Source organism: Pseudomonas sp. QC2, from assembly GCF_002859085.1.
GTDB classification, from domain to species: Bacteria; Pseudomonadota; Gammaproteobacteria; order Pseudomonadales; family Pseudomonadaceae; genus Aquipseudomonas; species Aquipseudomonas petroselini.
In genome coordinates, this window is record NZ_PKKS01000018.1 from 340,634 (window position 1) to 423,885 (window position 83,252).

Sequence of the window (83,252 nt, forward strand, 5' to 3'; positions counted from 1 at the left end):
CGAGAGCAATGACCTGCTCGACTATGTGAAAGATCCGCGAGTCTTCGACTACGACAAAGGCTTCGTGAAGATCCCTAACGGGCCGGGCTTGGGCATTGAGATCAACGAGGAATACGTGATCGAACGCGCGGCCATCGGCCACCGCTGGCGCAACCCGATCTGGCGCCACGCCGACGGCAGCTTCGCCGAGTGGTGATTTTCCTCTGAACAAACGCGGTTAGAGAATGTGGGAGGGGGCAAGCCCCCTCCCACATTTACCTCGTTTCTTCAGTCAGATCTGTCCTCAATAAACATAAGAAGAGGCATCCCCCATGCACCCTGAGTCCTTCACCGGGCAGGCTTCTCTCGTCACGCCTACCAGAAAGCGTTTTTTCATCATGGTGCTGCTGTTTATCACCGTGGTGATCAACTACCTCGACCGCAGCAACCTGTCGATCGCAGCGCCCGCGCTGACCAGTGAACTGGGCATCGACCCGGTGCACGTCGGGCTGATTTTCTCCGCGTTCGGCTGGACCTACGCCGCCATGCAAATCCCCGGCGGCTGGCTGGTGGACCGCGTGCCGCCGCGCATTCTCTACACCGCTGCACTGCTGTTGTGGTCCATTGCCACCGTGATGCTTGGCTTCGCTGCCAGCTTTATCGCGCTGTTCGTGCTGCGTATGGCGGTGGGGGCGTTGGAAGCCCCGGCTTACCCGATCAACAGCCGCGTGGTCACCACGTGGTTTCCCGAGCGCGAGCGCGCCACGGCGATTGGCGTGTACACGTCCGGGCAGTTTGTCGGGCTGGCGTTTCTCACGCCGGTATTGGCTTGGCTGCAGCACGCATTTGGCTGGCACATGGTGTTTGTCGCCACGGGCGGCGTGGGCATCTTGTGGGCGGTGATCTGGTACGCGGTGTATCGCGAGCCCAAGGATTTCAAAGGCGCCAACGCCGCGGAGATCGAGCTGATCCGTGAAGGGGGCGGGCTGGTGGATATGCAGGCGAAAACGGTCAAGGCGCCGTTCAGCTGGGTCGACCTGGGCATCGTGTTGAGCAAGCGCAAACTCTGGGGCATCTACCTGGGTCAGTTCTGCCTGAACTCCACGCTCTGGTTCTTCCTGACCTGGTTCCCGACCTACCTGGTGAAATATCGCGGCATGGACTTCATCAAGTCCGGCCTGCTGGCGTCGTTGCCGTTTCTCGCGGCGTTTGTCGGCGTGCTGTGTTCCGGGGTGTTTTCCGACTGGCTGATTCGTCGCGGCGCGTCGGTGGGGTTTGCGCGCAAGTTGCCGATCATTGGTGGGTTGCTGATTTCCACGGCGATCATCGGCGCCAACTACGTGGACTCGACGGCGTGGGTGATTGCGTTCCTGGCGGTGGCGTTCTTCGGCAATGGCCTGGCCTCGATTACCTGGTCGCTGGTGTCGACACTGGCCCCCGCACGCTTGCTGGGATTGACCGGTGGCGTGTTCAACTTTATCGGCAACTTGGCGGCGATTACCACGCCGATTGTGATTGGCTTCCTGGCCAGTGGCGATTCGTTTGCGCCGGCGATCACTTATATCGCGGTGCTAGCGTTGCTGGGCGCGCTTTCCTATGTGTTGCTGGTCGGTAAGGTGGAGCGAATCGAGCTCAATGAATAACCCACGGTCAGGCGCTTGTCGTGGTGAGCGGGCTTGCCCCGCGTTGGGCTGCGCAGCAGCCCCATTGAGGCCGCTGCGTTTGGTCAGGTGTTACGCGCTGACCGTTCTGGGGGCGCTTTGCACCCCAACGCGGGGCAAGCCCGCTCACCACAGAAGCTAAGTCGCCACCCTATCGTCCGGGCTTAGTTGAGGACGCCGTCGAGAATCTCGTAGACGATGCCGGTGCCCACCGCGATCAACACCACGTCCGGCCCGGAACGGCGCCATTCATAACCTGGATACACCGGGAGGCGCGCCAGTGCACGGTTGTCCAGGCGCTCGCCGTAATAACCACGAGGCAACGGCTGGCCACGCACCAGGCGTACATTCGGCGGCGGCGGCGCGCCACGGGAGAACTGGCCGTGGTTGTCGTGGATGATCTGCCGAACCGGGCCAAAGTCCTGGGGTGGGCCGCCGCGACGGTTATCCGGCGGGCCGCGATGGTCGTCGCCACGTTGTTCGTGCTGGCCTTGCGGGCCGCCACGGTCTGGGCCGCCTTGGTCATAAGGCGCGGCCTGCACCAGGGCGCTGGCGCCAAGCACCAGCACGCCAAGGCCCGCAATCACGGATTTGGGCATTTTCATCGGGTATTCCTCAGGGCACACCTACAAAAAAGGGATCTCGAACACGGTTCGAAATCCCTTGGTCTTGCTGTTTAGGCCGTGCCCGAGCGGGTTGATTCCTCTGTATCAGGAACTTTACCTACTGGTTACGGAGCCTTTACTTACGAGCGTTACGAACGCCTTCCGACAGCGCCGCACACAGGCTCAACACGCCGTCGATGGCTTGCTGGTCGTTGCTGGCGTTGGCGATGTGATCGATCAGCGCTGAACCCACCACCACTCCGTCGGCCAGGCGGGCGATGGCCGCCGCTTGTTCCGGCGTACGGATACCGAAGCCGATGCTGATCGGCAGGTCGGTATGACGACGCAGACGGGTCACGGCTTCCTCGACGTGTTCCAGGGTCGCGGCGCCGGCACCGGTCACGCCGGCCACCGACACGTAGTACACAAAGCCGGAGCTGCCGTTCAGGACTGTCGGCAAGCGCACATCGTCAGTGGTCGGCGTGGTCAGGCGGATAAAGTCGATGCCGGCGGCCTGGGCCGGGTCGCACAGCTCGCCGTTATGCTCTGGTGGCATGTCGACCACGATCAGGCCGTCGACCCCGGCTTCCTTGGCGTCAGCGATGAACTTAGGCACACCGTATTTATGGATCGGGTTGAAGTAGCCCATCAACACCAGTGGCGTGTCGTTGTTGTCCTTGCGGAACTCGCGAACCATCTGCAGGGTTTTCACCAGGTTCTGCTTGGCTTCCAGCGCGCGGATGTTGGCCAGCTGGATTGCCGGGCCGTCGGCCATTGGGTCGGTGAACGGCATGCCCAGTTCGATCACATCGGCGCCGGCGGCCGGCAAACCTTTGAGGATCGCCAGGGAGGTGTCATAGCCAGGATCGCCAGCAGTGACGAAGGTCACCAGGGCGGCGCGATTCTGTTCTTTCAGCTGCGCAAAGCGGGTTTGCAGGCGGCTCATCAGTGTTTCTCCTGCTTAGCGGTTTCCATATGGTGCATCACCGTCTGCATGTCTTTGTCGCCACGGCCCGAGAGGTTGACCACCATCAGGTGATCCTTCGGCAAGGTCGGTGCACGCTTGAACACTTCGGCCAGGGCGTGGGCGCTTTCCAGTGCAGGAATGATCCCTTCCAGGCGGCAGCATTTGTGGAACGCGTCCAGGGCTTCGTCGTCGGTCACCGAGGTGTACTGGACGCGGCCGATGTCATGCAACCAGGCGTGTTCAGGGCCGATGCCGGGGTAGTCCAGGCCTGCGGAAATAGAGTGGGCGTCGATGATCTGGCCGTCGTCGTCCTGCAACAGGAAGGTGCGGTTGCCGTGCAGCACGCCCGGTACGCCGCCGTTGAGGCTGGCGGCGTGCTTGCCGGTCTCGATGCCGTAGCCGGCCGCTTCAACGCCGATGATCTCGACGCTGGTGTCATCCAGGAACGGGTGGAACAGGCCCATGGCGTTGGAACCGCCGCCGATGCACGCCACCAGGCTGTCCGGCAGGCGGCCTTCCTGGGCTTGCAACTGGTCGCGGGTTTCCTTGCCGATTACGGCCTGGAAGTCACGCACCATGGCAGGGTACGGGTGCGGGCCGGCCACGGTGCCGATCAGGTAGAACGTGTCGTCGACGTTGGTCACCCAGTCACGCAGGGCTTCGTTCATCGCATCTTTGAGGGTACCGGTGCCGGCCACCACCGGGATCACTTCGGCGCCCAACAGCTTCATGCGGAACACGTTGGCTTGCTGGCGCTCGATGTCGGTGGTGCCCATGTAGATCACGCATTGCAGGCCAAAGCGCGCAGCCACGGTGGCAGTGGCCACGCCGTGCATGCCGGCGCCGGTCTCGGCGATGATGCGTTTTTTGCCCATGCGCCGTGCCAAAAGGATCTGGCCGATGCAGTTGTTGATCTTGTGCGCGCCGGTGTGGTTCAGCTCTTCGCGCTTGAGGTAGATCTTGGCGCCGCCGCAGAACTCGGTCAGTCGCTCGGCGAAATACAGCGGGCTTGGACGGCCGACGTAGTCGCGCTGAAAGTAGGCCAATTCTTCTTTGAATGCCGGATCGTCCTTGGCCGCTTCGTATTCGCGGGCCAGGTCGAGGATCAACGGCATCAGGGTTTCAGCGACGTAACGGCCGCCGAACGCGCCAAACAGGCCGTTGGCGTCTGGGCCGTTGCGTAGATCGGTCTGGGACTGAGTCATGGGAGGCTCCAGGTAAGCATTCGTGTGAAAAGCAATGACGGCCACTCTACCCCTGACGTTCCACGCTGAAAACCGATAAGATCGCCGCAACCTGTCAGGAAAACTCACAAATGAGCCGAGACCTTCCGCCCCTTAACGCCTTGCGTGCCTTTGAAGCGACAGCGCGGCTCAATAGCGTCAGCCAGGCCGCCGAGCAATTGCACGTGACCCATGGCGCCGTCAGCCGCCAGTTGAAGGTGTTGGAAGAGCACTTGGGTATCAGCCTGTTCGTCAAGGATGGGCGTGGCCTTAAACTCACAGATTCCGGCGTGCGTTTGCGTGATGCCAGCGCCGAGGCGTTCGACCGGCTGCGGGATGTGTGCGCCGAGCTCACCCAAAGCAGCGCCGATGCACCGTTCGTGCTGGGTTGCTCGGGTAGCTTGCTGGCACGCTGGTTGATCCCGCGCCTGGGGCGCTTGAACGCCGACCTGCCGGATTTGCGCCTGCACCTCTCGGCGGGTGACGGTGACCTCGACCCCAGGCGGCCGGGTCTGGATGCCTTGCTGGTATTCGCCGAGCCGCCGTGGCCCGCGGATATGCAGGTGTACGAACTGGCCAGCGAGCGCATCGGGCCTGTGATGAGCCCACGGTATGCCGGCTACGAGCACTTGCGCCAGGCTCCCGCCCAGGCCTTTTGTGATGAAGCGTTATTGCACACCACCTCCCGCCCGCAAGCCTGGCCCAGTTGGGCGCAGCAACACGGCATCGCGCCCGGCGCGCTGAAGCATGGCCAGGGGTTCGAGCATTTGTATTATTTGCTGGAGGCGGCGGTGGCGGGATTGGGGGTGGCGATTGCACCCGAGCCATTGGTGGCAGAGGACCTGCGAGCAGGTCGCCTGGTGGCGCCGTGGGGGTTCAGTGAAACCCCGGCGCACTTGGCGTTGTGGCTACCCAAGCGCGCCGCAGACGGGCGCGCTGGGCAACTGGCGCAGTGGCTCAAGGCTGAGCTGTTGCGCGAGCCGGTTTAGCCGGGAAACAATCAGTCACCACGTTTGCACAGCAGATAAGCAGCCAGCAGACCCAGTGCACCGACAGCGACGCCGGCTGTGGTCCATGGGTGCTCTTGTGCGTAATCCCGGGTGGCAACACCGGTTTCGCGGATTTTGACTTTGCTTTCTTCGTAGGCATCGCTGATCAGGTGACGGGAGTGCTTGAGGGCATTCTCGGCGTTGCTTTTCAGGGCCTTCAACGTTTTGCGCGACTCATCGGACGCATCGTCCTTGAGGCTCTCCAGAGACTTGAGCAGGCTCGAAATCTCGGCTTCCATGCTTTCCAGCGATGCTTTGCGTAAAGAAGTGTTAGCCATTTGGACTCTCCTGAAGTGATTGAGTGGCGTGTGTAGATACCGACTGCGGCCGTTTCAGAAAGTGCAGTAAATCTGAACTTTCAGGTAGGAACCGTCGCCTGAAGCAGTACGAACATTGACTGCTACGCTCACTAGAGACCTCAGGAGAAACGCCATGTCTGATCATCACACGTACAAGAAAGTCGAACTGGTGGGTTCATCGACGACCAGCATCGAGGACGCCATCAACAACGCAATCGCCGAAGCCAACAAGAGCATCAAGCACTTGGAGTGGTTTGAGGTGGCTGAAACCCGTGGCCACATCAAAGACGGCAAGGTCGCGCACTATCAGGTCACCCTCAAGGTGGGATTCCGAATTGCCAGTAGTTGATCGCATCGGTTGAACTTGCCGACTGGCCGATTGCCATAACCTGCGCTACAACCAATGGGTGCCGATGCCACGAGCGTCGGCACGCTCTTTTTGATCAGCGCAAGGAAAGTAACGGATGAAGAAGTTCCTGTTAGCGGTAGGTTTGTTGAGCATTGCCGGCACAGCCCTGGCGGCGGGCAAGCCTTGTGAAGAGCTGAAAAGCGAGATTGCAGCGAAAATCGACGCCAAGGGCGCTTCGGGTTATTCGCTGGAAGTGGTGGACAAAGGCGCTGCAGCCGATGGCTACACCGTAGTCGGCAGCTGCGAAGCCGGCACCAAGGAAATCGCCTACAAGCGCGGTTAACCTCGTGCTCCAGACATAAAACCGACGTACTTGTGGCGAGGGAGCTTGCTCCCGCTGGAGTGCGCAGCGCTCCGGTTTTTGGAGCCGCTACGCAGCCCAGCGGGGGCAAGCTCCCTCGCCACAAGTGCGTCGGTTTTTTTCGCGTGGGATTTAGCCCTTCATTACTTGCGCGAGCAGCTCGTAGGAATGAATCCGGTCAGCATGTTCGTACAGGTCGCTGGTAAAAATCAGCTCGTCGGCGCCGGTTTGCTCGATCAACACTTCCAGTTTGGCGCGGATCTTCGCTGGGCCACCGACCATCGCCAGGCCGAGGAAGCTGCCGACCGCCTCTTTTTCATGGGGTAACCACAGGCCATCCATGCTGTCGACTGGAGGGCGCTGCACCAGGCTCTGCCCGCGCATCAGCGCGAGAATGCGTTGGTACACGGAGGTCGCCAAGTAGTCCGCCTGTTCATCGGTGTCCGCCGCAACCAACGGAATGCCGAGCATCACGTAGGGCTTGTCCAGCACGGCCGAAGGCTTGAAGTGGTTGCGGTACACGCGGATCGCTTCATGCATCAGGCGCGGTGCGAAATGCGAGGCGAAGGCGTAAGGCAAACCGCGCTCACCGGCGAGCTGCGCACTGAATAGGCTGGAGCCCAGCAGCCACACCGGTACATTGGTACCGGTGCCCGGTACGGCGATCACCCGTTGGTCAGGCGTACGTGGGCCGAGGTAGGCCATCAATTCGGCTACATCGTCCGGAAAGTCATCGGCGCTGCCGGAGCGTTCACGGCGCAGGGCGCGGGCGGTCATCTGGTCGGAGCCGGGCGCGCGGCCCAGGCCCAGGTCGATACGGCCGGGGTAGAGACTTTCCAGGGTACCGAACTGTTCGGCAATCACCAGAGGCGCGTGGTTGGGCAGCATCACTCCGCCGGAACCGACGCGAATGGTCGAAGTGCCACCGGCCAGGTAACCCAGCAACACCGAGGTGGCCGAGCTGGCGATGCCGTCCATGTTGTGGTGTTCAGCCACCCAGAAACGGTTGTAGCCGAACTTTTCCACGTGCTGGGCCAGGTCCAGTGAATTGCGCAGCGACTGCGCCGGACTGCCGTTGGCCCGCACGGGCACCAGGTCGAGGGTCGAGAACTTTACGTCGGACAACGATTTCATAAGCCTGCTTCTCCAATGGGGGCGCAGGCTTCTTAGACGAACCAAAACCTGCCGCTTCATGTGCATGTTCTATGCAATGAGGGCATATACCCGAGATTCAATAGCGAGCGTAGAAATTTCCTACTAAATCGCTAGGTTTCTCCGACAAGATGAACTTTGCCGGGCCGTCTATCCTCAGAACCCTTACTGAAGCAAAACCACCGTTCGAGGAGACCGCTATGAGTATCGTTAAAAAAGCATCCGCGCATTGGGAAGGTGACCTGAAGACTGGCCTGGGTTCCATTTCCACGGAAACCGGCGTGCTGCGTGAAGCGCCCTACGGCTTCAAGGCCCGTTTCGAGGGCGGCAAGGGCACCAACCCGGAAGAATTGATCGGCGCAGCCCATGCCGGCTGTTTCTCCATGGCGTTTTCCATGATTCTTGGCGATGCCGGGCTCAAGGCTGACAGCATCGACACCCAGGCTGAAGTGACCCTGGACCAGGTTGAAGGTGGTTTTGCGATCACCGCCGTGCATTTGATCCTTAAGGCCAAGATTCCCGGCGCGAGCCAGGCGCAGTTCGATGAACTGAGCAAGAAGGCCAAGGAAGGGTGCCCGGTGTCGAAAGTGCTGAACGCGAAAATCAGCCTGGATGCCACCTTGGTTGGCTAACGCAGCAGGTCCAATGTGGGAGGGGGCTTGCCCCCGATAGCGGTGAAGCAGTCAACATCTCTGTTGCTGATCGACCGCCGTCGGGGGCAAGCCCCCTCCCACATTTAGTTCTGCGTTGGATCAGAACTCGTGTTTTGTAAGTGTGGTCCTATTACCATGCAGCCTTAGCCGCACACTCGTGCGCAATGCATTCAGGGAGCTTCAAACATGAAACGTTTTGCCTTGGCAATCATCTGCGGTGTATTGGCCACCTCGGCTGTGGCCGCACCCAAAGACTGCGAAGAGCTCAGGAAAGAGATCGAGGTCAAGATCCAGGCTAACGCGGTTCCGTCCTACACCCTGGAGATCGTCAGCAAGGAAGAAGCCGACAAGCACGACAGCGCCATGGTTGTCGGCAGCTGTGAGAACGGCACCAAGGCCATCGTCTACCAGAAGAACAACGACTGATCAGAGGCAGTTGACGCTGCGTTCTTCCGCGAGCAACTGACGCGCCGAGTCATACAACCGGATATTGGGTGTGAAGGCTAGCGAGCGCCCTTCCAGCACATAGCGCTGGCCGGCCTGGAAGTGATCGTATTCCAGCGTCATGAAGCAGGTGCGGTACATCATCTGGCTCAGCCCACCCAAACCGCCGCCCGCGGGGACTTCAAAGTCGAAACGCACCATCAGTTCATGATGGCCGGGCGGGAACTGGAAGAAACGCCCGTCATCCAGGTTCTTGCCGTCCAGACGCTGTGCCATCACCAGCTTGGACCCCGGCGTAGGCGTGGTGAAATCGACCCAGGCTTGCTGCGGGTCCACCGGCGGTACGGGCGTGGTGGTGCAGGCACTGAGGAACAGGGCGGCGACGGGAAACAAGAGCTGACGCATGGCAGGCACTCGACGGAAAGAGAGAATTGAGCCCGGCGCCGACGGCAGCAGACTCCCTATGAGTATAAACACGTCATGCGATGGAAAAATTCCGTGCGGGCGCGATAGTCTGGCGAGCAAATTACCCAGGAGCGGTCGGGGCATGGTCAGGCGTTTTCTTCCAGGGTTGATGGTTGTGCTGCTCAGCGGCTGCTCCAGTGTCAGTTATTACGGCCAGTTGGCCAGTGGTCAGTGGCAATTGCTACGCGCCCGGGAGCCGGTGGCGCAGGTGATTGCCGACCCTTCTCGCCCAGCGTTATTGCGCGAGCATCTGGCGCAATCGCAAAAGGCGCGCACGTTCGCCAGTGAACACCTGCACCTGCCCGACAACCAGAGTTACAGGTTGTATGCCGACATCGGCCGGCCCTATGTGGTCTGGAACGTCTTTGCCACGCAGGAGTTTTCCCTGTCACCCGAAACCCATTGCTTCCCCATCGCCGGCTGTGTGGCCTATCGCGGTTACTACAACCAGGGCGCGGCGCGTGGCGAAGCCGCGTTGTTGAAGCAGCAGGGCATGGATGTGTCGATCGGTGGCGTCGAGGCCTATTCCACCTTGGGCTGGTTCAACGACCCGATCATGAATTCAATGATGAACTGGGGTGATGAGCGCCTGGCCACGCTGATCTTCCACGAGCTGGCGCACCAGCGTTTCTATGTGAAGGACGACACCGAGTTCAACGAGTCGTTTGCCAATTTTGTCGAGCAGGAGGGTACGCGCCAGTGGCGTGCTGCACGCGGTTTGGCAGCGGATAGCTTATCGACGTCGAAGCAGCGTGATCAATTTATCCAGTTAGTCCTCGATACCCGTCAACGCTTGGAAAAGCTCTACGCCCAACCGTTGGCGGCTGACGCGATGCGTCAGGCCAAGGCGGATCAGTTCGAGCGTTTGCGCGCCGAATATCGGCACATGCGCGATCACCAGTGGGGCGGGGATAAGCGTTATGACGCTTGGTTCAACCAGCCCATGAACAATGCGCGGCTGTTGCCGTTTGGGCTGTATGACCAGTGGGTGCCGGCGTTTGCGGCGTTGTTTGCGCGGGAAGGTGGGGATTGGGTGAGGTTTTATGCGGCGGTGGAGAGGCTGGGTGGGTTGCCGGTGGGGCAGCGCAAGGCGGCGTTGAGGCAGTTGGAAGGGGGTGGCCTCTAGGGCCTCATCGGGGGCAAGCCCCCTCCCACATTTGAACGGCGTATACAGATCAACTGTGCGAGGGGGCTTGCCCCCGATGGCAGTCTCAGGACCGCTGCAAAAACGCCTGATGCATCTGTGCCAGCGTCTCGAAATGCCAAGTCGGCGCCTCGGCATTCAACTCTTCAAAACTGCCAAACCCATACCCCACCGCCGCCGAATCCAGCCCATTGCTGCGCGCACCGATCAGGTCATGCTTGCGGTCACCAATCATCAGGGTGGTGCTCGGGTCCAGGCCTTCTTCGCTGATCAAATGCGCGATCAGCTCGACCTTATTGGTACGCGTGCCGTCCAATTCGCTGCCGTAGATCACCTTGAAGTGCTTGGCGAAATCGAAATGCCGGGCGATCTCGCGGGCAAATATCCACGGCTTGGACGTCGCCACATAGAGCTGGCGGCCCTGGCTGCCCAGGTCTTCCAACAGCGGCATCACGCCGTCGAATACCCGGTTTTCATACAGGCCGGTGACCTTGAAGCGCTCGCGATAGAAATTCACCGCTTCCCAGGCCTTGGCCTCGTCGAAGTCGTAGAACTGCATGAAGGCTTGCAGCAACGGCGGGCCGATGAAGTGTTCCAGTTTACTCAGGTCCGGCTCGTCGATACCCAGCTTGCCGAGGGCGTACTGGATCGAGCGGGTGATGCCCTCGCGCGGGTCGGTGAGGGTGCCGTCCAGGTCGAACAGCACGGTTTGGTAAGGCAGGCTCATCGGTCGAATCCTTCAGCCAGGTGCAAGTCTTTGAGCTTCACGTAGTTCGCGGCGCTGTAGGTGAAAAAGGCGCGTTCCTTGTCAGTCAGTGGGCGGACCTGTTTAACCGGGCTGCCGACATACAAAAAACCGCTTTCGAGTTGCTTGCCCGGCGGCACCAGGCTGCCGGCGCCGATGATCACGTCGTCCTCAACCACGGCGCCGTCCATCACGATGCTGCCCATGCCGATCAGGATGCGGCTGCCCACGGTGCAGCCATGCAGCATGACTTTGTGGGCGATGGTCACGTCGTCGCCGATCAACAGCGGGAAACCGTCCGGGTTGAAGGGGCCTGCATGGGTGATGTGCAGCACGCAGCCGTCCTGCACGCTGGTGCGCGCACCGATGCGGATGCGGTGCATGTCGCCACGGATCACGGTCAGTGGCCAGACCGAGCTGTCGGCGCCGATTTCGACATCGCCGATCACCACCGCCGAAATATCGACAAAAGCCCCGGCGCCCAGGGCCGGCGTGTGGTTCTGATAGGTGCGAAGGGTCACGATAGCCTCTCTCTCTTCTGCTGATAGCTGCGGTGGACGTTGATTGTAATTAAGATGGCCCCATCTTTGTTCTTACCTGTTTCTTCAGCCAAGGTGCCAACCGTGAGCGCGAACAACCCTCTTCTGCAGTCCTACGACCTGCCGCCGTTCTCGGCGATCCGTGCCGAGCACGTCCAGCCGGCCATCGAACAGATCCTCGCCGACAACCGCGTTGCCATCGAAGGCATCCTGCAAAGCCAGGGTAAAAACCCGACGTGGGCCGGCCTGGTCCTGGCCATGGATGAACTGAACGACCGCCTGGGCGCCGCCTGGAGCCCGGTCAGCCACCTTAATGCCGTGTGCAACAGTGCCGAACTGCGCGAAGCCTATGAAGGCTGCCTGCCGGCGTTGAGCGCCTACTCCACCGAGATGGGCCAGAACCGTGCGCTGTTCCAGGCCTTTGAAGCCCTGGCCAACAGCCCGGAAGCCGCCGGTTTCGACGTGGCGCAAAAAACCATCCTGGAATATTCTCTGCGCGACTTCCGCTTGTCGGGTATCGATTTGCCGCCCGAGCAGCAAAAACGCTACGCCGAAGTGCAAAGCAAACTGTCCGAGCTGGGCAGTAAGTTTTCCAACCAGTTGCTGGACGCCACCCAGGCCTGGACCAAACACGTGACCGATGAGGCCACCCTCGCCGGCCTGACCGATTCGGCCAAGGCGCAGATGGCTGCCGCTGCCCAGGCCAAAGGCCTCGACGGCTGGCTGATCACCCTGGAGTTCCCGAGCTACTACGCGGTGATGACCTACGCCCAGGACCGCGCCCTGCGTGAAGAAGTCTACGCGGCCTACTGCACCCGTGCGTCGGACCAAGGCCCGAATGCCGGTCAGCATGATAACGGCCCGGTGATGGAACAGATCCTCGACCTGCGTCAGGAGCTGGCTCAGTTGCTGGGTTACGCGTCGTTCTCGGAACTGAGCCTGGCCACCAAGATGGCCGAGTCCAGCGACCAGGTGCTGAGTTTCCTGCGTGACCTGGCCAGGCGCAGCAAGCCGTTTGCCGCCCAGGACTTGCAACAGCTCAAGGCTTACGCCGCCGAACAAGGCTGCGCCGACCTGCAAAGCTGGGACAGTGGTTTCTACGGCGAAAAACTCCGTGAACAACGTTACAGCGTGTCCCAGGAAGCCCTGCGCGCTTACTTCCCGATCGACAAAGTGCTCGGCGGCCTGTTTGCCATCGTGCAGCGCCTGTACGGCATTGAGATCGCCGAGCAGAAAGGCTTCGACACCTGGCACCCGGATGTCCGCCTGTTTGAAATCAAGGAAAACGGCCAGCACGTCGGCCGCTTTTTCTTCGACCTGTACGCCCGCGCCAACAAGCGCGGCGGTGCCTGGATGGACGGCGCCCGCGACCGTCGCCGCACGATTGACGGCGTGCTGCAAAGCCCGGTGGCCAACCTGGTGTGCAACTTCACCCCGGCCGACAGCGGCAAGCCTGCCCTGCTGACTCACGATGAAGTCACCACGCTGTTCCACGAGTTCGGCCACGGCCTGCATCACCTGTTGACCCGTGTTGAACACGCTGGCGTGTCCGGCATCAACGGTGTGGCCTGGGATGCGGTGGAGTTGCCGAGCCAGTTCATGGAGAACTGGTGCTGGGAGCCGGAGGGCCTGGCGCTGATCTCCGGTCACTATGAAACCGGTGAGCCACTGCCCCAGGACCTGCTGGAAAAAATGCTCGCAGCCAAGAACTTCCAGTCCGGCCTGATGATGGTGCGCCAGCTGGAATTCTCGCTGTTCGACTTCGAACTGCATGCCACCCACGGTGATGGCCGCAGCGTGGCGCAAGTGCTCGAAGGCGTGCGCGATGAGGTGTCGGTGATGCGTCCGCCGGCGTACAACCGCTTCCCCAACAGCTTTGCGCACATCTTCGCCGGGGGTTACGCCGCGGGTTACTACAGCTACAAGTGGGCCGAAGTGCTGTCGGCGGATGCCTTCTCCAAGTTCGAGGAAGACGGCGTGCTCAATGCCGAGACCGGCCGTGCGTTCCGCGAAGCCATCCTGGCACGTGGCGGTTCCCAGGCACCGATGGTGCTGTTCGTCGACTTCCGCGGACGGGCGCCGTCGATTGACGCACTCTTGCGCCACAGCGGCCTGAGTGAGGACGCGGCAGCATGAGCGAAGGGCCTGTGATTACCAAAAAGCAATTTATCGCCGGGGCGGTCTGCCCGGCGTGCAGTGAGCCGGACAAGCTGAAGATGTGGACTGAGGACAACGTACCGCATCGCGAGTGTGTGGCCTGCGGCTATACCGACACCCTCAATGACCAGGGGCTGTCGGTGCCCAAGGAGTTGGGGACGCGGGTGAATACCTCGGCGTTGAAAGCGCCTGCGGACCCTAAGGTGCAGGCGGTGCAGTTCTTTCCTAATCCGAAGTTGAAAAAAGACTAGTCGCCTTACGCAGACCCAATGTGGGAGGGGGCTTGCCCCCGATAGCGGTGTATCAGCCAGCCTATTTGGCATTGATAGACCACCATCGGGAGCAAGCCCCCTCCCACTTTTTTGCCCGCGCTTATTCGACTTAGGTCGCTGAATCGATTCTCTTCATGCTTAGCCTGCTATCATTTGTAACTATTGATTGCCGCTACGCTCTATCTCTTTGGATCAGTTGGATCCAATTCGCCGCATACACCCGTTCAAGCCGCTCACTAGAAGCTGGCTGTTCAACCCGTGACCACATGATGAGGTGCCACCATGTCTGATCAAGATCAAGACAACCCCCGGCGTGACTTTTTGCGCAAATCCTTGACCTTGATCCCGGTGGTCACGGTTGCCAGCACCGGCCTTGGCGGTTCGATGCTGATGGCGACGCCTGAACCCGTCCAGGCTGCGCCTGCCAAGCCTGTGGCTGACGAAAAAGCCTACGAGCCGACTTACTTCACGGCCGAGGAATGGGCGTTTATCAACGCCGCCGTCGAGCGTTTGATCCCCGCTGACGCCCAAGGCCCGGGTGCCCTGGAAGCCGGTGCGCCGGAATACATCGACCGCCAGATGAATACGCCGTATGCCAGCGGAGCCCTGTGGTTCATGCAAGGCCCTTTCAACGCCGATGCGCCGCCGGAAATGGGTTGGCAGAGCAAATTGGTCCCCAAGGAGATCTACCGCTTGGGTATTGCCGCGACGGATGCCTGGTCGAAGGCGTTCAACGGTAAGGTTTTTGCTGCGCAAGACAGCGCTACCCGAGACGATATGTTGCGCCGCCTGGAGGCTGGCGGAGGCGAAGTTGCTGCGCATTTCGAGGCGGTGCCGCCGAAGATATTCTTCAATCTGTTGCTGCAAAACACCAAGGAAGGGTTCTTCTGCGACCCGATTCACGGCGGCAACAAAGGCATGGTCGGCTGGACCATGATCGGCTTCCCCGGCGCCCGCGCCGATTTCATGGACTGGGTGGAACGCAACGAGCAGTACCCCTTCCCGGCCGTTTCAATCCGTGGCGAGAGGGCATAAGCGTGGCGACCATCATGAAGAAAGTGGATGCAGTGATCGTAGGCTTCGGCTGGACCGGCGCGATCATGGCCAAGGAACTGACGGAAGCAGGTCTCAACGTGGTCGCGCTGGAGCGCGGCCCGATGCAGGACACTTACCCGGACGGCAACTATCCCCAGGTCATCGACGAATTGACCTACAGCGTGCGTAAGAAACTCTTCCAGGATATCTCCAAAGAGACGGTGACCATTCGCCACAGCGTGAATGACGTTGCCCTGCCTAACCGTCAGTTAGGTGCGTTTTTGCCGGGCAATGGCGTGGGGGGCGCGGGCCTGCACTGGTCGGGCGTGCATTTCCGGGTCGACCCGATCGAGCTGCGTATGCGCAGCCATTACGAAGAGCGCTACGGCAAGCAGTTCATTCCCAAGGACATGACCATCCAGGACTTCGGCGTCAGCTATGAAGAGCTGGAGCCGTTTTTCGACTACGCGGAAAAAGTCTTCGGCACCTCCGGCCAAGCCTGGACCGTGAAAGGTCAGCGAGTAGGCGAAGGCCGTGGCGGCAACCCGTATGCACCGGATCGCTCCAACCCGTTCCCACTGGAAGCGCAGAAGAACACCGTCTCCGCACAGCTGTTTCAGAAAGCGGCTGCCAGCGTGGGTTACAAACCCTACAACCTGCCGTCAGCCAATACATCGGGGCCTTACACCAACCCCTACGGCGCGCAGATGGGCCCGTGCAACTTCTGTGGCTTCTGCAGTGGCTACGTGTGCTACATGTATTCCAAGGCTTCGCCGAACGTGAACATCCTGCCGGCGCTGCGCCAGGTGCCGAACTTTGAGCTGCGGCCCAATTCCCACGTGCTCAAGGTCAACCTCGACAGCACCAAGAGCAAGGCCACCGGCGTGACGTATATCGACGCCCAGGGCCGCGAATGCGAGCAGCCGGCCGATCTGGTGATTCTCGGTGCCTTCCAGTTTCACAACGTGCGCTTGATGCTGTTGTCGGGCATCGGCAAGCCCTACGACCCGATTACCAACGAGGGCGTGGTGGGCAGGAACTTTGCCTACCAGAACATGGCGACCATCAAGGCGTTCTTCGACAAGGACACCCACACCAACAACTTCATCGGTGCGGGCGGTAATGGCGTGGCCATCGATGACTTCAACGCCGATAACTTCGACCACGGGCCTCACGGCTTCGTGGGCGGTTCGCCGATGTGGGTCAACCAGGCCGGCAGCCGGCCGATTGCCGGCACCTCCAACCCGCCGGGTACCCCGGCCTGGGGCAGCGCGTGGAAGCGCGCCACCGCCGATTACTACACCCACCAAGTGTCGATGGATGCCCATGGCGCCCATCAATCCTACCGAGGCAACTACTTGGATCTGGACCCGGTTTACCGCGATGCCTACGGCCTGCCGCTGCTGCGGATGACGTTCGATTGGCAGGAAAACGACATCAAGATGAACCGCTTCATGGTCGAGAAAATGGGCAAGGTCGCCGAGGCGATGAACCCCAAGGCGATTGCCGTGCTTGGCAAAAAGGTCGGTGAACACTTCAACACGGCGTCCTACCAGACCACCCACCTCAATGGCGGTGCGATCATGGGCACCGACCCGAAAACCAGTGCGTTGAACCGTTACCTGCAGTGCTGGGATGTACACAACGTGTTTGTCCCAGGCGCCTCCGCGTTCCCACAAGGCTTGGGCTACAACCCTACCGGCCTGGTGGCGGCGCTGACCTATTGGTCGGCCCGGGCGATCCGCGAGCAGTACCTGAAAAACCCCGGTCCACTGGTTCAGGCATAAGGAGCGATGACCATGAAAGCACTTGTTATCGCGACCTTCGCCCTGTTCAGCAGCTGCTCGGTGAGCGCCGCTGAAACCGACTTGATCAAGCAAGGGGAATACCTGGCCCGCGCCGGTGACTGCGTGGCCTGCCACACCGCCAAGGGCGGCAAACCCTTTGCCGGCGGGCTGCCGATGGAAACCCCCATCGGTGTGATCTATTCCACCAATATCACCCCGCACAAGACCGGCCTGGGCGACTACAGCTTCGAAGACTTCGACAAGGCCGTGCGCCATGGCGTCGCCAAGAGCGGTAGTACGCTTTACCCGGCAATGCCCTACCCGTCTTACGCACGCGTCAGTGACAGCGATATGCAGGCGTTGTACGCCTATTTCATGAAGGGTGTTGAGCCGGTCGCCCAGGAGAACAAGGACAGCGATATTCCCTGGCCCTTGAGCATGCGTTGGCCGCTGGCGGCGTGGCGATGGATGTTTGCCCCGTCTGTCGAAGAGCATCCGGTGCAGGCCGCTGCCGATCCGGTGATCAGCCGTGGCGCTTACCTGGTGGAAGGCCTCGGCCACTGCGGCGCGTGCCATACGCCACGGGCGTTGACCATGCAGGAAAAAGCCCTGAGCGCCACTGACGGCAACGCCTTCCTGTCCGGCAGCGCGCCACTGGAAGGCTGGGTTGCCAAGAGCCTGCGCGGTGACCACAAGGACGGCCTCGGCAGTTGGAGCGAGGAGCAATTGGTGCAATTTCTCAAGACCGGTCGCAGTGATCGCAGTGCGGTGTTTGGTGGCATGAGCGATGTTGTCGTCCACAGCATGCAGTACATGTCGGAAAATGACCTGACGGCTATCGCCCGTTACCTCAAGAGCCTGCCGGCGGTTGACCCCAAGGATCAGCCGCACCCTTACGACAAGCAGGTAGCGGATGCCCTCTGGAAAGGCGATGACAGCCAGCGCGGCGCCTCGGTGTATATCGACAACTGCGCCGCCTGCCACCGTACCGATGGCCATGGTTATACACGCGTATTCCCGGCGTTGGCGGGCAACCCGGTGTTGCAGACGGCGGATGCCACATCGTTGATCAACCTCGTGTTGAACGGCGGTACTCTGCCGGCTACCCATGCGGCGCCGTCGACGTTCACCATGCCGGCGTTCGCCTGGCGCCTGTCTGACCAGGAGGTGGCCGACGTGGTCAGTTTCATCCGGGGTAGCTGGGGCAATAAAGGCGCGCCGGTGACCGCCAGCGACGTGGAGAACCTGCGCCAGAACGACATGCGTACCACCTCCGGCGATGACCTGGGACAAGTGACGCAAAAGCACTGATCCCTCCCTGGCCGCCAAACGGCACTGGTCAGAAACCTCGCGCCTCGATACTGTATATAAAAACAGTATCGAGGCGCTTTCATGTCTACTCCGCTGCCACCCCGAGGCCGGGGCACGGCCACCAACCTGCACAACCGCTTTGCGCCCACTGTCAGCGTGGCCGAAGACGACGGCTGGTTCCAGGAAGTGCCGCCGACCCAGGGCACCGAAGTGCGCATCGAAACGGCCAAGACCATCATCACCCGCAACAACTCGCCGGACTTGCCGTTTGATCGGTCGATCAACCCCTACCGTGGCTGCGAGCACGGCTGCATCTACTGCTATGCCCGGCCCAGCCATGCCTATTGGGACATGTCGCCGGGGTTGGATTTCGAAACCAAACTGATCGCCAAGACCAACGCTGCCGAGGTGCTGGAGCAGCAACTGTCAAAGCCGGGCTACGTGTGTGCGCCGATCAACCTCGGTTCCAATACCGACCCGTACCAGCCGATCGAGCGCGAGTACACCATCACCCGGCAAACCCTGGAAGTGCTGCTGCGTTATCGCCACCCGGTGACCATCATCACTAAGGGTTCACTGATTTTGCGCGACCTGGACCTGCTCACCGAGCTGGCCCGCCAGCGACTGGTGGCCGTGATGATCAGCCTCACCAGCCTGGATGATGAACTCAAGCGCATCCTCGAGCCACGCACGGCGGCGCCCAAGGCGCGGTTGCGGGCGATTCGGGTGATGCGTGACGCCGGGATCCCAGTGGGCGTGCTGTGCTCGCCGATGATCCCGATGATCAACGACAGTGAATTGGAAAGCCTGTTAACCGAAGCCCATGCCGCAGGCGCGCAAAGTGCCGCATACATGATGCTGCGGCTGCCGCTGGAGGTGGCGCCGTTGTTCGAGGAGTGGCTGGCGGCGCATTACCCGCAACGCGCGGCCCACGTGATGAGCCTGGTGCGTCAGGTGCGGGGCGGTGAGGTTTACGACAGCCGCTTCGGCGTGCGCATGCGTGGCGAAGGGCCGTTTGCCGATTTGCTGGCGCAGCGCTTCAGCAAGGCGATCAAGCGCCTGGGGCTCAACCGGCGGGAAGGCTTCAACTTGGATTGCAGCGCCTTTTGTCCACCGGGCAGGCAGATGGCTTTGTTGTAGACTGAAGAGGTGAAAGGCGACATCCCTGTGGGAATGGTCGCGTTTTGATATCACTGAAAGCCGCGAGATAGAGCGGTTCATTCAGTTTGAGTTAAGTTTCGACGGTTACCTTGTTCAGCGAGTGACTGATGAGTCGGCGGCCCGGTTTGTAGCGTTTACAACTATTGCCTTGGCCTGACGTCGAACTGAGCTGAAAACTCCCCCTGCATTAATCAAGAGGATGAATCATGAGTGACAAGGATAAACAGCCGTTGGCTGCGTCGGCTTCTGCCTCTCCGGTGGCTGAAACCGCCGATGCAGCGCTGCAGCATATCGTTGACGGCTTTTTGCATTTCCATCACGACGTCTTCCCACAGCAGGAAGAACTCTTCAAGAAACTCGCCACGGCGCAGAGCCCACGGGCGATGTTTATCACCTGCGCGGACTCGCGCATCGTGCCTGAGCTGATTACCCAAAGCTCACCGGGCGACCTGTTCGTAACGCGTAACGTCGGCAACGTTGTGCCGCCATACGGCCAGATGAACGGCGGTGTTTCCACGGCCATCGAGTACGCGGTTCTCGCCTTGGGTGTGCAGCACATCATCGTCTGCGGGCACTCCGATTGCGGCGCTATGCGGGCGGTCCTCAATCCCGCCAGCCTGGAGAAAATGCCGACGGTAAGGGCCTGGCTGCGGCACGCCGAGGTCGCCAAGTCCATGGTCGAGGACAACTGCGACTGCGCCAATGAAGGCGAAAGCATGAAGGTGCTGACCGAAGAAAACGTCATCGCCCAACTGCAGCATTTGCGTACCCACCCTTCCGTGGCCTCGCGCATGGCCAATGGTCAACTGTTTATCCACGGTTGGATCTACAACATCGAGACCAGCGAAATCCGCGCCTACGATGCCGACCAGTCGGCGTTCCGACCGTTGGGCGGCGAAGGGCCAATTCCTTCCGCGACGCCTAAAGCGCGCTTCTAAAACACTTCCCTGCCGGGTAAAGCGGTGGCTGCCATGGACGCAGCCAGGCTTTACCGCGCCCGGTAAATGCCTCGGGAGAGTCATCATGCGTGCTGCTCAATTGAAAGCTGTAATACCTCGAGAGCTACTCGCCTCGGTGGTCGTGTTTCTGGTCGCCCTGCCCCTGTGCATGGGCATTGCAATCGCTTCCGGCATGCCGCCGGCCAAGGGCCTGATCACTGGGATCATCGGGGGCCTGGTGGTGGGTTGGCTGGCCGGCTCGCCGTTGCAGGTCAGCGGCCCGGCGGCGGGTCTGGCGGTGTTGGTGTTCGAGCTGGTGCGCCAGCATGGGATGATGATGCTGGGGCCGATCCTGCTGCTGGCAGGCTTCCTGCAACTGGTGGCCGGGCGTCTGCGCCTGGGTTGCTGGTTCCGCGTCACGGCGCCGGCAGTGGTGTATGGCATGCTGGCGGGCATTGGCGTGCTGATCGTGTTATCGCAGATACACGTGATGCTCGATGGCGCGCCCAAGCCTTCGGGTCTGGATAACCTGGCGGGTTTCCCGGCGGCGTTGGCCGAGGCGATCCCGACCTTGGGTGGCGGCTTGGGCTGGCAGGCAGGATTGCTCGGTTTGTCGACGATGCTGGTGATGTACGTCTGGGATAAATTCCGCCCGCAGAAGCTGCGCTTTGTGCCCGGCGCCTTGCTGGGTGTGGGGCTGACCACCGTCGTCAGCCTGGTGCTGGCATTGCAGGTCAAGCGTGTGGAAGTCCCGGAGAACCTTGCCGATGCCATCGATTGGCTGCGCCCCAGTGATCTGCTGAACCTTGCCGATCCGCAGTTGCTGATTGCGGCCTTCGCCGTGGCGTTTATCGCGAGTGCCGAGACGTTGCTTTCCGCCGCCGCGGTAGACCGCATGCACAGCGGGCAGCGTTCCGATTTCGATAAGGAATTGTCTGCTCAAGGTGTAGGCAACATGCTGTGCGGCCTGGTAGGTGCTCTGCCGATGACCGGTGTGATCGTGCGCAGCTCGGCCAACGTACAGGCCGGTGCTACCACCCGCCTGTCGGCGATGTTCCACGGTGTGTGGCTGTTGGGCTTTGTATTGCTGCTGTCGAGTGTGTTGCAAAGCATTCCGGTGGCGAGCCTGGCCGGCGTGCTGGTGTACACCGGGATCAAGCTGGTCGACATCAAGGCGTTCAAAGCCCTCGGGCGCTATGGGCGGATGCCGATGTTTACGTATGCGGCGACGGCTTTGGCGATCATCTTTACCGACCTGCTGACCGGCGTTCTGGTGGGCTTCGGGTTGACGCTGGTCAAGCTGGCGCTCAAGGCGTCACGGCTTAAGGTCAGCTTGATCGACTTGCCCCAGGACGGTGAGATGGAGCTGCGTCTGATCGGTGCGGCGACCTTTCTGAAAGTGCCGGCGTTGACCCAGGTATTGTCGACGGTGCCTGCGGGAAGCACCGTGCATGTGCCGCTCAATAACTTGAGCTATATCGACCATTCCTGCCTGGAGTTGCTGGAGGAGTGGGGACGGGCGAATGCGGCGAAGGGTTCAAGGCTGGTGATCGAGGCGCGTGGGTTGAAGCGCCGGTTGGAAGGTCGGGTGAGGACGACGACCGGGATAGGTTCGGCGGCTTCTACTGGCTGACGAAACCGGATAAAAATGTGGGAGGGGGCTTGCCACCTCCCACATTTGGTTCGCGTCAGACTGAAAGTTTAAGCCGGCTGATCCAACGCCAACTCAACCCCCAACTGCCGCGACAGGCACGGCCAGCGCTTCCACGCCGCTTCCGTGTCCGGGCTCTTCAGTTGCTCGCGATAGGCCTCGACCGACTCCAGCGCAAAGCTCTCTTCGTTGAGCATTTCATCCACCGCGTGGTGCACCGCTTCATCCAGCTGGTTGGCAAACGCTTCGCCGATCAGTTGATGGGCGATGACATTGGCCACGGTGGTATCCGCCGGAATCAACGGCTGACCGAAATGCTTGATATACAGATCGTTTACTTCTTCCACCAGGCGATGAGCCAGGTAAGCCTCGTCCAGCAGGCCATCGAGCCCTTCATGGCCGGCCAGGATAGCGGGTGGTTGCAGGAAAAAATGCTCGGCGATCTTCAGCACCGGCTTGATCTGGCTTTCGATACCGGCCTCGCGGGCCACATCGTTGGCGGCGTCCAGCAACTCCGGGACGAGGTCGATGTAGGCGGTCACAAAGCGGGCCATGACAATGTTGCGATCACCGTCAGCCAGGGCGATGGCCGAATGCAGGTGCGGCAATTGTTTTTCCAGTTGCTGGGCCAGCTGGCCCGTGCTGGCTTCGTGTTGATGGGCACGGGAAATCTGCTCGCGCAATGCGGCGGTGTTCATGAAGGCTCCAGTCATGCAGGCGTAGGAATAGGGAGAGGATAAGGTAGCTCGTTTATACGAGCGCCTCAGACGCATTTGTCATAATTATTTCATGGTTATGCGCGGGCGTTATATCGAATCGCGATAGATAACGGGATAAACGATTCCGCCGCCTATTTCATTAGCCTGAAACACCTCATTTTTGCTCATTTACCCCTACACATTGCGGGGTTGCAGAGCGTGTCTATACTCGGATTTGTACGCGATTAGCTGATGACGCCAGACTGCATAAGCAGGCAAGGCTAAGCGGTTGTAAGCAGTATGGAAGCCGCTCCCTTCGACGCAGGTGCATACCGGCGGGATAACAAGAACGATAAGGGGAACCCGCAATGATGCGACATCCACACGTTTGGATGGGCCTCCTGTTGTGGTCGGTATTCGGCCAGGCGCACGCCGCCTGGACAACGAATATGGCGCCAGGGGCGACAGAAGTCAGTCACGCTGTGTTCGACCTGCACATGACCATTTTCTGGATCTGTGTGGTGATCGGCATCATCGTGTTTGGCGCGATGTTCTGGTCGATGATTGTTCATCGCCGGTCCACAGGGCAGGTTGCGGCCAAGTTCCACGAGAGCACCACCGTGGAGATCCTCTGGACCGTCGTGCCGTTGTTGATCCTGATCGCGATGGCCATTCCGGCGACCAAGACCCTGATCAATATCTACGACAGCAGTGAGTCGGATATCGATATCCAGGTCACCGGCTATCAATGGAAGTGGCATTACAAATACCTGGGCCAGGATGTGGAGTTCTTCAGCAACCTGGCCACGCCCGCCGAGCAGATCCACAACCAAGCCACCAAGGGCGAACACTACCTGCTGGAAGTCGACCAGCCGCTGGTGTTGCCGGTGGGGGCCAAGGTGCGCTTTCTGGTGACCGCCGCCGACGTGATCCACTCCTGGTGGGTGCCGGCGTTTGCGGTCAAGCGCGACGCCATCCCAGGCTTCGTCAACGAGGCGTGGACCCGCGTAGAGAAGCCTGGCATCTACCGTGGCCAGTGCGCCGAATTGTGCGGCAAGGACCACGGTTTCATGCCCATCGTGGTCGAGGTCAAGTCCAAGGCCGACTACGAAACCTGGCTGGGCGAGCGCAAGGAAGAGGCCGCCAAGCTCAAGGAGCTGACCTCTAAAGAGTGGACGCTGGAAGAGCTGGTAGCCCGTGGCGACAAGGTCTACCACACCACGTGCGTGGCCTGTCACCAGGCCGAAGGCCAGGGCCTGCCACCGATGTTCCCGGCACTCAAGGGCTCGAAAATTGCCACCGGACCGAAGGAAGGCCACCTGAGCCTCGTCTACCACGGCAAGCCCGGCACCGCGATGGCGGCCTTCGGCAAGCAGCTTTCGGAAGTGGATATCGCCGCCGTAGTGACCTACGAGCGCAATGCCTGGGGCAACAACAAAGGCGACATGGTCACGCCTAAAGACGTGCTGGCCATCAAGCAGGCGGAAAGCAAATGACCTACTCCAAGGCGTTTACCTCGACCCGCCCCGCCCACTTGCTTGCAGGAGAACGGCCATGAGCGCTGTGATCGATGACCATGGTCACGCCGACCATGCCCATGGCCCCGCGAAGGGCTTGATGCGCTGGGTGCTGACCACCAACCACAAAGACATCGGCACCCTGTACCTCTGGTTTGCCTTCTCCATGTTCCTGCTCGGCGGCTCGTTCGCCATGGTGATCCGGGCCGAGCTGTTCCAGCCCGGCCTGCAGATTGTCGAGCCGGCGTTTTTCAACCAGATGACCACGATGCACGGCCTGATCATGGTGTTCGGCGCGGTGATGCCGGCGTTCGTCGGCCTGGCCAACTGGATGATCCCATTGATGATCGGCGCGCCCGACATGGCCCTGCCGCGCATGAACAACTTCAGCTTCTGGCTGCTGCCGGCGGCGTTCCTGCTGCTGGTCTCGACGCTTTTCACGCCGGGCGGCGGGCCGAACTTCGGCTGGACGTTCTACGCCCCGCTCTCCACTACCTACGCGCCGGAAAGCGTGACGTTCTTCATCTTTGCGATCCACCTGATGGGCATCAGTTCGATCATGGGCGCGATCAACGTGGTCGCGACCATCCTCAACCTGCGCGCACCCGGCATGACATTGATGAAAATGCCGCTGTTCGTCTGGACCTGGCTGATCACTGCGTTCCTGCTGATCGCGGTGATGCCGGTGCTGGCCGGTTGCGTGACCATGATGCTGATGGACATCCACTTCGGCACCAGCTTCTTCAGTGCGGCCGGCGGCGGTGATCCGGTGCTGTTCCAGCATGTGTTCTGGTTCTTCGGCCACCCCGAGGTGTACATCATGATTCTGCCGGCCTTCGGCGCCGTCAGCTCGATCATCCCGACCTTTTCGCGCAAGCCGCTGTTTGGCTACACCTCGATGGTCTACGCCACGGCGAGCATCGCGTTCCTCTCGTTCATCGTGTGGGCGCACCATATGTTCGTGGTCGGCATTCCGTTGGTGGGCGAGTTGTTCTTCATGTACGCCACCCTGCTGATCGCCGTCCCGACAGGGGTGAAGGTCTTCAACTGGGTCAGTACCATGTGGCAGGGCTCGCTGACCTTCGAGACGCCGATGCTGTTCGCCGTGGCCTTTGTGATTCTGTTCACCATCGGCGGGTTTTCCGGGCTGATGCTGGCGATTGCGCCAGCGGACTTCCAGTATCACGACACCTACTTCGTGGTGGCGCACTTCCATTACGTACTGGTGCCCGGCGCGATCTTCGGCATCTTCGCCTCGGCCTACTATTGGCTGCCGAAATGGACCGGCCACATGTACGACGAAACCCTGGGCAAGCTGCACTTCTGGCTGTCTTTCGTGGGCATGAATATGGCGTTTTTCCCGATGCACTTCGTCGGGCTGGCGGGCATGCCGCGGCGGGTGCCGGACTACAACCTGCAATTCGCCGACTTCAACATGGTTTCGTCGATTGGCGCCTTCATGTTTGGCGCTACGCAGATCTTCTTCCTGTTCATCGTGATCAAGTGCATCCGTGGCGGCGCGCCGGCGCCGGCCAAGCCGTGGGATGGCGCCGAAGGCCTGGAGTGGAGCATCCCCTCGCCTGCGCCGTACCACACCTTCACGACGCCGCCGGAGGTCAAATGAACACGCCTTGGCACTGCGTACACGACCCATGTGTAAGGGGGCTTGCCCCCGATGGCGGTGTGTCAGCCGACATCATTATTGGCTGTAAAACAGCTATCGGGGGCAAGCCCCCTCCCACAATGGCCTCATTCACATTGGGTGGGCGTCATGGCTGAATCCTTGCCGATCAAGCGCCTGGTCACCCGCCTGCTGATCCTGGTGGTGGCAATGTTCGCCTTCGGCTTTGCGCTGGTGCCGATCTACGACGTGATGTGCAAGGCGTTCGGCATCAACGGCAAGACGGCCGGGCAGTACGAGGGGTCGCAGGTGGTGGACCCAACGCGCCAGGTGCGTGTGCAATTTTTGTCCACCAACGCCATCGACATGGTCTGGGATTTCTACGCCAAGGCTGACGAAGTGGTGGTCAACCCAGGCGCGGTCACCGAGATGTTGTTCGTGGCCTACAACCCCACCGACAAACCCATGACCGCACAGGCCGTACCGAGTATTTCCCCGGCCGAAGCGGCGATGTATTTCCACAAGACCGAGTGCTTTTGCTTCACCCAGCAAGTGCTGCAGCCAGGCCAGCGTATCGAGATGCCAGTGCGCTTCATTGTCGACCGTGACATGCCCAAGGATGTGAAGCATTTGACCCTGGCGTACACGCTGTTTGATATCACTGCGCGCCAACCGCCGGTGGCTGTGCACACCGGGGGCTAGCTACTGTTTGCCCGCTCAATCAGGAGAGCGAATACATGTCGACTCATGATACGTACTACGTACCAGCGCAAAGCAAATGGCCGATAATTGCCACGATTGGCATGCTGGTCACCGTGTACGGCCTGGCCGTGTGGTTCAACGACCTGAAGGCGGCGCGCCCGGAATCCCACGGCCCGTGGATCTTTTTCATCGGTGGCCTGCTGGTGGCCTACATGATGTTTGGCTGGTTCGGCGCGGTGATCAAGGAAAGCCGCGCCGGTTTGTACAGTTCGCAGATGGACCGCTCGTTCCGCTGGGGCATGACGTGGTTCATCTTTTCCGAAGTGATGTTCTTTATCGCATTCTTTGGTGCGCTGTTTTATGTACGGCACATGTCCGGCCCTTGGCTGGGCGGCGAAGGGCATAAGGGCATTGCGCACATGCTGTGGCCGAATTTCGAATTTGCGTGGCCGTTGCTGAACAACCCCGATCCGAAAATGTACCCCGCGCCGGAAGGCACCATCAGCCCTTGGGGCCTGCCGCTGGTCAATACCATCCTGCTGGTGAGTTCCAGCGTGACCATCACCATCGCCCACCATGCGCTGCGCAAAGGCCATCGCGGTGCGCTGAAGATCTGGCTGGCGATCACGGTGCTGCTGGGCCTGGCATTCCTGGGGTTCCAGGCTGAGGAATACATCCACGCTTATAAAGAGCTGGGCCTGACCTTGGGCTCGGGCGTCTACGGCGCGACCTTCTTCATGCTCACCGGATTTCACGGCGCCCACGTCACCATCGGCACGATCATTCTGTTCGTGATGCTGATGCGCATCCTCAAGGGGCATTTCAATGCCGAGCACCAGTTCGGCTTCGAGGCGGCCAGTTGGTATTGGCACTTTGTGGACGTGGTGTGGATCGGGCTGTTTTTCTTCGTCTATGTGCTGTGAAGCGGTTTACCACGGCGCATGAGAAACCAGTTGGCCGCTGAAAAAGCCCCAGGTGATCAACGCCAGGGTCATCACGGCCAGTACGACACGCACGGTCAAGGCGGTGACGAGGCGATTGGAGTTGCCCTCGTCCTTGACCAGGAAGAACAAGCCACTGAACAGACTCACAACGGTCGCGATCAGCATCAGGGCAATGGCGGCTTTGAGCATGGTCGGGCTCCTATGGGATGGGCGGGCAATGAAAACAAGTATAGCCAGCGCCGCAAAACGCTTTCGTCCAGGGATCGCACCCACCTTAGTGGTGCTGTTGTTGCTGCCGTTGATGGTGGGGCTGGGGTTCTGGCAGCTGTCCCGCGGCCATGAAAAGCAGCTGCTGGTGGACAGTTACACCGAGCGCCGCGCGGCGGATCCGATCAGCAGTGCGCAACTCACCGATATGCCTGACCCGGCCTTTCGCCGTGTGCGGCTGCGCGGACAATTCGATGCCGAACACAGCGTTTTCCTCGATAACCGCATGCGCGACGGCAAGGCCGGCGTTGAACTGCTGCAACCCTTCCACGACCAGGCCAGCGGCCTGTGGCTGTTGCTCAATCGTGGTTGGCTGCCCTGGCCGGATCGGCGCACGTCACCGGTCTTCAGCACCCCTGAGCAACCTGTGAACCTGGATGCCTGGGTCTACGTCGCCCCCGGCGAAACCTTCCAGCTGCACGCCGACCCGGCGGGCGCGCAATGGCCGCGCCTGCTGACGGCGCTGCACCCGGCCGCGTTGTGGGCGGAGCTGGGACGCAGCGGTTTCGCCTACGAGCTGCGGGCCGAAGCCGGCCCCGGCACCTACGAAACCACTTGGCCGATCGTGGCCATGGGGCCGGAAAAACACCTGGCGTACGCCGTGCAGTGGTTCGCCATGTCGCTGGCCCTGCTGGCGCTTTACCTCTACCTCGGATGGCACAACAAAAAGGAGAAGCCCCATGGGAGCGGCCATGAATCCACTCAACATGTCTGAAGTGCCTGATCGGCGCAAAGGCCGTTGGCAGTTGATCCTGATCCTGATGATGGTGATCGGTCCGATGGCGCTGGCGACCTTCATGTACAAGCTGCAGTTTTGGGTGCCGGACAGCCGCAGTTACCATGGCGAAATGATCGGCAACGGCCAGACCCGCGCCGACATCGGCGTGCAGGCTGATGAACAGCGTTGGCAACTGCTGGTGACCGCGCCCGCCGCTTGCGCCGCGGATTGCCAGCAACTGGTGTACCTCGCGCGGCAATTGCAGATTGGCCTGGGGCGCGATGCCTCCCGCGCCAGCCATGCCTTGGCCAGTGCTCAGCCGCTGGGCAGCGACTATGACGCCAAGCTCAAGGCCGAGTACCCGCAACTGCAACGTTACCCGCTGGACCTCTCGACCTTCAGCAAAAATGCCGGTGCGCCGGGTGATGCGCAGCTATGGATCGTCGATCCCCACGGCAACCTGGTGTTGCGCTACGACGCCAAGGTCAAGGGCAAGGACTTGCTCAACGACCTGCGCCACCTGCTGAAACTGTCCAACATCGGATAAGGGCATCGTCATGGCCAAACCTGGATTTCGCCTCGCGCTGTTTGCCACCTTGCTGGCGCTGATTGTCGTGCTGCTCGGCGCCTATACCCGCCTGACTCACGCCGGACTTGGCTGCCCGGACTGGCCCGGCTGCTACGGCTTTATCAGCGTGCCCAAGACCGAAGCCCAATTGGCCCATGCCGAGCTGCACTTCCCTGATACGCCGGTGGAAGCGGACAAGGGCTGGGCCGAGATGACGCATCGCTACTTTGCCGGCACCTTGGGCTTGCTGATCGTATTGCTGGCCGCGCGCTCGTGGGGCCATCGGCGCGATCCGGGGCAGCCGGTGAAATTGCCGCTGTTCGTGCTGGCGGTGGTGTTCGCGCAGGCGGCGTTTGGCATGTGGACGGTGACGCTGAAGCTGTGGCCGCAGGTGGTGACGGGGCATTTACTCGGCGGCTTTGCGACCTTGAGCCTGCTGTTCCTGCTGACCCTGCGCCTGTCCGGGGTGTTGCCCGCCTTGATCGTGCCCAAGCGCCTGCAGTATTGGGCAACCGCCGGCCTGGTGCTGGTGATCGGCCAGATTGCGTTGGGCGGCTGGGTCAGTTCGAACTACGCGGCGGTGGCCTGTATCGATTTGCCGACCTGTCATGGCGAGTGGTGGCCGGCAGCGGATTTTGCCAATGGCTTTCATCTCACCCAGCACATCGGCCCCAACTACCTGGGCGGGCAGCTGGACAGCGAGGCGCGCACCGCCATCCACCTCACCCATCGTATGGGCGCCGTCATCGTCAGCCTGGTGCTGTTCGGCCTGGCCTGGCAATTACGCGCGGTCGGCATGACGCGATTGGCCGGCTTGCTGCTGATCGCCTTGGCGGCGCAAATCTGCCTGGGCCTGAGCAACGTGTACTTCCATCTGCCGCTGCCGGTTGCGGTAGGGCATAACGCCGGCGGTGCGGCCTTGCTGCTGACGCTGGTACTGGTTAACTACCACGCCCGCACCAGCCTGGTCCGGGTGCGCAACCAGCTGCCGTTCGGCTGGCGCTTTATCCCGCGCAAACACGTATCGGGCCTCATCACCCTTAAAGGAGAGATGCCATGGCGACCTTGATCGGCGCGCGCCACCGCCAGGCGATCTGGCGAGACTATTTGGAGCTGACCAAGCCGAAGGTGGTGGTGCTGATGCTCATCACTTCGCTGGTGGGGATGTTCCTGGCGACCCGCGCCGGCGTGCCGTGGACGGTGCTGGTGTTTGGCAACCTGGGGATTGCCCTGTGTGCGGGGGGGGCGGCGGCGGTCAACCATGTGGTGGATCGGCGCATCGACGCGGTGATGGCGCGCACTCACAAGCGGCCGTTGGCGGAGGGCCGTGTGTCGCCGCTGGCGGCATTGGCGTTTGCATTGTTTCTGGCGGTTGCAGGATTGGCGCTGCTGCTGGCGTTCACCAACCCGCTGGCGGCCTGGTTGACGCTGGCCTCGTTGCTGGGTTATGCGGTGATCTACACCGGCTTTCTCAAGCGTGCCACGCCGCAAAACATCGTGATCGGTGGGCTGGCCGGAGCCGCGCCGCCGCTGTTGGGCTGGGTTGCCGTCACCGGCCACATCAGCGCCGAACCCTTGCTGCTGGTGCTGATCATCTTCGCCTGGACCCCGCCGCACTTCTGGGCCCTGGCCATTCACCGCAAGGAGGAATACGCCAAGGCCGATATCCCGATGCTGCCGGTCACCCATGGCGAGCATTACACCAAGGTGCATATCCTGCTTTATACCTTCGCCCTGCTGGCGGTGAGCCTGATGCCCTATGTCATTCATATGAGCGGCCTGCTGTACCTCGCGTGTGCGCTGGTATTGGGCGGGCGCTTTCTGCAATGGGCCTGGGTGCTGTACCGTGGCGCTCAGCCGCACGCGGCGATCAACACCTTCAAGTACTCTATCTGGTACTTGCTGCTGCTGTTCATCGCCCTGCTCGTAGACCACTACCTACTGTTGAACCTATGACTCGAACTCAAAAAACTGTCTTTATCCTGGTGGCCATTGTCGCGTTGATCATGGGCCTGACCGTCAACAAAGTGCTGAGTGGCAAAGGCCAGGGCGATCCCACCGCCTTGATCGACGCCGGCATCATCCTGCTGCCGCAAAGTCGCCAGCTGCCGCCGGTAACCATGACCAATCAGGAAGGGCAGCCGGTGGTGGTCAATGAGTTGAAAGGCAAGTGGAGCTTGTTGTTCTTCGGCTACACCTTCTGCCCGGACATCTGCCCGACCACCCTCGCCCAGCTGCGCCAGATCAAGAGCGAACTGCCCAAGGACGTTGTGGATAAGCTGCAGGTGATCCTGGTCAGCGTCGACCCGAACCGCGATACGCCGACCCAGCTCAAGCAGTACCTGGGCTACTTCGACCCGCAGTTCCAGGGCCTGACCGGCGCGAATGTGGAGGATGTGCAGAAGGTCTCGAATGCCGTGAGCATTCCGTTCATACCCGCCGATACCAGCAAGCCGAACTACACCGTCGACCACAGCGGCAACCTAGCGCTGATCGGGCCGGATGGGACGCAGCGCGGGTTTATTCGTGCGCCGTTGAATAACCAGAAGCTGGTGGCGCAGTTGCCGGGGTTGTTAAAGCGCAACTAACAGGCGACACATAACAAATGTGGGAGGGGGCTTGCCCCCGATTGCTGAGTGTCAGTCATTGCTTTGGTGGCTGACCCACTGCTATCGGGGGCAAGCCCCCTCCCACATTTTTTGATCTCCAGTGCTTGGGAGATCGGGTTACATCAGAACGCCGGCTTGATCGCGCCTTTGTACTTCTCTTCGATGAATTGCTTCACTTCAGGGGTGTGCAGGGCTGCTACCAGCTTCTTCACCGCGTCGGAATCCTTGTTGTCTTCACGGGTCACCAGAATGTTCACGTAAGGCGAGTCGTTGCCTTCGATCACCAGGGCGTCCTTGGACGGATCCAGCTTGGCTTCCAGCGCGTAGTTGGTGTTGATCAGCGCCAGGTCGACCTGGGTCAGCACGCGCGGCAGGGTGGCGGCTTCCAGTTCGCGGAATTTGAGCTTCTTATCGTTGCCAGTGATGTCCTTGATGGTCGACAGGATATTGGTCGGGTCCTTCAGGGTGATCAGGCCGTTCTTGGCCAGCAGCAGCAGCGCGCGGCCGCCGTTGGTGGCGTCGTTCGGGATCACCACGTTGGCACCGTCAGGCAGGTCGGCCAGCTTCTTGTACTTGCTGGAGTAAGCGCCCAGTGGTTCCAGATGCACGGCGCCGACGCTCACCAGGTGAGTGCCCTTGGCTTTGTTGAACTCATCCAGGTACGGCTGGTGCTGGAAAAAGTTGGCGTCCAGGCGTTTTTCCGCGACTTGTACGTTGGGCTGCACGTAGTCGGTGAAGACTTTGACCTGCAGATCTACGCCTTCTTTGGCGAGGGCAGGTTTCACGAACTCCAGGATTTCCGCGTGAGGAACCGGCGAAGCGGCGACCGTGATGGTCTCGGCGTGGGCGGAAAACGCGGCAACGGCGGCGAAAGCAACCAGTAGTTTTTTCATCCAACAAGCTCCTTGTTCGGGCATGGGCCGGCGGGGGCCGGCCATGGCCGTTATTTTCGAGAAAAGTGCACCACCAGCTTGTCGCCGACGGTTTGCAGAATTTGCACCAGGATCAACAGCATCACCACCGTGACCACCATCACATCGGTCTGGAAGCGCTGGTAACCGAAACGGATTGCCAAGTCGCCCAGGCCACCGGCACCGACCACACCGGCCATGGCCGTGTAGGACACCAGTGTAATCGCCGTCACCGTAATCGCTGCGAAAATGCCCGGACGGGCTTCGGGCAGCAAGGCATTGGTGATGATCTGGCGCGTGGTGGCGCCCATGGATTGGGTGGCTTCGATGATGCCGCGGTCCACTTCACGCAAGGCGGTTTCTACCAACCGTGCAAAGAACGGCGTCGCGCCCACGACCAGCGGCGGAATCGCACCCGCCACACCCAGCGAAGTGCCGGTGAGCAGCACGGTGAACGGGATCATCACGATCAACAGAATGATGAACGGCAGCGAGCGCAGAATGTTCACAATCAGCGACAGCAGCGCGTACAGGCCCTTTTGCTCGAACAGTTGGCGCGGGCTGGTCAGGAACAGCAGCACACCCAGCGGCAGGCCGAGCACCACGGTGAAGAACAGCGAGCCGAACAGCATGGTCATGGTGTCGCCCGTGGCCAGCCAGATTTCAGACCAGTCGATATTGGCGAAGAAACTCATCAGGACTTCCATTAGCGCAGGACCTCCATGTGGACGTCGGCGGCGGTGAAGCGTGCAAACGCGGCTTCCATGTCACCACCGGTGACGGCGAGGGTCAGTTGCCCGTAAGGGATGTCTTTGATGCGGTCGATACGGCCGGCCAGGATGCTGTAGTCCACCCCCGTTTCCCGGGCGACGGTACCCAGCAATGGTGCGTAGGTCGCTTCGCCCTGGAATGTCAGGCGCACGATGCGGCCCGGCACGTGGGCGAAGTCATCGTGTTGCTCGCCTTCGTCGACCTGCTCGGCTTCTTGCACGAAGCGTTTAGTGGTCGGGTGCTTGGGGTGCAGGAACACATCGGCCACCGAGCCTTGCTCGACGATCACGCCGGCGTCCATCACGGCCACCTGGTCGCAGACGCGGCGGATCACGTCCATTTCATGGGTGATCAGCACGATGGTCAGCTTCAACTCGCGGTTGATCTCGGCCAGCAGTTGCAGCACCGAAGCGGTGGTCTGCGGGTCAAGGGCACTGGTCGCTTCGTCGCACAGCAAAATCTTTGGCTTGGTCGCCAGGGCGCGGGCGATGCCGACGCGTTGCTTCTGGCCACCGGACAACTGCGCCGGGTATTTCTTGGCGTGGTCGGACAGGCCGACGCGGGCGAGCAATTCGGCCACTCGCAGGTCGATGTCCTTGCGCGACAATTCGCCGGCCAGGGTCAGCGGCAGCGCCACGTTGTCGGCGACGGTCTTGGAGGCCAGCAGGTTGAAGTGCTGGAAGATCATCCCGACCTGCTGACGGAAACGGCGCAGGCCGTTGGCATCCAGGGCGGTGACTTCTTCGCCATCCACCGTGATCTTGCCGCCGCTCGGTTCTTCGAGGCGGTTGATCAGGCGCAGCAGGGTGCTTTTACCCGCACCAGAGTGGCCGATCAGGCCGAATACCTGGCCGTTTTCGACACTCAGGCTGGTGGAGTGCAGCGCGGGAATATCCTTACCGGCGACGCGGTAGGTTTTATGGACGTTTTGAAACTCGATCACGTAGCGAACCTTGTGGGGCGCATGGAAAAGGGATCAGCGGTTAGCCGGGCGCGCATTTTAGCCTGTCCGTATAGCGTTTCTTAGCATTTATTTCGCATTCAACCTTTGATTTGGCAATAACGCGATCAAAGGTCATAAAAAAGGAACGGCCCAAAACCCCATCAGTCACTACTTAAGCAACTTGATTTCCCAGGTGCCGTGCCTGGGGTTTTGCTCAAACGAGCCGGGGACCGCTCTGGCCACTTTGAATAAGGAGTTTTGTCTGATGAGTACCAAGAAGCCAGCCACCCCGCCGAAGAGTGAACTCGCGGGCACCGATACCCTGGACCGTGGCAACACCAACGCCAAGCTGCAGGCCCTGGAGGAATTCCGTTCCGATGCGACCGGCCAGGCCCTGCGTACCAACCAAGGCGTCAAGATTTCCGACAACCAGAACACGTTGAAAGTCGGCTCCCGTGGCCCATCGCTGCTGGAAGACTTCATCATGCGTGAAAAAATCACGCACTTTGACCATGAGCGCATCCCGGAGCGCATCGTGCATGCCCGTGGTACGGGTGCCCATGGCTATTTCCAGACGTATGAGAACCATTCGGCGCTGACCAAGGCCGGGTTCCTGCGTAACCCTGGGCATAAAACGCCGGTGTTCACGCGCTTTTCCACCGTGCAGGGCCCGCGTGGCTCGGGTGATACGGTGCGCGACGTACGGGGCTTTGCCGTGAAGTTTTTCACCGAAGAAGGCAACTTCGACCTGGTGGGCAACAACATGCCGGTGTTTTTCATTCAGGACGCGATCAAGTTTCCTGACTTCGTGCACGCCGTTAAGCCTGAACCGCACAACGAAATTCCTACCGGCGGATCGGCACACGATACGTTCTGGGACTTCGTTTCGTTGCAGCCCGAATCTGCCCACATGGTGATCTGGGCAATGTCTGACCGCGCCATTCCAAAAAGCCTGCGCAGCATGCAGGGCTTTGGCGTGCACACCTTCCGCCTAGTGAATGCCGAGGGTCAATCCAACTTCGTCAAATTCCACTGGCGCCCTACGGCGGGTACTTGCTCGCTGGTGTGGGACGAGGCGCAGAAGCTGGCCGGTAAAGACACTGACTACCATCGCCGCGATCTGTGGGAAGCCATTGAGATGGGCGACTACCCTGAGTGGGAATTGGGCGTGCAGGTTATTCCTGAGGACAAGGAGCATGCCTTCGACTTCGACATTCTCGACCCGACCAAGCTGATTCCCGAAGAGCTGGTGCCCATCACCCCATTGGGCAAGATGGTGCTCAACCGCAACCCGGATAACTTCTTTGCTGAAGTCGAACAGGTGGCATTCTGCCCAGGGCATATCGTGCCGGGTATCGACTTCTCCAATGACCCACTGCTGCAAGGTCGACTGTTTTCGTACACCGATACGCAGATCAGCCGACTGGGTGGCCCGAACTTTCACCAGCTGCCGATCAACCAGCCTGTTACACCGCTGCATAACAACCAGCGCGACGCCATGCACCGCAGCACCATCGACAAAGGGCGTGCGGCTTACGAGCCAAACTCCATCGATGGCGGCTGGCCGAAAGAAACCCCGCCGGCGGCGCAGGATGGCGGTTTTGAGTCTTACCCTGAGCGTATTGATGCGCACAAGATCCGTGAGCGCAGCGAGTCGTTCGGCGATCACTTCTCCCAGGCGCGCCTGTTCTTCCGCAGCATGAGCAAGCACGAGCAAGAGCACATCATCGCGGCTTATAGCTTTGAGTTGGGCAAGGTGGAGCGTGAGTTCATTCGCGCGCGCCAGGTCAACGAGATCCTGGCCAACATCGACCTCGAACTGGCCAAGCGCGTGGCGCAGAACCTGGGGCTGCCAGCACCGACCAAAGGCACTGTACCGGAGCGCAAAACCCAGCCGGAGCGCTCGCCAGCATTGAGCCAGGCGAACCTGCTGCCGGGCGATATCAAGACGCGTAAAGTGGCGATACTGGCGGCCAATGGTGTGGACGGCGTGGCGATTGCCGCGTTGAAGAAGGCGCTGGAAGCGGAAGGTGCTCACGCCAAACTGCTGGGGCCGACCTCGGCACCGGTGAAGACGGCCGATGGCAAGAGCCTGCCGGTGGATGCGTCGATGGAAGGCATGCCGTCCATTGCGTTTGATGCGGTGTTCGTGCCGGGCGGGAAAGAGTCGATCAAGGCGTTGAGCGGTGACGGTGTGGCGCTGCATTTCGTGCTGGAGGCGTACAAGCACCTGAAGGCGATTACCGTCGCCAATGATGCGAAGCCATTGCTGGATCTGTTGAGGCTTGAGGCGGATGCAGGGCTGATCGTCGGGTCGGATGCCAAGGCATTCAAGGCGTTTTTTGCCGCGATCGGCCAGCATCGGGTCTGGGATCGGGAGCCTAAGGCCAAGGCGATTCCGGCTTAAGTCTTTGGTTGTTTGTTAGATCGTCATCGGGGGCAAGTCGAATCGTCGCTCCGCCCCCGATGCTCTTACTCCGCTTTGCGCGGAATCAGCACAACCTGCGCCGGAATATTCTTCAGAATCTGCCGGTGAATCTTCAGGTCATACCCCGAATCGATACGCTTCACCCGTTTGGTCAGCAAGGTGGCCAGCCACGGGTAATCCTCTGTGCGCGGTGCCTGGATGCTCACATCGCACTGGTAATTCACCACATCGGTGGCAATTGCATCCAGCTGGTGGCGCAGTTCTTCGATATGGGTGAGGTTCAGCGCCACGGTCGTGCTCGGTGCCGACGGGTCGATGACCTTGGCGGCGGGCTTGGCTTCGGCGGCTTTCAGGGCGGCCTCGGCTTTGTCCAGCTCGGCTTTGCGGGCGTGGGTGATTGCGCTGTTTACGCCGCCGGTGAGTGCGGGTGCCTTGGGCATCAGGGCGCGGGCACGGCTGAGGGCGGTGGCGGCGGCGTTTACGTCACCTTTTTGCAGCACGATCTGACTGCGCTGCAGATAGGCTTCGGCCAATTGACGCTGGTAGGTTTCCAACGCCGGGTCGTTGGGCGACTGGGCCTGTAGCGCGGCTAACTGGTCTTCGGCGGTGGCCAACTCGCTGCTGGCCAGGTTTTGCTCCAGCTGTGCAATGGCCACAGCGCGTGCGTCCGGGGCCTCGGGGGCAGCGGGCGGTGTGCTTTGACAGGCGCCCAGCAGCAGGGAAAATGCGGCAAGGAGCAGATAACGGGAGGTGAACGGCTTCATTCCTGCGACTCTCTATTTGCGCAAAAAGCGAGCAAGTCTACACCCCTCGACGGGGCAGGACAAAACTCAGCAAAAACAGGGCGGCGGCCGTGACCACAATCGATGGCCCGGCGGGCGTATCCTTGAACCAGGACAGCGCCAAGCCCCCGCACACTGCGAGCATCCCCAACAGGCTGGCGCCGATCGCCATTTGCTCCGGCGAACGGGCATGGCGCTGGGCAGCAGCTGCAGGAATGATCAACAGCGACGTGATCAACAATACGCCCACTATCTTCATCGCGACAGCAATCACCACGGCGATCAGCAACATCAGGGCCATGCGCAGGCTCGGCACCGGCAAGCCCTCGACCGTGGCCAGCTCTTCGTGCACGGTAATCGCCAGCAATGGGCGCCACAGGGCGACCAGCAATACCAGGACGGCCGCGCTGCCGCCGAGGATCCACGCAAGGTCGGTGGGGCTGATCGCCAGCAAATCGCCGAACAGGTAGGCCATCAAGTCGATGCGCACTTCGTGCATGAAGCTCAGCACCACCAGGCCCAACGACAGGGTGCTCGGCGCCAGGATGCCGAGCAAGGTGTCGGAAGCCAGCGGCTGGCGCTGCTGCAGCGTCACCAGCAGCACCGCCAGGAGCAGGCAGCCCACGGTCACGGCGATGGTGGGGCTGACATCCAGCAAGAAGCCCATGGCCACACCCAGCAGCGCAGCGTGGGACAACGTGTCGCCGAAGTAAGCCATGCGCCGCCAGACCACGAACGAGCCCAGTGGGCCCGCCACCAGCGCCAAAGCCAAGCCTGCCAGCAGGGCGTAGAGCAGAAAATCAGCCATGCTTGCAGCTATCTCCATGAACGTGGGTGTGAGGGGCAACGGGATCGTCGACCACGGCGCCATGCAGATCGTGGGCGTGGTCGTGATGGTGGTGGTAGATCGCCAGGCTTTGGGCATTCTTGCCGAACAGCTCGACGAAGGCCGGGTCGCCGCTGACCTGTTCCGGGTGACCGGAGCAGCACACGTGGCGGTTGAGGCACACCACTTGGTCGGTGGTGCTCATCACCAAGTGCAGATCGTGGGACACCATCAGCACGCCGCAGCCATGACGGTCGCGCAGCCGGGTGATCAGGCTGTATAGCTCGGCCTGGCCGGCGACGTCGACGCCTTGCACAGGCTCATCCAGCACCAACAGTTCCGGCTCGCGCAACAGGGCGCGGGCCAGCAGCACGCGCTGCATTTCGCCGCCGGAGATGCTTTGCACCGGGCTGTCGATCACCTGTTCAGCGCCGACTTCCTTGAGCGCAGCCTGGGCACGGGCGCGATCCACGCCTGGCACCAGGCGCAGGAAGCGCAACACGGAGAGTGGCAGTGTGGGGTCGACGTGCAGCTTCTGCGGCATATAACCGACGCGCAGCTTGGGTTTGCGCCACACGCTGCCAGTGTCGGGCTTGAGCAGTCCGAGCACGGCGCGTACCAAGGTGGTCTTGCCGGCGCCGTTGGGGCCGATCAGGGTGACGATCTGCCCAGGCTCAACGCTGAGTGCGATGTTATCCAGCACGGTTTGCCCGGCGAACGTGACCCCGACCTGCTCCAGGCGGATTAACGCGTTGCTCATCAAGCCCCCTGGCAGCCCGAGCACAGGCCGACCACTTCGACCGTTTGCCCTTCGACCCGGAAGCCGACATCGGCGGAGCTTTTGATGATGGCGTCGCTGATGCTTTTTTGTTCAAGCTCGATGGCGGCGTGGCACTCGCGGCAGATCAGGAACTGGCCCTGGTGCGCGTGCTCCGGGTGGCTGCAGCCGACGAAGGCGTTGAGCGAGGCGATGCGGTGTACCAGGCCGTTTTCCAGCAGGAAGTCCAGCGCGCGGTACACGGTCGGCGGTGCGGCGCGGCGGCCATCCTGCTCGCTGAGCACGCCGAGAATGTCGTAGGCGCCCAGCGGCTTGTGGCTCTGCCACACCAGTTCCAGCACGCGGCGCCGCAAGGCGGTCAGGCGCAACCCCTTCTGTGTGCACAGGGTGTCGGCCTCCGACAGCGCGGTATGCACGCAGTGAGAGTGGTCGTGGGGACGGCTGGCAAGCGGTGTTTTAGGCATGAGCGGCGACAGATATTTGATAGAGACGTTATTATGTTACCCGTTCCTACGCCATTGAGTGGTCATCGTGTCCCGACTTTTTCCCGTTTTTGTCGTATTTGTCACCAGTTTGTTCATTACTGGCGCCGCTCAGGCCGAGGTCAAGGTGCTGACCAGCATCAAGCCATTGCAGTTGATTGCCGCTGCTGTGCAGGACGGCGTAGCGGTTCCCGAGGTGTTGTTGCCGCCGGGTGCATCGCCTCATAACTACGCGTTGCGACCATCCGACGTACGGCGCGTGCAGTCGGTGGACCTGTTGTACTGGATCGGTCCGGATATGGAGAGTTTCCTACCACGCGTGCTGAAAGGTCGTACGGCCGCAACGGTGGCGGTGCAGGACCTACCGGGCATGAAGCTGCGTCGATTCGCCGAAGATAGCCACTCCCACGCCGACGATGCCGACGAGCACGACCACGATCACCGACCAGGCAGCCTGGATGCGCACTTGTGGCTATCGACCGTAAACGCTCGGGTGATTGCCGCGCGTATGGCGACTGACCTGGCGACAGCCGACCCGGCCAATGCCACGCGTTACCAGAGCAATGTGAAGGCCTTCGATGAACGCCTGGATGCCCTGGACGCGCGCTTGAAAGCCCGCCTGGCGCCGATTGATGGCAAACCTTACTTCGTGTTCCACGAAGCCTTCGATTACTTCGAAGACGCTTATGGGCTCAAGCATGCCGGTGTGTTCAGCGTTGCCGCAGAGGTACAGCCTGGTGCCCAGCACGTGGCGGCGATGCGTACGCGTTTGCAGGAAGTGGGCAAGACGTGCGTGTTCAGCGAGCCGCCGTTGCGCCCGCGTTTGGCTGAAACGCTGGTGGCCGGGTTGCCGGTGAAGCTGGCGGAGTTGGACGCGCTCGGCGGGTATACCCCGGCGACGGCTCAAGGTTATGAGCAGGTGTTGGAGAAGTTGGGGAATGACTTGGCCGGGTGCCTGGAGTCGTTGTAACAGACGGCGCAGGTCTAATGTGGGAGCTGGCTTGCCTGCGATTGCGGTGGGCCTGCGACGAAATTGCTGGCTGACCTGACGCTATCGCAGGCAAGCCAGCTCCCACATTGACCGAGTTGGGGCTTTAGAGGGCGAACGGTAGTTGGATCGTGACCTGCTGGCGTTGTGCCAAGCGGTGCTCGAACTCTGCCGGGTCATGGATCAACACATCCTGCCCTGCAAACGACTCGGCGGCGATCAGGCGTGACAGCCAGAACCGCACACACGCCACCCGCAACATCGTCGGCCACAGTTCGGCTTCCTTGGCAGTGAACGGTCGCAGGCCGGCATAGGCGCCGAGCAGCGCACGGGCGCGTTGCCCGTCAATCACGCCATCGGCATCCGAGCACCAGTCATTCAGGGCGATTGCCACGTCGTAGAGCATCGGGCCCGAGCAGGCGTTGTAGAAGTCGATCAGGCCGGTCAGGTGCGTGCCTTCGAACATCGCGTTATCGCGGAACAGGTCGGCGTGCACATTGGCGCGCGGCAGGGCGAGGATCTGGGCCTTGTGCGCTTTGATCTCATTCAGCGCGTCTTGCAGCAGGCGCTGCTGTGCGTCGTTCAAGTGCGAAATCAACTGCGCGCCTTCGTTGAGCATCCAGTCCAGGCCGCGATCGGTCTTACGTTCCAGTACCTTCTCGCCTTGTGTCGCCAAGTGCAGGTGGCCAAGCAGGTCGCCGACCTGGGCGCAGTGCTGGGCGTTGGCGTCCTTGATGTGCTTGCCGGCCAGGCGCGGTTGCAGCAGGGCCGGTTTGCCTTTCAGCTCGCGCAGGGCCACACCGTCGGTGGTGCGCAGGGCGTAGGGCACGGGCAGGTCGGCGTCGTGGAGCACGTCGAGCAGTTCGATGAAGAACGGCATTTCCGCGACCGGGCCGCGTTCAACCAGGGTCAGGACGAATTCACCCTGCTCCAGGCTGATAAAGAAATTGGTGTTTTCGCTACCGGCGGCAATCCCCTGGAAGTCGATCAGGCGGCCGAGCCCGTAAGGGGCGAGAAAGGTTTCCAGCTCGGGCCGAGCCAGGGGGGTGAACACAGACATGGTTAAAACTGCCAGTACGGGCGCCGCGGTGTGCGGCGCCAATTGAAGTTAAGAAATCATTTCCATTCGAAGATCTTCCATGACGGGATCAGCATATCCGGCTGGTCAGAGCGGATGAAGTTCGCGTCGGTTCCGTCCGCGCGTACCAGGAAATACGGAGGTGCACCCTTCGGGGTGACCTTGATTGCGTACAGGAAACCGTTCTGACGGTATTCCTGGATGGTCTTGTCGCCTTCCGTGCGGATCGTAACTTCCGGATCACCCCCAGGGGCATCGTCTGCCGCCATGGCAGCCATCGGAGCGAGTGCAATCAAGCCGGTCAACAGCAGGCGATTGAATGTACGCATGATAACCTTGTCCCTTTGTCGTCATTGGTCCGGCTATTCTAGCGCCTGACCCGCCGAAAAGGTTGATTCTGCTCATGAGCCAAGCACCCCTCGTCCTGGTGGACGGTTCTTCCTATCTGTACCGCGCGTTCCATGCGCTGCCACCGCTGACCACCTCCAAAGGCCTGCCCACCGGCGCGGTCAAGGGGGTGTTGAACATGCTCAAAAGCCTGCGCAAGCAGTACCCGGACAGCCCGTTCGCGGTGGTGTTCGACGCCAAGGGTGGGACCTTTCGCGATGACATGTACGCCGAATACAAGGCCAACCGCCCGAGCATGCCCGATGACATGCGCCTGCAGATCGAGCCGCTGCACCAGAGCGTGATCGCCCTGGGCTTCCCGTTGTTGTGCGTCGAAGGCGTTGAGGCCGATGACGTGATCGGCACCCTGGCCCGCAGCAGTGCGGCCGCTGACCGTCCGGTGGTGATCTCCACCGGGGACAAGGACATGGCACAGCTGGTCGACGGGCACATTACCTTGGTCAATACCATGACCGGTAGCGCGATGGACATCGAGGGCGTGAAGGAGAAATTCGGTGTCGCTCCCGAGCAGATCATCGACTATCTGGCCTTGATGGGCGATTCGTCCGACAACATCCCAGGCGTCCCGGGCATTGGTCCGAAGACGGCTTCCGGCTTGCTGGTCGGTGTGAACGGTGGCCTTAAAGAGCTGTATGAACAGCTGGATATCGTGCCGACCCTGCCTATTCGGGGCGCGAAGACGCTGCCGGCCAAGCTGGAAGAGCATAAGGAGATGGCGTTCCTTTCCTACCAGTTGGCGACGATCAAGATTGATGTGCCGCTGGATGTGGGCCTGGATGACCTGCACCTGATTGAGCCGGACCGTGAAAAACTGCTGGAGCTGTACACGCTGCTGGAGTTCAAGAGCTGGTTTGATGAGATCCAGCGCGACGCCAAGCGGGTGGAGCTCAAGGCTGCGCCGGTTGTTGAGGACGTCGCTGAGGTAGCGGCGCCGGCGGAGGCGACCTACACCACGATCCTTGATCAGGCCACCTTCGACATCTGGTTGAAGAAGCTCAACGACGCGAAGCTGTTCGCCTTCGACACCGAAACGACCGGGATCGATGCCCAGCAGGCGCAGTTGGTGGGTGTTTCCTTCGCGGTGCAGCCCCACGAAGCGGCCTATATCCCGCTGACCCACGCCTACATCGGCGCGCCGGAGCAGCTGGATCGCGATACCGTGCTGCTGGCCCTCAAACCGCTGCTGGAAGACCCGACCAAGCTCAAGGTCGGCCAGCACGCCAAGTTCGACATGAACATCCTGGCCAATTGCGCCATCGGCGGCGACCCGGCGCACGGCATTACCGTGCGGGGTATCGCCTTCGACACCATGCTCGAATCCTATGTGTTGAACGCCACCGCAACGCGGCATGACATGGACAGCCTGGCCAAGAAGTACCTGGACTACGACACCGTCGCCTTCCAGGACATTGCCGGCAAGGGTGCCAAGCAGCTGACTTTCGATCAGATCGCGCTGGAGCAGGCTGGCCCTTATGCGGCGGAAGACGCCGATGTGACCTTGCGTCTGCACCAGGCGCTGTTTGCGCAACTTTCAGCCATTCCGAGCCTGGCGAGTGTGCTCACGGATATCGAGATTCCGTTGGTGCCGGTGTTGGCGCGTATTGAGCGCCAGGGTGCGCTGGTCGACAAGGACCTGCTGGGTATCCAGAGCATCGAACTGGGCAACAAGATGGTCGAGCTGGAGCGCCAGGCGTTCGAGATCGCCGGTGAAGAATTCAACCTGGGTTCGCCCAAGCAACTCGGGGCGATTCTTTACGAAAAACTCGGCCTGCCGGTACTGAAGAAAACCGGCAAAGGCCAGGCTTCAACCGCCGAAGAAGTGCTGGCAAAGCTGGCCGAAGATGACTACCCGCTGCCCAAGGTGCTGATGCAGTACCGCAGCATGAGCAAGCTGAAAAGCACCTACACCGACCGTCTGCCGGAACAGATCAACCCGCGCACCGGGCGTATCCACACGTCCTATCACCAGGCGGTGGCGGCGACCGGGCGTTTATCGTCCAGCGATCCGAACCTGCAGAATATCCCGGTGCGTACCGCTGAAGGGCGGCGGATTCGCCAGGCCTTCATCGCGCCCAAAGGCTACAAAATGCTGGCGGCGGACTATTCGCAAATTGAGCTGCGGATCATGGCTCACCTGTCGAAGGACGAAGGTTTGATGAACGCCTTCCGTCACAACCTCGACGTGCACACGGCCACGGCGGCCGAGGTGTTCAAGGTTGAGCTGGGTGACGTCACGTCTGATCAACGCCGCGGCGCCAAGGCGATCAACTTTGGTTTGATCTATGGCATGGGCGCACAGAAGCTGGGCAAGGATATTGGCGTCGATACCAAGACGGCCAAGGCGTACATCGATGTGTATTTCGCCCGTTATCCCGGGGTTCGTGAGTACATGGAACGCACCCGCGCCCAGGCGTCCGATCAGGGCTACGTAGAGACCTTCTTCGGTCGCCGCCTCTACTTGCCGGATATCCATTCCAACAAGCCCCAGGAGCGCGCGGCGGCTGAACGCACTGCCATCAACGCGCCCATGCAGGGCACAGCGGCAGACATCATCAAGAAAGCCATGGTGCTGGTGGATAACTGGCTGACGGATTCAGGCCTGGATGCCAAGGTGATCCTGCAGGTGCACGATGAATTGGTGCTGGAAGTGCGTGAGGATCTGGTCGCGGAAGTCAGCGAGAAGATTCGCGAGCACATGAGTGCCGCTGCTCAGCTGGATGTGCCGCTGCTGGTGGAAGTGGGCGTCGGCGATAACTGGGACCAGGCGCACTGATCTCGGGGCTTTGCTGCCACTGTGGGGTGGTGGCAGAGTGCTTTAGTCCGGAAATCGCTGTCAGTTATTTCAAATAGTTTTTCGAACCTGCCGGAACTTAACCCGTGAATTGCCACTCAGAGTTACTGAATGGGTGGTGAAGCCCTTCAATGCTCCTATGTTGTGTTAAGTGTTGGCAGATATCTGGACCCCGCCCTAGCGGTCCGGAACTTGAACCCCGAACTTCCCCTCCCCATACGAAGTCCGGGGTTTTTTTTGCCTGCGCAAAAGTTACTCCGCGATTTCCGCGCCCTTGTCCGCCAATTCCATCCAGCCGGCCAGTACGGTGTAGGCGTCTTCCAGGCCCATGCGCTTGGGCGCCGAGAACAGTTGGATGGTGATCGCATCACCCCAGCCTTTACGGATTTCAGACTGCACTTTAAGCAACGTGTTTTTGGCGGCGCCGTAGGTCAGCTTGTCGGCTTTGGTCAGCAGGATATGCATCGGCATGCCGCTGGCAACTGCCCAGTCGAGCATCAGCAGGTCGAAATCGGTCATCGGATGGCGGATGTCCATCATCAGAATCAAACCCTTCAAACTCTCCCGGCCACCCAGGTAGGCCTCCAGGTGACGCTGCCAGTGCAGCTTCAGCGGGATAGGTACTTTTGCATAACCGTAGCCCGGCAGGTCGACCAGACGCCGATCATCGTCTAGCTTGAAGAAATTGAGAAGTTGCGTACGGCCTGGGGTTTTCGAGGTGCGTGCCAGGCTGGCGTGAGTCAGGGTGTTCAGCGCGCTGGACTTACCGGCGTTGGAGCGCCCGGCAAAGGCGACTTCAAAGCCCTCGTCATCGGGGCATTGGTCAACTTTGGCGGCGCTGAGCATAAACGTGGACTGTTGGCACAGGCCAAGGATGGGATTCTTGAGTTGCATGAGATTTCCGATGTGGGCGATGCCGAGAAAGGGTGCGGCAAGCGGTGTCGTTTCCGTTTCAGTAGCGCCAGTATATAATGCCGCAGATTTTGTGTGTGCTTTGTCCCAGCGAAGGATGAAGTTCACGGGAGCGAAAGACCTTTATTGCGCATTAGAACGCAAAACGCTCTCAAACCCTGAAATGGTCGACGTATGACCAAGTGGTTGCTCGCTATCGGTGTCCTGCTTCCGCTTTATGGCGCTCAGGCTACACAGGATCCGGAAGCGGTGTACAACCGAGTTTGCGTGGCTTGCCATGCCGGCCAGTTGCCGAATGCTCCGAAGCGGGGTGATCAGGCAGCCTGGGCGCCAAGACTGGCGCAGGGCATGGACACGTTGGTGCAACACGTGACCCAGGGTTTCAAGGCAATGCCGCCGCGTGGTTTGTGCATGGACTGCAGTACTGAGGATTACCAGGCCGTCATTGAGTTGATGGTGAGTAAACCCGGTAGATAACTCTTAAACCCCTTAGCCGTAGTTGGATTAGCTGATGAACAAACTGATCGTGAGTCTGCTGTTGACCTTGGGCATCACAGGCGCTGCCGTCGCTGCAGAGGGCCCCCTTAAAGGTGATGCCACTGCCGGTCAAGCGAAGGCCGCTGTATGTGGTGCTTGCCATGGACCGGATGGTAACAGCCCGGCGCCGAACTTCCCCAAACTGGCCGGCCAGGGTGAACGTTACCTGACCAAGCAACTGCACGACATCAAGGACGGCAAGCGAACGGTGTTGGAAATGACCGGCTTGCTGACCAACCTCAGCGATCAGGACCTCGCGGACCTCGCAGCGTATTTTGCCAGCCAGAAAGGCAGTGTGGGAGCTGCTGATCCGAAACTCGTGGCCCGTGGTGAGAAATTGTTCCGCGGCGGCGACCTGGAAAAAGGCCTGCCAGCCTGCACCGGCTGCCATTCGCCCAATGGCGCGGGCATAGCCGCCGCCGGCTTCCCGCACCTGAGCGGCCAGCACGCGACCTACATCGCCAAACAGTTGACCGATTTCCGTAAGGAAGAGGCAGGGCGAGCTAACGACGGCGACGCAGCGATCATGCGTACCATTGCGCGCAAGCTGAGCGATGAAGACATTGCAGCGGTCTCCAGCTATATCCAGGGCCTGCACTAACATGCCTGCAACGTTAACACTCGATTAATCCAGCGATGCAAGCATAAAAAGGGTGGCTTAGGCCGCCCTTTTTTGTGGCCGGTGCCGTTACACTAACGAACTCATGCCCGCGCAGACCTGTCACAACAAAGGTCGCGTGAGGCGACTTTATTTGTCCAGGAGTAAAGCATGCGTAATCTGATCCTCAGCGCCGCTCTCGTCACTGCCAGCCTCTTCGGCATGACCGCACAAGCTGCCGACGTGCCGCTTGAAGCCGGTAAAACCTACGTTGAATTGGCTAACCCGGTTCCGGTCTCGGAGCCAGGCAAGATCGAAGTGGTGGAGCTGTTCTGGTATGGCTGCCCGCATTGCTACGCCTTTGAGCCGACCATCAACCCATGGGTCGAGAAGCTGCCTAAAGACGTGAACTTCAGACGTATCCCTGCCATGTTCGGTGGCCCATGGGATGCCCACGGCCAGCTGTTCCTGACCCTGGAAGCCATGGGCGTGGAGCATAAGGTCCACAACGCGGTATTCGACGCGATCCAGAAACAAGGCAAACGCCTGACCAAACCAGACGAAATGGCTGACTTCGTGGCCACCCAAGGTGTCGACAAGGACAAGTTCCTGGCCACCTTCAACTCCTTCGCGATCCAGGGCCAGATCAAACAGGCCAAGGAGCTGGCGCAGAAGTACGGCGTGCAGGGCGTTCCAACCATGATCGTCAACGGCAAATACCGTTTCGACCTGGGCACCTCCGGTGGTCCTGAGCAAACCCTCAATGTTGCCGACCAGCTGATCGCCAAAGAGCGCGCAGCCAAGTAAGGGGCTCATCATGCGCCGCTGGGGTACCGAACGCGTGGTTGGCCTGCATGATCCGCAGGTCAACGAACATCACCTGGAGTCCACGGGGTTGCCGCCGGACAGCCGCTTGCGGCTGCTCAGCTTCAATATCCAAGTGGGGATCAGTACCGAGAAATACCGTCACTACCTCACCCGTGGCTGGCAGCACCTGCTGCCCCACAACGGGCGGGCCGGCAACCTGCAAAAGATTGGCAACCTATTGAATGACTTCGATCTGGTTGCGCTGCAGGAAGCCGACGGCGGCAGCATGCGTTCCGGTTACATCAATCAGGTGGAGCACCTGGCCCAGCTCGGCGCGTTCCCCTATTGGTACCAGCAACTCAATCGCAACCTCGGGCGCCTGGCGCAGCACAGCAATGGTGTGCTCAGTCGCCTGAAGCCCTCCGCCATTGAAGACCACCCGCTGCCAGGCCCCAAGGGCCGGGGGGCGATCCTTGTGCGTTTTGGCGAAGGCCCAGAGGCGCTGGTGGTGGTGATGATGCACCTGGCGTTGGGTGCGCGCACCCGCACGATGCAACTGGCCTACATCCGCGAGCTGATTGGCGGTTACAAACACCAGGTACTGATGGGTGACATGAACACCCATGCCAATGACCTGTTGTTGAATTCTCCGTTGCGCGACCTCGGGCTACTAGCTCCGCAAGCCGAAGCCACATTCCCCAGCTGGCGCCCGCAACGCTGTCTTGACCATATTCTGCTCAGCCCTACCCTCACACTCGAGAGTGTGCAGGTGCTGGCGCAGCCCATCTCCGATCACCTGCCGGTCGCGGTAGAGATTCGTCTGCCGGGTTCGCTCACGGCTGATGCATTACCCGCGTTGAGCCCCGGCCCTCGCGGACCCCTTGCATGAGCGACGACGCCCAGCGCTGGAAAGAGAAATACCTCAAAAGCATCGAGCAACAAGAAAAGCTCGAACGCCGTTGGGCAGCCCGCCTCGACCTGCTACGCCGTGGGCTGGTGCGCAGCACGCTGGCCGCTGAAGGCACCGACCGCGCCGTCGACCAGTGCATGAAGGAAATGCGTGACGTTGTCCGTACAGATGATATGGACGCCGCCCTCGCCGCCTTGCTGCCGCGCCTGGAAAAAGCCGTGCTGGATTCGGAGCAGCGCCGTGAAACCCGGGTCGACCAGATCAGCACCGCGCTGACGTCCCTGGTTACCCAGCTGCAAAAGTTGCCATTACCGCGTGAGGTTGCCCGGCCGCTTAAGACGTTCGCCAAGCAGTTGGACGGCCGAGTCAGCCAGGCACGTGAGATCCCCTTGCTGCTCAGCGAGTTGAGTGGCCTGCAGGGCCAGGCGCTGAACAACCTGGAGCCGGACGGCGAAACCACACGCCCAGGGCCGGGGCTTTTGCAGCGCCTGTTTGGTTCCAAAGACGTCGCGACCGAGCCGGAGGCCAGCGAATCAACAGCTGGCCCGGCACCGCAACCCGTTGTGGCCAAGCCTGTCGCCGAGCCCCAACCGCCCGAACAGTCCGAGGAACTGACGCAAGCCTTGCGCGCCTTTGCGCCGCCGCCTCAGGAAAAGGCTGCCCCCGCAGTTGAGTCGGCCGCGCCTGCCAAGGTGGCGGACGCTGTCAGTGAAACGTTTGTATACGAGGCTCCGCCTCAAGCTGAGCCCGTTGAAGCGTCCGTAGCACCCGTAGCGCATGTCGAGCGGGAGCTTCCGACAGAAGAGCCGGCACCGGAAAGCGCCCTCGCCGCCTTTATCGAAACGCCTGACGTTCAGGTCGAAACGCCGGGTGAGACCACCATCGGCAGCCTGTCGCTCCCTCCTGTGCTGGAGGTCGAGGAGTCCGACCCCGACGAGCTGCAAGCGGACGGCACGTATGCCTTACCTGATTCACCGGAGCCGTCCTACAGCTCCGTAGCCAAGCATATTGAAGACACTCTGCTCGGGCTGCTGGAGGAGTTGTCGCTACCCGAGCGTCACCGGCCCCAGGCCGAGGCCATGCGTGAGCGTCTGGCGCACGGCCTGAACTGGTACGAACTGCTACCGATCCTCGACGACCTGGCCGTCTTGATGCTGGCAATCACCGACAGCGGCCAGCACGAATTCGAGGCTTACCTCAAGCAGCTCAACGAGCGTCTCGAAGCGTTCCAGGGGCATTTGCAGGTCGCCAGCGACGGCCATGCCGATAGCCGTTCGGCCGCCCGTGAGCTGGACACGCAGATCCGCGAACAGGTCGATGGCCTGCAAAGCAGCGTGCAGGAGGCCGCCGATCTGGAAAGCCTCAAGCACGTATTGGAAAGCCACCTCGAAGGTCTTCTCGGCACCATGGACGAGCACCAGCAGCAGCGTGACCAGCGAGAGCAGGAAACGGCAGCGCGACTGAAAGGCTTGGCCGAGCGGGTTGCCAATATGGAGCAGGAAGCCCAGGGCTATCGCGAGCATTTGGAGGTGCAGCGCCAGAAGGCCTTGATCGATCCGCTCACTGGCCTGCCCAACCGCGCCGCCTGGAGTGAGCGGCTCGATCACGAGGTCAACGCCTGGCATCAACGGGGTAACAGCCTGTCGCTGGCGATGCTGGACTTGGATCACTTCAAGCGCATCAACGACGGCTACGGCCACCTGGCTGGCGACAAGGTGCTGAAGATCATCGCCAACGTATTGCGCAAGCGCCTGCGGCCAACCGACTTTATCGCGCGTTTCGGCGGTGAAGAGTTCGTGTTGCTGATGCCCGACTCATCCCTCGCGGATGCCCTGGCGGCAGTTGAAGTGTTACGCGGCGCGATTGAAGCCTGCCCGTTTCACTTCAAGGGCGAGCCAGTGACAATCACTGTGTCCATGGGGGTGGCGCAGTTCCAGCCGGGAGAGCGCAGTGAACTGGCGCTCAAACGCGCGGATGCGGCCTTGTACCGGGCCAAGGCCGCAGGCCGAAACCAAGTGCAGGCCGCCTAAAAGATGTTCCATTTTGTAATTTGACGGTTAGGTCACAAGCGGTACGTTACACTGTTGCATTATCGTCTTCAGCGTAACGTCTTCCGTCATGAAATTTTTGTACATTGCCTTTGTGTTTCTTTTCCTTGCGGGCTGCGCCAGCGGCCCTCGCCTGGACACCAACCACCCCTCGGTGAACCACGACAACCGCGTGCAGTTCGTGGTGGTGCATTACACCTCCACCAACCTTGAGCGCTCCCTGGCATTGCTCACCCACGGTCAGGTGAGCAGCCATTATCTGATCGGCGACGATGCCTCAGGCACTATCTACAAGCTGGTGGATGAGAGCCAGCGCGCCTGGCATGCCGGGGAAAGCGAATGGATGGGCCGCACCTGGCTCAACTCCAGCTCCATTGGTATTGAGATCGTGAACCCTGGCTACAAGGACACGCCGACAGGCCGCTTGTGGTATCCGTACTCCGAAGCCCAAGTGAAATCGCTGGTGGTGCTGCTCAAGGACATCAGCAAGCGCAATGGCATCGACCCCAAGAACATCATCGGCCACAGCGATATCGCACCGCTGCGCAAGCTGGACCCGGGTCCCTTGTTCCCCTGGAAGCGCCTGGCCGCTGAGGGGCTGGGTGTTTGGCCGGATGCACAGGCCGTCGCGCGGTTCCAGGTGCAGTACGCCACAGAACTGCCGAGCATTACCTGGTTCCAGGAACAATTGGCCCACTTGGGTTACCAGACGCCACAGACTGGAGAGCTGGATGTGGCTACACGTCATGTGATCGCGGCGTTCCAGATGCATTTCCGGCCATCGCTGTTCGACGGCACGCCTGACGCGCAAAGCGCTGCGATCCTGCGAGCGTTGAACTGTGGCGAGCAAGCGTGCTTGCGCTCGGGTGCGGAGCGCCCTTAAGAGGCGGGTGGAGCGGTGCGACGCTTCAACAAGCGTCCTTGCTACAACAAGCGGGGTTCCTACAAAGGCAACGCCATATAGAACTGAGTGCCCTGCCCCGGCCGCGAGTACACACCCATGCGGCCGCCGTGCAATTGCACGATCTCTTTGCACAGCGCCAGCCCCAGGCCGGCGCCGCCTTTCTTGCGACCCACCTGCACAAAGGGCTCGAAGATCCGCCCCTGCTGCCCATAGGCGATGCCTTCGCCGTTATCTTCGACGCTGATAATCACGCGCTCGCCGTGGCGGCGTGCCTGCAGACGAATCTGCCCCCCATTAGGCGTGTGGCGTAGGGCATTGCCCAGCAGGTTGTCGAGCACCCGTTCCAACTGTGCTTGGTCCGCATATAACCGGGGCAGGTCGGATTGGGCTTCTACCATCAGCTCGACGTTTTGCACGTTGGCCGGCTCGACGAAGCGTGCTCGTGCGTGTTCAAGCAGATCGGTCACGTCGCACGGGCCTAAGGTGAGCTTCTGCAGGCCGTTCTGGTAGCGCGAGAAGTTGAGCAGGTCGTTGATCAATTGCATCAGCCGCTGCATCTCTTCATTGACTGTATCCAGCAGGTCCGCTTCACGGGAGTCCGGTGGAAATTTCGCCCGCTCGCGGAACAGCCCGAATGCCATGTGCATGCCGGTCACCGGTGTTCGCAGCTCATGGGAGGCGCGCAGTACGAACTCGCTGCGTACCCGCTCGAAGGCGCGTTGTTCGGTGACGTCATGCAGCACCATCACCGCCCCGAGGATATGCCCCTGGGTATGGCTGACGGGGGTCAAGCTGTAGGTCAACAGGCGCAATTCGCCTTCGACTTCCACTTCCAGATCTTCCGGCGCCCGCTCCAGGCTGCCGCCACGCAGTACCAATTGCAGCTGTTCATCCAGTTCCGGTCGCACCAGGGCCTCGCCCAGGCCCTGGCCAAGGCGCTCCTCGTCCCAGCCCAGTTGGCGTTGGGCCACCGGGTTGAGGTGTTCCAGGCGGCCTTGCCGGTCAATCATCAGCAGACCATCGTCTATGCTGTCGAGCACCGCTTGCAGGCGCTGCTGACCAGCCAGGAGTTCATCGACATTGGTCGCCTGATGCTGGCGCAACGCCTCGGCCATGATGCCGAAGCGGCGGGTGAGTTGGTTCATCTCTGCTGCCGACGAGATCGGCAGTGTCACTTCGAAATCGCCCTGCCCTATCTTGTCCGCCGCCTTGGCCAGCGCTTCGATCGGTCCGCCAAAACGCCGGGCGATGCCATGCGCCGTCACAAACCCGATGATCAGCACCGCGAGCCCGACCAGCCCCAGTAGCCCGGCGATCAGCAGGGCACGTTCGCGGGATTTGTGTTCGCTGTTGCTGATGTTCTCCAAGGCCTGCTTGTGCTCGTTGATCAAGCCATTGCGCAGCGCATTGAAGGTGTCGGTGAGTTTTTCCTTGGCCCCAGGTGGAGGGGTCGGTTGCTGGGACTCGTCAAAAGCGTTCAGCAGTTCCTGATACTGGCCCTTGGCCTGGCTGAACCCCGTCCCGCGACCGTCGCGTTGTTCATGGGCGATACCTTGGTCCAGCAGGTCGACGTAGCGCTGCTTGGAGGTTTGCAAGGCCTCGGGGTCGGGGCGCTCCTCCAGCATCATGATCAACTGATCACCCAGGCTCTGACGCAGCTTGAGGCCCAGGTCCAAGGTGATGAAGTTGCTGCGAATCAGGGATTCCTGAGTCTTGGCCATTTGCATGACGCTGACCAGGCCCAGGATCAAACCCAGCAGGGCAACGGTGATCAGCGCTGAGATGCTCAGGAATAGCCGAGTGCGCAGCTTCATCGCTAACTTCATAGGGTACAGCTCACAGGTTGTACTGTTTGCGTTTGCGGTACAGGGTCGACGCGTCGATACCCAGGGTGCGAGCCGCCTGGTCCAGGGTGTCGCTGGTGGCGAGCACGGCGCCGATGTGAGCTTTCTCCAGCTCGTCCAGGCTCAGCGCCGCGCCGATCCGCGGAGCGTTGTTGGTCGGCTGCTCGGCCATCCCCAGGTGGCTGATTTCTACCTTCTCTTGCGGGCAAATGATGCTGGCGCGCTCTACTACGTTGCGCAGCTCGCGGATATTTCCCGGCCAGCGGTAGTTGAGAAGGGCCTCGCGCGCTTCGTCGCTGAAACCGCGCGCCGGTCGGGCGTACTCCTTGACGAAACGTGCCAGGAAGCGGTCGGCCAGGGTCAGGATGTCCTCGCTACGTTCGCGCAGCGGCGGCAAGTGCAGGGTGATCACGTTGAGGCGGTAGAGCAGATCTTCGCGGAAGCGGCCATCACGCACCATGTCTTCCAGGTTCAGGTTGGTGGCGGCGAGGATGCGCACATCCGCACGTCGGGTAACGGGGTCACCGACCCGCTCGTATTCTTTGTCTTGGATAAAGCGCAGTAACTTGGGTTGCAACGTGAGCGGAAAATCGCCGATTTCGTCGAGAAACAGCGTGCCGCCGTCCGCCTGATTGACACGGCCCAAGGTGCTTTCACTGGCGCCGGTAAAGGCACCACGACTATGGCCGAACAGCTCGCTCTCCATCAGTTCCGCCGTCAGCGACGGGCAGTTGATGGTCACACAGGATTTCTTCGAGCGCTTGCTCCAGCCGTGAATGGCTCGGGCCAGTTCACCTTTACCCGTGCCGGATTCACCCAGGATCAGAATGTTGGCGTCTGTGCCAGCCACCTGGCGTGCGGTTTCCAGTACTACCATCATCGACGGGCTGTGGGAATCAAGGCCGTCTTTCGGTTGGCGCACTGCGCCTTCCAAGGCTTCGAGGCGCGCAGAGAGTTGACGCACTTCCAGCTGCTTGGCAGTGGCAAGGCGCAGTTGGTCTGGGCTGCAAGGCTTTACCAAGTAGTCAGCGGCACCGGCCTGGATCGCATCAACGGCAGTGTCGACCGCCGAATGGGCGGTGACAATGACCACACGCATCCATGGCGCCTGGATGCGCATCTGGGCCAGTACGTCCAAGCCGTTGTCTTCACCCAGGCGCAGGTCCAGGAAGCACAAATCGAACACTTGGCGCTGCATCAAGGTATCCGCTTGGGCAGCGCTGTTCGCCGTGGCGACGGTGTAGCCCTCATCTTCCAGGCAATAACGGAAGGTGCGGAGGATCGCGGATTCGTCATCCACTAAAAGAATGCGGCCTTGAAGTTCCTTGGCTGATTCCATCTGTCCCGCGCTCCTTAACTCTATGAATGATGGTGTTTAGTCCCGGAATAATCGGGCAAGTTGCATGGTTTATTCTGATCGATAAAAGACAACGTTGTGCAGGTATCTGCATCACTTCCTACAAGGCGCCGATTGCAGGCGTTTTCATGTCGTCTTGCCACTTCGGCAATACACCCTCCGTGTTCTATCCCTTGATCCGACCGCTGGCTATCGTGCATTTCGCACGGCCCTCAAGGGGGCATCGTGCAGGATGCTGGGAGCTTGTTGGGTTATAAATATTTAACTCATTGATTTTATTGGTATTTATTTTGTAAAAAAGCTGGCATGCGCTCTGCAATACCTCTCCTAACGAATAATCAGAATGCGGGAGAACATCAGCATGACTCGCCAAAGCTTCAGCCCACTGCGTGTATCGCCACTGCGCTTGCAGCAAGGTCTGTTTGCCAGCCTGGCCTTGATGGTCACGTTGATTGGCGGCCAGCAGTTGCAGCATTGGCAGCAGAGTCAGCAGCAGATCCCGCAATTTGAACGTCCGAGCATGACCCAGACCCATTTCCGTTCCGTTGGCAGTGTTGCTGCCGATGCAACAGCCCCGCAATTGCAGATGGTTGATCAGGAATCTTCCCTGAGTGAACTGCCGTCGCAAGAGCGTTGGGTGTTCTAGGCACCAAAAGCCGCTCGTGTTGAGTGGCAGTACGGCACTACCGCTGTTACCTCTAAAAGAAGCATAAGGAGAATCACCATGTTGAGTTGGGCAATCACATTTCTGATCATCGCCATTGTGGCTGCAGTCCTGGGCTTCGGTGGTATCGCGGGCACCGCCACGGGTATCGCAAAAATTCTGTTTGTGGTCTTCCTGGTGATGTTCATCGCTTCCTTCTTCTTTGGTCGTCGCGGCCGAGGCTGAAAATGACCACTTTGTCCTTCAAAGCCATTACTGCCGCCCTATTGTTGGGCGGCAGCGGTTTGGTGATGGCCGCCAATGACGGTCAATCCCGGGCCAACGAATTGCTCAGCGCGGACCCGCAATACCGTGAGACCTGGCAAAGCGTGGTGAAGAAAGAAGAGCGCCTCCCGGAATGGGTGATGAACCTGTCGGGCACCGCCGAGCAAATGAATGCCGTGGAAGAAGATGGCGACAAGTACTTGGTCGGGCCGCTCTGCGAAACCGCAGACACCTGCCGGAACAAGCGTCTGATCGTTGCCTTCAGCCTCGACAAGGAAGATGCCTACGCCATGTTGGTGGAAGTCCCGGCCGGCCTGCCGGCGGACAAGTCCCCAACGCGCCACGCCGATTACCGTTTTATCGGTAAACCGGATGAAGGCATGCAGAAGTTGCTGATGGAACAGCTGAAGAAAGATCCGAATTGGTACTAGGTTCCGTCCGGCGCGTCTGTCGTCAGCGGGACCAGCGTCCATAGAAAGAAGCCCCCTCGCTTCTTTCTGTTTGCACTGCTCGCCAAGGGTGGTGCATGACCAGGGGGCCGGGTTGCTCTGATCAAATGGGATCGGCGTGACCTACGGGTACAGGGAGTGCCTGCGCAAGGGCCGGGTCAGGAGAAAAGCTGCGACGCAGGTTCACAAGCCCATCGCTTGCTGAACTTGCGGCGGGCTTGTGACTTTCATCCATCCCCTCGCCTCTCATATCGCTCTGTCATACCTCCCATAGCCGCAAATTTTGTTATCGCTCGCCTTTAACCATTTCTTGGTGTGTCGAGACGACCATCTATCGATAAAATTTTCGTCGCGCTATAGGACATATCTGACGTCAGGTCGCGGATTCCCCAGGCATTTCTGCCAGCACCGCAAAGACGTGCTGCATCTCTAGGCGAGCCGGGTTTGGCAGGTTAACGGCATATTTGCCGGACAATCTGTCGCATTTGAACTGACCGTTCGGACAGTTATTATGAAAAAAGGCCATGCCGATTCGGCATAGGGTAGGCGTTTACGGCATTAGACGTCGCTCCCTTGCATGGGAATAGTTGCGCCTTTTTTCGCCTGCCAGTAAGCCATTTCGGCCACGCTGCGGTGACCTTCCATGGAGGCAGATGCACACACTTTTTCGCTCTCGAGCGTTCCAGCTGGCGCATTTGCCTTAAGTTCACTTGAAGTAAGGGTAATGACATGAAGAAGGCAAAGCTAAGCCTCGCCTGGCAGATCCTCATCGGTTTGGTGCTGGGGATCGCAATCGGTGCAGTGCTCAACCATTTCAGTGCTGAAAAGGCCTGGTGGATCAGCAATGTGTTGCAGCCAGCGGGCGATATCTTTATCCGCCTGATCAAGATGATCGTGATCCCGATCGTGATCTCCTCGCTGATCGTCGGCATTGCCGGTGTCGGTGACGCGAAGAAGCTCGGGCGTATCGGTGTCAAAACCATCCTTTACTTCGAAATCGTCACCACCATTGCCATTGTGGTCGGCCTGCTGCTGGCCAACGTGTTCCACCCAGGCGCTGGCATCGACATGAGTACCCTGGGTACCGTCGACATCTCCAAGTACACCGCCACCGCTGCTGAAGTGCAGCATGAGCATGCGTTTATCCAGACCATCCTCAACCTGATCCCATCGAACATCTTTGCCGCTGTTGCCCGTGGCGAGATGCTGCCGATCATCTTCTTCTCGGTACTGTTCGGCCTCGGCCTGTCGAGCCTCAAGCCTGAGCTGCGCGAGCCGCTGGTGACCATGTTCCAAGGCGTGTCCGAGAGCATGTTCAAAGTCACCCACATGATCATGAAGTACGCCCCGATCGGCGTATTCGCATTGATCGCCGTGACCGTCGCCAACTTCGGCTTCGCCTCGCTGTTGCCGTTGGCCAAGCTGGTGATCCTGGTTTACGTCGCCATCCTGTTCTTCGCTTTCGTGATCCTCGGCCTGATCGCCCGCCTGTTCGGCTTCTCGGTGATCAAGCTGATGCGCATCTTCAAGGATGAGCTGGTACTGGCCTATTCCACCGCAAGCTCCGAAACCGTGCTGCCACGCGTGATCGAGAAGATGGAAGCCTACGGCGCGCCGAAGGCGATCTGCAGCTTCGTGGTGCCGACCGGCTACTCGTTCAACCTCGACGGTTCGACCCTCTACCAGAGCATTGCGGCGATCTTCATCGCCCAGCTGTATGGCATCGACCTGTCGATCGGCCAGCAACTGATGCTGGTGCTGACCCTCATGGTCACCTCCAAAGGCATCGCCGGTGTGCCGGGCGTGTCCTTCGTGGTGTTGCTGGCCACGCTGGGCAGCGTGGGCATTCCGCTGGAAGGCCTGGCGTTTATCGCCGGTGTCGACCGCATCATGGACATGGCACGTACCGCCCTGAACGTAATCGGCAATGCCCTTGCAGTGCTGGTGATCTCCCGTTGGGAAGGCATGTACGACGATGCCAAGGGCGAGCGCTATTGGAATTCGCTGCCGCACTGGCGCAGCAAGGAAGCCTCGCCGCTGGGCCAAGCCACCCGCAGCTGATAATACGACTGCTCTGACACAAACCCCGGAAAATTCCGGGGTTTGTCGTTTCTGCCGGCCCCGCTATCATTCGCTCCATTCTTCGGGGGATTTAACTGATGCTCAATGGCCTGTGGCTTGGCTTCTTTGTCGTGGCAATGGTGTCGGCACTGGCGCAATGGCTGGTCGGCGGTAACGCCGGGATTTTCGCGGCGATGGTCGAAAGCATTTTCGCCATGGCCAAACTGTCGGTGGAAGTGATGGTGCTGCTGTTCGGCACCCTGACGTTATGGCTGGGCTTTTTGCGCATCGCCGAAAAAGCCGGGATCGTCGACTGGCTGGCAAAGGCCCTCGGCCCGCTGTTCCGCCGCCTGATGCCGGAAGTGCCCGCCGGCCATCCGGCCATCGGCTTGATCACCCTCAACTTCGCTGCCAACGGCCTGGGCCTGGATAACGCCGCCACGCCTATCGGTTTGAAAGCGATGAAGGCGCTGCAGGAACTCAACCCAATCCCCAACACGGCGAGTAACGCGCAGATCCTGTTCCTGGTGCTCAACGCCTCATCGCTGACGTTGTTGCCGGTCACCATCTTCATGTACCGCGCCCAGCAAGGCGCTGCGGACCCAACACTGGTGTTCCTGCCAATCCTGCTGGCGACCAGCGCGTCCACCTTGGTGGGCCTGCTGTCGGTGGCGGTGATGCAGCGCCTACGGCTGTGGGATCCGGTGGTGCTGGCCTATCTGATTCCAGGCGCACTGGTGCTGGGCGGCTTCATGGCGCTGCTGGCGACCCTCTCCGCCACCGCTCTGGCCGGGTTGTCGTCGATCCTGGGCAACCTCACGCTGTTTGGCCTGATCATGTTGTTCCTGGTGATCGGTGCGTTGCGCAAGGTCAAGGTGTATGAGGCGTTTGTCGAAGGGGCCAAAGAAGGCTTCGATGTGGCCAAGAACCTGCTGCCCTACCTGGTGGCGATGCTGTGTGCCGTGGGTGTGTTGCGTGCCTCAGGGGCGCTGGATTTTGGCCTTGAAGGCATTCGCCATGTGGTCGCCTGGACGGGCATGGACACGCGCTTTGTGGATGCCTTGCCGACCGCGATGGTCAAGCCGTTCTCCGGCAGCGCTGCGCGAGCGATGCTGATCGAGACCATGCAGACCCAGGGCGTGGACAGCTTCCCGGCGTTGGTGGCGGCGACGATTCAGGGCAGTACCGAGACCACTTTCTATGTGTTGGCGGTGTACTTTGGTTCGGTGGGGATCCAGCGAGCGCGGCATGCAGTCGGGTGTGCGTTGCTGGCGGAGTTGGCCGGTGTGGTGGCGGCGATTGCGGTGTGCTACTGGTTCTTCGGCTAAGGCATAACCCCTGTGGCGAGGGAGCTTGCTCCCGCTGGGCCGCGAGGCGGCCCCACAAGATTTCACAGGTGTATCCGATAAAACTTATTGGCTGGTATTGGGGCTGCTGCGCAGCCCAGCGGGAGCAAGTGATGTATTGCCCTGACTCACCACCCAATCCACCACCTGCTTATTCAACTGATCCCCCGCCTGTCCAAACCCGGCGACCACCGCCGGCACCTTGGTATCGCTCACCGGTTGCCTCACTTCAAACCGCCGACTGGCAACAATCCGCTGATCACTGCCGCGTACCAGGCGCGCGTCCAGGCGAATCACCACCTCCACCGCACTGCCGCGGTATTCACTCTGGAACGCCTGCAATTGCCCGCCCAGTTCATAGTCGGACTGCAGGTTGGTGTCATCGGTACTCAGCAGCGTCACCCGACCATCGCGTTGAAAGCCATCCATGAAGCGGTTGCGCAACAGTACCGGCGACGGATCGCTCCAGCGCGAGTTGGCATAGCTGCTGATCAGGTCGCCATTGGGCACCACGGCAATACGTGGGCTGTCGAGAAATTCGCTGGTCTGCGGCTTATTCACACGCAGCGACCAGCTGACCGGCGCACCCTGGCTGGTGGTCTGGGCCGAGGCCAGGCGATACACATCAGAAGGGTCGGCCTTGGGCAGGATCGAGCACGCGCTCACGAGTGCCAGCGCCACAGGGGCGATCATTTGGTAAACACGCTTCATGGCGTGAACTCCTTGTTCTTGTCGCTGCCCAGCAGGTAACCGCTGGGGTTGGCTTCCAGGCGGCGGGAGATGGCGCGCAGCGAACCGAGCGTTTCGCGCAGTTCGCGCACGGCCGGCGCCAGTTCGTTGAGGCCTTGCATGCCGCTGTTCACCGAGTCCTTGTTGTTGGTCAGCAAGGTGTTGATGGTCGCGGTGCTGTGTTCCAGGGACTTCATGGCCTGCTCGGCGCTGCCAAAGGCCTGCTTGCCTTGTTCGTTGAGCAAGCCGTTGGCGTTGCGCATCAGCACAGTGGTCTGCTCCAGGGCGGCGCTGGCCTGTTTGCTCACTTGCATCAGTTGCTGCATCACCACCTTGATATCGCCGCGCTGGTCGGCGATGACGCCGGTAGTTTTTTGCAGGTTATCGAGGGTGTTGCTCAGGCGCTCGACGTTCTCGCGGGAAAACAGGTCGTTGGCGTTATGCAACAGCAGGTTGATGCTGGTCATCAGGTCGTTGCTGTTGTTCAGCAGGCGCGCGATAGGTGAGGGTGAGGCGATGATTTCCGGCAAGTTACCGTCTTTGCCCTTGAGTTCGGGGCTTTGCGGCGTACCGCCGCTGAGTTGGATAATCGAGGTGCCGGTGATGCCGGTCAGCGCCAGCTTGGCCTGGGTGTCTTCCTTGATCGGCGTCTCACCGGCCAGGCGGATACGTGCCAGTACGCGACGCGGATCTTTGGGGTCCAGGCGCAGGCTGATCACATCGCCCACTTTAATCCCGCTGTACTGCACCGAACTGCCCTGTGACAGGCCGCTGACCGCCTCGTTGAAAATCACTTCGTAATCCTGGAAGGCGCTGTCGACGCTGGACTTGGCCAGCCACAGGCCGAACAACATCGCGCCGACTACCACGATCACGCTGAACAAACCGATCATCACATGATGGGCTCGGGTTTCCATGTCATACCTCGTTGAGCGATTGAGCGGCATCCAATGCCGCGCGGCCTCGGGGGCCGTGGAAATATTCGTGAATCCACGCGTCGTCCGTTTCGGAGACGACATCGATGGCGTCGGCCACCAGCACCTTTTTCTGTGCCAGCACTGCCACGCGGTCGGTGATGGTGTACAGCGTGTCCAGGTCGTGGGTGACCAGGAACACGCTCAGGCCCAGCGCATCGCGCAGGGTCAGGATCAGTTGATCGAATTGCGCCGCGCCAATCGGGTCGAGGCCGGCGGTGGGTTCGTCGAGAAACAGGATGTCGGGGTCCAGGGCCAGCGCGCGGGCCAGCGCGGCGCGCTTGATCATGCCACCCGACAGTGACGCCGGGTATTTGTCGGCTGCCGACAGTGGCAACCCGGCCAGGGCCAGTTTGACCGCGGCCAGGTGCTCGGCGTCGCGGCGGCTGAGGCCGGCGTGTTCGATCAATGGCAGCGCTACGTTTTCGGTCACGGTCAGCGAGGAAAACAGCGCGCCCTTCTGGAACAGCACGCCAAAGCGTCGCTCCACCAGGGATCGCTCATGCTCCGCCAGGCTTGGCAGGCTCTTGCCGAACACCCGCACTTCGCCTGCGCTGGGCCGGCGCAGGCCGACGATGCTGCGCAACAACACCGACTTGCCGCTGCCGGAGCCGCCGACCACGGCAAGGATCTCGCCTTTGTACAAGTCCAGATCGAGGTTCTCGTGCACGCGTTGAGTGCCAAAGCGATTGCACAGGCCGCGCACTTCAATCACCGCCTCGGCGGTCGCACGGTGTAAGCGACTCACCAGCCCATCTCCATAAAGAACAGCGCGGCGACCGCGTCCAGCACGATCACCACAAAAATCGATTGCACCACGCTGGAGGTGGTGTGGGCACCGACGGACTCGGCGCTGCCGCTCACCTTGAAGCCTTCCAGGCAGCCGATGGCGGCGATCAGGAAGGCGAAGATCGGCGCTTTCACCAGGCCCACCAGGAAATGCTGCACGCCAATGTCCGATTGCAGCAGTGAGAGGAACATCGCCGGCGAAATATCCAGGGCCACGGCGCACACCACGCCACCGCCGACAATGCCCGAGAGCATTGCCAGGAAGGTCAGCATCGGCAGCGCTACCAGTAGCGCCAGTACGCGCGGCAATACCAGCAGTTCCATCGGGTCCAGGCCCAGGGTGCGGATCGCGTCGATCTCTTCGTTGGCCTTCATCGAGCCGATTTGTGCGGTAAAGGCACTGGCGGTGCGACCGGCGATCAGGATCGCGGTCAGCAACACACCGAATTCGCGCAGGAAGGAGAACGCCACCAGGTCGACGGTGAAAATCGTCGCGCCAAAACTCTTGAGTACGGTGGCGCCGAGGAACGCCACCACGGCACCGACCAGAAAGGTCAGCAGGGCCACGATGGGGGCGGCGTCGAGGCCGACCTGTTCCAGGTGCGCGACCATCGGAGTGAGGCGCCAACGCCTGGGCCGGAAAATTCCGCGGGCGAAGGTTTCGAGGATCAGGCCGATAAAGCCCAGCAGTTGCTTGCTGTCTTGCCAGACGGTGTCTACCGCCCGGCCGATGCGAGCCAGCACTTGAATACCGGCGGCTTCTTCCGGGGCTTTCTCCGGTACGCAAAAATCATTCAGGGAGCGGTAGACGGTCTTGAGCAGTGCACGGTCAGCGGCAGACAAGCTGCAATCGGTCTGCTCGGCGGATTGCTCGATGCGGGTCGGTCCCAGCAACTCCACCAGCAGCGAGGCGCCGGCGGTATCGAGGGCGCCCAGGCCATTGAGGTCGATACGCGCGCCCGCATCGTATTGGCCGTCGAGCTTGTCCGACAGCTTCTTCAGGCTGGCATAGTGGGCAAGCGTCCAGTCTCCCGTAATCCTCAGCTGTGGCGGGGTGATGGACGTATCGAGGTGGGCTGCACCGGCCGAGGTACTGGTGGTCATAAGCTCCGAGCTTGTTGGCTATCCACAATTCCTACGTAATAGCACGATCCTGCCTACTTTGGGTTGTCCGTTTGTGCTGAGTCCGTCACTTTGAAACGCAGCACGCCGATCACCTGCCCGTCTTCGGTCAGCACCTGTACCTGCCAGCGACCCACGGCATCGGCGGGGAAGTTCTGCTTGTGGGTCCAGGCGCGATAGCCCTCTTTGCGCCCGCCGTGGATATCCAGGGCGATGCGGTCAACCTCTTTGCCATTGAATTTCCACACGTGGTAAATCCGCTCATCCAGCCCACGCGGTGCGTTGATCGCGGTGTAGGCGTAGAGGCCGCCGCTGCGCAGTTGAGCGGCGGTGACTTCCTTGAGGTCGTCGCCCGGCGTGCGGTCTTGCAGTTGGGTGCTGATGGCCACTTCGGTCATCCACAGCGTGGCTGGCGGCACCCAGCTGCGCAGGAACCAACCGGCGCAGCCAATCGCAGCGGTGACCCCCAGTAGCATCGCCCAGCCTTTGAGGCTGCGCAGCGGCAGGCTTACCGCCAGGCTCGGGATCGACAGTGCCATGGCGACGCCAAGGGCCAGCTTGTAACTCTCAGCCGTGGTCAGGTGCAGGATGATCGGCAGTGCGGTGAGCAGCGCCGCGAACAGCGTGAAGGTGTGCAGTGCGAGGAACAGCGAGCGTTTGGGCGCCAGCCATTTGTAGTACAGCGGGTCGATTATCGATACCAGCGCTGCGGCGCCGAGCAGGCCGGTGAACACCGACTGGCCACTGTTCCAGGCGGTGGTGATGAAAAAGAACGGCAGCACAAAGAACAGGCTTTCCTGGTGAATCATCTGGGTCGCATAGCGCAGCAGCGGCTCGGGGATTTCGCGCTTGAAGACTTTGGTGAACAGCTGGGTAAAGCTGTTTTCCAGCATCAGCCACAGCCAGCTCACCAGCATGATCACGGCGATCCAACTGGCCATGCCCTGCTGGCGATCCACCAGAATGAAGCTGCCCACACCCGAGACAAAACCGCCAAGTGCTATCACCCCGGGGTAGCGCTTCATCAGTTCGAGGATGCGGGTGATCAAGCGGGTCAGGTTTTGCATTCGGCGGTTCGCAGTCTTTGTAGGAGAAAATCCCAGACAGAATAACGTCTTAGCCCGTTGTCCGGTGCCTCATTACGCAAACCGTTTGCGATAAACCCGCACGCCGATCAACACAAAGGTGATCAAACCGAGCACGCCGGCACCGATCCAACTCAGGCCGTCATAGCTGAGCAGCGGTTTCTCGATACGCCAGTAGCCGGGCTGCTGGAACACTTGGCGCATGGCCTGGTTGGTCTGCTCCAGGCTTACCGCCTTGATGCGCTTGACCGGGTCGCTGAAATGGCCGTTGTTGTAGTCACCGGAAGCGCTCCAGTAGTAGTCGGCCAGCGCGCTGTTGCCCTGCACTGCCCAGGCCTGGCGCGCGATGGCGGCTTGTTGCAAGCGAGCGAATACCGCCGGATCGAGGCCATCCTTGAGCAGTTGGGCCTTGAGGTCCTGGAGAACCTGCTCTGCTTCGGGGAGGTTTTCGCGCTCAAGGTCGGCATTCAAGCTGAGGAAACCGACGCCGCCGAGGACTTCACGTTCGCTCCAGGGGCCGTAGGACAAACCGTGCTTGAGGCGCAGTTGGCGGTACAGCGCCCAATCGAGGTAATCCTTGAGCAGGTCGTAGGTCTCATCATGCTGGTCGTCCAGCACCGGCTCGGGGAACAGCCAGTGCAGCTTGGCGCTGTCGCCGACCCAGCCGTGGATCAGTTCGCGATGGCTGGCGGCGGCGTGCTGGATCTCCGGCAGCGCTGGGTGTTCAGTGGGGTCAACCGGGTCGAGTTGCCCGAAGGTGCGCTCCAGATAGGCCGGCAGCAGCTTGTCGAGGTCGCCGACGATGATCAAGGTCATGTTGTTGGGCGCGTACCAGTGTTTGCGCAGGTGCTCCAACTGGTCGCGGGTCAGGTGGTCGACCTCGGCGCGCTCGGCGCATTTGAGTCCCAGTTCGACCGCCAATTGGTTGCTGGCGGTGTGACCCAGGTCCTGGCGGTCCAACAGGCGTTGCAGGTGTGAGTAGTGGCCGCCGTCTTCACGTTCGACGACCTGCTTGGCGGAGTTGATATTGGCGTCGGTCAGTTCGGTGCGGGTGATGATCGCCAGCAGCAGGTCCAGCACTTTGCGCTGGTTTTGTGCGGGCGCCTCGATCACAAAGGTGGTGTCGGCGTTGCTGGTGTAGGCATTCCACTCGCCGCCCAGCGCTTGCATGCGGTCTTCCAGCTCACCTTCGCCGCCGCCGTCGATGCCGCTGAACAGCAAGTGTTCCAGCAGGTGCGGCAATTCCTTGTCTTCGCAGCTGAAGTCATCCAGGCCCACGCCCACCACCAGGCGGATCGCCACATGCCCGCGCTCGGTGCCCGGTTTGAGCAACAGTTGCAGGCCGTTGGGCAAGGTGTAGCCCTCGACTTGCAGGCGGTCAAAGGCGAAGACGTGGGCAGAACCCATGAGCAGACAAGCGAACAGCAGGCGACGCATAACAAGCTTCCTGGCGAGTGAGGTCAGTGTTAACTGACTTCACGGGCCATCGTACGTTCAGGGCGAATGTGTGATGTCGGCAATATCTTCGGCAGAGAGCGCGCCGGTGTCGGACGTTTCCAAGACTACATAGGCACTGCTGCAAAACAACGAGTTCAGTCGTTTCATGTCGGCAATCAGTTCCAGGTGCAGGGAGCTGGTCTCCAGGCTTTGCACGATTTTGCGCTGTAGCCGGCTGACGTGGGCATGTGCCAGGCGGCGTTCCTGGGCGCGGAAACGGCGTTTTTCGCGCAGCAATTGGCGGGCGCTTTCCGGGTCGGCGCTGAGGAACACCGACAGGCCCAGGCGCAGATTGGCGATCAGTTGGCTGTGCAGGCCAGTGAGTTCTTCCAGGCCGACTTCGGAGAACTGGCGACGCTGTGAGGTTTTTTGCTGCTGGACTTTGCGCAGCATGCGTTCGATCAGGTCGCCGGCCAGTTTCAGGTTGATGGAAAGCTCGATGATTTCCGCCCAGCGGCGGCTGTCGTGCTCGCTGAGGTCTTCGCGGGGCATCTGCGCCAGGTAGAGTTTGATCGCGCTGTAGAGCGACTCGACGTCATCGCTGAGGCTGCGCATTTCCTGGGTGATGGCGGTCTGTTTGCCACGCAGGACTTCCTGCATGGCGGTGAGCATATTGTCGATCAGGTCGCCCAGGCGCAGGGTTTCACGGGCGGCGTTGGCCAGCGCCAGGCTCGGTGTGGCCAGGGCGGCCAGGTCCAGGTGGCGTGGTTTGGCCTTGCCATTGGTTTCTTCGCGCTCGGGCAGCAACCAGGCACATAGCCGGGCCATCGGGCCGATGGTCGGCAACAGGATCAGGCAGCGGCTGACGTTATAGAGCAGGTGGAAGGTGATGACCATGCCTTGGGCGCTGTAGTCCAAGCCGTCCATCCACAGCACCAGCGGGTCGAGTACCGGGATGATCAGCAGCAAGCCGATCAACTTGTACAGCAAGCTGCCCAGCGCCACTTGGCGTCCGGCGGCGTTTTGCATGCTCGTGCTGAGGAAAGCCAGGACGCCGCTGCCGATGTTGGCGCCGATCACCAGGCCGATCGCCACGTGCAAGCCGATCACGCCGGCGCCGGCGAGGGTGGCGGTCAGCAGGACGGCGGCCAGGCTGGAGTAGGAAATCATCGCGAACAAAGCGCCGACCAGGGCGTCGAGCAAAATGTCGCCGGTCAACGAAGCGAACAGCACTTTCACACCTTGGGCGTGGGTGATGGGGCCGGCGGCTTCGACGATCAATTGCAGGGCGAGGATGATCAGCCCGAGGCCGATGCCGACCCTGCCCAACTGCCCTGCCCGCGTTTGTTTGCGCGACAGAAAGAAAATCACCCCGAGAAAGATCAGCAGCGGTGACAGCCAGGACAAGTCAAACGTCAGCACCCGCGCCATCAGCGCGGTGCCGACGTCGGCACCGAGCATGGTCGCCAAGGCGGGCATCAGCCCCATCAGGCCCTGGCCGACAAAGGAGGTCACCAGCATTGCCGTGGCGTTGCTGCTCTGCACCATGGCGGTCACCAGGATACCGGCGATAAACGCCAGCCAGCGCTTGGACATGTTCTGCCCGATGACTTGGCGCAAGTTGGAACCGTAGACCCGCAGGATGCCGGTACGGACGATGTGCGTGCCCCAGATAAGCAGGGTCACGGCGGAAAGCAGATTGAGCAGGGTCAGCATGCTCGGCCCCCCGTGTAGGTGCGCTCTAAAATGAGCGAAGGAAAGTTACCGCGTGCCGCTCTACGTCTTTTACTTAAGCTGTAGTTGGCGAATGGGCTCTGCGCCAGCATCGCATAGCTAAAGTGGGGATTGAAACAAAACTGTCATGAAATCAGCTTTTTGCAGATGCGAAAAAGGGGCTCGAAAGCTAATGCCAGTCAGTTAAGGGCAAACACTGTACCTGTGGCGAGGGAGCTTGCTCCCGTTAGACTGCGCAGCAGTCCCATTTTTGGGGCCGCTTCGCGGCCCAACGGGAGCAAGCTCCCTCGCCACAGGTTATTTTGTACCCTTTCTACGTCTTAACTGACTGGCATTAGGCGCGAAAGCCCCTTTCAGCAGCGGGTCAGCTTTATTGACCCGGAATGTCTTTGCGCAGTTTCACCGGATCCTGCTGTTTGCGCTTTTTCGCGATGGCCGTACGCATCTTGATGTTCACCGCTTCCACCGCCAGCGAGAACGCCATGGCGAAGTAAACGTAGCCTTTTGGCACGTGCACATCGAAGGATTCGGCGATCAGTACAGTACCCACCACCAGCAGGAACGACAGGGCCAGCATCTTCAGCGACGGGTGCTTGTCGATGAATTCGCTGATGGTGCCTGCGGCCAGCATCATCACCAGTACCGCAACAACAATCGCCGCGACCATGACCGGCACGTGGGAGACCATGCCGACAGCAGTGATCACCGAGTCCAGGGAGAACACGATGTCGATGATCGCGATCTGGATGATGGTGTAGATGAACTTACCACCCTTGCCGCCTGGCTCGTCGTGGGTTTCGTCTTCACCTTCCAGTGCGTGGTACATCTCCTGGGAGCTTTTCCACAGCAGGAACAGACCACCGAAGAACAGGATCAGGTCGCGGCCGGAAATGCCTTGGCCGAAGACCACGAACAGGTCGGCGGTCAGTTGCATCACCCAGGTGATCGACAGCAGCAACATGATGCGCGTGACCATGGCCAGGGCCAGGCCGAAGATCCGGGTGCGCGCCTGCATATGCTTGGGCATGCGGCTGACCAGGATCGAAATCATGATGATGTTATCGATGCCCAGGACGATCTCGAGGGCCGTCAGGGTGAAGAAGGCAATCCAGATTTCCGGATTGGTCAGCCATTCCATGTGTATTCCTTTGAGCAAGTGTTAAACCGCGCAAGCTGCAGCGCCGCGCGGTGAGTGAGTCGGTACGATTATAGAGTGCTGAACAGCGGAAAAATCCCCATCAGCAATGCGGCGAACATTATGCACAGGCACACCAGTACTGCCCACTTCAGGGTGAAGCGCTGGTGATCGCCAAATTCGATACCGGCCAGGGCTACCAGCAGGTAGGTCGACGGTACCAGTGGGCTGAGCAAGTGCACAGGCTGGCCAACGATGGAGGCGCGGGCCATTTCCACGGCGGTGATGCCGTAGTGGCTGGCGGCTTCGGCGAGCACTGGCAGAACGCCATAGTAGAACGCGTCGTTGGACATGAAGAAGGTAAACGGCATGCTCACCAGTGCGGTGATCACGGCCAGGTAAGGGCCCATGGCCTCCGGGATGACCGCCAGCAGGCTCTTGGACATGGCGTCGACCATGCCGGTACCGGACAGGATGCCGGTGAAGATACCCGCGGCGAAGATCAACCCCACCACCGCCAGTACGCTGCCGGCGTGGGCGGCGACGCGGTCTTTCTGCTGTTGCAGGCAGGGGTAGTTGACGATCATCGCGATACTGAATGCCACCATGAACAGCACCGGCAACGGCAACAGACCGGCGATCAGGGTGCACATCAGGGCCAGGGTCAGTGCGCCGTTGAACCAGATCAGCTTGGGACGACGAGCGTCGGGGTATTGCGACACGCTGATTTCACTGTGGTCGATCTCATCGCCTTGCAGGTGCAGTTCACCCAGGCGCGCACGTTCGCGTTTGCCGTACATGTAGGCAATCACCAGGATCGCCACCACGCCGGCGGCCATCGCCGGGATCATCGGTACGAAAATATCCGATGGGTCCACATGCAGCGCACTGGCGGCACGGGCGGTCGGGCCGCCCCAAGGGGTCATGTTCATCACGCCACCGGCGAGGATGATCAAGCCTGCCATGATCCGCGGGCTCATGCCGATGCGCTGGTACAGCGGCAGCATCGCGGCCACGCAGATCATGTAAGTGGTAGCGCCATCACCGTCGAGGGACACGACCAGGGCCAGCACGGCGGTACCGACGGAGACCTTCAGCGGGTCGCCCTTGACCATCTTGAGGATCTTGCGCACGGCCGGGTCGAACAGGCCGGAGTCGATCATCAGGGCAAAGTAGAGAATGGCGAACATCAGCATCACGCCGGTCGGCGCGAGCTTGGTGATGCCTTCGAGCATCATCGGGCCGATCTTCGGGGCGAAACCGCCGAACAGCGCAAACAGGATCGGCACGATGATCAGGGCGATCAGCGCGGACAGGCGCTTGGTCATAATCAGGAACATGAACGTGATGACCATGGCAAAGCCAAGGAAAGTCAGCATAGGAATACTCCAGGCGTAGCGCGGCTAGGGAATGGCGAACCGGGTGGGGTCAGCGCAGAACGAAAGGCACGAGGCGTACGGGTGGAGTTGGGGCGAACAGGCGGGTACGGACGGACATCGGGAATCACCATTGTTGTTGTTAACAGCCGGTCTGTTGCCGGCAGTGGAGGCGATCCTAGACGGGTAAGCTTTCAGCCAGCTTTCGCCGGAAAAACAGGTGACGAAGGGAATGCACGCAGTCTCTGGCTTTATGTAGATCAAAATGTGGGAGGGGGCTTGCCCCGATAGCGGTGTGTCAGCCTGTGCATGCAGTGACTGGCACGCTGCAATCGGGGGCAAGCCCCCTCCCACATTTGTCTGTGTTTGGCTTGAGGTTTTTAGGGCAGTTCCAGACCGCCCGCTGCTTTGTGCAACGTCCGCAAATGCTCGCCCACCAGTTTGAGGTTGGCTTCGCAGGCGGCAATTTCGGCGGAACGGGAAGGATCCAGCAGCGCCCTCACCTCTTTATCCAATTCGCCGGTCAGGGATTGCAGCTGCTTCTGGCGCTCGGCGCTTTCCGATTCAAGACGCTTTGCTTCCGAAGGTTGCGGTAGGCCATAACCACCGCTGCCCAGCAGCTCCGCCGGGCGACTGAGGAAGCCGCTGTTGGCGAGGATCTGCTGCAGCGTGGCGTTGGCTTTCTCCATGCCACCGTTTTTCAGCTCGCGGGCACCGAGGTAGCGTTGTTTGACTTCGTCCTGGGCCAGCATCAACTGCTTGCGAAAGCTTGCCTGCTCAAGCAGTAGCAGCGCGGCGCTGGTGCGCAGATCGGCCTGGCCGAACCACTGGCGGCGCTCCTCTGCACTGAGGGACAGCCAGTCTTCAACCTGGGTCTGTTTGATCGGCAGGCGTTTGCGCAGCACATCGAACATGGCCTGGTAGCGTTCGCGGAAGGAGTCGAAGTGATAACCCAGGCGCAGTGCCCGGCGTTTGTCATCCAGCACACTGGTGTCGGCCAGGCCGCGGGCGTTCAGGACTTCGAGCAGACCGTTGGGAGTGATGTTGTCCAGGCCGGTCAGTTGCGGGTTGGCGCTGCCGCTGCGTAGCAGTTTCAGGCTCTCCACCGCGCAGTTGTTGGAGATGAAGAAGTAGTTGCCGTCGTAGCTCCAATGCATCTCGGCGGCGTGCTCGACGGTGTCGTTGATTTCCTGGCGGGTCAACTTCAACGGTACGGAAGCCAGGCCGCGCAATTCGGTCTTGGTGTATTCGTCGATCACTTGCGCCAGCGGCAGTACAAACAACCGCGATGGGTACTTGCCGACCAGGCCATCCCAGCTCGATAGCTGTACGTCACCGACGAACGCGCGGTAGGACAACACCAGATGCTGGTCCAGGTCCAGGCGACAATCCGGCCCGCGTGGACGCCCCGGCGCACAGATCACCAGGCGTAGCATGCTGTGGCCCCAGCGGCTGACGAGGTTCTGGTTGGCTTCGGCCAGGAGGTAGTCGATTTCGTAGACGCGCTCCGGGTCCACATGACCCAGCGGCGTCTTGGCGAAATCGTTACCGGCGTTCAGGAAGGCGTAGGTGCTGGCGCAGGTGTCTTGTTCCGGCGGGGCCCAGCCGAAGTGTTCCTGGTAATAGCGGAACAATGCCGGGCGCCGGCAGGCGTAGCTGGGGTCGAGGAGGAAGTACTCCATGTTGACCGCGACGAATTCCAGCGGGCTGGTGGTTTCGTAGATGTCCGGGCTGCGGGCGACCTGATGGTTGTGCTGCTCACGCTCGCCGCGACGGCCGACGTATTGCGGCCAGCCGGCAAGGTCCAGCAGGCGCGGGTCGTCACTGAGGGTAAAGCGACGGCCATTCTGGCCACGGCATTGATCAGGCAGGCCGATCAGGCCGGTGAGGTTGTTTTGGCGGCTGCAACGATTGATCAGCGCGCGGTCCTCTTTGGACCACAGGCGCGCACGGTCATAGATGTGGGTCAGTTCGTGCAGCACCGTGGCGAGCATTTCGCGACGCACGGTGCCGTGGGGGCGATTGGTTTTCTGCGTGGCGGCGCTGCCGTCGGTCAGGCTGGCGAGCAGGTTACGGTTGAGGTCCAGCTCGGACACGAGGGAGGCTTGCCCGTAGGCATTCTCGGGCATTTTGTCGGTCCAGCCGACATCGATGCGCCGGTCCAACTGCTCGATAAAGCGCGGCGGTAACGAGCGCATGGCTTCGTCGAGCAACGCCTGGCTGGCCTGCTGTTCAGCCGGACTCAGACCCTCGGTCTTGAGCCGCAGTTGCAAGCTGGCCTGGGCTGCGCTGGCACACAGCAGCACAGTCCCGGCCAGGAGCCAGGCGGCAATTCGCCTCACAGTGCGAGGATAGCTTCTGCGAGGGTCTGGTCACTGGCGTCGCGGGCTTCCGGCAGGCGTGTGCGCAGGGTATCGAAGGCCGCTTCCAAGTGCGCGCCACGGATCTCGCCGTTGGTAGCGACGAAACTGGCGGCGTCATCGTGGGCTTCGCGCACCACTTTGGAGTCGCGGATGGAGGTGGTGGTGTCCGAAGTGAAATCAATGGTGCGGCCTGAGGCGCGAACAATGATGTTACTGGTGGCCACCAGGGTATGCGCTTGGGCAACGTCGGCCAACAACAGCAGGCCAAGGGTGGCGGCGATCAGCGGGCTACGCATGGAATTACTCCGAATACAAAGATGGAATACAAAGATGATTATTGGACGAGAATTGCTTGCGCCAGTTCAAGGTCGCTGGCGTTAAGTTTTGGTTGGCTGCGGCGCAGATAATCCAGCGCTGACTCCAGCCGTGCGCCCCGCCATTCGCCGTCAGTGGCGATAAACGCGGCAGCGTCATCCTGAGCGGCCATTATCACTTTTTTGTCGAAGGGTGCGGAGGTCACCTTGCTGGTGGCATACGCGCTCACGACCGTGCTCTGGGTGGTGAGGTCAAAGGCCGAAGCCAATGGCGACCAGCCGCAGAAAAACACCACAGGGACTATTAAAAGGCGGTATGAAAAAGCCATGGGACTCGACAACTGAAAGCGAGCGCCAAGGCTAGCGCAATGCCCAGGCGAGAGCCAGTGCATCGGTATCAGGGAGCGGCAGACGCTCCCTTTGTGCTCCGAATCAGATAGCCAGGATCGCTTGGGCCAGTTGCGCGTCAGTCGCGGTATTCAATTGCGGCGCTTGTTGGCGGATCTGTGCCAGGGCGCTCTCCAGTTTCACACCACGAATGGCACCTTCGCTGGCGACAAAGCTGGCGGCGTCGTCACGAGCGGCGCGCACGACCTTGTTGTCGCGCAGTGAAGAAGTGGCATCGGAGCTGGCGTCGGAGGTGGCCTTGAGCGCGCCGACGATGGAGTCGGTGGTCACGATGAAGCTGCTCGCGCTGGCGTTGGCAGTCAGGGCCAATAGGGCAGCAGCACTCAGCAAGCGAAGACGGGACATGGGAAGACTCCTGTAGATGAACGGATAAGGTGGCGCAGGGCAGCCATTGGGGATCAGACGCCTGTACGACGCGGTTCGCCACGTGGTGGCTGGATATTAAGCTGCCGCTTATCCGTTCGGGAAGCTTCTTGACTGCCTAGTCACGCCAGAACGGCTTGGACAGCTCGGCCATTCGGTCGCCATGGCTGATGCCCAGGTCTGACAGTTCCCGAGCATCAAGCTGTGACAGTTGACGCCGTTCATAAGCCAGGCGTGCCCATCTAACGAAGGCCAAGGCCACCTGGCGTGGCAGCCGCTTATAAAGAGGGGAAGTCTTATCCATGGCGAGTACCTTTCATGAGGTCTTGGATCACCATGTTGGATGGGGCGGGGTCACCGATACAGATACACCAGAGTTAAATTGTACTGCTTAACTGTTTTGCTTTATTAACTGTACCTGTCATTGAGAAAGGCTTCTGTTTTTACGCTCAAAACCCCAAACCCGGAAACAACAAAGCCCGCCTCCGGTTTCCCGGGGCGGGCTCTGTTTTGACAAATCAGGTTGCTGGCAGTGGACCCGTCAGGTCAGGGCCAGCGAGCGCTAAATCAGCGCCAGAACGGCTTGCTCAGCTCTTCGTAGCGTTGAGCTTCGCTGATGCCTGCGTCAGCCAGCAGACGCGAATCCAGACGAGCCAGTTGGTGGCGGCTGGAGATGCGGCGCTGCCACAACATCAGGTTGGCGATAACGCGCAGAGGCAGGGAAGCCTGGGTGTTTACAGCTTTTTCTTCAAAGAACAGTTCGGAACTGAGTGTACGTTCCATGATGACATCCTTCCGCTTGTGGCGGGATTAGGTAGTGGTTTAACTGATGCCAATGATCCTCTCCCGGCGCAAGACTCTCTAGATACAGTTCACCTGTATTGTGAGGGGCCAGTTAACTGTTTATAGGCGCTGTACTGTACGAAAATAGGGCAACTGTACCTGTCTGCACTTAAGTAGTGCGAAATAGCCATTTTCGATGAGGGGTGTGGGATATTTCGGTAGGAAATGACCGGTACAGCAGTACAGTTTTTTCAATAAGTGGCAGCGACAAGGCCGAGCTGATGAAACTGTATTTGCATCAGCTCGGATCTGTATCAATCAGGCCTTGAGCATGTGCCCGGTTTCTTCCAGGTTAATGTGCCAGCTCAGTGCTTCGCGCAGGATGTGCGGGGTATGCCCGCCGATGGCACAGGCAGCATCGAAGTAACTGTTCAGTGCATCGCGGTACGCCGGGTGTACACAGTTGTCGATGATCACCCGCGCTCGTTCCCGTGGCGCCAGGCCACGCAGGTCAGCCAGCCCGACTTCGGTCACCAGGATGTCTACGTCATGCTCGGTGTGGTCCACATGACTGACCATCGGCACTACGCTGGAAATTGCCCCGCCCTTGGCAATCGACTTGGTCACGAAGATCGCCAAGTGCGCGTTGCGCGCGAAATCCCCGGAGCCGCCAATGCCGTTCATCATGCGCGTGCCGCAGATGTGGGTGGAGTTGACGTTGCCGTAGATGTCGAACTCCAGTGCGGTGTTGATACCGATGATGCCCAACCGACGCACCACCTCAGGGTGATTGGAGATTTCCTGCGGGCGCAGTACCAGCTTGTCTTTGTAGTGTTCCAGGTTGCCGAACACATCGGCATTGCGCCGCTCTGACAGCGTGATCGAGCTGCCCGACGCGAAGCTCAATTTGCCTGCATCGATCAGGTCGAAGGTCGAGTCCTGCAACACTTCCGAATACATGGTGAGGTCTTCGAACGGCGAGTCGATCAATCCGCACATCACTGCGTTGGCGATGTTACCTATCCCTGCCTGCAGCGGGCCGAGCTTGTTGGTCATGCGTCCCGCATCGACTTCCTGCTTGAGGAAGTTGATCAGGTGATTGGCGATGCCTTGTGTGTCGCTGTCGGGCGGCGTCACGGTAGAGGCCGAGTCAGCCTGGTTGGTGATCACGATGGCGACGATTTTTTCCGGTGGGATCGGGATGGCGGTGCTGCCAATGCGATCATCGACTTTCACCAATGGGATCGGCGTGCGCGTCGGCCGGTAGGTCGGGATATAGATGTCGTGCAGCCCTTCCAGGTTCGGGTTGTGCGCCATGTTGATCTCGACAATCACCTGCTTGGCGAAAATCGCGAAGCTGGCCGAGTTACCCACAGACGTGGTGGGCACAATATGCCCCTGTTCCGTGATTGCGACCGCTTCAATCACTGCAATGTCCGGCAGCTTGAGTTGGTTGTTACGCAATTGCTCGACGGTTTCCGACAAGTGCTGGTCGATAAACATCACTTCGCCGGCGTTGATCGCTTTGCGCAAGGTACTGTCGACCTGAAACGGCATGCGTCGGGACAGCACGCCGGCTTCGGTCAATTGCTTATCCAGGTCATTGCCCAGGCTGGCGCCGGTCATCAGGGTGATTTTCAGCGGAGAAGTCTTGGCGCGCTCGGCCAAGGCGTGGGGGACGGCCTTGGCTTCACCGGCACGGGTGAAGCCGCTCATGCCGACGGTCATGCCGTCTTCGATCAGTGCGGCGGCGTCTGCCGCGCTCATGACCTTGTTCAACAACGAAGGCAAGCGGATGCGATCACGGTACATGGATTCTTATCTCGGGCTACGGAAGCAAGGTGCGCAGTTTAGTGATTTCAAAAAAAATCGGCCCGCTACCATGGTCGAATGCCAGGTAGCGATTTAGAGCCTTTGGTCGGGTTTCATGGAGTAATAAAAAACCCCAGCCTACAAGAGGCCGGGGTTTCGAGTATTGCGCTGAAGCAGTGTTACTCGACGGCTTTGACCATGTCTTCAATGACCTTCTTGGCATCTCCGAAGACCATCATGGTCTTGTCCAGATAGAACAGCTCGTTATCCAAACCGGCATAACCGCTGGCCATCGAGCGCTTATTGACGATGATGGTTTTGGCCTTGAACGCCTCGAGGATCGGCATGCCGGCAATCGGCGAGTTCGGGTCGTTTTTGGCGGCCGGGTTGACCACGTCGTTCGCGCCAAGCACCAGCACCACATCGGCCTGGCCGAACTCGGAGTTGATGTCTTCCATCTCGAACACTTGGTCGTAAGGCACCTCCGCCTCGGCGAGCAGTACGTTCATGTGCCCAGGCATACGGCCCGCCACTGGGTGAATCGCGTATTTCACGGTGACGCCGCGATGGGTCAGCTTCTCGGTCAGTTCCTTGAGTGCGTGTTGCGCTCGCGCCACTGCCAGGCCGTAGCCCGGCACAATGATCACGGTGTCGGCGTTGGTCAGCAGGAAGGTCGCGTCGTCGGCCGAACCGGATTTCACCGGGCGCGCTTCTTTCGAGCCCGCCGCCGCGCCGGCATCCGGCGCATTGCCGAAACCGCCGAGCAGTACGTTAAAGAAGGAGCGGTTCATCGCCTTGCACATAATGTACGAGAGGATTGCGCCGCTGGAGCCCACCAGGGAGCCGGCGATGATCAACATCGAGTTGTTCAGCGAGAAGCCGATGCCCGCCGCTGCCCAGCCGGAGTAGCTGTTGAGCATCGACACCACCACCGGCATGTCCGCGCCGCCGATCGGGATGATGATCAGCACGCCAAGCACGAAGGCCAGGGCCAGCATCAGCGCAAAGGCGGTGAGGTTGCCGGTGAACATGAACGCCAGGCCGAGGCCAAGTGTTGCGAGGCCGAGCACCAGGTTCAGCTTGTGCTGGCCGCCGAACTGTACCGGTGCGCCTTGGAACAGACGGAACTTGTACTTGCCCGACAGCTTGCCGAACGCGATTACCGAGCCGGAGAACGTAATTGCGCCGATGGCCGCGCCGAGAAACAGCTCCAGTCGATTACCGGCTGGAATCGAGTCGCCCAGGTGTTTGACGATGCCCAGGGATTGCGGCTCGACCACCGCGGCAATCGCAATAAACACGGCGGCCAGACCGATCATGCTGTGCATGAACGCCACCAACTCCGGCATCTTGGTCATTTCTACGCGCTTGGCCATGATCGAACCGGCGGTGCCGCCGATCAGCAGGCCGACGATCACATAGCCGATGCCGGCGGTGGCGAGCTCAGCGCCCAGCTTATAGATGAGGCCCACCGTGGTAAGTACCGCCAGCGCCATGCCGAGCATCCCGAACAGGTTGCCGCGCCGCGACGTGGTCGGATGTGACAGGCCTTTGAGGGCCTGGATGAAGCAGATCGACGCGATCAGGTAGAGCGTCGTTACCAGATTCATGCTCATTACTTCGGCGCCTCTTCTTTTGCTTTCGGGGCTTTCTTCTTGAACATCTCAAGCATGCGGCGGGTGACCAGGAAGCCACCGAATACGTTCACTGCTGCCAGTGCCACGGCCAGCGTGCCCATGGTCTTGCCCAGTGGTGTGACGGTGAGGGCTGCGGCGAGCATGGCGCCGACGATCACGATCGCGGAAATGGCGTTGGTCACCGCCATCAATGGCGTGTGCAGTGCGGGCGTTACGTTCCAGACCACGTGGTAACCGACATAAATCGCCAGCACAAAGATGATCAGGTTGTAGATACCGGGGGAGATAAGCTCTTCCATCGTCTGAATCCCTGCTTAGGCGTTTTTGCGGATGACTTGGCCGTCGCGGCACATCAGGCACGCAGCGACGATGTCGTCTTCGAGGTTGATTTCAAACTGCCCTTCCTTGGTGAAGACCAGCTTCAGGAAGTCCAGCAGGTTGCGCGCATACAAAGCTGACGCGTCGGCAGCGACGGCACCGGCCAAGTTGGTCGGGCCGCAGATGATCACGCCATTTTCCACCACCACCTGGTCGGCGACGGTCAGCGGGCAGTTGCCACCTTGGGCGGCGGCGAGGTCGATGACCACTGAGCCGGGCTTCATCTGTGCGACGGTTTCGGCACTGAGCAGGGTCGGCGCTTTTCGGCCGGGGATCAGGGCGGTGGTAATGACGATGTCGGCCTGCTTGGCGCGCTCGTGCACGGCCAGGGCCTGGCGCTGCATCCAGCTGGTCGGCATTGGGCGTGCATAGCCACCGACCCCGACGGCGCATTCGCGTTCTTCATCGGTTTCGTAAGGCACGTCAACGAATTTGGCACCCAGGGATTCGATCTGCTCTTTAACGGCCGGGCGCACGTCAGACGCTTCGATCACTGCACCCAGGCGTTTCGCTGTGGCAATCGCTTGCAGGCCTGCGACACCGGCGCCCAAGATCAGTACGCGCGCAGCTTTCACGGTGCCTGCGGCCGTCATCAGCATCGGCATGAAGCGCGGGTAATGATGCGCAGCCAGCAACACGGCTTTATAGCCGGCGATGTTGGCCTGGGATGACAGCACGTCGAGGCTCTGGGCCCGTGAGGTGCGTGGCGCTGCTTCAAGGGCAAAGGCCGTGATGCCGCGTTCGGCGAGCTTGGCAATGGTTTCATTGCTGAACGGATTGAGCATGCCCACCAGCACGGTGCCGCTTTTGATCAGCGCCAGCTCGCCGTCGCTGGGGGCCACCACCTTGAGAATCAGCTCGGCGCCAAACGCATCGTTGGCACTGCCAATGGTTGCGCCTGCCGCTTCATAGGCATTGTCCACGACGCTGGCCTTTAGGCCTGCCCCGCTTTGTACAGTGACCTTATGGCCCTGGCCGATCAGCTTCTTGATGGTTTCCGGGGTGGCAGCCACCCGCGTTTCACCGGTCTGGGTTTCGAGAGGAACACCAATGTGCACGTCAAATCTCCTGCATGATCTTTTTGCTTTTGATCTTTTTGTAAAAAGGCCAGTGCACCGCGAGTGGCGCAACTGGGGCGGCCGATCAGCACGATCCCGCTGAAATGACAGCGGGGCGCGGCATTTTGCAGGCGAACTTTACGGCCTTCAAGGGATTATGACGGGTGACGAAAAATTAACTACAAGTCACCCTGTGACTGATTGTCGCAATACCCTGAAATAACCTCTTCAAATACATGGGCTTAAAGGGCTGCAGGCAGTTTTGCACTCTTTTGCCATCGCCGATGTGAATAGTCGGCTATTGGCTTGTGACAGTCGCTATAAGCCAAGTAGATCATGGCTTTGAGCCTTTTCTTGGACTGACAGATACAGTCTGCTGAAATGCGACATATACGTATATCTGTAGGATTGAAAATTTACTGACTACAAAGTCAGTAACATGGTTGTGGCCTTTAAATGCTGGGGCTGTAGCGCTGGGACTGGTCGATAAGCCAATCCCTGAAGGCGTGCAATGAGGCAGATTCGACCTTTTTGTCCGGAATCATCAAGTAATAAGCCTTTGAGCTGCTCAGCGCCTCTGGGCTGGCGATCAGCAATTGTCCCTCCTCAAGCTCGCGCTGGATGAGGAACGGTGGAATCAGCGCGATCCCCATATCGTGCATGGCGGCCTGGGACAACATCGAGAATAGCTCGTATCGGGGGCCTGTCATGTCGCGGGGTATGTTCAGTTGTTGGGCGTTGAACCATTGGCGCCACGCGTAGGGGCGTGTGGTCTGCTGCAGAAGCGGCAGTTCTGCGATCTCCTGGGGACTGAACCGCGTGTGGCTACCCAATAGCCGAGGGCTGCACACTGGGACAGGGTTTTCCCCCATCAGTCGGTGGGATTCTGTGCCGGACCAGTCGGCATCGCCGAAGTAGATCGCGGCGTCGAATTCAGTGTCGGCAAACAGGAAGGGTCGTGTTCGGTTCGTGAGGTTAACGGTGACTTCGGGGTGCTGGCGTTGGAAGTCCTTGAGGCGAGGAATCAGCCATTGAGTACCGAATGTCGGGACAACGGCCAGTTCGATGGTGTTAGCGCCCTGCTGACCCATGACGGAAAGCGTATCGCGTTCCACCGCATCCAATTGCGTGGCCACGCGACGACTGTAGGACAGCCCCGCTTCTGTAAGCTTTACCCCACGCCGTGAGCGGCGAAACAGCTCGACACTTAAAAACTCTTCGAGGCTGGCGATCTGTCGACAGATGGCACCTTGCGTGATCGAAAGCTCCTGCGCCGCCTTGGTAAAGCTCTCGTGGCGGGCTGCCGCTTCAAAACTCACAAGAGCGGTGGTGCTGGGGATTTTTCTGCGCATATACCGTGTCCTCACTTACTAAAGCGCATATGCGCCTTTCTCGGCTACTTCGAAGTGAGAAATTAGCACAACCCTATGCGGAAACCTCGTTTGCCCTCTGCGCGTGTCGGGCCTAGGCTGCTTCCACGACTTCCGATTCTTTCCGCGAGGACTTATTCATGGCTGGCAAGGCAAGCTTCAACTGGATCGATCCACTGCTGCTCGATCAACAGCTCACCGAAGAAGAGCGCATGGTGCGCGACAGTGCTGAGCAGTTCGCCCAGGACAAGTTGGCCCCGCGTGTGCTCGAAGCCTTTCGCCATGAAAAGACCGACCCTGCTATTTTTCGCGAGATGGGCGAGACCGGTTTGCTCGGTGCGATGATCCCTGAGCAGTACGGTGGCAGCGGCTTGAATTACGTCAGCTATGGGTTGATCGCGCGCGAAGTGGAGCGTGTCGACTCCGGCTATCGCTCGATGATGAGTGTGCAGTCGTCACTGGTCATGGTGCCGATCAACGAGTTCGGCACTGAGGCACAGAAACAGAAGTACCTGCCGAAGCTGGCTTCTGGCGAATGGATCGGTTGTTTCGGCTTGACTGAGCCCAATCATGGCTCCGATCCGGGTGCGATGATCACGCGTGCTCGCAAGGTCGAGGGGGGGTATAGCCTGACGGGCGCGAAGATGTGGATCACCAATAGCCCGATCGCGGATGTGTTTGTGGTCTGGGGTAAGGACGATGCTGGCGATATTCGTGGGTTTGTCCTGGAGAAAGGCTGGAAGGGCCTGAGCGCTCCGGCGATTCATGGCAAGGTCGGGCTGCGCGCCTCCATCACCGGTGAAATCGTCATGGATAACGTGTTTGTTCCGGAAGAGAACATCTTTCCGGATGTGCGCGGTTTGAAGGGGCCCTTCACCTGCCTTAACTCGGCACGCTATGGCATCTCCTGGGGGGCGTTGGGGGCCGCCGAGTTTTGCTGGCATACCGCCCGCCAATACACGCTTGATCGCCATCAATTCGGCCGCCCATTGGCGGCGACCCAGTTGATCCAGAAGAAGCTGGCCGATATGCAGACTGAGATCACCCTGGCCCTGCAAGGTTGCCTGCGTTTGGGGCGGATGAAGGACGAAGGTACGGCGGCGGTTGAAATCACGTCGATCATGAAGCGCAACTCGTGTGGCAAGTCCCTGGATATCGCACGCATGGCGCGTGACATGCTGGGTGGCAACGGTATTTCCGACGAGTTCGGGGTGGCACGTCATCTGGTCAACCTGGAGGTGGTGAATACCTATGAAGGTACTCATGACGTGCATGCGTTGATTCTGGGGCGCGCGCAAACCGGTCTTCAGGCGTTCTATTAATAGGAGCACGGCATGGGCGCGCTTTCGCATCTGCGGGTACTGGATTTATCGCGAGTACTGGCGGGCCCCTGGTCCGGGCAGATCCTCGCGGACCTTGGGGCTGAGGTGATCAAGGTTGAGCGGCCGGGCAGTGGTGATGACACACGCGCCTGGGGGCCGCCATTCCTTAAGGATGCTTATGGTGAGTACACCAGTGAGGCGGCTTATTACCTGTCGGCCAATCGCAATAAGCAGTCTGTGACGATCGATTTCACGCGGCCGGAGGGGCAGGCGCTGGTCCGTGAGCTGGCGGCCAAGTCAGACATCCTGATCGAGAACTTCAAGGTGGGTGGTCTTGCTGCGTATGGGCTGGACTATGAGTCGCTCAAGGAGATCAACCCGGAGTTGATCTACTGCTCGATCACTGGCTTCGGTCAGACGGGGCCATATGCTACGCGTGCGGGTTATGACTTCATGATCCAGGGGCTCGGCGGGCTTATGAGCCTGACTGGCCGCCCCGAGGGTGATGAGGGGGCTGGGCCGGTGAAAGTGGGCGTCGCGCTGACTGACATCCTGACGGGGCTCTACTCGACCGTGGCCATCTTGGCGGCACTGGCTCATCGGGATCATGACGGTGGTGGGCAGCACATCGATATGGCGCTACTGGATGTGCAGGTGGCATGCCTGGCGAACCAAGCGATGAATTATCTGACGACAGGTGCCTCGCCCAAGCGCCTGGGGAATGCTCACCCGAACATCGTGCCTTATCAGGACTTTCCCACGGCCGACGGTGATTTCATCCTGACGGTGGGTAATGACGGGCAGTTTCGTAAGTTTGCTGAAGTGGCCGGGCGGCCACAGTGGGCGGATGATCCGCGCTTCTCTACTAATAAGGTGCGGGTGGCCAATCGGGCGGAGCTGATTCCGTTGATTCGCCAGGCTACGGTGTTCAAGACGACGGCTGAGTGGGTATCGCAGTTGGAGCGGGTGGGTGTGCCTTGTGGGCCGATCAATGACCTGGCCCAGGTGTTTGATGATCCGCAGGTCAAGGCGCGCGGCTTGGCGATGGCGTTGCCTCATGCGTTGGCAGGGATGGTGCCACAGGTTGCCAGCCCAATACGGTTGTCGAAGACGCCTGTGGAGTACCGGAGCGCGCCTCCTCTGCTGGGTGAGCATACGGCCGAGGTGCTTCAGGAAGTACTGGGGTTGGGCATGGCGAATGTAGTCGCTTTAAAGGCGGCGGGGGTTATTTGACTGCTTCCTTCTATATAGAGGGTATTGGCGGCTTTTTGTTGGTGGTTTTTTAATCAATGCTAACTAATTGATAGAAAAGCAGAATTAAGGGTTGACGGCAGATTCTGGAAGTCTATAATTCGCCCCACTTCCGGCGCAGTCGAAACGGAAAACTCCTTGGTAAACAAAGAGTTACGCAGAATTCGACAGCGAGTTGCTTCCGTTCATCGAAGCCCAGAAGGAGTTGGTAGAGCAGTGTTGTTTGGCTCTATTAACGTTTCGATCCTCTCGGTCGAAAGCGGAGAAAAAGAGGTGTTGACAGCAGCGTGTAACGCTGTAGAATTCGCCTCCCGCTAACGAGAGATCGGAAGCG

The 83,252-nt window shown here is 60.4% G+C and carries 83 protein-coding genes (1 of these 83 cut by a window edge); 41 read left to right on the forward strand and 42 right to left on the reverse strand.

What is annotated here, in order from left to right:
• Together dgoD and QCBJ_RS17490 are read left to right on the forward strand one after the other, a co-directional pair.
• A protein-coding gene (gene dgoD, locus QCBJ_RS17485; protein ID WP_012721479.1) for a galactonate dehydratase crosses the window boundary here: on the forward strand, window positions 1-196 show its end. Its footprint begins 953 nt before the window's first position; only the last 196 of its 1,149 coding nucleotides appear in the window; its start codon lies beyond the left edge, outside the window; its stop codon occupies window positions 194-196.
• A gap of 115 nt (window positions 197-311) precedes the next feature.
• Window positions 312-1,622 (forward strand): MFS transporter, encoded by a 1,311-nt coding sequence (locus tag QCBJ_RS17490; RefSeq protein WP_012721480.1) that lies wholly within the window; start codon window positions 312-314, stop codon window positions 1,620-1,622.
• A 182-nt stretch (window positions 1,623-1,804) separates the two neighbouring features.
• Here the strand turns inward: QCBJ_RS17490 and QCBJ_RS17495 are convergent, their stop codons facing one another.
• The 3 genes from QCBJ_RS17495 to trpB form a co-directional block, all read right to left on the reverse strand.
• Window positions 1,805-2,245, reverse strand: a complete 441-nt coding sequence (locus tag QCBJ_RS17495; RefSeq protein ID WP_012721481.1) for an anti-virulence regulator CigR family protein — start codon at window positions 2,243-2,245, stop codon at window positions 1,805-1,807.
• 136 nt (window positions 2,246-2,381) lie between these two features.
• A complete protein-coding gene (gene trpA, locus QCBJ_RS17500) occupies window positions 2,382-3,191 on the reverse strand; it encodes a tryptophan synthase subunit alpha (protein ID WP_012721482.1) in 810 nt (269 codons plus the stop codon).
• Window positions 3,191-4,417 carry a tryptophan synthase subunit beta gene (gene trpB / locus QCBJ_RS17505; RefSeq protein WP_012721483.1) on the reverse strand — a complete coding sequence of 409 codons (1,227 nt, stop codon included), beginning with the start codon at window positions 4,415-4,417 and terminating at the stop codon, window positions 3,191-3,193. Before trpB ends, trpA begins: the two co-directional genes overlap by 1 nt.
• A gap of 110 nt (window positions 4,418-4,527) precedes the next feature.
• On the opposite strand from trpB, the gene QCBJ_RS17510 reads away from it, so the two are divergent.
• Window positions 4,528-5,424 (forward strand): LysR family transcriptional regulator, encoded by an 897-nt coding sequence (locus tag QCBJ_RS17510; protein WP_102061251.1) that lies wholly within the window; start codon window positions 4,528-4,530, stop codon window positions 5,422-5,424.
• Between the two features lie 11 nt (window positions 5,425-5,435).
• Here the strand turns inward: QCBJ_RS17510 and QCBJ_RS17515 are convergent, their stop codons facing one another.
• Window positions 5,436-5,762 carry a YqjD family protein gene (locus tag QCBJ_RS17515; RefSeq protein ID WP_003170746.1) on the reverse strand — a complete coding sequence of 109 codons (327 nt, stop codon included), beginning with the start codon at window positions 5,760-5,762 and terminating at the stop codon, window positions 5,436-5,438.
• A gap of 154 nt (window positions 5,763-5,916) precedes the next feature.
• Here QCBJ_RS17515 and QCBJ_RS17520 point away from each other — a divergent pair, with 154 nt between their 5' ends.
• Together QCBJ_RS17520 and QCBJ_RS17525 are read left to right on the forward strand one after the other, a co-directional pair.
• Window positions 5,917-6,132 carry a dodecin gene (locus QCBJ_RS17520; RefSeq protein ID WP_012721485.1) on the forward strand — a complete coding sequence of 72 codons (216 nt, stop codon included), beginning with the start codon at window positions 5,917-5,919 and terminating at the stop codon, window positions 6,130-6,132.
• A 115-nt stretch (window positions 6,133-6,247) separates the two neighbouring features.
• Window positions 6,248-6,475: a DUF1161 domain-containing protein gene (locus tag QCBJ_RS17525; RefSeq protein ID WP_012721486.1), complete on the forward strand. Its 228-nt coding sequence runs from the start codon at window positions 6,248-6,250 to the stop codon at window positions 6,473-6,475.
• A 150-nt stretch (window positions 6,476-6,625) separates the two neighbouring features.
• Here the strand turns inward: QCBJ_RS17525 and QCBJ_RS17535 are convergent, their stop codons facing one another.
• On the reverse strand, window positions 6,626-7,627 hold the full coding sequence (locus QCBJ_RS17535; protein ID WP_012721487.1) for an LLM class flavin-dependent oxidoreductase: 1,002 nt from the start codon (window positions 7,625-7,627) through the stop codon (window positions 6,626-6,628).
• A gap of 218 nt (window positions 7,628-7,845) precedes the next feature.
• Between QCBJ_RS17535 and QCBJ_RS17540 the strand changes: the two genes are divergently transcribed.
• Window positions 7,846-8,277, forward strand: coding sequence for an OsmC family protein (locus QCBJ_RS17540; protein WP_012721488.1), 432 nt, complete (start codon window positions 7,846-7,848; stop codon window positions 8,275-8,277).
• A gap of 207 nt (window positions 8,278-8,484) precedes the next feature.
• Entirely contained in the window at window positions 8,485-8,724 is a 240-nt protein-coding gene (locus QCBJ_RS17545) for a DUF1161 domain-containing protein (RefSeq protein ID WP_010207769.1), read from the forward strand.
• On the opposite strand, the gene QCBJ_RS17550 is transcribed toward QCBJ_RS17545, so the two are convergent.
• The gene (locus QCBJ_RS17550) at window positions 8,725-9,147 is read right to left on the reverse strand and encodes a lipoprotein (RefSeq protein ID WP_046035872.1); all 423 of its coding nucleotides are present in this window, start codon (window positions 9,145-9,147) and stop codon (window positions 8,725-8,727) included.
• A 142-nt stretch (window positions 9,148-9,289) separates the two neighbouring features.
• Here QCBJ_RS17550 and QCBJ_RS17555 point away from each other — a divergent pair, with 142 nt between their 5' ends.
• Window positions 9,290-10,333, forward strand: coding sequence for an aminopeptidase (locus QCBJ_RS17555; RefSeq protein WP_046035873.1), 1,044 nt, complete (start codon window positions 9,290-9,292; stop codon window positions 10,331-10,333).
• Window positions 10,334-10,418: 85 nt separating this feature from the next.
• Here the strand turns inward: QCBJ_RS17555 and QCBJ_RS17560 are convergent, their stop codons facing one another.
• Window positions 10,419-11,078, reverse strand: coding sequence for an HAD family hydrolase (locus QCBJ_RS17560; protein ID WP_046035874.1), 660 nt, complete (start codon window positions 11,076-11,078; stop codon window positions 10,419-10,421).
• On the reverse strand, window positions 11,075-11,617 hold the full coding sequence (locus QCBJ_RS17565) for a gamma carbonic anhydrase family protein (protein WP_064053154.1): 543 nt from the start codon (window positions 11,615-11,617) through the stop codon (window positions 11,075-11,077). The genes QCBJ_RS17560 and QCBJ_RS17565 overlap by 4 nt, the downstream gene beginning before the upstream one ends.
• A 54-nt stretch (window positions 11,618-11,671) precedes the next feature.
• Between QCBJ_RS17565 and prlC the strand changes: the two genes are divergently transcribed.
• The 8 genes from prlC to QCBJ_RS17605 all read left to right on the forward strand — a co-directional run bounded on the left by prlC (window position 11,672) and on the right by QCBJ_RS17605 (window position 21,929).
• A complete protein-coding gene (gene prlC / locus QCBJ_RS17570; RefSeq protein WP_177410668.1) occupies window positions 11,672-13,771 on the forward strand; it encodes an oligopeptidase A in 2,100 nt (699 codons plus the stop codon).
• Window positions 13,768-14,043 carry a YheV family putative zinc ribbon protein gene (locus QCBJ_RS17575; RefSeq protein WP_010207776.1) on the forward strand — a complete coding sequence of 92 codons (276 nt, stop codon included), beginning with the start codon at window positions 13,768-13,770 and terminating at the stop codon, window positions 14,041-14,043. The genes prlC and QCBJ_RS17575 overlap by 4 nt, the downstream gene beginning before the upstream one ends.
• Window positions 14,044-14,346: 303 nt before the next feature.
• Window positions 14,347-15,099, forward strand: a complete 753-nt coding sequence (locus tag QCBJ_RS17580; protein WP_012721496.1) for a gluconate 2-dehydrogenase subunit 3 family protein — start codon at window positions 14,347-14,349, stop codon at window positions 15,097-15,099.
• 2 nt (window positions 15,100-15,101) lie between these two features.
• Entirely contained in the window at window positions 15,102-16,886 is a 1,785-nt protein-coding gene (locus QCBJ_RS17585) for a GMC family oxidoreductase (protein ID WP_012721497.1), read from the forward strand.
• 12 nt (window positions 16,887-16,898) lie between these two features.
• Complete coding sequence (locus QCBJ_RS17590) at window positions 16,899-18,197, forward strand: cytochrome c (protein ID WP_102061254.1); 1,299 nt, start codon at window positions 16,899-16,901, stop codon at window positions 18,195-18,197.
• Between the two features lie 81 nt (window positions 18,198-18,278).
• Window positions 18,279-19,337, forward strand: coding sequence for a PA0069 family radical SAM protein (locus QCBJ_RS17595; protein ID WP_093544855.1), 1,059 nt, complete (start codon window positions 18,279-18,281; stop codon window positions 19,335-19,337).
• Between the two features lie 227 nt (window positions 19,338-19,564).
• Window positions 19,565-20,296: a carbonic anhydrase gene (locus QCBJ_RS17600; protein WP_043204601.1), complete on the forward strand. Its 732-nt coding sequence runs from the start codon at window positions 19,565-19,567 to the stop codon at window positions 20,294-20,296.
• An 85-nt stretch (window positions 20,297-20,381) separates the two neighbouring features.
• The gene (locus QCBJ_RS17605) at window positions 20,382-21,929 is read left to right on the forward strand and encodes a SulP family inorganic anion transporter (RefSeq protein ID WP_012721501.1); all 1,548 of its coding nucleotides are present in this window, start codon (window positions 20,382-20,384) and stop codon (window positions 21,927-21,929) included.
• Between the two features lie 68 nt (window positions 21,930-21,997).
• Here QCBJ_RS17605 and QCBJ_RS17610 read toward each other — a convergent pair whose 3' ends face one another.
• Window positions 21,998-22,645, reverse strand: coding sequence for a hypothetical protein (locus QCBJ_RS17610; protein ID WP_012721502.1), 648 nt, complete (start codon window positions 22,643-22,645; stop codon window positions 21,998-22,000).
• A gap of 368 nt (window positions 22,646-23,013) precedes the next feature.
• Between QCBJ_RS17610 and coxB the strand changes: the two genes are divergently transcribed.
• The 4 genes from coxB to QCBJ_RS17630 all read left to right on the forward strand — a co-directional run bounded on the left by coxB (window position 23,014) and on the right by QCBJ_RS17630 (window position 27,408).
• On the forward strand, window positions 23,014-24,141 hold the full coding sequence (coxB, locus tag QCBJ_RS17615) for a cytochrome c oxidase subunit II (RefSeq protein WP_012721503.1): 1,128 nt from the start codon (window positions 23,014-23,016) through the stop codon (window positions 24,139-24,141).
• Window positions 24,142-24,199: 58 nt separating this feature from the next.
• The gene (gene ctaD, locus QCBJ_RS17620) at window positions 24,200-25,786 is read left to right on the forward strand and encodes a cytochrome c oxidase subunit I (protein ID WP_012721504.1); all 1,587 of its coding nucleotides are present in this window, start codon (window positions 24,200-24,202) and stop codon (window positions 25,784-25,786) included.
• A gap of 147 nt (window positions 25,787-25,933) precedes the next feature.
• The gene (locus QCBJ_RS17625) at window positions 25,934-26,485 is read left to right on the forward strand and encodes a cytochrome c oxidase assembly protein (RefSeq protein ID WP_043204603.1); all 552 of its coding nucleotides are present in this window, start codon (window positions 25,934-25,936) and stop codon (window positions 26,483-26,485) included.
• A 35-nt stretch (window positions 26,486-26,520) separates the two neighbouring features.
• Window positions 26,521-27,408 (forward strand): cytochrome c oxidase subunit 3, encoded by an 888-nt coding sequence (locus QCBJ_RS17630; RefSeq protein WP_012721506.1) that lies wholly within the window; start codon window positions 26,521-26,523, stop codon window positions 27,406-27,408.
• 6 nt (window positions 27,409-27,414) lie between these two features.
• Here the strand turns inward: QCBJ_RS17630 and QCBJ_RS17635 are convergent, their stop codons facing one another.
• Complete coding sequence (locus tag QCBJ_RS17635) at window positions 27,415-27,618, reverse strand: twin transmembrane helix small protein (protein WP_102061255.1); 204 nt, start codon at window positions 27,616-27,618, stop codon at window positions 27,415-27,417.
• A 28-nt stretch (window positions 27,619-27,646) separates the two neighbouring features.
• On the opposite strand from QCBJ_RS17635, the gene QCBJ_RS17640 reads away from it, so the two are divergent.
• From QCBJ_RS17640 to QCBJ_RS17660, 5 genes are read left to right on the forward strand one after another with little or no spacing between them, the layout of a single operon-like run.
• Complete coding sequence (locus QCBJ_RS17640; protein ID WP_102061272.1) at window positions 27,647-28,411, forward strand: SURF1 family protein; 765 nt, start codon at window positions 27,647-27,649, stop codon at window positions 28,409-28,411.
• Entirely contained in the window at window positions 28,377-28,961 is a 585-nt protein-coding gene (locus QCBJ_RS17645) for a hypothetical protein (protein WP_012721509.1), read from the forward strand. The genes QCBJ_RS17640 and QCBJ_RS17645 overlap by 35 nt, the downstream gene beginning before the upstream one ends.
• A 10-nt stretch (window positions 28,962-28,971) precedes the next feature.
• Window positions 28,972-30,051: a heme A synthase gene (locus QCBJ_RS17650; protein WP_012721510.1), complete on the forward strand. Its 1,080-nt coding sequence runs from the start codon at window positions 28,972-28,974 to the stop codon at window positions 30,049-30,051.
• Window positions 30,039-30,938 (forward strand): heme o synthase, encoded by a 900-nt coding sequence (gene cyoE / locus QCBJ_RS17655; RefSeq protein ID WP_012721511.1) that lies wholly within the window; start codon window positions 30,039-30,041, stop codon window positions 30,936-30,938. The genes QCBJ_RS17650 and cyoE overlap by 13 nt, the downstream gene beginning before the upstream one ends.
• Complete coding sequence (locus QCBJ_RS17660; RefSeq protein ID WP_012721512.1) at window positions 30,935-31,570, forward strand: SCO family protein; 636 nt, start codon at window positions 30,935-30,937, stop codon at window positions 31,568-31,570. Before cyoE ends, QCBJ_RS17660 begins: the two co-directional genes overlap by 4 nt.
• Before the next feature lie 143 nt (window positions 31,571-31,713).
• On the opposite strand, the gene QCBJ_RS17665 is transcribed toward QCBJ_RS17660, so the two are convergent.
• The 3 genes from QCBJ_RS17665 to QCBJ_RS17675 are packed head-to-tail and all read right to left on the reverse strand — an operon-like array spanning window position 31,714 to window position 34,216.
• Window positions 31,714-32,484: a MetQ/NlpA family ABC transporter substrate-binding protein gene (locus QCBJ_RS17665; RefSeq protein WP_012721513.1), complete on the reverse strand. Its 771-nt coding sequence runs from the start codon at window positions 32,482-32,484 to the stop codon at window positions 31,714-31,716.
• Between the two features lie 50 nt (window positions 32,485-32,534).
• Window positions 32,535-33,209 carry a methionine ABC transporter permease gene (locus QCBJ_RS17670; RefSeq protein WP_102061256.1) on the reverse strand — a complete coding sequence of 225 codons (675 nt, stop codon included), beginning with the start codon at window positions 33,207-33,209 and terminating at the stop codon, window positions 32,535-32,537.
• Window positions 33,209-34,216 carry a methionine ABC transporter ATP-binding protein gene (locus QCBJ_RS17675; protein ID WP_012721515.1) on the reverse strand — a complete coding sequence of 336 codons (1,008 nt, stop codon included), beginning with the start codon at window positions 34,214-34,216 and terminating at the stop codon, window positions 33,209-33,211. The genes QCBJ_RS17670 and QCBJ_RS17675 overlap by 1 nt, the downstream gene beginning before the upstream one ends.
• Before the next feature lie 244 nt (window positions 34,217-34,460).
• Here QCBJ_RS17675 and katE point away from each other — a divergent pair, with 244 nt between their 5' ends.
• Window positions 34,461-36,623: a catalase HPII gene (gene katE, locus QCBJ_RS17680; protein ID WP_256581519.1), complete on the forward strand. Its 2,163-nt coding sequence runs from the start codon at window positions 34,461-34,463 to the stop codon at window positions 36,621-36,623.
• Window positions 36,624-36,688: 65 nt separating this feature from the next.
• On the opposite strand, the gene QCBJ_RS17685 is transcribed toward katE, so the two are convergent.
• From QCBJ_RS17685 to QCBJ_RS17700, 4 genes are read right to left on the reverse strand one after another with little or no spacing between them, the layout of a single operon-like run.
• A complete protein-coding gene (locus tag QCBJ_RS17685) occupies window positions 36,689-37,408 on the reverse strand; it encodes a PA5502 family lipoprotein (RefSeq protein ID WP_102061258.1) in 720 nt (239 codons plus the stop codon).
• 37 nt (window positions 37,409-37,445) lie between these two features.
• A complete protein-coding gene (gene znuB / locus QCBJ_RS17690; protein ID WP_012721518.1) occupies window positions 37,446-38,234 on the reverse strand; it encodes a zinc ABC transporter permease subunit ZnuB in 789 nt (262 codons plus the stop codon).
• Entirely contained in the window at window positions 38,227-39,012 is a 786-nt protein-coding gene (znuC, locus tag QCBJ_RS17695) for a zinc ABC transporter ATP-binding protein ZnuC (RefSeq protein WP_012721519.1), read from the reverse strand. The genes znuB and znuC overlap by 8 nt, the downstream gene beginning before the upstream one ends.
• Window positions 39,012-39,494, reverse strand: a complete 483-nt coding sequence (locus tag QCBJ_RS17700; protein WP_012721520.1) for a Fur family transcriptional regulator — start codon at window positions 39,492-39,494, stop codon at window positions 39,012-39,014. Before QCBJ_RS17700 ends, znuC begins: the two co-directional genes overlap by 1 nt.
• Window positions 39,495-39,552: 58 nt before the next feature.
• Between QCBJ_RS17700 and QCBJ_RS17705 the strand changes: the two genes are divergently transcribed.
• Window positions 39,553-40,482: a zinc ABC transporter substrate-binding protein ZnuA gene (locus QCBJ_RS17705; RefSeq protein ID WP_012721521.1), complete on the forward strand. Its 930-nt coding sequence runs from the start codon at window positions 39,553-39,555 to the stop codon at window positions 40,480-40,482.
• Window positions 40,483-40,606: 124 nt separating this feature from the next.
• Here the strand turns inward: QCBJ_RS17705 and QCBJ_RS17710 are convergent, their stop codons facing one another.
• Window positions 40,607-41,560, reverse strand: a complete 954-nt coding sequence (locus QCBJ_RS17710; RefSeq protein ID WP_012721522.1) for a homoserine kinase — start codon at window positions 41,558-41,560, stop codon at window positions 40,607-40,609.
• Window positions 41,561-41,616: 56 nt separating this feature from the next.
• Window positions 41,617-41,907 (reverse strand): DUF2782 domain-containing protein, encoded by a 291-nt coding sequence (locus tag QCBJ_RS17715; protein WP_012721523.1) that lies wholly within the window; start codon window positions 41,905-41,907, stop codon window positions 41,617-41,619.
• A 74-nt stretch (window positions 41,908-41,981) separates the two neighbouring features.
• Here QCBJ_RS17715 and polA point away from each other — a divergent pair, with 74 nt between their 5' ends.
• Window positions 41,982-44,759, forward strand: a complete 2,778-nt coding sequence (gene polA, locus QCBJ_RS17720) for a DNA polymerase I (protein WP_102061259.1) — start codon at window positions 41,982-41,984, stop codon at window positions 44,757-44,759.
• Window positions 44,760-45,029: 270 nt separating this feature from the next.
• Here the strand turns inward: polA and yihA are convergent, their stop codons facing one another.
• The gene (gene yihA / locus QCBJ_RS17725) at window positions 45,030-45,671 is read right to left on the reverse strand and encodes a ribosome biogenesis GTP-binding protein YihA/YsxC (RefSeq protein ID WP_042943980.1); all 642 of its coding nucleotides are present in this window, start codon (window positions 45,669-45,671) and stop codon (window positions 45,030-45,032) included.
• Window positions 45,672-45,863: 192 nt separating this feature from the next.
• On the opposite strand from yihA, the gene QCBJ_RS17730 reads away from it, so the two are divergent.
• The 6 genes from QCBJ_RS17730 to QCBJ_RS17755 all read left to right on the forward strand — a co-directional run bounded on the left by QCBJ_RS17730 (window position 45,864) and on the right by QCBJ_RS17755 (window position 51,472).
• Window positions 45,864-46,166 carry a cytochrome c5 family protein gene (locus QCBJ_RS17730; protein ID WP_012721526.1) on the forward strand — a complete coding sequence of 101 codons (303 nt, stop codon included), beginning with the start codon at window positions 45,864-45,866 and terminating at the stop codon, window positions 46,164-46,166.
• 34 nt (window positions 46,167-46,200) lie between these two features.
• Window positions 46,201-46,827 (forward strand): cytochrome c4, encoded by a 627-nt coding sequence (locus tag QCBJ_RS17735; protein WP_046035882.1) that lies wholly within the window; start codon window positions 46,201-46,203, stop codon window positions 46,825-46,827.
• Between the two features lie 168 nt (window positions 46,828-46,995).
• Window positions 46,996-47,631: a thiol:disulfide interchange protein DsbA gene (gene dsbA, locus QCBJ_RS17740; RefSeq protein WP_010207835.1), complete on the forward strand. Its 636-nt coding sequence runs from the start codon at window positions 46,996-46,998 to the stop codon at window positions 47,629-47,631.
• A gap of 7 nt (window positions 47,632-47,638) precedes the next feature.
• Window positions 47,639-48,520 carry an endonuclease/exonuclease/phosphatase family protein gene (locus QCBJ_RS17745; protein ID WP_163825872.1) on the forward strand — a complete coding sequence of 294 codons (882 nt, stop codon included), beginning with the start codon at window positions 47,639-47,641 and terminating at the stop codon, window positions 48,518-48,520.
• Window positions 48,517-50,571: a GGDEF domain-containing protein gene (locus QCBJ_RS17750; RefSeq protein ID WP_046035884.1), complete on the forward strand. Its 2,055-nt coding sequence runs from the start codon at window positions 48,517-48,519 to the stop codon at window positions 50,569-50,571. Before QCBJ_RS17745 ends, QCBJ_RS17750 begins: the two co-directional genes overlap by 4 nt.
• An 88-nt stretch (window positions 50,572-50,659) precedes the next feature.
• The gene (locus QCBJ_RS17755; protein WP_012721530.1) at window positions 50,660-51,472 is read left to right on the forward strand and encodes an N-acetylmuramoyl-L-alanine amidase; all 813 of its coding nucleotides are present in this window, start codon (window positions 50,660-50,662) and stop codon (window positions 51,470-51,472) included.
• 59 nt (window positions 51,473-51,531) lie between these two features.
• Here QCBJ_RS17755 and QCBJ_RS17760 read toward each other — a convergent pair whose 3' ends face one another.
• Together QCBJ_RS17760 and algB are read right to left on the reverse strand one after the other, a co-directional pair.
• Entirely contained in the window at window positions 51,532-53,319 is a 1,788-nt protein-coding gene (locus QCBJ_RS17760; RefSeq protein WP_012721531.1) for an ATP-binding protein, read from the reverse strand.
• A 10-nt stretch (window positions 53,320-53,329) separates the two neighbouring features.
• Window positions 53,330-54,676 (reverse strand): sigma-54-dependent response regulator transcription factor AlgB, encoded by a 1,347-nt coding sequence (gene algB / locus QCBJ_RS17765; protein ID WP_064053131.1) that lies wholly within the window; start codon window positions 54,674-54,676, stop codon window positions 53,330-53,332.
• Between the two features lie 379 nt (window positions 54,677-55,055).
• On the opposite strand from algB, the gene QCBJ_RS17770 reads away from it, so the two are divergent.
• The 5 genes from QCBJ_RS17770 (at window position 55,056) to QCBJ_RS17790 (ending at window position 59,460) form a co-directional block, all read left to right on the forward strand.
• Entirely contained in the window at window positions 55,056-55,340 is a 285-nt protein-coding gene (locus QCBJ_RS17770) for a hypothetical protein (protein WP_046035913.1), read from the forward strand.
• A gap of 78 nt (window positions 55,341-55,418) precedes the next feature.
• Complete coding sequence (locus QCBJ_RS17775; protein ID WP_003170804.1) at window positions 55,419-55,583, forward strand: DUF1328 domain-containing protein; 165 nt, start codon at window positions 55,419-55,421, stop codon at window positions 55,581-55,583.
• A gap of 2 nt (window positions 55,584-55,585) precedes the next feature.
• A complete protein-coding gene (locus QCBJ_RS17780; protein ID WP_012721534.1) occupies window positions 55,586-56,053 on the forward strand; it encodes an inhibitor of vertebrate lysozyme family protein in 468 nt (155 codons plus the stop codon).
• Window positions 56,054-56,800: 747 nt separating this feature from the next.
• Complete coding sequence (gltP, locus tag QCBJ_RS17785; protein WP_012721535.1) at window positions 56,801-58,132, forward strand: glutamate/aspartate:proton symporter GltP; 1,332 nt, start codon at window positions 56,801-56,803, stop codon at window positions 58,130-58,132.
• A gap of 98 nt (window positions 58,133-58,230) precedes the next feature.
• On the forward strand, window positions 58,231-59,460 hold the full coding sequence (locus QCBJ_RS17790; RefSeq protein WP_102061260.1) for a nucleoside recognition domain-containing protein: 1,230 nt from the start codon (window positions 58,231-58,233) through the stop codon (window positions 59,458-59,460).
• Window positions 59,461-59,544: 84 nt separating this feature from the next.
• On the opposite strand, the gene QCBJ_RS17795 is transcribed toward QCBJ_RS17790, so the two are convergent.
• From QCBJ_RS17795 to QCBJ_RS17890, 20 genes are all read right to left on the reverse strand, one after another.
• The gene (locus tag QCBJ_RS17795) at window positions 59,545-60,189 is read right to left on the reverse strand and encodes an ABC-type transport auxiliary lipoprotein family protein (protein ID WP_102061261.1); all 645 of its coding nucleotides are present in this window, start codon (window positions 60,187-60,189) and stop codon (window positions 59,545-59,547) included.
• The gene (locus QCBJ_RS17800) at window positions 60,186-61,124 is read right to left on the reverse strand and encodes an MlaD family protein (RefSeq protein ID WP_012721538.1); all 939 of its coding nucleotides are present in this window, start codon (window positions 61,122-61,124) and stop codon (window positions 60,186-60,188) included. The genes QCBJ_RS17795 and QCBJ_RS17800 overlap by 4 nt, the downstream gene beginning before the upstream one ends.
• Before the next feature lies 1 nt (window position 61,125).
• Window positions 61,126-61,929 (reverse strand): ABC transporter ATP-binding protein, encoded by an 804-nt coding sequence (locus QCBJ_RS17805; RefSeq protein ID WP_102061262.1) that lies wholly within the window; start codon window positions 61,927-61,929, stop codon window positions 61,126-61,128.
• Window positions 61,926-63,074, reverse strand: coding sequence for an ABC transporter permease (locus QCBJ_RS17810; protein WP_064053128.1), 1,149 nt, complete (start codon window positions 63,072-63,074; stop codon window positions 61,926-61,928). Before QCBJ_RS17810 ends, QCBJ_RS17805 begins: the two co-directional genes overlap by 4 nt.
• Window positions 63,075-63,127: 53 nt before the next feature.
• Window positions 63,128-64,159, reverse strand: a complete 1,032-nt coding sequence (locus tag QCBJ_RS17815; RefSeq protein ID WP_012721541.1) for a DUF5924 family protein — start codon at window positions 64,157-64,159, stop codon at window positions 63,128-63,130.
• Window positions 64,160-64,231: 72 nt separating this feature from the next.
• Window positions 64,232-65,614 (reverse strand): pitrilysin family protein, encoded by a 1,383-nt coding sequence (locus tag QCBJ_RS17820; protein ID WP_102061263.1) that lies wholly within the window; start codon window positions 65,612-65,614, stop codon window positions 64,232-64,234.
• 57 nt (window positions 65,615-65,671) lie between these two features.
• Window positions 65,672-67,330 (reverse strand): Na/Pi cotransporter family protein, encoded by a 1,659-nt coding sequence (locus tag QCBJ_RS17825; RefSeq protein ID WP_046035891.1) that lies wholly within the window; start codon window positions 67,328-67,330, stop codon window positions 65,672-65,674.
• Between the two features lie 388 nt (window positions 67,331-67,718).
• A complete protein-coding gene (locus tag QCBJ_RS17830) occupies window positions 67,719-68,486 on the reverse strand; it encodes a TerC family protein (protein ID WP_012721544.1) in 768 nt (255 codons plus the stop codon).
• A 68-nt stretch (window positions 68,487-68,554) separates the two neighbouring features.
• Window positions 68,555-69,862 carry a CitMHS family transporter gene (locus QCBJ_RS17835; RefSeq protein ID WP_003170826.1) on the reverse strand — a complete coding sequence of 436 codons (1,308 nt, stop codon included), beginning with the start codon at window positions 69,860-69,862 and terminating at the stop codon, window positions 68,555-68,557.
• Window positions 69,863-70,239: 377 nt separating this feature from the next.
• Window positions 70,240-72,201, reverse strand: coding sequence for a DUF4105 domain-containing protein (locus tag QCBJ_RS17840; protein WP_012721545.1), 1,962 nt, complete (start codon window positions 72,199-72,201; stop codon window positions 70,240-70,242).
• Window positions 72,198-72,518: a DUF2388 domain-containing protein gene (locus QCBJ_RS17845; RefSeq protein ID WP_012721546.1), complete on the reverse strand. Its 321-nt coding sequence runs from the start codon at window positions 72,516-72,518 to the stop codon at window positions 72,198-72,200. Before QCBJ_RS17845 ends, QCBJ_RS17840 begins: the two co-directional genes overlap by 4 nt.
• 38 nt (window positions 72,519-72,556) lie before the next feature.
• Entirely contained in the window at window positions 72,557-72,865 is a 309-nt protein-coding gene (locus QCBJ_RS17850; RefSeq protein ID WP_012721547.1) for a DUF2388 domain-containing protein, read from the reverse strand.
• Window positions 72,866-72,968: 103 nt separating this feature from the next.
• Entirely contained in the window at window positions 72,969-73,289 is a 321-nt protein-coding gene (locus QCBJ_RS17855) for a DUF2388 domain-containing protein (RefSeq protein ID WP_046035892.1), read from the reverse strand.
• A gap of 136 nt (window positions 73,290-73,425) precedes the next feature.
• The gene (locus tag QCBJ_RS17860) at window positions 73,426-73,611 is read right to left on the reverse strand and encodes a DUF1127 domain-containing protein (protein ID WP_102061264.1); all 186 of its coding nucleotides are present in this window, start codon (window positions 73,609-73,611) and stop codon (window positions 73,426-73,428) included.
• A gap of 263 nt (window positions 73,612-73,874) precedes the next feature.
• Window positions 73,875-74,090, reverse strand: coding sequence for a DUF1127 domain-containing protein (locus QCBJ_RS17865; protein ID WP_012721550.1), 216 nt, complete (start codon window positions 74,088-74,090; stop codon window positions 73,875-73,877).
• 318 nt (window positions 74,091-74,408) lie between these two features.
• Window positions 74,409-75,902 (reverse strand): acetyl-CoA hydrolase/transferase family protein, encoded by a 1,494-nt coding sequence (locus QCBJ_RS17870; RefSeq protein WP_012721551.1) that lies wholly within the window; start codon window positions 75,900-75,902, stop codon window positions 74,409-74,411.
• Window positions 75,903-76,081: 179 nt separating this feature from the next.
• Window positions 76,082-77,518 carry an NAD(P)(+) transhydrogenase (Re/Si-specific) subunit beta gene (locus QCBJ_RS17875; RefSeq protein ID WP_012721552.1) on the reverse strand — a complete coding sequence of 479 codons (1,437 nt, stop codon included), beginning with the start codon at window positions 77,516-77,518 and terminating at the stop codon, window positions 76,082-76,084.
• On the reverse strand, window positions 77,518-77,838 hold the full coding sequence (locus QCBJ_RS17880; protein WP_003220416.1) for an NAD(P) transhydrogenase subunit alpha: 321 nt from the start codon (window positions 77,836-77,838) through the stop codon (window positions 77,518-77,520). The genes QCBJ_RS17875 and QCBJ_RS17880 overlap by 1 nt, the downstream gene beginning before the upstream one ends.
• Before the next feature lie 15 nt (window positions 77,839-77,853).
• The gene (locus tag QCBJ_RS17885) at window positions 77,854-78,975 is read right to left on the reverse strand and encodes a Re/Si-specific NAD(P)(+) transhydrogenase subunit alpha (RefSeq protein ID WP_102061265.1); all 1,122 of its coding nucleotides are present in this window, start codon (window positions 78,973-78,975) and stop codon (window positions 77,854-77,856) included.
• Window positions 78,976-79,427: 452 nt separating this feature from the next.
• Complete coding sequence (locus QCBJ_RS17890; protein ID WP_093544894.1) at window positions 79,428-80,327, reverse strand: LysR family transcriptional regulator; 900 nt, start codon at window positions 80,325-80,327, stop codon at window positions 79,428-79,430.
• 158 nt (window positions 80,328-80,485) lie between these two features.
• Here QCBJ_RS17890 and QCBJ_RS17895 point away from each other — a divergent pair, with 158 nt between their 5' ends.
• Window positions 80,486-81,667 carry an acyl-CoA dehydrogenase gene (locus QCBJ_RS17895; protein ID WP_003170842.1) on the forward strand — a complete coding sequence of 394 codons (1,182 nt, stop codon included), beginning with the start codon at window positions 80,486-80,488 and terminating at the stop codon, window positions 81,665-81,667.
• 12 nt (window positions 81,668-81,679) lie between these two features.
• Entirely contained in the window at window positions 81,680-82,900 is a 1,221-nt protein-coding gene (locus tag QCBJ_RS17900) for a CaiB/BaiF CoA-transferase family protein (protein ID WP_102061266.1), read from the forward strand.
• The last annotated feature ends 352 nt before the right edge of the window (window positions 82,901-83,252 follow it).

Bases quoted from the DNA above. Each gene is read 5' to 3' on its own strand.
- QCBJ_RS17640 (WP_102061272.1), top strand. From the start codon at position 27,647: ATGAAAACAAGTATAGCCAGCGCCGCAAAACGCTTTCGTCCAGGGATC.
- QCBJ_RS17830 (WP_012721544.1), bottom strand. From the start codon at position 68,486: ATGGAATGGCTGACCAATCCGGAAATCTGGATTGCCTTCTTCACCCTG.
- QCBJ_RS17555 (WP_046035873.1), top strand. From the start codon at position 9,290: ATGGTCAGGCGTTTTCTTCCAGGGTTGATGGTTGTGCTGCTCAGCGGC.
- QCBJ_RS17895 (WP_003170842.1), top strand. From the start codon at position 80,486: ATGGCTGGCAAGGCAAGCTTCAACTGGATCGATCCACTGCTGCTCGAT.
- trpB (WP_012721483.1), bottom strand. From the start codon at position 4,417: ATGACTCAGTCCCAGACCGATCTACGCAACGGCCCAGACGCCAACGGC.
- QCBJ_RS17525 (WP_012721486.1), top strand. From the start codon at position 6,248: ATGAAGAAGTTCCTGTTAGCGGTAGGTTTGTTGAGCATTGCCGGCACA.
- QCBJ_RS17800 (WP_012721538.1), bottom strand. From the start codon at position 61,124: ATGGAAACCCGAGCCCATCATGTGATGATCGGTTTGTTCAGCGTGATC.
- QCBJ_RS17495 (WP_012721481.1), bottom strand. From the start codon at position 2,245: ATGAAAATGCCCAAATCCGTGATTGCGGGCCTTGGCGTGCTGGTGCTT.
- QCBJ_RS17605 (WP_012721501.1), top strand. From the start codon at position 20,382: ATGCGTGCTGCTCAATTGAAAGCTGTAATACCTCGAGAGCTACTCGCC.
- QCBJ_RS17775 (WP_003170804.1), top strand. From the start codon at position 55,419: ATGTTGAGTTGGGCAATCACATTTCTGATCATCGCCATTGTGGCTGCA.
- QCBJ_RS17790 (WP_102061260.1), top strand. From the start codon at position 58,231: ATGCTCAATGGCCTGTGGCTTGGCTTCTTTGTCGTGGCAATGGTGTCG.
- QCBJ_RS17540 (WP_012721488.1), top strand. From the start codon at position 7,846: ATGAGTATCGTTAAAAAAGCATCCGCGCATTGGGAAGGTGACCTGAAG.
- QCBJ_RS17780 (WP_012721534.1), top strand. From the start codon at position 55,586: ATGACCACTTTGTCCTTCAAAGCCATTACTGCCGCCCTATTGTTGGGC.
- QCBJ_RS17875 (WP_012721552.1), bottom strand. From the start codon at position 77,518: ATGAGCATGAATCTGGTAACGACGCTCTACCTGATCGCGTCGATCTGC.
- QCBJ_RS17685 (WP_102061258.1), bottom strand. From the start codon at position 37,408: ATGAAGCCGTTCACCTCCCGTTATCTGCTCCTTGCCGCATTTTCCCTG.
- QCBJ_RS17865 (WP_012721550.1), bottom strand. From the start codon at position 74,090: ATGGAACGTACACTCAGTTCCGAACTGTTCTTTGAAGAAAAAGCTGTA.
- QCBJ_RS17650 (WP_012721510.1), top strand. From the start codon at position 28,972: ATGGCCAAACCTGGATTTCGCCTCGCGCTGTTTGCCACCTTGCTGGCG.
- QCBJ_RS17730 (WP_012721526.1), top strand. From the start codon at position 45,864: ATGACCAAGTGGTTGCTCGCTATCGGTGTCCTGCTTCCGCTTTATGGC.
- QCBJ_RS17845 (WP_012721546.1), bottom strand. From the start codon at position 72,518: ATGCGTAGCCCGCTGATCGCCGCCACCCTTGGCCTGCTGTTGTTGGCC.
- QCBJ_RS17715 (WP_012721523.1), bottom strand. From the start codon at position 41,907: ATGCGTACATTCAATCGCCTGCTGTTGACCGGCTTGATTGCACTCGCT.
- QCBJ_RS17760 (WP_012721531.1), bottom strand. From the start codon at position 53,319: ATGAAGTTAGCGATGAAGCTGCGCACTCGGCTATTCCTGAGCATCTCA.
- znuB (WP_012721518.1), bottom strand. From the start codon at position 38,234: ATGGCTGATTTTCTGCTCTACGCCCTGCTGGCAGGCTTGGCTTTGGCG.
- QCBJ_RS17560 (WP_046035874.1), bottom strand. From the start codon at position 11,078: ATGAGCCTGCCTTACCAAACCGTGCTGTTCGACCTGGACGGCACCCTC.
- QCBJ_RS17610 (WP_012721502.1), bottom strand. From the start codon at position 22,645: ATGAACACCGCCGCATTGCGCGAGCAGATTTCCCGTGCCCATCAACAC.
- gltP (WP_012721535.1), top strand. From the start codon at position 56,801: ATGAAGAAGGCAAAGCTAAGCCTCGCCTGGCAGATCCTCATCGGTTTG.
- QCBJ_RS17815 (WP_012721541.1), bottom strand. From the start codon at position 64,159: ATGCAAAACCTGACCCGCTTGATCACCCGCATCCTCGAACTGATGAAG.
- QCBJ_RS17545 (WP_010207769.1), top strand. From the start codon at position 8,485: ATGAAACGTTTTGCCTTGGCAATCATCTGCGGTGTATTGGCCACCTCG.
- QCBJ_RS17735 (WP_046035882.1), top strand. From the start codon at position 46,201: ATGAACAAACTGATCGTGAGTCTGCTGTTGACCTTGGGCATCACAGGC.
- dsbA (WP_010207835.1), top strand. From the start codon at position 46,996: ATGCGTAATCTGATCCTCAGCGCCGCTCTCGTCACTGCCAGCCTCTTC.
- QCBJ_RS17490 (WP_012721480.1), top strand. From the start codon at position 312: ATGCACCCTGAGTCCTTCACCGGGCAGGCTTCTCTCGTCACGCCTACC.
- QCBJ_RS17550 (WP_046035872.1), bottom strand. From the start codon at position 9,147: ATGCGTCAGCTCTTGTTTCCCGTCGCCGCCCTGTTCCTCAGTGCCTGC.
- QCBJ_RS17700 (WP_012721520.1), bottom strand. From the start codon at position 39,494: ATGCCTAAAACACCGCTTGCCAGCCGTCCCCACGACCACTCTCACTGC.
- QCBJ_RS17595 (WP_093544855.1), top strand. From the start codon at position 18,279: ATGTCTACTCCGCTGCCACCCCGAGGCCGGGGCACGGCCACCAACCTG.
- QCBJ_RS17795 (WP_102061261.1), bottom strand. From the start codon at position 60,189: ATGAAGCGTGTTTACCAAATGATCGCCCCTGTGGCGCTGGCACTCGTG.
- algB (WP_064053131.1), bottom strand. From the start codon at position 54,676: ATGGAATCAGCCAAGGAACTTCAAGGCCGCATTCTTTTAGTGGATGAC.
- QCBJ_RS17770 (WP_046035913.1), top strand. From the start codon at position 55,056: ATGACTCGCCAAAGCTTCAGCCCACTGCGTGTATCGCCACTGCGCTTG.
- polA (WP_102061259.1), top strand. From the start codon at position 41,982: ATGAGCCAAGCACCCCTCGTCCTGGTGGACGGTTCTTCCTATCTGTAC.
- QCBJ_RS17645 (WP_012721509.1), top strand. From the start codon at position 28,377: ATGGGAGCGGCCATGAATCCACTCAACATGTCTGAAGTGCCTGATCGG.
- coxB (WP_012721503.1), top strand. From the start codon at position 23,014: ATGATGCGACATCCACACGTTTGGATGGGCCTCCTGTTGTGGTCGGTA.
- QCBJ_RS17880 (WP_003220416.1), bottom strand. From the start codon at position 77,838: ATGGAAGAGCTTATCTCCCCCGGTATCTACAACCTGATCATCTTTGTG.
- QCBJ_RS17810 (WP_064053128.1), bottom strand. From the start codon at position 63,074: ATGACCACCAGTACCTCGGCCGGTGCAGCCCACCTCGATACGTCCATC.
- yihA (WP_042943980.1), bottom strand. From the start codon at position 45,671: ATGCAACTCAAGAATCCCATCCTTGGCCTGTGCCAACAGTCCACGTTT.
- QCBJ_RS17900 (WP_102061266.1), top strand. From the start codon at position 81,680: ATGGGCGCGCTTTCGCATCTGCGGGTACTGGATTTATCGCGAGTACTG.
- QCBJ_RS17870 (WP_012721551.1), bottom strand. From the start codon at position 75,902: ATGTACCGTGATCGCATCCGCTTGCCTTCGTTGTTGAACAAGGTCATG.
- QCBJ_RS17710 (WP_012721522.1), bottom strand. From the start codon at position 41,560: ATGTCTGTGTTCACCCCCCTGGCTCGGCCCGAGCTGGAAACCTTTCTC.
- znuC (WP_012721519.1), bottom strand. From the start codon at position 39,012: ATGAGCAACGCGTTAATCCGCCTGGAGCAGGTCGGGGTCACGTTCGCC.
- QCBJ_RS17515 (WP_003170746.1), bottom strand. From the start codon at position 5,762: ATGGCTAACACTTCTTTACGCAAAGCATCGCTGGAAAGCATGGAAGCC.
- QCBJ_RS17855 (WP_046035892.1), bottom strand. From the start codon at position 73,289: ATGTCCCGTCTTCGCTTGCTGAGTGCTGCTGCCCTATTGGCCCTGACT.
- QCBJ_RS17670 (WP_102061256.1), bottom strand. From the start codon at position 33,209: ATGGAAGTCCTGATGAGTTTCTTCGCCAATATCGACTGGTCTGAAATC.
- cyoE (WP_012721511.1), top strand. From the start codon at position 30,039: ATGGCGACCTTGATCGGCGCGCGCCACCGCCAGGCGATCTGGCGAGAC.
- QCBJ_RS17520 (WP_012721485.1), top strand. From the start codon at position 5,917: ATGTCTGATCATCACACGTACAAGAAAGTCGAACTGGTGGGTTCATCG.
- QCBJ_RS17600 (WP_043204601.1), top strand. From the start codon at position 19,565: ATGAGTGACAAGGATAAACAGCCGTTGGCTGCGTCGGCTTCTGCCTCT.
- QCBJ_RS17660 (WP_012721512.1), top strand. From the start codon at position 30,935: ATGACTCGAACTCAAAAAACTGTCTTTATCCTGGTGGCCATTGTCGCG.
- QCBJ_RS17750 (WP_046035884.1), top strand. From the start codon at position 48,517: ATGAGCGACGACGCCCAGCGCTGGAAAGAGAAATACCTCAAAAGCATC.
- QCBJ_RS17510 (WP_102061251.1), top strand. From the start codon at position 4,528: ATGAGCCGAGACCTTCCGCCCCTTAACGCCTTGCGTGCCTTTGAAGCG.
- QCBJ_RS17590 (WP_102061254.1), top strand. From the start codon at position 16,899: ATGAAAGCACTTGTTATCGCGACCTTCGCCCTGTTCAGCAGCTGCTCG.
- QCBJ_RS17755 (WP_012721530.1), top strand. From the start codon at position 50,660: ATGAAATTTTTGTACATTGCCTTTGTGTTTCTTTTCCTTGCGGGCTGC.
- QCBJ_RS17850 (WP_012721547.1), bottom strand. From the start codon at position 72,865: ATGGCTTTTTCATACCGCCTTTTAATAGTCCCTGTGGTGTTTTTCTGC.
- QCBJ_RS17665 (WP_012721513.1), bottom strand. From the start codon at position 32,484: ATGAAAAAACTACTGGTTGCTTTCGCCGCCGTTGCCGCGTTTTCCGCC.
- QCBJ_RS17625 (WP_043204603.1), top strand. From the start codon at position 25,934: ATGGCTGAATCCTTGCCGATCAAGCGCCTGGTCACCCGCCTGCTGATC.
- QCBJ_RS17890 (WP_093544894.1), bottom strand. From the start codon at position 80,327: ATGCGCAGAAAAATCCCCAGCACCACCGCTCTTGTGAGTTTTGAAGCG.
- ctaD (WP_012721504.1), top strand. From the start codon at position 24,200: ATGAGCGCTGTGATCGATGACCATGGTCACGCCGACCATGCCCATGGC.
- QCBJ_RS17535 (WP_012721487.1), bottom strand. From the start codon at position 7,627: ATGAAATCGTTGTCCGACGTAAAGTTCTCGACCCTCGACCTGGTGCCC.
- QCBJ_RS17835 (WP_003170826.1), bottom strand. From the start codon at position 69,862: ATGCTGACTTTCCTTGGCTTTGCCATGGTCATCACGTTCATGTTCCTG.
- prlC (WP_177410668.1), top strand. From the start codon at position 11,672: ATGGCCCCATCTTTGTTCTTACCTGTTTCTTCAGCCAAGGTGCCAACC.
- QCBJ_RS17825 (WP_046035891.1), bottom strand. From the start codon at position 67,330: ATGCTGACCCTGCTCAATCTGCTTTCCGCCGTGACCCTGCTTATCTGG.
- QCBJ_RS17630 (WP_012721506.1), top strand. From the start codon at position 26,521: ATGTCGACTCATGATACGTACTACGTACCAGCGCAAAGCAAATGGCCG.
- QCBJ_RS17575 (WP_010207776.1), top strand. From the start codon at position 13,768: ATGAGCGAAGGGCCTGTGATTACCAAAAAGCAATTTATCGCCGGGGCG.
- QCBJ_RS17860 (WP_102061264.1), bottom strand. From the start codon at position 73,611: ATGGATAAGACTTCCCCTCTTTATAAGCGGCTGCCACGCCAGGTGGCC.
- QCBJ_RS17820 (WP_102061263.1), bottom strand. From the start codon at position 65,614: ATGCGTCGCCTGCTGTTCGCTTGTCTGCTCATGGGTTCTGCCCACGTC.
- trpA (WP_012721482.1), bottom strand. From the start codon at position 3,191: ATGAGCCGCCTGCAAACCCGCTTTGCGCAGCTGAAAGAACAGAATCGC.
- QCBJ_RS17635 (WP_102061255.1), bottom strand. From the start codon at position 27,618: ATGCTCAAAGCCGCCATTGCCCTGATGCTGATCGCGACCGTTGTGAGT.
- QCBJ_RS17580 (WP_012721496.1), top strand. From the start codon at position 14,347: ATGTCTGATCAAGATCAAGACAACCCCCGGCGTGACTTTTTGCGCAAA.